The organism is Priestia sp. MDV22-iso46 (assembly GCF_058629175.1).
In genome coordinates, this window is record NZ_JBZVWT010000002.1 from 576714 (window position 1) to 692056 (window position 115343).

General features: G+C 38.9%; 107 protein-coding genes, 2 pseudogenes and 1 riboswitch (1 of these 110 only partly in view). Of the genes and pseudogenes, 98 read left to right on the forward strand and 11 right to left on the reverse strand.

Annotated elements, in window-relative coordinates:
- The 49 genes and pseudogenes from infB to spoVK form a co-directional block, all read left to right on the forward strand.
- Positions 1-1248, forward strand: a pseudogene (infB, locus tag AC4NPH_RS14895) (translation initiation factor IF-2) (its annotated part extends 621 nt beyond the left edge of the window); the annotation flags it as partial.
- Positions 1245-1523: a DUF503 domain-containing protein gene (locus AC4NPH_RS14900; protein WP_013058835.1), complete on the forward strand. Its 279-nt coding sequence runs from the start codon at positions 1245-1247 to the stop codon at positions 1521-1523. The pseudogene infB and the gene AC4NPH_RS14900, both read left to right, overlap by 4 nt.
- Positions 1524-1537: 14 nt before the next feature.
- Positions 1538-1903, forward strand: a complete 366-nt coding sequence (gene rbfA, locus AC4NPH_RS14905; RefSeq protein WP_013058834.1) for a 30S ribosome-binding factor RbfA — start codon at positions 1538-1540, stop codon at positions 1901-1903.
- A 92-nt stretch (positions 1904-1995) separates the two neighbouring features.
- On the forward strand, positions 1996-2913 hold the full coding sequence (truB, locus tag AC4NPH_RS14910; RefSeq protein WP_013058833.1) for a tRNA pseudouridine(55) synthase TruB: 918 nt from the start codon (positions 1996-1998) through the stop codon (positions 2911-2913).
- A 28-nt stretch (positions 2914-2941) separates the two neighbouring features.
- On the forward strand, positions 2942-3898 hold the full coding sequence (gene ribF / locus AC4NPH_RS14915) for a bifunctional riboflavin kinase/FAD synthetase (RefSeq protein WP_013058832.1): 957 nt from the start codon (positions 2942-2944) through the stop codon (positions 3896-3898).
- A 149-nt stretch (positions 3899-4047) separates the two neighbouring features.
- Positions 4048-4317, forward strand: a complete 270-nt coding sequence (rpsO, locus tag AC4NPH_RS14920) for a 30S ribosomal protein S15 (protein ID WP_013058831.1) — start codon at positions 4048-4050, stop codon at positions 4315-4317.
- Between the two features lie 168 nt (positions 4318-4485).
- Positions 4486-6612 (forward strand): polyribonucleotide nucleotidyltransferase, encoded by a 2127-nt coding sequence (gene pnp / locus AC4NPH_RS14925; RefSeq protein ID WP_013058830.1) that lies wholly within the window; start codon positions 4486-4488, stop codon positions 6610-6612.
- 142 nt (positions 6613-6754) lie between these two features.
- Entirely contained in the window at positions 6755-7735 is a 981-nt protein-coding gene (locus AC4NPH_RS14930) for a polysaccharide deacetylase family protein (protein ID WP_098197210.1), read from the forward strand.
- 28 nt (positions 7736-7763) lie between these two features.
- Complete coding sequence (locus tag AC4NPH_RS14935; protein ID WP_013058828.1) at positions 7764-9008, forward strand: M16 family metallopeptidase; 1245 nt, start codon at positions 7764-7766, stop codon at positions 9006-9008.
- 98 nt (positions 9009-9106) lie between these two features.
- Positions 9107-9373: a YlmC/YmxH family sporulation protein gene (locus AC4NPH_RS14940; RefSeq protein WP_013058827.1), complete on the forward strand. Its 267-nt coding sequence runs from the start codon at positions 9107-9109 to the stop codon at positions 9371-9373.
- 188 nt (positions 9374-9561) lie between these two features.
- A complete protein-coding gene (gene dpaA / locus AC4NPH_RS14945) occupies positions 9562-10461 on the forward strand; it encodes a dipicolinic acid synthetase subunit A (protein WP_013058826.1) in 900 nt (299 codons plus the stop codon).
- A complete protein-coding gene (locus AC4NPH_RS14950) occupies positions 10461-11066 on the forward strand; it encodes a dipicolinate synthase subunit B (RefSeq protein ID WP_013058825.1) in 606 nt (201 codons plus the stop codon). The genes dpaA and AC4NPH_RS14950 overlap by 1 nt, the downstream gene beginning before the upstream one ends.
- A gap of 191 nt (positions 11067-11257) precedes the next feature.
- Positions 11258-12301 (forward strand): aspartate-semialdehyde dehydrogenase, encoded by a 1044-nt coding sequence (gene asd / locus AC4NPH_RS14955; protein ID WP_013058824.1) that lies wholly within the window; start codon positions 11258-11260, stop codon positions 12299-12301.
- 39 nt (positions 12302-12340) lie between these two features.
- Positions 12341-13573 (forward strand): aspartate kinase, encoded by a 1233-nt coding sequence (gene dapG, locus AC4NPH_RS14960; protein ID WP_013058823.1) that lies wholly within the window; start codon positions 12341-12343, stop codon positions 13571-13573.
- Between the two features lie 75 nt (positions 13574-13648).
- Positions 13649-14521 carry a 4-hydroxy-tetrahydrodipicolinate synthase gene (gene dapA, locus AC4NPH_RS14965; protein ID WP_013058822.1) on the forward strand — a complete coding sequence of 291 codons (873 nt, stop codon included), beginning with the start codon at positions 13649-13651 and terminating at the stop codon, positions 14519-14521.
- Between the two features lie 194 nt (positions 14522-14715).
- A complete protein-coding gene (locus AC4NPH_RS14970; RefSeq protein WP_335481609.1) occupies positions 14716-16383 on the forward strand; it encodes a ribonuclease J in 1668 nt (555 codons plus the stop codon).
- 105 nt (positions 16384-16488) lie between these two features.
- Positions 16489-17241: a ClpP family protease gene (locus tag AC4NPH_RS14975; RefSeq protein WP_013058820.1), complete on the forward strand. Its 753-nt coding sequence runs from the start codon at positions 16489-16491 to the stop codon at positions 17239-17241.
- The gene (locus AC4NPH_RS14980; RefSeq protein ID WP_013058819.1) at positions 17238-17447 is read left to right on the forward strand and encodes a YlzJ-like family protein; all 210 of its coding nucleotides are present in this window, start codon (positions 17238-17240) and stop codon (positions 17445-17447) included. The genes AC4NPH_RS14975 and AC4NPH_RS14980 overlap by 4 nt, the downstream gene beginning before the upstream one ends.
- Positions 17448-17585: 138 nt before the next feature.
- Entirely contained in the window at positions 17586-19943 is a 2358-nt protein-coding gene (locus AC4NPH_RS14985) for an FtsK/SpoIIIE family DNA translocase (RefSeq protein WP_013058818.1), read from the forward strand.
- Between the two features lie 638 nt (positions 19944-20581).
- Positions 20582-21307, forward strand: a complete 726-nt coding sequence (locus AC4NPH_RS14990; protein ID WP_013058817.1) for a GntR family transcriptional regulator — start codon at positions 20582-20584, stop codon at positions 21305-21307.
- 133 nt (positions 21308-21440) lie between these two features.
- On the forward strand, positions 21441-22529 hold the full coding sequence (locus AC4NPH_RS14995; protein ID WP_098197209.1) for a BMP family lipoprotein: 1089 nt from the start codon (positions 21441-21443) through the stop codon (positions 22527-22529).
- 119 nt (positions 22530-22648) lie between these two features.
- Positions 22649-24178, forward strand: a complete 1530-nt coding sequence (locus tag AC4NPH_RS15000; protein WP_013058815.1) for an ABC transporter ATP-binding protein — start codon at positions 22649-22651, stop codon at positions 24176-24178.
- Complete coding sequence (locus tag AC4NPH_RS15005; RefSeq protein ID WP_013058814.1) at positions 24175-25236, forward strand: ABC transporter permease; 1062 nt, start codon at positions 24175-24177, stop codon at positions 25234-25236. Before AC4NPH_RS15000 ends, AC4NPH_RS15005 begins: the two co-directional genes overlap by 4 nt.
- Positions 25233-26192: an ABC transporter permease gene (locus AC4NPH_RS15010; RefSeq protein WP_013058813.1), complete on the forward strand. Its 960-nt coding sequence runs from the start codon at positions 25233-25235 to the stop codon at positions 26190-26192. Before AC4NPH_RS15005 ends, AC4NPH_RS15010 begins: the two co-directional genes overlap by 4 nt.
- A 258-nt stretch (positions 26193-26450) precedes the next feature.
- Entirely contained in the window at positions 26451-27746 is a 1296-nt protein-coding gene (gene yfmF / locus AC4NPH_RS15015) for an EF-P 5-aminopentanol modification-associated protein YfmF (protein WP_013058812.1), read from the forward strand.
- Positions 27733-29016: an EF-P 5-aminopentanol modification-associated protein YfmH gene (gene yfmH / locus AC4NPH_RS15020; protein WP_041816619.1), complete on the forward strand. Its 1284-nt coding sequence runs from the start codon at positions 27733-27735 to the stop codon at positions 29014-29016. The genes yfmF and yfmH overlap by 14 nt, the downstream gene beginning before the upstream one ends.
- A gap of 63 nt (positions 29017-29079) precedes the next feature.
- Positions 29080-29805 carry an elongation factor P 5-aminopentanone reductase gene (gene ymfI / locus AC4NPH_RS15025; RefSeq protein WP_491938799.1) on the forward strand — a complete coding sequence of 242 codons (726 nt, stop codon included), beginning with the start codon at positions 29080-29082 and terminating at the stop codon, positions 29803-29805.
- A gap of 65 nt (positions 29806-29870) precedes the next feature.
- Positions 29871-30131: a DUF3243 domain-containing protein gene (locus AC4NPH_RS15030; protein WP_013058809.1), complete on the forward strand. Its 261-nt coding sequence runs from the start codon at positions 29871-29873 to the stop codon at positions 30129-30131.
- A 213-nt stretch (positions 30132-30344) separates the two neighbouring features.
- The gene (locus tag AC4NPH_RS15035; RefSeq protein ID WP_013058808.1) at positions 30345-31136 is read left to right on the forward strand and encodes a DUF3388 domain-containing protein; all 792 of its coding nucleotides are present in this window, start codon (positions 30345-30347) and stop codon (positions 31134-31136) included.
- 12 nt (positions 31137-31148) lie between these two features.
- Complete coding sequence (locus AC4NPH_RS15040; RefSeq protein ID WP_223546233.1) at positions 31149-32132, forward strand: helix-turn-helix domain-containing protein; 984 nt, start codon at positions 31149-31151, stop codon at positions 32130-32132.
- 144 nt (positions 32133-32276) lie between these two features.
- Entirely contained in the window at positions 32277-32861 is a 585-nt protein-coding gene (gene pgsA, locus AC4NPH_RS15045) for a CDP-diacylglycerol--glycerol-3-phosphate 3-phosphatidyltransferase (protein ID WP_013058806.1), read from the forward strand.
- 16 nt (positions 32862-32877) lie between these two features.
- A complete protein-coding gene (locus tag AC4NPH_RS15050) occupies positions 32878-34119 on the forward strand; it encodes a competence/damage-inducible protein A (RefSeq protein WP_491938800.1) in 1242 nt (413 codons plus the stop codon).
- Between the two features lie 199 nt (positions 34120-34318).
- Complete coding sequence (recA, locus tag AC4NPH_RS15055) at positions 34319-35356, forward strand: recombinase RecA (protein ID WP_013058804.1); 1038 nt, start codon at positions 34319-34321, stop codon at positions 35354-35356.
- Positions 35357-35636: 280 nt separating this feature from the next.
- Positions 35637-37196, forward strand: a complete 1560-nt coding sequence (gene rny, locus AC4NPH_RS15060) for a ribonuclease Y (RefSeq protein ID WP_013058803.1) — start codon at positions 35637-35639, stop codon at positions 37194-37196.
- 81 nt (positions 37197-37277) lie between these two features.
- A complete protein-coding gene (locus AC4NPH_RS15065) occupies positions 37278-38075 on the forward strand; it encodes a TIGR00282 family metallophosphoesterase (protein ID WP_029320635.1) in 798 nt (265 codons plus the stop codon).
- A gap of 223 nt (positions 38076-38298) precedes the next feature.
- Positions 38299-38559, forward strand: coding sequence for a stage V sporulation protein SpoVS (gene spoVS / locus AC4NPH_RS15070; protein WP_003181955.1), 261 nt, complete (start codon positions 38299-38301; stop codon positions 38557-38559).
- Positions 38560-38634: 75 nt separating this feature from the next.
- Positions 38635-39552, forward strand: coding sequence for a dipeptidase (locus AC4NPH_RS15075; RefSeq protein ID WP_013058801.1), 918 nt, complete (start codon positions 38635-38637; stop codon positions 39550-39552).
- A gap of 184 nt (positions 39553-39736) precedes the next feature.
- On the forward strand, positions 39737-39913 hold the full coding sequence (locus AC4NPH_RS15080; protein WP_180232352.1) for a hypothetical protein: 177 nt from the start codon (positions 39737-39739) through the stop codon (positions 39911-39913).
- 17 nt (positions 39914-39930) lie between these two features.
- On the forward strand, positions 39931-41688 hold the full coding sequence (locus AC4NPH_RS15085) for a 2-oxoacid:acceptor oxidoreductase subunit alpha (protein WP_013058800.1): 1758 nt from the start codon (positions 39931-39933) through the stop codon (positions 41686-41688).
- On the forward strand, positions 41675-42541 hold the full coding sequence (locus AC4NPH_RS15090; RefSeq protein WP_013058799.1) for a 2-oxoacid:ferredoxin oxidoreductase subunit beta: 867 nt from the start codon (positions 41675-41677) through the stop codon (positions 42539-42541). Before AC4NPH_RS15085 ends, AC4NPH_RS15090 begins: the two co-directional genes overlap by 14 nt.
- A 554-nt stretch (positions 42542-43095) precedes the next feature.
- A complete protein-coding gene (miaB, locus tag AC4NPH_RS15095; protein ID WP_025601388.1) occupies positions 43096-44625 on the forward strand; it encodes a tRNA (N6-isopentenyl adenosine(37)-C2)-methylthiotransferase MiaB in 1530 nt (509 codons plus the stop codon).
- Between the two features lies 1 nt (position 44626).
- Positions 44627-45058 (forward strand): YlbF/YmcA family competence regulator, encoded by a 432-nt coding sequence (locus tag AC4NPH_RS15100; protein ID WP_013058797.1) that lies wholly within the window; start codon positions 44627-44629, stop codon positions 45056-45058.
- A gap of 224 nt (positions 45059-45282) precedes the next feature.
- Positions 45283-45828 (forward strand): outer spore coat protein CotE, encoded by a 546-nt coding sequence (locus tag AC4NPH_RS15105; RefSeq protein ID WP_013058796.1) that lies wholly within the window; start codon positions 45283-45285, stop codon positions 45826-45828.
- Between the two features lie 177 nt (positions 45829-46005).
- Positions 46006-47403 carry a branched-chain amino acid transporter BcaP gene (gene bcaP, locus AC4NPH_RS15110; protein ID WP_013084740.1) on the forward strand — a complete coding sequence of 466 codons (1398 nt, stop codon included), beginning with the start codon at positions 46006-46008 and terminating at the stop codon, positions 47401-47403.
- A 163-nt stretch (positions 47404-47566) separates the two neighbouring features.
- Positions 47567-50224, forward strand: a complete 2658-nt coding sequence (gene mutS / locus AC4NPH_RS15115; RefSeq protein ID WP_025601389.1) for a DNA mismatch repair protein MutS — start codon at positions 47567-47569, stop codon at positions 50222-50224.
- A gap of 18 nt (positions 50225-50242) precedes the next feature.
- Positions 50243-52120, forward strand: a complete 1878-nt coding sequence (gene mutL / locus AC4NPH_RS15120; RefSeq protein ID WP_013058793.1) for a DNA mismatch repair endonuclease MutL — start codon at positions 50243-50245, stop codon at positions 52118-52120.
- Between the two features lie 101 nt (positions 52121-52221).
- Positions 52222-53172: a tRNA (adenosine(37)-N6)-dimethylallyltransferase MiaA gene (gene miaA, locus AC4NPH_RS15125; RefSeq protein ID WP_053488000.1), complete on the forward strand. Its 951-nt coding sequence runs from the start codon at positions 52222-52224 to the stop codon at positions 53170-53172.
- Positions 53173-53204: 32 nt separating this feature from the next.
- Complete coding sequence (gene hfq / locus AC4NPH_RS15130) at positions 53205-53429, forward strand: RNA chaperone Hfq (RefSeq protein ID WP_013058791.1); 225 nt, start codon at positions 53205-53207, stop codon at positions 53427-53429.
- A 187-nt stretch (positions 53430-53616) separates the two neighbouring features.
- A complete protein-coding gene (spoVK, locus tag AC4NPH_RS15135) occupies positions 53617-54573 on the forward strand; it encodes a stage V sporulation protein K (protein WP_098314799.1) in 957 nt (318 codons plus the stop codon).
- Between the two features lie 31 nt (positions 54574-54604).
- Here spoVK and AC4NPH_RS15140 read toward each other — a convergent pair whose 3' ends face one another.
- Positions 54605-55216 (reverse strand): trimeric intracellular cation channel family protein, encoded by a 612-nt coding sequence (locus AC4NPH_RS15140; protein WP_013058789.1) that lies wholly within the window; start codon positions 55214-55216, stop codon positions 54605-54607.
- A 277-nt stretch (positions 55217-55493) separates the two neighbouring features.
- Between AC4NPH_RS15140 and hflX the strand changes: the two genes are divergently transcribed.
- The 7 genes from hflX to AC4NPH_RS15175 all read left to right on the forward strand — a co-directional run bounded on the left by hflX (position 55494) and on the right by AC4NPH_RS15175 (position 65231).
- Complete coding sequence (gene hflX, locus AC4NPH_RS15145) at positions 55494-56756, forward strand: GTPase HflX (RefSeq protein ID WP_078082127.1); 1263 nt, start codon at positions 55494-55496, stop codon at positions 56754-56756.
- Positions 56757-56770: 14 nt separating this feature from the next.
- The gene (locus tag AC4NPH_RS15150) at positions 56771-58033 is read left to right on the forward strand and encodes a methionine gamma-lyase family protein (RefSeq protein ID WP_013058787.1); all 1263 of its coding nucleotides are present in this window, start codon (positions 56771-56773) and stop codon (positions 58031-58033) included.
- A 191-nt stretch (positions 58034-58224) separates the two neighbouring features.
- Positions 58225-58632, forward strand: a complete 408-nt coding sequence (locus AC4NPH_RS15155; RefSeq protein WP_013058786.1) for a MerR family transcriptional regulator — start codon at positions 58225-58227, stop codon at positions 58630-58632.
- An 83-nt stretch (positions 58633-58715) separates the two neighbouring features.
- Positions 58716-60050 (forward strand): type I glutamate--ammonia ligase, encoded by a 1335-nt coding sequence (gene glnA, locus AC4NPH_RS15160; RefSeq protein WP_013058785.1) that lies wholly within the window; start codon positions 58716-58718, stop codon positions 60048-60050.
- A 738-nt stretch (positions 60051-60788) separates the two neighbouring features.
- Entirely contained in the window at positions 60789-61823 is a 1035-nt protein-coding gene (locus AC4NPH_RS15165; protein ID WP_029320646.1) for an N-acetylmuramoyl-L-alanine amidase, read from the forward strand.
- A gap of 191 nt (positions 61824-62014) precedes the next feature.
- Positions 62015-62156, forward strand: a riboswitch (cyclic di-AMP (ydaO/yuaA leader).
- Positions 62157-62318: 162 nt separating this feature from the next.
- Complete coding sequence (locus tag AC4NPH_RS15170) at positions 62319-64145, forward strand: APC family permease (RefSeq protein WP_013058782.1); 1827 nt, start codon at positions 62319-62321, stop codon at positions 64143-64145.
- Positions 64146-64253: 108 nt separating this feature from the next.
- Positions 64254-65231, forward strand: a complete 978-nt coding sequence (locus AC4NPH_RS15175; RefSeq protein WP_013058781.1) for a cation diffusion facilitator family transporter — start codon at positions 64254-64256, stop codon at positions 65229-65231.
- Positions 65232-65269: 38 nt separating this feature from the next.
- Here the strand turns inward: AC4NPH_RS15175 and AC4NPH_RS15180 are convergent.
- From AC4NPH_RS15180 to lexA, 3 genes and pseudogenes are all read right to left on the reverse strand, one after another.
- A pseudogene (locus AC4NPH_RS15180) lies at positions 65270-65824 on the reverse strand (glycosyltransferase); the annotation flags it as partial.
- 32 nt (positions 65825-65856) lie between these two features.
- Positions 65857-67302 carry a magnesium transporter CorA family protein gene (locus tag AC4NPH_RS15185; protein WP_053487688.1) on the reverse strand — a complete coding sequence of 482 codons (1446 nt, stop codon included), beginning with the start codon at positions 67300-67302 and terminating at the stop codon, positions 65857-65859.
- A gap of 212 nt (positions 67303-67514) precedes the next feature.
- Complete coding sequence (gene lexA, locus AC4NPH_RS15190; protein WP_013058778.1) at positions 67515-68132, reverse strand: transcriptional repressor LexA; 618 nt, start codon at positions 68130-68132, stop codon at positions 67515-67517.
- Positions 68133-68278: 146 nt separating this feature from the next.
- Between lexA and yneA the strand changes: the two genes are divergently transcribed.
- From yneA to AC4NPH_RS15230, 8 genes are all read left to right on the forward strand, one after another.
- On the forward strand, positions 68279-68608 hold the full coding sequence (gene yneA, locus AC4NPH_RS15195; protein WP_014458514.1) for a cell division suppressor protein YneA: 330 nt from the start codon (positions 68279-68281) through the stop codon (positions 68606-68608).
- Between the two features lie 53 nt (positions 68609-68661).
- Positions 68662-69330 (forward strand): YneB family resolvase-like protein, encoded by a 669-nt coding sequence (locus AC4NPH_RS15200; RefSeq protein ID WP_013058776.1) that lies wholly within the window; start codon positions 68662-68664, stop codon positions 69328-69330.
- 69 nt (positions 69331-69399) lie between these two features.
- On the forward strand, positions 69400-69630 hold the full coding sequence (locus tag AC4NPH_RS15205) for a DUF896 domain-containing protein (RefSeq protein WP_013058775.1): 231 nt from the start codon (positions 69400-69402) through the stop codon (positions 69628-69630).
- A gap of 167 nt (positions 69631-69797) precedes the next feature.
- Complete coding sequence (tkt, locus tag AC4NPH_RS15210) at positions 69798-71804, forward strand: transketolase (RefSeq protein WP_013058774.1); 2007 nt, start codon at positions 69798-69800, stop codon at positions 71802-71804.
- 148 nt (positions 71805-71952) lie between these two features.
- On the forward strand, positions 71953-72393 hold the full coding sequence (gene sirA, locus AC4NPH_RS15215) for a sporulation inhibitor of replication protein SirA (RefSeq protein WP_013058773.1): 441 nt from the start codon (positions 71953-71955) through the stop codon (positions 72391-72393).
- 90 nt (positions 72394-72483) lie between these two features.
- Entirely contained in the window at positions 72484-72696 is a 213-nt protein-coding gene (locus tag AC4NPH_RS15220; protein WP_013058772.1) for a YneF family protein, read from the forward strand.
- Positions 72697-72786: 90 nt separating this feature from the next.
- A complete protein-coding gene (locus AC4NPH_RS15225) occupies positions 72787-74550 on the forward strand; it encodes an ABC transporter transmembrane domain-containing protein (protein ID WP_013058771.1) in 1764 nt (587 codons plus the stop codon).
- A complete protein-coding gene (locus tag AC4NPH_RS15230) occupies positions 74540-76345 on the forward strand; it encodes an ABC transporter ATP-binding protein (RefSeq protein WP_013058770.1) in 1806 nt (601 codons plus the stop codon). The genes AC4NPH_RS15225 and AC4NPH_RS15230 overlap by 11 nt, the downstream gene beginning before the upstream one ends.
- A gap of 22 nt (positions 76346-76367) precedes the next feature.
- On the opposite strand, the gene AC4NPH_RS15235 is transcribed toward AC4NPH_RS15230, so the two are convergent.
- Positions 76368-76544 carry an aspartyl-phosphate phosphatase Spo0E family protein gene (locus AC4NPH_RS15235; protein WP_013058769.1) on the reverse strand — a complete coding sequence of 59 codons (177 nt, stop codon included), beginning with the start codon at positions 76542-76544 and terminating at the stop codon, positions 76368-76370.
- A gap of 140 nt (positions 76545-76684) precedes the next feature.
- On the opposite strand from AC4NPH_RS15235, the gene AC4NPH_RS15240 reads away from it, so the two are divergent.
- The 3 genes from AC4NPH_RS15240 to AC4NPH_RS15250 all read left to right on the forward strand — a co-directional run bounded on the left by AC4NPH_RS15240 (position 76685) and on the right by AC4NPH_RS15250 (position 78756).
- Positions 76685-77392, forward strand: coding sequence for a cytochrome c biogenesis CcdA family protein (locus tag AC4NPH_RS15240; protein WP_013058768.1), 708 nt, complete (start codon positions 76685-76687; stop codon positions 77390-77392).
- A gap of 210 nt (positions 77393-77602) precedes the next feature.
- The gene (locus tag AC4NPH_RS15245) at positions 77603-78160 is read left to right on the forward strand and encodes a DUF2179 domain-containing protein (protein WP_013058767.1); all 558 of its coding nucleotides are present in this window, start codon (positions 77603-77605) and stop codon (positions 78158-78160) included.
- 104 nt (positions 78161-78264) lie between these two features.
- A complete protein-coding gene (locus tag AC4NPH_RS15250; RefSeq protein ID WP_013058766.1) occupies positions 78265-78756 on the forward strand; it encodes a CcdC family protein in 492 nt (163 codons plus the stop codon).
- Between the two features lie 31 nt (positions 78757-78787).
- Here the strand turns inward: AC4NPH_RS15250 and AC4NPH_RS15255 are convergent, their stop codons facing one another.
- The gene (locus AC4NPH_RS15255; RefSeq protein ID WP_053487687.1) at positions 78788-79213 is read right to left on the reverse strand and encodes a DUF2621 domain-containing protein; all 426 of its coding nucleotides are present in this window, start codon (positions 79211-79213) and stop codon (positions 78788-78790) included.
- Between the two features lie 276 nt (positions 79214-79489).
- Here AC4NPH_RS15255 and gabT point away from each other — a divergent pair, with 276 nt between their 5' ends.
- The 3 genes from gabT to AC4NPH_RS15270 all read left to right on the forward strand — a co-directional run bounded on the left by gabT (position 79490) and on the right by AC4NPH_RS15270 (position 83820).
- Positions 79490-80845, forward strand: a complete 1356-nt coding sequence (gene gabT, locus AC4NPH_RS15260; protein WP_013058764.1) for a 4-aminobutyrate--2-oxoglutarate transaminase — start codon at positions 79490-79492, stop codon at positions 80843-80845.
- Between the two features lie 148 nt (positions 80846-80993).
- On the forward strand, positions 80994-82364 hold the full coding sequence (locus AC4NPH_RS15265; protein WP_098314797.1) for a sigma-54 interaction domain-containing protein: 1371 nt from the start codon (positions 80994-80996) through the stop codon (positions 82362-82364).
- A 31-nt stretch (positions 82365-82395) separates the two neighbouring features.
- A complete protein-coding gene (locus AC4NPH_RS15270) occupies positions 82396-83820 on the forward strand; it encodes an NAD-dependent succinate-semialdehyde dehydrogenase (protein ID WP_013058762.1) in 1425 nt (474 codons plus the stop codon).
- Between the two features lie 36 nt (positions 83821-83856).
- Here AC4NPH_RS15270 and AC4NPH_RS15275 read toward each other — a convergent pair whose 3' ends face one another.
- Positions 83857-84099 carry a hypothetical protein gene (locus AC4NPH_RS15275; protein ID WP_029320678.1) on the reverse strand — a complete coding sequence of 81 codons (243 nt, stop codon included), beginning with the start codon at positions 84097-84099 and terminating at the stop codon, positions 83857-83859.
- Between the two features lie 123 nt (positions 84100-84222).
- Here AC4NPH_RS15275 and AC4NPH_RS15280 point away from each other — a divergent pair, with 123 nt between their 5' ends.
- Positions 84223-84390 carry a hypothetical protein gene (locus AC4NPH_RS15280; protein WP_013058761.1) on the forward strand — a complete coding sequence of 56 codons (168 nt, stop codon included), beginning with the start codon at positions 84223-84225 and terminating at the stop codon, positions 84388-84390.
- Positions 84391-84497: 107 nt separating this feature from the next.
- Entirely contained in the window at positions 84498-84992 is a 495-nt protein-coding gene (locus AC4NPH_RS15285) for a metal-dependent hydrolase (protein ID WP_257154588.1), read from the forward strand.
- A 346-nt stretch (positions 84993-85338) separates the two neighbouring features.
- Here the strand turns inward: AC4NPH_RS15285 and AC4NPH_RS15290 are convergent, their stop codons facing one another.
- Together AC4NPH_RS15290 and AC4NPH_RS15295 are read right to left on the reverse strand one after the other, a co-directional pair.
- Complete coding sequence (locus AC4NPH_RS15290) at positions 85339-86571, reverse strand: ATP-binding protein (protein ID WP_257154589.1); 1233 nt, start codon at positions 86569-86571, stop codon at positions 85339-85341.
- Between the two features lie 213 nt (positions 86572-86784).
- Positions 86785-88212: a cryptochrome/photolyase family protein gene (locus AC4NPH_RS15295; RefSeq protein ID WP_098793025.1), complete on the reverse strand. Its 1428-nt coding sequence runs from the start codon at positions 88210-88212 to the stop codon at positions 86785-86787.
- 165 nt (positions 88213-88377) lie between these two features.
- Here AC4NPH_RS15295 and AC4NPH_RS15300 point away from each other — a divergent pair, with 165 nt between their 5' ends.
- From AC4NPH_RS15300 to AC4NPH_RS15365, 14 genes are all read left to right on the forward strand, one after another.
- Positions 88378-89178, forward strand: a complete 801-nt coding sequence (locus AC4NPH_RS15300) for a hypothetical protein (protein ID WP_491938801.1) — start codon at positions 88378-88380, stop codon at positions 89176-89178.
- 251 nt (positions 89179-89429) lie between these two features.
- Positions 89430-90122 carry a copper homeostasis protein CutC gene (locus tag AC4NPH_RS15305; protein ID WP_013058756.1) on the forward strand — a complete coding sequence of 231 codons (693 nt, stop codon included), beginning with the start codon at positions 89430-89432 and terminating at the stop codon, positions 90120-90122.
- Between the two features lie 262 nt (positions 90123-90384).
- Positions 90385-91749 (forward strand): aspartate aminotransferase family protein, encoded by a 1365-nt coding sequence (locus tag AC4NPH_RS15310; RefSeq protein WP_013058755.1) that lies wholly within the window; start codon positions 90385-90387, stop codon positions 91747-91749.
- Between the two features lies 1 nt (position 91750).
- The gene (locus tag AC4NPH_RS15315) at positions 91751-93271 is read left to right on the forward strand and encodes a pyridoxal phosphate-dependent decarboxylase family protein (RefSeq protein ID WP_098314794.1); all 1521 of its coding nucleotides are present in this window, start codon (positions 91751-91753) and stop codon (positions 93269-93271) included.
- The gene (locus AC4NPH_RS15320; protein ID WP_013058753.1) at positions 93249-95003 is read left to right on the forward strand and encodes an IucA/IucC family protein; all 1755 of its coding nucleotides are present in this window, start codon (positions 93249-93251) and stop codon (positions 95001-95003) included. Before AC4NPH_RS15315 ends, AC4NPH_RS15320 begins: the two co-directional genes overlap by 23 nt.
- Positions 95000-95593 carry a GNAT family N-acetyltransferase gene (locus AC4NPH_RS15325; RefSeq protein WP_013058752.1) on the forward strand — a complete coding sequence of 198 codons (594 nt, stop codon included), beginning with the start codon at positions 95000-95002 and terminating at the stop codon, positions 95591-95593. Before AC4NPH_RS15320 ends, AC4NPH_RS15325 begins: the two co-directional genes overlap by 4 nt.
- A complete protein-coding gene (locus AC4NPH_RS15330) occupies positions 95572-96861 on the forward strand; it encodes a lysine N(6)-hydroxylase/L-ornithine N(5)-oxygenase family protein (protein ID WP_013058751.1) in 1290 nt (429 codons plus the stop codon). The genes AC4NPH_RS15325 and AC4NPH_RS15330 overlap by 22 nt, the downstream gene beginning before the upstream one ends.
- Before the next feature lie 3 nt (positions 96862-96864).
- A complete protein-coding gene (locus tag AC4NPH_RS15335; RefSeq protein ID WP_098196906.1) occupies positions 96865-98022 on the forward strand; it encodes an MFS transporter in 1158 nt (385 codons plus the stop codon).
- Complete coding sequence (locus AC4NPH_RS15340) at positions 98019-99824, forward strand: IucA/IucC family protein (RefSeq protein ID WP_098196905.1); 1806 nt, start codon at positions 98019-98021, stop codon at positions 99822-99824. The genes AC4NPH_RS15335 and AC4NPH_RS15340 overlap by 4 nt, the downstream gene beginning before the upstream one ends.
- 131 nt (positions 99825-99955) lie before the next feature.
- Positions 99956-100114 carry a hypothetical protein gene (locus AC4NPH_RS15345; protein ID WP_013058748.1) on the forward strand — a complete coding sequence of 53 codons (159 nt, stop codon included), beginning with the start codon at positions 99956-99958 and terminating at the stop codon, positions 100112-100114.
- Positions 100111-101013 carry a formyltetrahydrofolate deformylase gene (purU, locus tag AC4NPH_RS15350; protein WP_025750221.1) on the forward strand — a complete coding sequence of 301 codons (903 nt, stop codon included), beginning with the start codon at positions 100111-100113 and terminating at the stop codon, positions 101011-101013. Before AC4NPH_RS15345 ends, purU begins: the two co-directional genes overlap by 4 nt.
- Before the next feature lie 144 nt (positions 101014-101157).
- Positions 101158-101283, forward strand: a complete 126-nt coding sequence (locus tag AC4NPH_RS15355) for a hypothetical protein (RefSeq protein WP_255255982.1) — start codon at positions 101158-101160, stop codon at positions 101281-101283.
- A gap of 177 nt (positions 101284-101460) precedes the next feature.
- Positions 101461-102255 carry a thymidylate synthase gene (locus AC4NPH_RS15360; protein ID WP_013058746.1) on the forward strand — a complete coding sequence of 265 codons (795 nt, stop codon included), beginning with the start codon at positions 101461-101463 and terminating at the stop codon, positions 102253-102255.
- Complete coding sequence (locus AC4NPH_RS15365; protein WP_029323958.1) at positions 102252-102737, forward strand: dihydrofolate reductase; 486 nt, start codon at positions 102252-102254, stop codon at positions 102735-102737. Before AC4NPH_RS15360 ends, AC4NPH_RS15365 begins: the two co-directional genes overlap by 4 nt.
- A 277-nt stretch (positions 102738-103014) precedes the next feature.
- Here the strand turns inward: AC4NPH_RS15365 and AC4NPH_RS15370 are convergent, their stop codons facing one another.
- Positions 103015-103233 carry a hypothetical protein gene (locus tag AC4NPH_RS15370; RefSeq protein ID WP_029323955.1) on the reverse strand — a complete coding sequence of 73 codons (219 nt, stop codon included), beginning with the start codon at positions 103231-103233 and terminating at the stop codon, positions 103015-103017.
- 231 nt (positions 103234-103464) lie between these two features.
- Here AC4NPH_RS15370 and ilvA point away from each other — a divergent pair, with 231 nt between their 5' ends.
- The 7 genes from ilvA (at position 103465) to AC4NPH_RS15405 (ending at position 110238) form a co-directional block, all read left to right on the forward strand.
- A complete protein-coding gene (gene ilvA, locus AC4NPH_RS15375) occupies positions 103465-104736 on the forward strand; it encodes a threonine ammonia-lyase IlvA (RefSeq protein WP_013084697.1) in 1272 nt (423 codons plus the stop codon).
- Positions 104737-104897: 161 nt separating this feature from the next.
- Positions 104898-105149 carry a YpmP family protein gene (locus AC4NPH_RS15380; protein ID WP_013058743.1) on the forward strand — a complete coding sequence of 84 codons (252 nt, stop codon included), beginning with the start codon at positions 104898-104900 and terminating at the stop codon, positions 105147-105149.
- Between the two features lie 170 nt (positions 105150-105319).
- Entirely contained in the window at positions 105320-106162 is an 843-nt protein-coding gene (locus tag AC4NPH_RS15385; protein WP_013058742.1) for a DegV family protein, read from the forward strand.
- 150 nt (positions 106163-106312) lie between these two features.
- Positions 106313-107929 (forward strand): ATP-binding protein, encoded by a 1617-nt coding sequence (locus AC4NPH_RS15390; protein WP_013058741.1) that lies wholly within the window; start codon positions 106313-106315, stop codon positions 107927-107929.
- Between the two features lie 24 nt (positions 107930-107953).
- Entirely contained in the window at positions 107954-108532 is a 579-nt protein-coding gene (locus tag AC4NPH_RS15395; RefSeq protein WP_029323951.1) for an SCO family protein, read from the forward strand.
- 233 nt (positions 108533-108765) lie between these two features.
- Positions 108766-109653, forward strand: coding sequence for an SGNH/GDSL hydrolase family protein (locus AC4NPH_RS15400; RefSeq protein ID WP_230933461.1), 888 nt, complete (start codon positions 108766-108768; stop codon positions 109651-109653).
- A 12-nt stretch (positions 109654-109665) separates the two neighbouring features.
- Positions 109666-110238 (forward strand): YpmS family protein, encoded by a 573-nt coding sequence (locus AC4NPH_RS15405; RefSeq protein ID WP_013058738.1) that lies wholly within the window; start codon positions 109666-109668, stop codon positions 110236-110238.
- 31 nt (positions 110239-110269) lie between these two features.
- Here AC4NPH_RS15405 and AC4NPH_RS15410 read toward each other — a convergent pair whose 3' ends face one another.
- Positions 110270-111025: a DUF4397 domain-containing protein gene (locus tag AC4NPH_RS15410; protein ID WP_014458542.1), complete on the reverse strand. Its 756-nt coding sequence runs from the start codon at positions 111023-111025 to the stop codon at positions 110270-110272.
- A gap of 214 nt (positions 111026-111239) precedes the next feature.
- Here AC4NPH_RS15410 and AC4NPH_RS15415 point away from each other — a divergent pair, with 214 nt between their 5' ends.
- The 5 genes from AC4NPH_RS15415 (at position 111240) to AC4NPH_RS15435 (ending at position 115322) form a co-directional block, all read left to right on the forward strand.
- Positions 111240-111401 carry a hypothetical protein gene (locus AC4NPH_RS15415; RefSeq protein WP_013058736.1) on the forward strand — a complete coding sequence of 54 codons (162 nt, stop codon included), beginning with the start codon at positions 111240-111242 and terminating at the stop codon, positions 111399-111401.
- Positions 111391-111816: a hypothetical protein gene (locus tag AC4NPH_RS15420; protein ID WP_013058735.1), complete on the forward strand. Its 426-nt coding sequence runs from the start codon at positions 111391-111393 to the stop codon at positions 111814-111816. Before AC4NPH_RS15415 ends, AC4NPH_RS15420 begins: the two co-directional genes overlap by 11 nt.
- A 91-nt stretch (positions 111817-111907) precedes the next feature.
- Positions 111908-112081: a YjcZ family sporulation protein gene (locus AC4NPH_RS15425; protein ID WP_080518349.1), complete on the forward strand. Its 174-nt coding sequence runs from the start codon at positions 111908-111910 to the stop codon at positions 112079-112081.
- A gap of 153 nt (positions 112082-112234) precedes the next feature.
- Positions 112235-113635 carry an ATP-binding protein gene (locus AC4NPH_RS15430; RefSeq protein WP_013058734.1) on the forward strand — a complete coding sequence of 467 codons (1401 nt, stop codon included), beginning with the start codon at positions 112235-112237 and terminating at the stop codon, positions 113633-113635.
- 217 nt (positions 113636-113852) lie between these two features.
- Positions 113853-115322 (forward strand): NAD(P)/FAD-dependent oxidoreductase, encoded by a 1470-nt coding sequence (locus AC4NPH_RS15435; protein ID WP_029323946.1) that lies wholly within the window; start codon positions 113853-113855, stop codon positions 115320-115322.
- Positions 115323-115343: the final 21 nt, after the last annotated feature.

Here is a 115343-nt window from a genome sequence, read left to right on the forward strand (position 1 = left end):
GGTGTAATGCCTCAAACAATTGAAGCGATTAACCATGCAAAAGCGGCAGAAGTGCCAATTATTGTTGCGGTTAACAAAATGGATAAAGAAGCAGCAAATCCAGATCGCGTTATGCAAGAACTAATGGAGCACGGCCTTGTAGCTGAAGAGTGGGGCGGAGAAACAATCTTCTGTAAGCTTTCAGCCATTTCAGGTGAAGGGATCGATCAATTGCTTGAAATGATTTTACTTGTAAGTGAAGTAGAAGAGTTAAAAGCAAATCCTAACCGTCGTGCAGCAGGTACAGTTGTAGAAGCACAGCTAGATAAAGGCCGTGGGTCTGTAGCAACGCTTCTTGTTCAAACTGGTACACTACGCGTAGGTGATCCAATCGTAGTCGGAAATACGTTTGGCCGCGTTCGCGCAATGGTAAATGATATCGGCCGCCGAGTGAAGGAAGTAGGACCATCTACTCCGGTTGAGATTACTGGCTTAAACGAAGTTCCGTTAGCTGGAGATCGTTTCTTAGTGTTTGAAGATGAGAAAACAGCTCGTCAAATCGGAGAAGCTCGTGCTCAAAAGCAGCTTGAACAACAGCGTGGTGAAAAATCTCGCGTAAGCTTAGATGATTTATTTGAAAAAATTAAACAAGGTGAAATGAAAGACTTAAATCTTATCGTAAAAGCAGACGTACAAGGTTCTGTAGAAGCATTGGCTGCTGCTCTTCAAAAGATTGATGTAGAGGGTGTAAATGTTCGTATTATCCATACGGGTGTAGGTGCGATTACAGAATCTGATATCATTCTTGCAACTGCTTCTAACGCAATCGTTATCGGCTTTAACGTGCGTCCGGATGCTGGAGCAAAACGTACAGCTGACGTAGAAAACGTAGATATTCGTCTTCACCGCATTATTTATAAAGTAATTGAAGAAATTGAATCTGCGATGAAAGGAATGCTTGATCCTGAGTTTGCTGAAAAAATCATCGGTCAAGTGGAAGTACGTCAAACATTCAAAGTATCAAAAGTTGGTACAATCGCAGGAAGTTACGTAACAGACGGTAAAATTACACGTAACAGTGGAATTCGTTTAATCCGTGACGGAATTGTTATCTTTGAAGGTGAAGTAGATGTGCTAAAACGCTTTAAAGACGATGCAAAAGAAGTCGCTCAAGGATATGAGTGTGGTATTACAATTAAAAACTTCAATGATATTAAAGAAGGAGATATTATTGAAGCATATGTAATGGAGCAAATTGATCCTAAATGATTGGACTAGTGGAGTGTGAATGCTTAATTTACGATGCTGCTTCTCTTAAAGAAAAACGTGCCGTGCTTCAGCGCATCTTGATGCGCTTGAAGCAGCGGTTTAACGTATCAGTTTCAGAAACTGATTTTCAAGATGTGTGGCAACGAACAAAAATTAGCATTGTCGCAGTCTCATCTAGCCGTGTCACAACGGAACAAGAACTGCAAAAAGCGCTAAGCTTGATTGATTCTTTTCCAGAGATTGAACGTACCATTACAACTTTTGATTGGTTATAAAAGGGGTGACACAGATGAACATAAGAGCAACTAGAGTCGGAGAACAAATGAAAAAAGAGATGGGCGAGATTTTAAATCGTAAAATCAAGGATCCGCGCATCGGTTTTGTGACTGTAACAGATGTTCAAGTATCAGGCGATTTACAGCAAGCGAAAGTGTATATCTCTGTTTTAGGAGATGCTGAACAGCGTGAGAATACGTTAAAAGGCCTTGCGAAAGCAAAAGGATTTATCCGCTCAGAAATCGGTCAGCGCATTCGCTTACGTAAAACACCTGAAATTACGTTTGAGTTTGATGAATCAATTGATTATGGTAATCGAATTGAATCATTGCTTCATGAAATTAAAAAAGAAAGCGATGACCATCAAGAGAACGAATAAGATCAGTGAATGTAGAAACAAAAAAGGGTGTCTCAAAAGTGGTTTTTGCTTCTGAGACACCCTTTTTTAAATGAAAAGGAGATGAAGAATGAGTGGACGGTGTTTTAGTTTTACATAAACCAGCTGGCCTGACTTCGCACGACTGTGTGTTTAAAGTCCGAAAGCTGCTTCGCACTAAAAAAGTAGGGCATACAGGCACATTAGACCCAGACGTTACAGGGGTATTGCCTATTTGTATCGGTAGAGCTACCAAGATTGTAGAATATCTAACAGGAGCTACTAAAACCTATGAAGGAGAAGTTACACTCGGATTTTCTACAACAACAGAAGATTCTTCCGGAGAGGTTGTAGAAGAAAAGAAAGTAGAGGATTCTTTTTCACGTGCTCAAATCGAAGAAGTGCTGTCTTCGATGACAGGAGAACTTCAGCAAGTCCCTCCAATGTATTCAGCGGTAAAGGTCAAAGGTAAAAAACTATATGAATATGCAAGGCAAGGAATCGAGGTAGAGCGCCCTGTTAGAACTATTCATATCTATAGCTTTGAACTGCTGGATGATCGCTCTACATTTGAGGGAGAACAGATTTCCTTCAAATTCCGCGTAACGTGCAGCAAAGGTACATATGTGCGAACGCTTGCTGTGATGATTGGAGAAGCTCTTGGCTATCCATCTCATATGTCTTATTTGCAGCGAACAGGTTCCGGGCAGTTTTCACTGGAAGATTGTGTGACATTCGAAGATATTGAACGGGCGGTAGAAGAAGAAACGATCACTGAGAAACTGCATTCGATCGAAGAAGCTCTTAATCATTTGCCGAAACTTCAAATTAGTGATACATTAGCAGAGAAAGTGAAAAATGGCGCGGTATTGCCGTGCACGGAAGATGAAGAGTTAAAAAAAGAACCATTCTTTTTAATGATAAATTCTGCAGGCAAGTGCTTAGCAATTTATGCTCAGCACCCAACAAAAAAACATTTAATGAAGCCGGTTAAAGTGTTGGCAATCGACTAGACCGGTTAGAGAAAAGGTGAACTGTGTTTTGGAAACGATTGAAATTCGACATCCACACCACTTTCAACGAGAAGCTGTTCAACAATCAGTGTTAGCGCTTGGTTATTTTGATGGTGTGCATTTAGGGCATCAGCAAGTGATAAATTCAGCAAAACAGTTAGCGGATGAAAAAGGCATAGCTAGTGCTGTTATGACGTTTACTCCTCACCCTTCTGTGGTGCTTGGGCGCAATGTGCAGCACATTGATATGATCACACCACTTCAAGAAAAAAAGAAACTCATTGAGGAAATGGGAATTGACTTTTTATATATCGTTCATTTTGATAAACAGTTTGCAGCACTATTGCCTCAAGAGTTTGTTGATCAGTATATTATTGGCCTGAATGTGCAGCATGTGGTAGCTGGATTTGACTATACGTATGGAAAGTTAGGTAAAGGAACAATGGAAATACTACCATTTCATTCTCGATCAAAATTCACTCAAACAACAATTGATAAGTTAACAAATGGCGAAGAAAAAATTAGTTCAACGCTTATTCGCGAAAATTTAGCAAATGGAGACATGCATCGAGTAAAAGAGCTGCTTGGGCGCTATTATGAAGTGTCAGGTACAGTAACTCATGGAGAAAAGCGAGGCAGGCAAATAGGTTTTCCGACTGCTAACATCGCTTTAGACGATGAGTATTTACTTCCGCGCATCGGCGTGTATGCTGTTGAGCTTCAGCTCCACGGCAAGTGGTATGCAGGAGTATGCAACGTGGGCTACAAGCCGACTTTTCACGATAATTTAGAAAAGCCAACAATCGAAGTCCACTTATTATCATTTGACGAGCAAATCTACGATCAGCACGTAACGGTGAAATGGCACCGAATGATTCGTTCAGAAAAAAAGTTTAGCGGCATCGAAGAGCTTGTCGGTCAGATCTCAAAGGACAAGGAAGAAGCCCTTGCTTATTTTGAAGGAATTCAAAAGCATAAGAAATAAAAAAATATATATAAATAGTTGCTACGACTTGCTTTTTGTTCTAATAAGTAGTAACATAACACTTGTATGTAAAACAACCATTGCTTGGCATTACGATTCACCAACGTTTTGCTCGGTAACTGGGGTTTAATAATAAGGAGGTGAATAGGATGGCTATCACACAAGAGCGTAAAAATGAAATCATTAGTGAGTACAAAACTCATGCGAACGACACTGGTTCTCCAGAAGTTCAAATCGCTGTCCTAACAGAGCAAATTAACAATCTAAACGGTCACTTACGTACTCATAAAAAGGATCACCATTCACGTCGTGGTCTTTTAAAAATGGTAGGTCGACGTCGTAACTTACTTAACTACCTACGTAACAAAGACGTTACTCGTTATCGTGAGTTAATCAACAAACTTGGTTTACGTCGATAATAAGAAGAAAGCGGGAGCATTCCCGCTTTTTTAGTATGTACATTTAAGAAACATTAAAGATGCTACATAATGTGAAAAAAGCTATTGTTTTTGGATATTTCGTTTATAATAAAACTATCACATTTGATTACATACATATTTTATATGTAGAGAGGGGTACTCGTCGATATGGAACAAGAAAAACGAGTGTTCTCCGTAGATCTAGCTGGACGAAAGCTAGAAGTTGAAGTTGGCCAGTTGGCAAAACAAGCAAATGGCGCAGCATTAATCCGCTATGGAGACACAGTTGTATTAAGTACAGCAACGGCTTCAAAAGAGCCTAAAAATGTAGATTTCTTCCCGTTAACAGTAAACTATGAAGAGCGTTTATATGCAGTCGGTAAAATCCCAGGTGGATTCATTAAGCGTGAAGGCAGACCAAGTGAAAAAGCAATCTTGGCTAGCCGTTTAATCGACCGTCCGATTCGTCCTTTATTCGCAGATGGTTTCCGAAATGAAGTTCAAGTTGTCAGCGTTGTAATGAGCGTAGATCAAAACTGTTCTTCAGAAATCGCGGCAATGTTCGGTTCTTCATTAGCATTATCAGTATCTGATATTCCATTTGAAGGTCCTATTGCAGGCGTAATCGTAGGCCGTGTAGACAATGAATTTGTTGTAAACCCAACGGTAGATGAGCTTGAAAAAAGCGATATTCATCTGACGGTTGCTGGTACAAAAGACGCGATCAACATGGTTGAAGCAGGCGCTGATGAAGTACCGGAAGAAGTAATGTTAGAAGCAATTATGTTTGGACATGAGCAAATTAAAAAATTAATTGCGTTCCAAGAAGAAATTGTAGCAGCAGTAGGCAAAGAAAAAGTAGAAGTTGAGCTTTATACTGTTGATGCTGACCTTGAGCGTCAAGTTCGTGAAATTGCAGAAGGTGACATGAACCGTGCCGTTCAAGTTCAAGAAAAGCACGCGCGCGAAAATGCGATTAAAGAAGTGAAAAGCGCAGTAGCTGCAAAATTTGAAGAGCAAGATGTAGAAGAAGAAGTACTAAATCAAGTGAATGAAATTTTATCGAAGCTTGTTAAAAGTGAAGTGCGTCGCTTGATCACAGAAGAAAAAGTGCGTCCTGATGGCCGTAGTATTGATGAAATTCGTCCACTTTCTTCTGAAACAAACTTGCTTCCTCGTACACACGGATCTGGATTATTTACGCGTGGACAAACTCAAGCGCTTAGCATCTGTACATTAGGTGCACTTGGCGATGTGCAAATTTTAGATGGTTTAAGTGTAGAAGAATCTAAACGCTTCATGCATCACTATAACTTCCCTTCATTTAGTGTTGGTGAAACTAGACCGATGCGCGGACCGGGTCGTCGTGAAATTGGACATGGTGCGCTAGGTGAACGTGCACTTGAGCCGGTTATTCCAAATGAAAAAGATTTCCCTTATACAATTCGTCTTGTATCTGAAGTATTAGAGTCAAACGGTTCTACTTCACAAGCAAGTATTTGTGCAAGTACGCTTGCAATGATGGATGCTGGGGTTCCAATTAAAGCACCTGTAGCAGGGATTGCCATGGGTCTGATCAAATCAGGTGAACACTACTCGATTCTAACGGACATTCAAGGAATGGAAGATCACCTAGGAGATATGGACTTTAAAGTAGCAGGTACGGAAAATGGCGTAACTGCGCTTCAAATGGATATTAAAATTGACGGGTTATCTCGTGAAATTTTGGATGAAGCCCTTCAACAAGCAAAAAAAGGCCGTATGCAGATCTTAAATCATATGATGTCAACGATTGCTACGCCTCGTCAAGAGCTTTCTCAATATGCGCCTAAGATCCTTACAATGGCTATTAACCCTGATAAAATTCGTGATGTTATTGGACCAAGCGGCAAGCAAATCAATAAAATCATCGAAGAAACAGGCGTTAAAATTGATATCGAACAAGATGGTACAATCTTCATTTCTTCTATTGATCAGCCGATGAATGAAAAAGCGAAGAAAATTATTGAAGATCTTGTACGCGAAGTTGAAGTCGGCCAAATGTACTTAGGAAAAGTAAAACGAATTGAAAAATTCGGTGCATTTGTAGAAATCTTCAGCGGAAAAGATGGGCTTGTTCACATTTCAGAGCTTGCAGAAGAGCGTATTGGAAAAGTGGAAGACGTTGTATCGATTGGCGACGAGATTTTAGTTAAGGTTATGGAAATTGATAAACAAGGCCGCGTTAACTTATCTCGTAAAGCAATTTTAAAAGAACAAAAAGAAAAAGAAGAAAAAGCAAAAGAAACAAAATAATCTTCTTTTACTACTATATAGATATTGTGAAATCGTCCATACATGAAGAAAATCCATGTTTAGGGCGATTTTATCGTTTGTAGATGTTTGTTCTACCTTGTCCTCTTTATACATATTTTAAATGGTAAAGGGGGAAGGATAAGTGAAGAGAACCATTGTGCAATTTACAGCATTTCTATTTTTACTGGCAATTACATATAAATCTATTTATAATCCTTTTGCTGAAGCATATATAGAAGCACTTAAATCCGATGTACAACTTGTATCAGCTCAGCATGATGCGTTATATCAAAAGATTGAAGAAAAAGCAAAAGATTATGAAAAGCCAGCAGCGAATGCACGAATCGATCCCGTTTGGAAACGGGTTCCTGGCTATAACGGCATAAAAGTTGATCTTGCTGCTTCTTATAAAAATATGAAACCTGCGGGTAAATTTGATGAAAAAAAACTAGTGTACAAACAGGTTAGACCAAAGGTTCACTTGAGTGATTTACCGCAGGAACCTATCTACCGTGGACACGATGAAAAGCCTATGGTATCGTTTACAGTGAACGTAGCATGGGGGAACGAGTATTTGCCTAAAATGTTAGAAGTGCTAAAAAAGCACCATGCTAAAGCAACTTTCTTTTTAGAAGGAAAATGGGTTAAAAATAATCCAGATATGGCAAAAATGATTGTAGACGCAGGTCATGAAGTAGGAAACCACTCTTATTCTCATCCTGATATGGCCACTTTATCGGCTAGTCAAATCAATCAGCAGCTTAAAAAAACGAATGATATTATTACATCTACTACGGGACAAAAAGTAAAATGGTTTGCTCCGCCGAGCGGCAGTTTTCGCCCCGAAGTAGTAACGCTTGCTTCTCAGTTAAAAATGAGTACCATCATGTGGACGGTTGATACAATCGATTGGCAAAAGCCAAGTTCAGAAGTGTTAATTAATCGAGTAATGAAAAAGATTCACCCAGGGGCTATTGTACTGATGCACCCGACTGAATCAACGGCCGAATCGCTTGAACAATTGTTAACCGATATTGAACGCAAAGGCCTGAAAGTTAGCGATGTGTCAACAATGCTAGATGAAGAACGAATGATGAAAATACCTTCTTCTACTAAGAAGTAAGTGAGATAAGCAAAAGGGAGGCACTAGCTTGATAAAACGATATACGTGCAAAAATGGTGTAAGAATTGTATTGGAAAATATCCCAACTGTTCGATCTGTGGCCATTGGGGTGTGGATCGGAACGGGTTCTCGAAGTGAACACCCTGAAATTAATGGTGTATCACATTTTCTTGAACATATGTTTTTTAAAGGAACAAAAACAAGATCTGCTCGTGAAATTGCAGAAAGCTTCGATCGCATTGGGGGACAAGTAAATGCATTCACTTCTAAAGAATACACGTGCTACTATGCAAAAGTATTAGACGAACACGCAGATCAAGCGCTAGATGTGCTGGCGGATATGTTCTTTAATTCTTCATTTGATGAAGAGGAATTAGCTCGTGAAAAAAATGTTGTATATGAAGAAATTAAAATGTATGAAGATACACCTGATGATATTGTACATGATTTATTAGGAAAAGCCGTATATGGCAATCATCCATTAGGCTATCCAATTTTAGGAACGGAAGATACGTTAAAAACATTTAACGGTGATTCGCTTCGTCAGTATATGGAGCAAATGTATATTCCCGAAAACATTGTTATTTCAGTAGCTGGAAACATTGATGAAAGTTTTATTCAACAGGTGGAAAACTATTTTGGTACATATACGTCAAGTCATTCCGCTCATCAATATGTTCAGCCAGAGTTCCATACAAATCATATTGCGCGCAAAAAGGAAACAGAACAAGCTCATCTTTGCCTTGGCTTTAAAGGTTTGCCAATCGGCGGAGAAGATGTATATAGCTTAATTGTATTAAATAACGTGCTTGGCGGAAGTATGAGCAGTCGTTTGTTCCAAGAAGTCCGTGAACAGCGCGGCTTGGCTTATTCTGTTTTCTCTTATCATTCTTCTTATCGAGACAGCGGTCTTGTCACGATTTATGGGGGGACGGGAAGCCATCAGCTCGACGTATTATATGATACGGTTCAAGAAACGCTTTATGATCTGAAAGACAAAGGGATTACGGATAAAGAACTTTCTAACAGCAAAGAGCAGCTGAAAGGAAACTTAATGCTGAGTCTTGAAAGTACAAATAGCCGTATGAGCAGAAACGGAAAAAATGAGTTAATGCTAGGCTATCACCGCTCATTAGATGAGATTTTAGACCTTGTTAATGCCGTGACTAAAGATAGTGTAAATGGTCTTGCGCGAGATATTTTCAAAGATGAATTTGCTCTTTCATTAATAAGCCCGAGTGGAGATTTACCTAAAGGTTTTAAAGGAAATTAAACAGTAACAGTAAGGTTGGCTAAAATAATTGAGCCAGCCTTATTTTTTTGTCATTTTTTGTATGGTTGTTCAATAAATTAGATGAAAGGAGGGATTTTATGAGATTAAGCGAACTGAGTGGAAAAGAAATTGTAGATGTTAAGCGAGCAGAGCGTTTGGGTATTTTAGGGCAAACAGATCTTGAAATTAATGAACATACGGGACAAATTAATGCGCTTATTATTCCATCTGTGAAGTGGTTTGGGTTTCGAAAGCAAGGAGATGAAGTGCGAGTGCCGTGGGGGAATATCGAGAAAATTGGTACAGATATGGTGATTGTAAATGTCCATCAGCTAGAAGACATAAACAATGAGTCAACAAAATAAGAAACGAGATGCTTACTGCATCTCGTTTCTTTTATTTTCAGGGATAAAGATTCACCGATTCCTGTGTGTTTACATAGTATGTTGGAGAAAAGCAATAGGCATTCTAGGGCGTAATGATAGCACTTTACATCTCGATGGTTTAAGCGAAAGATACATCTATTTAATGTTAAAGAAGGTGAAAATGAAACATGTTAACGGATTTGCACATAGCTGTAATTGGCGGTGATGCTAGGCAGCTTGAAGTCATTCGAAAATTAATTCAATTAGATGCAAAAACCTCTCTTATTGGTTTTGATCAGCTAGATCATGGTTTTACAGGTGCGACGAAATATCAGATAGAGGAGCTGGATTTTTCAGATGTTGACGCCATCATCCTTCCAGTGCCTGGAACAAATCACGAAGGGCAAGTAGATACTATTTTTTCAAATGAAAAAGTAGTGCTGACTGAAGAAATACTTAAAAAAACGCCTGAGCACTGCATTATTTATTCTGGTATTAGCAATGGGTATTTAAACGAATTAGTCAAAACGACAAACCGTAAACTCGTTCAGCTATTTGAGCGTGATGATGTAGCAATTTATAACTCTATTCCTACTGTTGAAGGTACCATCATGCTTGTTATTCAACATACAGATTTTACTATTCACGGTTCAAATATTTCTGTCCTAGGTTTAGGAAGAGTAGGAATGAGCGTGGCGAGGTCCTTTGCTGCACTGGGTGCCAATGTAAAAGTAGGAGCCAGAAAATCTGAACATTTAGCACGTATTGCTGAAATGGGTTTGCAACCTTTCTATCTTTCGGAACTCGATAAAGAAATTGCTGATAGTGATATATGTATTAACACCATTCCATACCCCATCTTAACGGCTAAGACATTATCTAATGTCCCGACCCATGCGCTCATTATTGATTTAGCTTCAAAGCCTGGAGGAACCGATTTCCGCTATGCAGAAAAACGGGGAATTAAAGCTATTTTAGCACCTGGTCTTCCAGGAATTGTGGCTCCAAAAACAGCAGGTCAGATTGTCGCTAATGTATTAGTGAATTTATTAAAAGACGCTGCGGATGCGAGAGAGGAGAAAAAATAATGTCATTAAAAGGTAAAAGAATAGGGTTTGGCTTAACCGGATCTCACTGTACGTATGATGCGGTTATGCCGGAAATTGAAAAGCTTGTTAATTTGGGAGCAGAAGTGTTACCGGTTGTTTCTTACACTGTACAATCCACAAATACTCGTTTTGGAGATGGAGAAGACTGGGTGAAGAAAATTGAGGAATTAACAGGTCACGCCGTCATCAATACAATTGTAAAAGCAGAGCCTTTAGGACCAAAAATTCCGCTTGATTGTATGGTGGTTGCCCCGATCACTGGGAATACGATGAGTAAGTTTGCAAATGCAATGACTGAATCTCCGGTACTCATGGCAGCTAAAGCAACGCTTCGTAATAATAAGCCGGTGGTACTGGGAATTTCGACTAATGACGCACTAGGGCTAAATGGTGTAAACTTAATGAGGCTAATGGCGACTAAAAATATTTATTTTATTCCATTTGGTCAAGATGACCCGGTGCTTAAGCCAAATTCAATGGTAGCGCGTATGACGATGTTATCAGACACGGTGTACGCAGCGCTTGAAGATAAACAGATTCAGCCTGTTATTGTCGAAAGGTTCCGCGACGGTCAAGAGTCATAGGACATATATGCCTCTTGCTGTTGCATGAATCTATTCAATACTGCGGCTGTAAGAGAACTCTCAATCTCAAAGAAGAGAAGATTTTAAAAATCTTCTCTTCTTTGACGCAATGAAGCATAATAATATGTTAAAATAGTCAGTATATGCAGATAAATGTTGAGTAGTTGAAAATTGTTGGAGGCGGTATTAAAATGACAAGAGAATTACATGTAGCAGTAGTAGGAGCAACAGGTGCAGTAGGACAACAAATGATTAAAACCCTACAGGAGCGTAATTTTCCAGTTGGTAAATTAACGTTATTATCTTCAGCTCGTTCAGCTGGTAAAAAAGTGTTGTTTAACGGAGAAGAAGTTGTTGTGCAAGAAGCAACTCCGGATAGCTTTGAAGGCGTAGACATTGCTTTATTCAGTGCAGGCGGGAGCATTTCAAAAGCACTTGCACCAGAGGCAGTAAAACGCGGAGCAATCGTTGTAGACAACACAAGCGCTTATCGAATGGATGAAAATGTCCCGTTAGTTGTGCCGGAAGTGAATGAAGACGCATTACACGCACATAACGGAATTATTGCTAATCCAAACTGCTCTACAATTCAAATGGTTGCAGCATTACAGCCATTGCGCGAAACATACGGCTTATCTAAAGTGCTAGTATCAACGTATCAAGCCGTTTCTGGAGCAGGAGCTGCTGCAATTAATGAATTAAAAGAACAAGCTAAAGCTATTTTAGAAGAAAAAGAGTTTACACCGGAAATTTTACCGGTTGGTGGAGATAAAAAACATTATCAAATTGCTTTTAATGCCATTCCGCAAATTGATAAATTTCAAGATAACGGTTTTACATTTGAAGAAATGAAAATGATTAATGAAACGAAGAAAATTATGAGCATGCCTGAATTGCCAGTAGCTGCTACTTGTGTTCGTCTACCGGTTGTAACAGGTCATTCAGAGTCAGTGTACATTGAAATTGAAAAAGACGGTGTAACGGTAGCTGATGTGAAAAATTTATTGGCTGATGCACCTGGTATCGTATTGCAAGATGATCCAGAAAATCAAGTATATCCAATGCCAGCAGATTGTGTAGGTAAACGAGATGTGTTTGTCGGCCGTATTCGTAAAGATTTAGATCGCGATAACGGTTTCCATATGTGGATCGTTTCTGATAACTTGTTAAAAGGTGCAGCTTGGAATTCTGTACAAATTGCAGAATCACTTATTAAGCTTAGCTTAGTAAAATAAGCGCAACCAGAGTGTCTCGGAACATGATGAGGTGTAAGTATGAAAATAATCGTCCAAAAATTTGGAGGAACTTCCGTTCGTAACGAAGAAGGAAGAGCGAGAGCAATCTATCATTTAAATAATGCATTAAGTGAGGGTTACAAAGTAGTCGTTGTCGTATCGGCAATGGGACGAAAAGGTGAGCCGTATGCAACAGATACATTGCTTTCACTTGTTGATGGAAATAAAGCGTCACTTAACAAACGTGAGCTTGATATGCTTATGGCATGCGGAGAGTTAATTTCATCGGTTGTATTTACGAATTTATTAAACGAAAATGGTATTAAAGCTACAGCATTAAACGGTGCACAGGCCGGGTTTGTGACGAATGATGATTTTACCAATGCCAAGATACTGGAAATGAAATGCGACCGTTTGTTAAAAGAATTAGAAGAATATGATGTCGTTGTTGTAACAGGCTTTCAAGGGGCAACTACTGAAGGTGATACAACAACGCTTGGACGCGGAGGCAGCGATACATCTGCTTCAGCTTTAGGTGCAGCCCTTATGGCTGATTACATTGACATTTTCACAGATGTAGAAGGTGTGATGACAGCGGACCCGCGTATTGTAGAAGATGCAAGGCCGCTATCCGTTGTCACATATAACGAAATATGCAACATGGCTTATCAAGGTGCAAAAGTAGTTCACCCACGTGCCGTAGAGATTGCCATGCAGGCAAAAGTACCGATGCGCGTCCGTTCCACGTATGCTGATTCAGCAGGTACGCTCGTTACATCTCAAGGTGAAGCACAGCAGCGTGGAAGCGATGTGCAAGAACGCCTTGTAACAGGCATCGCGCACGTATCCAACGTCACTCAAATTAAAGTTTTTAGTAAAGAAGGCCATTATGATACGCAAGCAGAAGTATTCAAAGCAATGGCACAAGAAAAAATCAGCGTAGATTTTATCAATATTTCACCGAAGGGTGTTGTATATACGGTAACAGATGAAGCAACTGACAAAGCGATTGATGTGCTTCATGCGCTGGGGTATGAGCCGGCTGTTATTCGCAACTGTGCCAAAGTGTCAACGGTTGGAGCAGGAATTGCAGGGGTGCCTGGTGTTACATCTAAAATTGTTACAGCCCTTTCTAGCGAAGGTATTCAGATTTTACAATCTGCTGACAGCCATACGACGATTTGGGTGCTTGTAAAAGAAGAGGATTTAAAGAAAGCCGTTAATGCTCTTCATGGTGCCTTTGACTTGTCAAAAGCACCGCAAAAGAGATAAACTACATGTTCCGTTAGCTATAAGCTAACGGTTCATTACATGAATAGGGATAATGCAATTTCAAGGAGTGAAAACATGATTGATTTTGGGAAAGTCGCAACAGCGATGGTAACGCCTTTTGATCATAAAGGAAATATTGATTTTGAAAAAACAACGCAGCTTATTAACTATTTAATCAGCAACGGTTCGGATGCGTTGGTTATTGCAGGAACAACGGGTGAATCTCCTACGCTTTCAACAGAAGAAAAGCTGGCGCTGTTCCGCCACTCAGTAAAGGTAGTAGATGGCCGTGTACCTGTTGTGGCTGGTACAGGAAGCAACAATACGTATGCATCAATTGAATTAACGAAAAAGGCAGAAGAAATCGGCGTAGATGCGATTATGATTGTAGCACCTTATTACAACAAGCCGAATCAGGAAGGCTTATATCAGCACTTTAAAACAATTGCTGAAAGTACAGAGCTGCCTGTCATGTTATACAATATTCCAGGGCGATCCGTGATCAATATGTCTGTTGATACAATTGTACGCCTAGCCGAATTGCCAAATGTTGTAGCGTTAAAAGATGCAAGCGGAGACCTTGACGCAATGACAGCTATTATCGCACAAACAAGCGATGATTTTGCTTTATACAGCGGTGATGATGGCTTAACACTACCGGTATTAGCAATTGGAGGAACTGGCATTATTTCTGTTGCTTCTCACGTTATTGGAAATGAAATGCAAGAGATGGTTAAGCTGTATGAGTCAGGAAATCCGAAGGAAGCAGCAAAAATTCATCAGCGTATTGTACCTGTTATGAAATCTCTTTTTGCAGCTCCAAGTCCAACGCCTGTTAAAACGGCTTTACAGCTAAAAGGATTAGACGTAGGATCGGTACGATTACCTTTAGTTCCGTTAACAGAAGAAGAACGCCAAACGTTAGTCAGCACATTAAATACGCTATAAGCTATAAGTATGTTTTTTAAACGTCTCTTCATTGACCGTATATACGAGTCGATGAAGGGACGTTTTTTTCTTATAAGATAATAGAAGAGCAGATGACGGAAATAGACGAATGAAATTTCTTGTATTCCAATTCTTACTTCAGTTATAATGTAAGCAAATGAAATTGTACGGGTGAAAGTAAGTAGGAGGAGCTTATGGTACTAGAAAAGACAGAAAATATTAAAATTTCAGCCTTGGGTGGAGTCGGAGAACTTGGAAAAAACATGTATGTGGTGGAAATCAATGAAAACATATATGTGTTAGATGCAGGATCAAAGTTTCCGGGAGGGGAAATGTTAGGAATTGATATTGTCATTCCGGACATTACATATTTAGTAGAAAATCAGCAGAACGTAAAAGGCATATTTGTTACTCATGGACACGAAGAACAAATTGGCGCTATTCCCTTTATACTTCAAAAATTGGATGTGCCTGTATATGGTACAGAATTAACGCTAGCACTTATCAAAGAAAAGTTAAAAGAATATGGAATTAAAAAATATGAAGCTTTACATCCTATCACTTCGTCAACGGTTTTATCGTTTGAAGGAGTGGATATTTCATTTTTTAGAACGCAGCACAGCATCCAAGATTCAGTCGGTATTTGTTTACAAACAAATCAAGGGGCGATTGTATATACAGGTGATTTTAAATTTGATCAAAATTCAGTCAGCATTCAAAGCGCTGATATTGGAAAAATGGCTGCCATTGGGGAACAAGGCGTCCTGTGTTTGCTTTCAGACAGTACAAATGCGGATAAGCCAGGCTATACAGTTTCTGAAGCCGTCATTGGACAAAATATTACCGACGCTTTTTATAAAAGCAAAGGTCGAATCATTGTTGCTGCATACAGTTCCAATCTGCACCGTATTCAGCAAATCATTCATGCCGCATATCAGCACGGCCGTAACCTGATCGTTATGGAAAAAAGTATGCTGAAAATCATTGATATTGCAGCAAAACTTGGACATTTGCAGCTGCCTGAGGATTTAATTGTTCCTGTACAAAAGCTAAAAGATCTTCCAGAACATGAAACGGTTATTTTAACAACAGGTCATCACGGAGAGCCGATTTTAGGTCTTACTCGAATGGCTAAACAGTCCCATAAATTTATTCAAATCAAACAAGATGATACGGTCCTGCTGGCTGCTACACCTGTGGCGGGGCACGAAACGACCTTTTCAAAAACAATTGACGCCATCTTTCGTTTAGGAGCAAGCGTAGTGTTTGCTCAGAGGAAAGTGCAGGCTTCCGGACACGGCAGTCAAGAAGAATTAAAATTTATGATTAACTTAACAAAGCCGAAATATGTCATGCCTGTGAATGGAGAGTATCGAAAACAAAAAGCTTATGCAAAGCTGGCCGGTCAATTAGGAATATCAGAAGATCATATTTGTTTGCTTGAAAAAGGTGAGCGAGTTGAATTTAAAGATGCTCGCATGTACCCTAGCGGTTCTATTCAAGCGGGAAATACGCTCATTGATGGACTAGGCGTCGGTGATATTGGAAATATCGTTCTGAGAGATCGCAGGCTGCTGTCACAGGACGGAATCTTAACGGTGGTAGTTACGATTAATAAACGCCAAAAAACGGTAGTAGCGGGGCCAGAAATCATCTCCCGCGGATTCGTCTATGTAAGAGAATCAGAAAAGCTTTTAGAAGAAGCAACGAAGATTGTTCAGCAAATTTTAGAAAAGTGTATGGAAGACAAAGTGATCGAGTGGTCTTCATTAAAATTAAAAATGAGAGAAAGTTTAAATCAATTTTTATATGAAAAAACCCGTCGTAAACCGATGATTTTACCGATTATCATGGAAATCTAATGTGAAGCCTTCCCGCTGGGAAGGCTTTTTATTTGCAGCTGATGCGGATGTAATAACTATGAGAAGTTCATACTACTACTATCAATAATTGAAAGGAGCTAGAATATGTTTGAAAATAACGAAAGATTACATTCTGATGAAGCGCCTCAGCAGCCTAATAAAAATGAAGAAAGCAAGGGCGGAATATTAGATAAAATTCAACAACTAGGACAGACCAACGTGGCTCAGCTTCCTCAGGATTCTAATATTCACTGTTTAACGATTGTAGGACAAATCGAAGGGCACATGCAGCTGCCTCCTCAAAACAAAACGACAAAATATGAGCATGTCATCCCGCAAATTGTGGCGATCGAACAAAATCCAAAAATTGAAGGATTGCTTATTATCTTGAATACAGTAGGTGGAGATGTAGAAGCGGGTCTTGCAATTGCTGAAATGATCGCTTCGTTATCCAAGCCTTCTGTGTCTATTGTGTTAGGAGGCGGACATTCAATCGGTGTTCCAATTGCGGTTTCAACTGATTATTCGTATATTGCCGGTACAGCGACCATGACCATTCATCCTATTCGCTTAACGGGTCTTGTTATTGGTGTACCGCAAACATTTGAATACTTAGATAAAATGCAAGAGCGCGTGATTAACTTTGTGAGAGAACACTCTCATATTTCAGAAGAAAAGTTTAAAGAACTTATGTTTTCAAAAGGGAACTTAACGCGTGATATCGGGACAAATGTAGTTGGCGGAGATGCTGTTTCATACGGGTTAATTAATGAAGTAGGCGGAGTTGCTCAAGCGATCAAAAAATTGAATGAACTGATTGAGCAAGGACGTCAGAATGAGGAGCAGCTGCTGCAATGATTTTGTATACAATGATGCCGCAAGAACTGATCTTTCAGCAGTCTTATCATCAAGAACAATCTCAGCCAAAGCTTATTAACCATAATGGAATCCCGGTTATTGTTGAAGAAAATGAACAAAAGCAACAGCAAATTGTGAGGATTTTAAGCACGAATCCTCAAGATTATTTGAATGAAAATTATTATCCTGGTCAAATTTTGTCGTAAGGATTTCAGTATAATTATGGTGAATATGGTATAATGAATATGACGAAGAAGGCAGCCGCTGTATTGGCTGCTTTTTTATTCAACTGATAAAAGAAACAAAATCAACATAGAGTGTTGGACGTTGATTGGAGTGGAAAAATGGCAAAGAAAAAACGAAGAGGTCAAATAAAAAAGGATGAATGGAAACGCATATTGCGCTTTGAGCTTATTGGCTTATTTTTATTAGCATTAACGTTAATTGCCATGGCAGGACTTGGTGCTGTAGGACAGGCCCTTGTACTAGTGGTCCGCTTATTTATTGGCGAATGGTATATGCTGTGTTTAATCGGAATGGCTATTCTATCTGTTTATATTATTTGGAAAAGAGAAATGCCTCCTTTAGTGACGCGGCAGCTTATCGGTACATATCTCATTATTTTATCTATTTTACTGTTTAGTCATGTTACGTTATTTGAAAATTTATCAAAAAACGGAACGTTTACAGATCCATCTGTCATTATGAACACGTGGGATTTGTATATGCTCGAAGCAACGGGCCAATCGAATCACAGTGATTTAGGCGGAGGGATGATAGGAGCTATTATGTTTGCCATGTTCTACTATCTATTTGATAGCTTAGGAACAGAACTTATCGCTGCCTTGCTTATTGTGATTGGGGTACTGCTTATTACCGGACGTTCGCTTCACGAAACGGTATTAAAACTTTTGTCACCTCTAGTGAATTTTTTAACAACGGAGTTAAAAGAAGGCTGGCAAGATATTCAGACGTGGAAACATAAGAAGAAAAAAGCTCCTAAAACAACAAAAAAGAGACGACAAGAAAAAGCTGTGCAAGAACCTGAAGAAAGCATGGACATAGAAGTAGAAGCACCTTCGCCTCCAATTATTGAACACTTTGACTACGGAGAGGAAGAGTCTAGTCAATCTCCTGCTGCTCCTATAGCTCCAGCGCCGCCGGTTATGGAATCGAAGCCTGTAGCTGCTGCACCGCAACAGCCAAAGCCGCAAAAGGAACAGGAAGAAGAAAAAGCTCCTATGATTACATTTACTGAAACGGAAAATAAAGAGTATGAGCTTCCTCCTATCAAGCTATTAACGATGCCAAAGAAAAGCAACCAGGCAAAAGAGCATAAAAACATTTATAAAAATGCCGAAAAACTTGAAAAAACGTTTCAAAGTTTCGGCGTAAAAGCAAAAGTGGCAAAAGTTCACCTTGGACCAGCTGTTACAAAATATGAAGTATATCCTGATGTAGGAGTAAAAGTAAGTAAGATTGTCAATTTAAGTGATGATCTAGCACTTGCATTAGCTGCCAAAGATATTCGGATTGAAGCTCCAATTCCCGGGAAATCAGCGGTAGGAATTGAAGTGCCGAACGAAGAAGTAGCGATGGTTTCACTTAGAGAAGTACTTGAAGCAACTGAAAATAACCGACCGGATAAAAAGCTATTAGTTGGTTTAGGAAGAGATATTTCAGGCGAAGCTGTGCTAGCAGAGCTTAATAAAATGCCTCATATGCTTGTAGCAGGCGCAACAGGAAGCGGAAAAAGTGTGTGTATCAACGGTATTATTATTAGTATTTTAATGAGGACAAAGCCTCATGAAGTAAAATTAATGATGATTGACCCTAAAATGGTTGAGCTCAATATGTACAATGGTATTCCGCATTTATTGGCTCCTGTTGTAACGGATCCGAAAAAAGCTTCTCAAGCCTTAAAGAAAGTTGTAAGTGAGATGGAGCGACGTTATGAGTTGTTTTCACACAGCGGAACGAGAAACATTGAAGGATATAACGATTTAGTAAAACGTATGAATGATGATGGAGACGCCGATGCAAAACAGCCGACTCTTCCTTATATTGTGGTGATTGTCGATGAGTTGGCTGACTTGATGATGGTTGCTTCATCTGACGTCGAAGATTCGATCACACGTCTTGCTCAAATGGCTCGTGCTGCCGGCATTCATTTGATTATTGCTACACAGCGACCATCAGTAGATGTTATTACTGGGGTTATTAAAGCAAACATTCCTTCCCGAATCGCTTTTAGTGTATCTTCACAAACTGACTCTCGTACGATCTTAGATATGGGAGGAGCTGAGAAGCTTCTAGGAAGAGGAGATATGCTGTTCATGCCTGTTGGAGCTTCAAAACCTGTGCGTGTGCAAGGTGCCTTTTTATCAGATGAAGAAGTAGAAGAAATTGTTGATTTTGTAATTGCACAGCAAAAAGCGCAGTATCAAGAAGAAATGATTCCAACCGATGCTCCTGAACAAGTTGATGATTTTGCAGATGAGCTATATGACGAAGCGGTACAGCTTGTAGCAGAAATGCAAACAGCTTCTGTTTCTATGCTGCAGCGACGCTTTCGAATTGGCTATAACCGGGCTGCACGCTTGATCGATGCAATGGAAGAGCGTGGAGTGGTGGGGCCTTATGAAGGAAGTAAGCCGCGTTCCGTGCTGATTTCTCAGCAAAATGAGGATGTTGGATCTTAATAATGTTACTAGAAAAGATGAGGCTGGGACAAAAGTATTTTAGCTGAAGTGAAAAACGAACCATTAATCAACATGTTTGATTAGTGGTTCGTTTTTTTTGTTATGATAAACGTAGGTTTCATCTGTTTCGTTCCTTCTAGCAGTTGATTGAAGGGCAGGGCGAAGACTCCTGCGGGAAAAGCGCAAGCGACGAGGAGGCTCATCACCCGCCGGCGGAAACCGGAGTTTTACACGGAAATCAACTGCAGTGTCAAAAGCTGTTCAGCTCATTATCCCATTTGTTCGTCTTTAGTTTGAATTCATTTCGTTATGTCTCAACCTCATTTTTTATGGAATAAGAGACGGTAAGAATAGTATCATACAAAAATATGTCATGCTAAATAAATGAAATAAAAACGAATATTAAAAAATTTAATGACTAAAATGTTTGGTTTTTATCTAATATTAGAAGAAAAGCAGGTTGTTAGGTATGCTGACATTAAAAAATAACAAAAATTCATTTTTTTTAAAAAATAATAATAATTTTAATAAAAAATTAATATAACCTATTTATTTATCTGTCGAAAAATGATATATTATTTTCGATTAAGTAGTCGAACATCAGAGGTCTGATGACTTTTTAATATGGAGGAAGAATGATGTCTATACGTGCGGATAATCGGCACTTGTATTTACAAGTGATTGATAAAATTAAACAAAATATAGAAAAAGGAATTTTTAAAGAAAAGGAAAGACTCCCTTCAGAGTTTGATTTATCAAAGCAGCTAGGGGTTAGCCGCGCAACGCTACGTGAGGCACTTCGCATATTAGAAGAAGAGAATATTATTGTTCGCAGACACGGCGTGGGAACATTTGTCAACACGAAGCCTACTTTTTTGTCAGGGATTGAGCAATTAAATAGTATAACACATATGATTGAACAAGCCGGTATGAAGGCTGGAACAATCTTCTTATCTTCTCAAATACAAGAGTTGTCTGAAAATGATTTAACACGTTTTGCTTGCGGGGAAGACGAACAGATTTTATTTGTTGAACGGGTGAGAACAGCAAACGGAGAGCCGGTTGTATATTGCATGGACAAGGTTCCTCAAAAAATATTGCCTGAAAATTTCGAATATAAACAAGAGTCTTTGCTAGAAATTCTTGAAAAACAAGCAGGAAAACATATTTCATACGCAGTGGCAAACATTGAGCCTCTAGGCTATCATGAAAAAGTTTCTCCTATTTTACAATGCGAACCAGAAACCGCTTTGCTTGTGCTGAAACAAATGCATTATGACCAGCATGATGAACCCATTTTATATTCCATCAATTATTTTAAAGCAGATCAATTTAGTTTCCAAGTATTGCGTAAACGCGTCTAGTTTTTTTGTGGTTAAATGTCAGAAAATTTATAACTGTTTAACATTGTCCTTTTAAGGAGGTGTCAAATGTAGGTCACAAGGACGAAATAGAAAATTGGCTTTATACTTTTAAAACTATTCAGGGGGTTAAAACATGTTAAAACGTAAAACGGGACTTGCATTATCACTAGTATTAGCGGCAGGAACACTTTTAAGCGCGTGTGGCTCAGACGACGCAGGTAAGAGCGGCGGAGATAAAAAAGCGGCGGATTTTAAAGTGGGAATGGTAACAGATACGGGCGGGGTAGATGATAAATCGTTTAACCAATCTGCTTGGGAAGGTCTGACAAAGTTTGGGAAAGATAACGGACTTGATGAAGGGACTGGATATAAGTATTTGCAGTCTACAAAAGCATCTGAATACGAGAGCAATCTTTCTAAATTTGCTGAGAGTGGCTACAACTTGACGTATGGAATTGGCTTTTTATTAAAAGAAGATATTAAAAAAGCAGCAAAGCAGTATCCAGATGCTAACTTTGCATTAGTAGACGATACGCTAAAGTCAGAGAACATAGATAACGTGGCAAGCATTCTATTTAAAGAAGAGCAAGGCTCTTTCTTAGTAGGTGTAGTGGCAGCTAAACAAACGAAAACGAACAAAATCGGCTTTATCGGAGGCGTTGAATCTCCATTAATCAAGAAGTTTGAAAACGGATTTAAAGCAGGTGTTAAATCTGTAAACCCAGATGCTGAAGTTATCTCTCAATACGCAGAAAGTTTTAACTCTCCAGAAAAAGGTTCAGCTATTGCTTCTACCATTTACAGCAAAGGCGCTGATATTATTTATCAAGCGGCTGGCGGTACTGGAAACGGCGTATTTACAGAAGCTAAAAACCGTTCAAAAGGCGGGAAAGACAAAAAGGTTTGGGTAATTGGAGTTGACCGCGATCAGCATGAAGAAGGTATGCCTGAAAACGTAACGTTAACTTCGATGGTTAAACGCGTTGACTTGGCTGTAGAAGATGTTGCCAAAAAAGCAATGGACGACAAATTCCCAGGTGGTAAAGAAGTTGTGTTTGGCTTAAAAGAAGACGGAGTAGGAATTGCTCCATCACAAGATAATGTAAGCAAAGATGCGTTAAAAGCAGTTGATGAGTATAAGCAAAAAATTCTAGACGGTGACATTACAGTGCCTCAAACGGATAAAGAATTTAAAGAGTTTGAAAAAACGCTTAAAAAATAAGTTGACGTCTGTTAAGCAATGATTATATGAGTATAAAAGGCTAGTGAAAACTAGCCTTTTTCATAGCCAAAAAACGGAAGACAGAATCCTGTAGCAGGCAGGAATAGGGAGTGAAAGCAGTGGAATATGTTATTGAAATGCTAGATATTCGCAAAGAGTTTCCCGGTATTGTCGCTAATGACAATATTACACTCCAAGTGAAAAAGGGAGAAATTCATGCTTTGTTAGGAGAAAATGGTGCAGGTAAGTCAACGCTGATGAACGTTTTATTTGGACTTTATCAGCCTGAAAAAGGGCAGATTCGTGTAAACGGCCAAGAAGTCAAAATCACGGACCCTAACGTAGCGAATGACTTAGGGATTGGGATGGTTCATCAGCATTTTATGCTCGTTCAAAACTTTACAGTAACAGAAAATATTATTCTTGGAAACGAACCGACGCGCACGGGGAAAATCAATATTAAAAAAGCAGCTCAAGATATTCAAGAGCTTTCAAATCAATATGGATTATCGGTAGATCCATATGCGAAGATTCAAGATATCTCAGTTGGCATGCAGCAGCGAGTGGAAATTTTAAAGACGCTTTACAGAGGAGCCGACATTCTTATTTTTGATGAACCTACTGCCGCCTTAACACCTCAGGAAATTACGGAATTAATTCAAATTATGAAAAAATTAATTCAAGAAGGAAAGTCGATTATTTTAATTACGCATAAATTAAAAGAAATTATGTCAGTATGTGACCGCTGTACAATTATTCGAAAAGGTGTCGGGGTTGGCACGGTAAATGTGCAAGAGACCAACCCTGATGAACTTGCTGCTTTAATGGTAGGAAGAGAAGTGCATTTTAAAACTGAAAAGAAAACAGCGACTCCAAAAGAAGCTGTGTTAACAATAAAAGAATTAGTAGTAGAAGACAGCCGAGGAGTAGAGGCTGTAAGTTCGCTTGATCTAAGCGTTCGGGCAGGCGAAATTGTAGGCATCGCAGGTGTAGATGGGAATGGTCAAACAGAGCTGATTGAAGCAATTACGGGTCTGAGAAAAATAAAGTCGGGCTCGATCACATTAAAAAATCAAGAATTGTCTACGTTATCCACTCGTAAAATTACGGAGTCAGGAATAGGACATATTCCGCAGGATCGTCATAAGCACGGACTGGTATTAGATTATACAATAGGTGAAAATATTGGCCTTCAAACGTATTATCAAAAGCCGATGTCTAAATCAGGTATTTTAAATTATAAAGAGATGTATAAAAAGGCAAAAGAACTAATTGCAGAATATGATGTGCGAACGCCTAGTGAATATACACAAGCGCGATCGCTATCGGGGGGGAATCAGCAAAAAGCCATTATTGCCCGTGAAGTAGACCGCAGTCCGGAGCTATTAATTGCAGCTCAGCCAACGAGGGGGCTGGACGTAGGGGCCATTGAATTTATTCATAAGAAACTGATCGAAGAACGAGATAAAGGACGAGCAGTGCTGCTTGTTTCGCTAGAACTGGATGAAGTAATAAATTTAAGCGATCGCATTGCGGTTATTTATGAAGGGAAAATAGTCGACATTGTAGATCCAAAAGAAACGAATGAACAAGAGTTAGGCTTATTAATGGCAGGCGGTACGCGTGAGAAAGCGGGTGGAACAGCATGAATAAACTTGTGAAAAATGAACGTGTAATGATGATTTTGATCCCTGTTGTATCGGCCATATTAGGACTCATTGCCGGAGCGGTTATTATGTTACTAGGCGGCTATGATCCAATGCTTGGCTATCAATCTCTTTTTGACGGGATGTTTGGAACGCCAAAAGCCATTGGAGAAACGATTCGTGCCATGACTCCTCTTGCTCTGGCTGGTATCGCGGTTGCGTTTGCTTATAAAACCGGTCTCTTTAACATTGGAGTAGAAGGACAGCTTTTAGTTGGCTGGTTGGCTTCAGTATGGGTTGGGTATGCGTTTGATTTACCAGCAGTCATTCATATTCCTTTAGCTGTATTAGCAGCAGCTGCAGCTGGAGCAGTTTGGGCGTTTATTCCAGGATTTTTAAAAGCAAAATTTCATGTTCATGAAGTAATTGTTTCCATTATGATGAACTATATTGCCCTTTATACAACGAGCAGCTTAATCCGTACGTATTTATATGCGGGTAATGAAAAATCGTATGATATTAAGGAATCGGCATCTTTAGCATCAAGCTTTTTAGCACAGTTAACCGATAACTCCCGCCTTCATTACGGCATTCTTATTACCATCGCTGCAGCCATCGTAATGTGGTTTATTTTGAATAAAACAGCTAAGGGCTTCGAGCTAAGAGCTGTTGGTTTTAATCAACATGCTTCACAGTATGCAGGAATGAATGTAGGCCGAAACATTGTGTTATCCATGGCGATTTCAGGCGCTTTTGCCGGGCTTGCCGGGGCAATGGAAGGGCTTGGAACATTTCAGTATATGGGCACATTCACTGCGTTTACGGGTACGGGATTTGACGGTATCGCCGTAGCTCTTTTAGGAGCTAACAGCGCAATTGGAATTTTATTAGCTTCATTCTTTTTCGGAGGATTGCAAACTGCGGCTCCTCAAATGAACTTTATGACAGGCGTACCGTCTGAATTAATTCAAATTGTCATTGCGCTTATTATCTTTTTTGTTGCATCTAGTTATTTAATTCGCTGGGTGCTTGGCCGTGCAGGCAAGGGGGGAGCAAAATGAACTTCTTAGAGGTGTTAGCCATTATTATTCCAGCGGCGCTTTATTCAGCTGCACCGCTTATCTTTACCGCGCTCGGAGGGATATTTAGTGAACGTTCCGGGGTCGTGAACATCGGATTAGAAGGGCTGATGATGTTTGGCGCGTTTACAGGTATTGTTTCAACCCTTTTACTTCAGGATTCATTAGGTGCTTGGGCCCCGTGGGTAGCGATAGTAATTGCGGCTGTTGTTTGCGCTGTGTTTTCGCTGATTCATGCTGTTGCAAGTATTACATTAAAAGCAGATCAAACTGTAAGTGGTGTAGCGCTGAATTTTCTAGCTGCGGGTCTTTCAATCTTTTTAATCAAAAAGATTTTTGGGAAAGGACAAACAGATTTTATCCAATTCCGTATCGATAAAGTAAGTATTCCAGGTCTATCAGACATTCCAGTAATCGGTAAAATTCTGTTTTCGAATGTTCCTATTACGTCCTATATTGCAATTGCGCTAGCTTTTGCTGTATGGTACATCATTTATAAAACGCCGTTTGGTCTTCGTCTTCGTTCAGTTGGTGAACACCCAATGGCAGCAGACACGATGGGGATCAAAGTTGTGAGAATGCGTTACGTTGGAGTTATGATTTCCGGAATGTTAGCTGGAATCGGCGGCGCGGTGTATGCTACATCTATCGCTACAAACTTTGCAGCGGGAACGATTGCTGGACAAGGGTTCCTTGCTATTGCAGCTATGATTTTTGGAAAATGGCATCCTATTGGTGCTTTAGGCGCAGCCATGTTTTTCGGGTTAGCACAGTCTTTGAGTATCACGGGAGCTCAGATTCCGGTTATTCAAGATATCCCATCCGTCCTTTTAACCATTGCACCGTACGTATTAACAATCTTAGCACTTACTGGTTTTGTAGGACGTGCTGAGGCTCCTAAAGCGCTAGGCGTTCCTTATGAAAAAGGCCGCCGCTAATAAATCCTCTATACGAGGTCTAACAATGACTAAAGTTGGATAAATATAGAAGGTGGAGACAAAGGAATCATATTCTTTTCTCCGCCTTTTTTTCATTGAGAGAAAGAATATGAAAAGAAATGAGGAAGCGCGCGGCAAGTTACTTGAAAATGTTTCCTTGAATTCGATATAGTGGTTATAAGACTAAAATTAGCGTTAAAGATTCAAAATAGAAGTATTGTCTAGTTAATACATCAAAATTTAAAAGGAGGTTTATATATGAAATTATTGACTGAACAAAAACATGAACTAGAAGGATTGACTGTTCACACCATTCAAACAGCTAAGTACAAAACAAACACGTTCATTTTAAAACTAAATGCCCCTTTAGATAAGAAAACGGTGACAATGCGTGCCCTTTTACCTTATGTGCTTCAAAGCGCTACCGAGTCGCTGCCGTCTACGACAAAGCTTCGTACATATTTAGATGAGCTTTATGGTGCTACTTTACAAGTAGACTTAACAAAAAAAGGTGATAACCACGATATTACGATTCGCATTGATATAGCGAATGAAAAATATTTGAAAGATTCAACTCCGCTTTTGCAAAAAGCGTTAGCGCTTCTTGGCGATATTTTATTAAAGCCAGCAGTTGAAGGGGACTCTTTTTTAAAGGATATTATGACAAAAGAAAAGCGTTCGCTTCGTCAGAGAATTCAAGCCGTATTTGATGATAAAATGCGCTATGCTAATTTAAGATTAGTCGAAGAAATGTGTAAGGAAGAACCTTACTCTTTACATGTAAATGGTCAAATTGACGACGTGGAAGAAATTACAGGTGAAAGTTTGTACGCCTATTATCAGCAGGTGTTAAAAGAAGATGCCATTCACCTTTATGCTATTGGAGATTTGCAAGTCGAAGAGGTTTTACAAACAGTAAAAGAAACATTTACGTTACCAAAGCGCGAGCAAAAAGACATTGAAGATTCTATTACGTCTAAAGATATCTCAAAAGTAAATGAAGTAGTGGAAAAACAAGAAGTAAAACAAGGGAAATTAAATATTGGCTACCGCACAAATGTTGTGTATGGAGATAGACAGTATTTTGCTCTGCAAGTATTTAACGGTATATTCGGAGGTTTCTCACATTCTAAGCTATTTATCAATGTGCGTGAAAAAGCAAGCTTAGCCTATTATGCCGCTTCAAGGGTAGAAAGTCATAAGGGATTACTGATGGTCATGTCGGGTATTGATGCTAAAAATTACGACCAAGCCGTGACCATTATTAAAGAACAAATGCAGGAGATGAAGCAAGGGTCGTTCACAGACGGCGAAATCGCTCAAACAAAAGCCGTCATTCACAATCAGCTGCTTGAAACGGTGGATACTCCACGAGGACTAGTAGAGGTTATGTATCATAATGAATTAACAGGCAAAGACATTTCAATTGACGAATACTTAAAGCATATTGATGCGGTATCTAAGCAGGAAATTATTAAAGTGGCTGAGAAAATTGAAATGGATACAATTTATTTCTTAACAGGAACGGGCGGTGAAGAAAATGGAGAAAATTGAATTTTCGCAGCTTCAGGAACAGCTGTATCATGAAAAAATGGATAACGGGCTGCAGGTATATATTTTGCCAAAGCCGGAGTTTAACAAAACGTTTGCTACCTTTACAACGAACTACGGATCGATTGACAATCAATTCGTACCACTAAATGAAAATGAAATGACAAAAGTTCCGGACGGAATTGCACACTTTTTAGAGCATAAATTATTTGAAAAAGAAGACGGGGATGTCTTTCAGCAGTTTAGTAAACAAGGTGCTTCGGCCAATGCATTTACTTCTTTTACCCGCACAGCTTACTTATTCAGCTGTACGTCAAATTTTGAGGAAAACCTTGAAACATTAGTGGACTTTGTACAAGAGCCGTACTTCTCAGAAAAAACGGTCGAAAAAGAAAAAGGCATTATCGGTCAAGAAATTACAATGTATGACGACAATCCGGACTGGCGCTTGTATTTTGGTACCATTCAAAATATGTACAAAAACCACCCTGTTAAAATTGATATTGCCGGCACGATCGAATCGATTTCACATATTAATAAAGATTTGCTGTATACATGCTATGAAACGTTCTACCATCCAAGCAACATGCTGTTGTTCATTGTAGGCCCTGTTGATGCGGAAAAGGTAATGAGGCAAGTTCGAGACAATCAGCAGAAAAAAGATTATAAAGAAATATCTGACATACAGCGTCACTTTGACGAAGAGCCTGAAACGGTGGATCAAGAAAAACAAGTACTAAAAATGCCGGTGCAGTCTTCTAAATGTATGGTGGGTCTAAAAGCGAAAAATCCGCAGCGTTCAGGTGGAGAAATGCTTAAATATGAGTTAGCAATGAATATTATCTTAGATTACGCATTTGGCAAAAGTTCTTCGTACTATGAGGAGTTATATGCAGACGGGCTCATTGATGAAACATTTGCTTATGATTATACGGAGGAAAGAGGATTTGGTTTTGCTCTTATTGGGGGAGATACGGACCAACCCGAGCAGCTGTATGATCGAGTTAAACAAATTTTACTTGAAATGAAAACAAAATCACTAACAGAAGAAGAACTTGAACGTATCCGTAAAAAGAAAATCGGCGGATTTTTACGTTCATTAAACTCACCTGAGTTTATCGCTAATCAGTTTACACGCTATGCATTTAATGATATGAATTTATTTGATATTGTTGAAACGCTGGAAAAACTGAAGGTGAACGAAATAAAAGATGTGCTAAACGAGATTATTGATGAAAAGAACTTTACGGTTTGTGAAGTAGTACCTAAATAAAGATGATTGTTGCCAAAAAAGCTGATGTTCATCAGCTTTTTTGCATGTAAAGGAGAGAAGGTTATGGAGAAATTTGCCCTTGTGACAGGTGCAAGCGGAGGAATTGGCACAGCGATTGCTAAGCAATTGGCTGAGGATGGATATTCGCTTATTTTGCATTACCATCAACGAAGAGACAGAATAGAGGCGCTTGCACATGAGCTTGCTGAAAAGGTAAAAACCGTGTTTACGGTACAAGCGGATTTATCATGTAAAGAGGGAGTGGAGAAGTTTTTAGAGGAAATTATTGTTCCGGTAGAAGTTATTATTCATAACAGCGGACGAAGCGTTAGCGGGTTAATGACAGATACTCCGGCAAAAGAAACCGAAGAAATGATCTATCTTCACATCACGGCTCCCTTTGTTATTACCAAAGCTTTATTACCTAAAATGATTAGTGCTAAAAGCGGACAAATCATCATGATTTCTTCCATTTGGGGACTTACAGGAGCTTCATTTGAAGTCCTTTATTCAATGGTAAAAGGTGCACAAAATACGTTTGTAAAAGCTTTGGCAAAAGAGGTTGCACTAAGTGGGATTCGAGTAAATGGAGTTGCGCCCGGAGCGATTGAAACGGATATGATGGCCGGCTATTCAAAAGAAGAGGTCAAAGAGCTGGCTGAAGAGATCCCTTTAGGAAGAATAGGATATCCAAAAGAAGTGGCAGATGCGGTTTCATACTTAATATCTTCACGAGCTTCCTACATAACGGGACAAATATTATCGGTTAATGGCGGTTGGTACATATAAAGTGTGCATAAAATCAAAAACACGGTACAAACTATGATATGAATAAACCTTAAGGAGGGCTACTCATGTCAGTATTAGAAAACTGGGATAGCTGGAAAGATTTTTTAGGCGACCGTTTACATCATGCGCAAAACGAAGGAATGCAAGAAGAAGTTATTCATGATCTTGCTTATCAAATTGGTGGATATTTAGCAAACCAAGTTGATGCAAAAAATGATCAAGAGCGAATTTTAGCAGACCTTTGGAGCGTTGCTTCTAAAGAAGAGCAGCATGCGATTGCGAGCAGCATGGTGAAATTAGTTCAAAATAACGGATCAGTAAAATAAGTTATCGTTTTTAAAAAGGAGCTAATTCACCGCATGTGAAAGCTCCTTTTTTCTTAGAAATAAATAGTACAAATAAATAAGCGCTTACATACATAACAAATGTAGAACTACTTGTCTTTAGGGTTTATAATATAATGGAAATCATTTATAGTTAAACTAGGTGAAAAAAAGGGGGCACCTCTCGAAGGCCAGCCAAGAAATGGGAGGGGTTTGATGGAGAAAATTGAGTGGTATTTAGAATATCAAATACAAAAAAATCGTCCGGGTCTTTTAGGTGATATTTCATCGCTTCTTGGAATGTTGTCAATTAATATTGTCACAATTAACGGAGTGGATGATATTCGCCGTGGATTATTGCTGCGCTGTGATTCACATGAGCAAATAGACAGGCTTGAATCTATTTTGAAAACAATGGATAATATCATTGTGACAAAAATGAGACCGCCTAAATTGCGTGATAAGTTAGCAGTGCGTCACGGTCGCTATATTCAGCGGGACGCAGATGATAAAAAGACGTTCCGTTTCGTAAGAGATGAATTAGGTTTGCTCGTAGATTTTATGGCGGAACTGTTTAAACAAGACGGTCATAAGCTTATCGGTATTCGAGGTATGCCGCGAGTAGGCAAAACCGAATCCATTGTAGCAGCTAGCGTATGTGCGAACAAAAGGTGGCTTTTTGTGTCTTCTACACTCTTAAAACAAACGATTCGCAGTCAGCTTATTGCTGACGAATACAACGCTGATAATATTTTTATTATTGACGGGATTGTATCGACAAAACGAGCGAATGAAAAGCACTGGCAGCTTGTTCGAGAAGTAATGAATGTACCCGCGACAAAAATTGTGGAGCATCCGGATGTATTTGTACAAAATACCGAGTATTCGTTAGATGATTTTGCCTACATTATTGAAATAAGAAACGACCCCAATGAGAAAATTACATATGAAATAATGGAAGGTCCTCAAATGTTTCAAGACGGTGGATTATCGATGTTTGATTTTTAGCATAATTGGTAGGTGTTAGCATTGACAGAGTTAGGACAAAGGTTAAGACAAGAACGAGAAAGCAAAGGATTGTCGTTAGAGGATTTACAAAAACTAACGAAAATTCAAAAACGCTATTTACTTGGCATTGAAGAAGGCAATTATGAGGTTATGCCGGGGAAATTTTACGTACGAGCGTTTATTAAGCAATACTGCGAAGCAATTGGGTTGGACACAGATGCTATTTTTGAAGAATACAAATCAGACATTCCTTCAACTCAAACAGAAGACATGCCGCAGCAGCTTTCGCGCGTTCGCAGCCGCAAAGAAATTCCTCAGCATACAAAAGGAGTTTCAAAAGCATATGACTACCTTCCAACTGTTCTAGTGGTGGCGGGAGTTGTAGTTGTTGGGATTATTATTTGGGTAATCGCTCAAAATATCGTCTCGGATAAAAACAAGGAGCAGGCTAACCAAGAAGCTCCAAACAGCGAAGTTCAGCAGTCTAACACGCAGGAAGAAACGAATGAAACTACTGCAAAAAATGACAATAGCAAGTCAGAAGATGAACAAAGTGCTGCTGATAAGAAAGAACAAGAAAAAGAAAAAGCTGAAAAAGAAAAAGCCGCAAAAGAAAAAGCTGAGAAAGAAAAAGCTGAAAAAGAAAAGAAAGACAGCGGTAAACAAGAATACAAGGAAGTTCAAAAAACAGGCAGAAGTGCTACGTATGCTCTTTCCGGTACAGATGCATTTAATCTAGAAGTAACATCCACTCAAGCAGATACTTGGTTAGATGTGAAAAATGGAAAAGGAAATGCTTTCTTTAGCTCCATTCTAAAAAAAGGTGAAACAAAAGAATTTGATTTGACGAAAGAAACTGAAGCTCGTGTCAACATCGGTTATTCACCTGGAGTAGAGTTAAAAGTAAATGGAAAAGCGGTTGACTTGCCGTTTGATTCATCCAAGCAAGTTCGACAAGTTGTAACGATTCAATATCAGCCGGCAGAAGCACAGTAAACACCCTGTTTTAAAAAGTGATCAGGGTGTAAATAAAGATAATATGTGAATTAATCACTCATTCACGCTATAATAAAACTAAAGCCGTGCAAACAATTTCGTTTGCACGCTTTCAGTTTGTAACAGTAATTGGAGGCAGAAGAAGTGAATTTACCAAACAAGATTACCATTTCGCGGATTTTCCTAATTCCCGTATTCCTCATTTTTATGATGGTGCCGCTACCATTTGGCACAGTGGAGGCAGCAGGAAAAGAGATTCCGATCGCTCACCTATTAGGGGCAGCATTATTTATTATTGCATCTACAACAGACTGGATTGACGGATACTATGCCCGAAAGTACGACTTAGTCACGAACTTGGGCAAATTTTTAGATCCACTAGCAGACAAGCTATTGGTTTCAGCTGCGCTTGTAGCTATTGTTGACTTAGATTTAATTGCAGGTGCAGGATGGGCTGCTATCATCATTATTAGCCGTGAATTTGCTATCACTGGTTTAAGACTTGTACTAGCAGGGGAAGGAGAAGTTGTAGCAGCAAATATGTTAGGTAAAATTAAAACATGGACTCAAATTTTAGCTATTTCAGCTATTCTGTTGTATAACTTGCCTTTTGAATGGGTTTCCATTCCATTTGCTAGCGTAATGCTTTGGATCTCAGTGATTTTTACGGTTATTTCAGGCTGGGACTACTTTGCTAAAAACAAACAGGCTTTTGTTAACTCAAAATAAGTAAGATGGAGATGATATGATGAACGCTGAAATTATTGGAGTCGGCTCTGAGCTGCTGCTTGGACAAATTGCCAATACAAACGCTCAGTATTTATCGAAAAAATTAGCCGAACTTGGAATTAATGTTTACTATCATACGGTAGTAGGAGATAATGCACAGCGCTTAAAAGAAGTGATTGCTACAGCTCAAACGCGTGCAGAGTTAATTATTTTCACAGGCGGGCTTGGTCCTACAAAAGATGATTTAACAAAAGAAACAATTGCGAGTGTGCTAGGAGTAGAACTGACAACAAATGCAGAAGCACTTGAAAGCATTGAAGCCTATTTCAAACAGTCAAATCGTGTCATGACACCTAACAACAAAAAACAGGCAATTGTGCTAGAAGGTTCGGCAGTGCTCCCTAACGATTACGGAATGGCTCCAGGTATGGGGCTTACGGTAGAGGGAAAACACTATATGCTATTTCCCGGGCCACCAAAAGAGCTTTATCCAATGTATGAATCGTATGGTCAAGAATTTTTAGCTCAAAAGCTTGAATTAAAAGAAAGTATTGAATCACGCGTTCTTCGCTTTTTCGGAATAGGAGAATCACAGCTTGAGACGGAAATTGAAGATTTGCTTGATGCGCAAACCAACCCGACGATTGCGCCGCTAGCAGGAGATGGAGAAGTGACGCTTCGCTTAACTGCTAAGCACGCTAATGCTGCTGAAGCACAGCGCATGTTAGACGAAGTGGAAAAAACCATTTCAGAGCGCGTAGGCGAGTATTTATATGGATACGAAGCAACTTCTTTACATAATGAATTGGTAAAAGAATTAACGGCACAAGGATTAACGATTGCTTCAGCCGAAAGTTTAACCGGCGGTTTATTCAGCGAACGTTTAACAACTGTTTCAGGTGCTGGAGAAGCTGTAAAAGGCAGCCTGGTCGCCTATCATTATGAAATCAAGCAAAATATTCTCGGAGTGAGCGAACACACGCTGAATCAGTACGGAGCCGTTAGCGAGCAGTGCGTGGCTGAAATGGCTCAGCGTATTCAACAGTTATACAAAACGGATATTGGCATCGGGTTTACAGGTGTAGCTGGGCCCTCCAAACAAGAAGGACATCCTGTAGGAACAGTATATATAGGGGTAGCCTATAAAGATCAAGCTCCTCAAGTTTACAGCCTGCAGCTATCTGGAAGCCGCCAGGGGATTCGTTCACGAACGGTTAATTATGGCTGTCATTACGTATTAAAGATGATAAAGAAATAAAGAAAAAAGGCTGTTTGGTTTTTCCAAAACAGCCTTTTTTTTATAAAATAATAAACGAACATTTATTCGCTTTTTGCTTGTCAAACGACTCGAAAACTAGTATAGTAAGTTATAGAAAGTTGTTAATTCGACATTGCTACTACATCGTAGTAAGTTTGCAGTTTATAGATGATTTCAAAGAGATAGAGGAGGAAATTGAGTGAACGATCGTCAAGCAGCCCTTGATATGGCTTTAAAACAAATTGAAAAGCAATTTGGTAAAGGTTCAATTATGAAATTAGGTGAACAAACGGAAAAAAGAATTTCTACAATTCCAAGTGGTTCATTAGCGTTAGATATAGCTTTAGGTGTAGGTGGATATCCACGTGGACGTGTAGTTGAAGTATACGGTCCAGAAAGCTCAGGTAAAACAACAGTTGCTCTTCATGCGATTGCAGAAGTTCAACAGCAGGGCGGACAGGCTGCATTTATCGATGCGGAGCACGCGTTAGATCCTGTATATGCTCAAAAATTAGGTGTGAATATTGATGAGCTATTATTATCTCAGCCTGATACGGGAGAACAAGCGTTAGAAATCGCTGAAGCTTTAGTTCGAAGCGGTGCCGTAGATATTATCGTTGTTGACTCAGTAGCAGCATTAGTGCCAAAAGCGGAAATTGAAGGAGAAATGGGAGACTCTCACGTGGGTCTACAAGCTCGTTTAATGTCTCAAGCATTGCGTAAACTATCTGGAGCTATCAACAAGTCTAAAACAATCGCTATCTTTATTAACCAAATTCGTGAAAAAGTCGGCGTTATGTTTGGTAACCCTGAAACAACTCCTGGTGGACGTGCGCTTAAATTCTATTCTTCAGTGCGTCTAGAAGTACGTCGTGCAGAGCAGTTAAAGCAAGGAAACGATATTGTAGGTAACAAAACAAGAATTAAAGTTGTGAAAAACAAAGTAGCTCCGCCTTTCCGTGCTGCTGAAGTAGATATTATGTACGGAGAAGGTATTTCAAAAGAGGGTGAAATTTTGGATATCGCTTCTGAACTAGATATTGTTCAAAAAAGTGGATCTTGGTATTCATATAATGACGAGCGTCTAGGTCAAGGTCGTGAAAATGCAAAACAATTCTTAAAAGAAAATACTGATATTCGTCAGGAAATTGCGGGACAAGTGCGTGAACATCATGGTTTAGACCAAGATGGAGAGCCAGCTCCTGAGGATGACGATCAAGGCGATTTAAATATTTAATTTGCTGCGAGATAAAAAAAGACTCCTCTATTTCAAAGAAGGGGTCTTTTTTTTGTAAAAATTGTTAATGCTAGAAAAGTAACATACGAAATTTCAATATATACTGTAGAGGCAGGCTTGACAATAAAAATGCACAGATTTACAATTAAGATGTATATTTTCCCTTTTTAAAACATTTTAGCGTTTAAAAGCCTTTGTGTGTATATTGAAAGGTGAATACGATGTACATGCCGACATGAAATTTAAAACTTACAAGTTTATAGCAAGGGGAGGTGAAATGATGGATACTAATACAATCATCTTCGCTTTGCTTGGCCTAATCGTCGGTGCAGTTGTTGGCTTTTTTGTTTGTAAATCGATTGCTGAAGCTAAAATTGCGGGAGCAAAGTCTAGTGCAGAACAAATTATCGATGAAGGAACCCGCGAGGCGGAAGCTTTGAAAAAAGAAGCTTTACTAGAAGCGAAGGATGAAATCCATCAGCTTCGTACAGAGGCAGAACAAGATATTCGTGATCGTCGAGCAGAACTTCAAAAACAAGAAAATCGATTAATGCAAAAAGAGGAAAATCTTGATCGTAAAGACGAATCACTTGATAAACGTGAAGCGTTACTTGAAAAGAAAGATGATTCTCTTACTGTTAAACAACAGCATATTGAAGAGATGGAAAGCAAAGTTGAAGAAGTAGTACGTGCACAGCAAACAGAGCTAGAGCGCATTTCAAGCTTAACAAGAGAAGATGCAAGAGCGATTATTTTAGATCGTGTTGAGAATGAACTTTCCCACGACATTGCAATAATGGTAAAAGAAACAGAAAACCGTGCAAAAGAAGACGCCGATAAAAAGGCGAAAGAAATTCTTTCACTTGCTATTCAACGTTGCGCAGCAGATCATGTTGCTGAAACGACTGTCTCAGTTGTTAACTTGCCAAATGACGAAATGAAAGGCCGAATTATTGGTCGAGAAGGTCGAAACATCCGTACGCTTGAAACTTTGACAGGAATTGATCTTATTATTGATGATACGCCAGAAGCAGTTATTTTATCAGGATTTGACCCAATTCGTCGTGAGACAGCAAGAATTGCACTTGATAAACTCGTTCAAGATGGTCGTATCCATCCCGCGCGTATTGAAGAAATGGTTGAAAAATCTCGCCGTGAAGTGGACGAATATATTCGTGAAGTTGGTGAACAAACGACGTTTGAAGTCGGTGTTCACGGGTTGCACCCAGACTTGATGAAAATTCTTGGTCGCTTAAAATTCAGAACAAGCTATGGTCAAAATGTGCTGAAACATTCAATGGAAGTAGCGCATTTATCAGGACTTATGGCTGCTGAATTAGGTGAAGATGAAACGTTAGCCAAACGAGCAGGATTGTTACATGATATTGGTAAAGCAATTGATCATGAGGTAGAAGGAAGTCACGTAGAAATCGGTGTTGAATTAGCTACAAAGTATAAAGAACATCCGGTTGTTATTAACGCGATTGCTTCTCACCATGGAGATACAGAACCAACATCAATCATTGCTGTACTAGTTGCAGCAGCGGATGCATTATCTGCTGCAAGACCAGGTGCTCGTAGTGAGACGTTAGAAAACTACATTCGTCGTCTTGAAAAGTTAGAAGAAATTTCAGAGTCTTATGAAGGCGTTGAAAAATCATTTGCGATTCAAGCAGGGCGTGAAGTTCGTATTATGGTGAAACCAGATACGATTGGTGATTTAGAAGCGCATCGACTTGCTCGAGATATCCGAAAACGAATTGAAGATGAGCTGGATTATCCTGGCCACATCAAAGTAACCGTTATTCGTGAAACAAGAGCAGTAGAGTATGCAAAATAAAAATGAAGTGGCGTTTCGCCACTTTATTTTTTTTCGTAGAGATGAAGATGCAGATTAAGAATGAAGTATAGGAGCTTTTACATGAGAATTTTATTTATTGGAGACGTAGTTGGTTCTCCAGGCCGTGAAATGGTTGAAGAATATTTACCAAGATTAAAAAGAAAATACTCTCCGGGACTTACAATTGTGAATGGAGAAAATGCAGCTTCGGGCAAAGGCATTACTGAAAAGATTTATCGTCAGTTCTTACAAGCAGGGGCTAACATTATTACCCTTGGTAACCACGCGTGGGACAAACGCGAAATTTTTGATTTTATTGACGATGCAAAAAATCTTGTTCGTCCAGCTAATTTTCCTGAAGGTACACCGGGCAAGGGAATTACGTATTTTACGTACAATCAGCTTGAGGTAGCCGTGATTAATTTACAAGGGCGCACGTTTATGGCTCCGCTTGATTGTCCATTTCATAAAGCAGATGAACTGATTGAAGAAGCACGTCAGCGCACTCCGCTTATTTTTATTGATTTTCATGCTGAAACAACAAGTGAAAAGCAAGCGATTAGCTGGTATGTGGACGGTCGTGTCAGCGCTGTTGTCGGCACTCATACGCATGTTCAAACAGCTGACAATCGTATATTGCCAAAAGGAACAGCCTACATCTCTGACGTAGGAATGACGGGACCTTATGACGGCATTTTAGGGATGGAGCGCGAAGCTGTTATTAAGCGTTTTTTAACGTCTCTTCCTGTTCGATTTGAAGTGCCAAAAGAAGGAAGAACGCAGCTTAGTGGAATCGTTATTGATATTGATCAAAAGACGGGGAAAGCAACAAAAACAGAGCGAATTTTAATTAACGAAGACCATCCATTTTTTGAATAAAGGGAAAAAGTCAATGTGTCGAAAGACGATACGTTGGCTTTTTTATTTTGTCAAAAACGTAAAAAGAAAAAAGAAAGGTGTAGAAATATAAGTTTTTGAATATTTAGGAAAAACAAGCAGGAATACGTTTGACATATCGTGAATATAGTAACATTGAAATCAATTAAGTCATTGGTCTAATGATCTCTCATCATACATTGTAAAGAATAAGGAGGAGCTAGATATGGAAATATTAAAAGTTTCAGCAAAGTCTAATCCAAATTCAGTTGCTGGTGCCTTAGCAGGCGTACTGCGCGAACGCGGCGCAGCAGAAATTCAAGCCATTGGGGCCGGGGCGCTTAATCAAGCAGTAAAAGCTGTAGCAATCGCAAGAGGGTTCGTTGCACCAAGTGGGGTTGATTTAATCTGCATCCCAGCTTTTACAGATATTCAAATTGATGGAGAAGAGCGAACAGCCATTAAATTAATTGTAGAGCCGCGATAATTATAAAAACCACGGACCTGTAAAGCATAGAAGCCAAACAGGTCCTTTTTGTATAGAGTTAAAGGGGTGTGGGTTGTGATATTTGATGCTCATTGTGATGTATTGATGAAACTCTGGCTAAATAAACGTTTATCTTTTACATATGATTCAGCGCTGCATGTGACGTTAGAAGGAATAAAAAAAGCAAAAGGGAAAGTTCAGCTATTCGCTATTTATATTCCAGAAGCGGTTCCGGCAGCTCAGCGCTTTGATGTTGCGTTAGAAATGATCCAGCTGTTTCAGAGTCATATTTTATCGCTTCCCGGTGTGAAATGGGTTCGTTCAAAACGCGATATAGATAGCTTGAAAAAAGGTGAAATAGGAGCAATGCTGACGCTTGAAGGCTGCGATGCCATTGATACAAGTTTAGTTCGCTTAAAGACACTTTTTTCACTGGGTGTACGTTCAGTAGGTTTGACATGGAATTACAGCAATGCTGTGTGTGACGGTATTTTAGAACCTCGCGGCGCGGGATTATCTTCTTTTGGAAGAGAAGTTGTTGAATTGAACAATGAATATAAAGTGTGGACGGATGTCTCTCATTTATCGGTAAGAGGTTTTTGGGATGTGATTGAGCTAGCGCAATATGTAGTGGCTACTCATTCCAATTCACACGTATTGTGTTCTCATCCCCGGAATTTAAGAGACGATCAAATTCATGCTTTAATAAAGCGAAACGGCGTGATTGGCATTACGTTTGTGCCTGAATTTTTAACGAGTTCTGCCAAAGCGCAAATAGCGGATGTGATCCGCCATCTTGATTACATGTGTGAAAGAGGAGGCGAATACTCCGTTGGTTTTGGCTCTGACTTTGACGGCATTGACAAAACGGTTCATCGTCTCGGAAGATATGAACAGTATACAAATTTAATCGAAGAACTCCTTAAGCATTACACTGAGGATCAGGTAAAACGTTTTCTGTTTCAAAACTTTGCTGATCGTGTATGCAGCTAATAAAAAAAGAGCTTTTTCTTCTTGGAAAAGCTCTTTTTTATACAAGTTATTTATATACTAATGCCTCATGTGAAGGCAGAAAAGATCATTAAAAAACTTCATCTTATTCATTAAATATAAATATAATTAAAACGATTGAGAATTCAATGGAAAGGGTTGCATTTTTCTGGCAATCGGAATAAAATTGAAAACGGATTACGGAGCTGCTCAAGCAGAAACGTATCCTGCACAGCGGCAAGGTGCTGTGGGAGTTTTGCAGATGATTTTGGTTGGTGAAATGCAGAAGCAAATGAAATCGTTTGCTAATTTAATTTTTTCAGTTTTTATTAATAAAATAGATTTCTATATTATGAGCAATTAAAGGAGTGGCGTTGATTTATGGTACAGCAACTTTCATGGAAAGTTGGCGGACAGCAGGGTGAGGGAATCGAAAGTACGGGAGAAATCTTTTCAACCGCTTTAAATCGATTAGGTTATTACTTATACGGCTATCGTCATTTTTCTTCTCGTATCAAAGGTGGACATACAAATAATAAGATTCGAGTGAGTACAACTCAGGTTCGATCTGTGTCAGATGATTTGGATATTTTAGTTGCGTTCGATCAGGAAACAATCGATGTAAACGTCCATGAGCTGCGCGTAGGTGGCGTTGTAATTGCAGATGCGAAATTCAACCCAAGTCTGCCCGAAACATGTACAACTGCTACGCTATATGCTGTTCCGTTTACGGAAATTGCAACGGAATTAGGAACGTCGCTAATGAAGAACATGGTTGCTGTTGGCGCTTCAAGTGCTGTGCTTCATATTGACACAGAAGTATTTGAAGAAGTAGTGCTTGAAATCTTCGGTAAAAAGGGCCAGAAAGTTGTACAAAAAAACATGGAAGCTATTAAAAAAGGTGCAGATTACATTCGTGAACAGCTAGGCGAACAATTAGAAACAATGAAACTAGATCCAGCGGATGGTAAAAAACGTATGTTTATGATTGGAAACGATGCGATTGCGCTAGGTGCTTTAGCCGGTGGGGCTCGTTTTATGCCAGCATATCCAATTACCCCTGCTTCAGAAATCATGGAATACTTAATTAAAAAGCTTCCTCAATTTGGTGGAACCGTTATTCAAACAGAAGATGAAATCGCAGCATGTACGATGGCTATCGGAGCTAACTATGCAGGCGTACGTGCGCTGACAGCATCAGCTGGACCTGGTCTATCATTAATGATGGAGTCGATTGGATTAGCGGGAATCACTGAGCAGCCTGTTGTTATTATAGATACGCAGCGCGGCGGTCCAAGTACAGGGCTTCCAACTAAGCAAGAACAGTCGGATTTAATGGCCATGATTTACGGTACGCACGGTGAAATTCCGAAGATCGTCATGGCGCCAAGTACGGTTGAAGAAGCATTCTACGATACGATTGAAGCGTTTAACTTAGCAGAAGAATATCAGTGTCCAGTTATTATGCTAACGGATTTACAGCTTTCACTTGGGAAGCAATCAGTAGAACCGCTTGACTATAACCGCGTTGAAATCCGCCGCGGTAAGCTTCAGCAAGGAGAGCTAGAAGAGCTAGAAGAAAAACAATACTACAAGCGCTACCGCGTAACAGAAGACGGCGTATCACCACGCGTCATTCCTGGAATGAAGCATGGCATTCATCACGTGACGGGAGTAGAACATGATGAGACAGGAAAGCCATCTGAATCTCCGGTGAACCGCGATGATCAAATGAATAAGCGTCTTCGTAAAACAAAAGGAATTCGTTTTAATACGCCAATTCATGTTCACTCTCATGAAAAAGAGTCTGATATTTTATTTGTTGGATTTAATTCGACGCGTGGAGTCATTGAAGAGGCAATGGAACGTTTGGAACAGGACGGTATAAAAGTAAATCACGCTCACATTCGTTTGATTCATCCTTTCCCAGCTGACGAACTGCTTCCTTACGTGCAAGGAGCTAAAAAAGTAGTCGTCGTTGAAAACAATGCTACTGGACAGCTTGCTAATATTTTAAAAATGAATATTGCAAGTCATGATAAAATTCAAAGCGTATTGAAGTATGATGGAAATCCATTTCTTCCGCAAGAAGTATACGCAAAAAGTAAGGAGATGTTTGTGTTAAATGGCAACGTTTAAAGATTTTCGTAACAGTGTAAAACCTAACTGGTGTCCGGGGTGTGGAGATTTCTCCGTACAAGCAGCCATTCAACGCGCATCTGCTAACGTAGGTTTAGAACCTCATGAGCTTGCTGTTATTTCAGGTATTGGATGTTCTGGACGTATCTCTGGTTATATTAATTCATATGGTTTTCACGGTATTCACGGACGTGCGCTTCCAATCGCTCAAGGTGTGAAAATGGCTAATCGTGACTTAACCGTTATCGCATCTGGCGGCGATGGAGATGGGTTTGCTATCGGTATGGGACACACGGTACATGCGATTCGCAGAAACATCGATGTGACGTATATCGTAATGGATAACCAAATCTATGGTTTAACAAAAGGACAAACATCTCCTCGTAGTGAAGTAGGATTCAAGACAAAAAGTACGCCTGAAGGATCAATCGAGTCGTCTTTATCTGTTATGGAGCTTGCGTTAACTTCTGGAGCAACGTTTGTGGCTCAAAGCTTTTCAACGAATTTAAAAGAGTTAACAAGCTTAATTGAACAAGGCATCCAGCATAAAGGTTTTTCTTTAATTAACGTATTTAGCCCGTGCGTAACGTATAACAAAGTGAACACGTATGATTGGTTTAAAGAAAACCTAACTAGTCTTAGCACAATTGAAGGTTATGATGCAAACAATCGTATGCAAGCTATGCAGACGTTAATGGAGCATAACGGCTTAGTAACAGGGCTTATTTATCAAAATGCGCATCAGCCGTCGTATCAGCAGCTTGTTCACGGTTATAGTGAAGAGCCGCTGTCAAAAGCAGACTTAGGCATGACTGAGGAAAAATTTGATGAGCTAGTAGCTGAATTTATGTAAAAGAGGCTGCAATAAAAGCAGTTTAGTAGAGGGAAAATCCGAACGTTGAACTGAGATTCTTGATGGAGAATCCAACTCGTTCGGATTTTTTCATAGTGATAGCGAACGTAGGTTTCATGTAGGGAGTGGCTTCTAGCTGTTAATTGGAGAGCTAGGAGAAGGCTCCTACGGGAAAAGCGAAATAGGTGAGAACCCGCGGGAGCGGAAGCGACGAGGAGGCTCATCGGCCGCTCGCCGAAAGCGAAGTTTTGCACAGAAATCAACAGCGGTGTAATAAGCGAATTTCTATGAGCTCTTTTATCCCATTTGTTCGTCTCTAAAATAGGTTAATTTAGTTATGTATCAATCTCTTTTTGTGATTTAATAAATATTTCGAAAGTCGAACGAAATTTTAACGAAACAGATATAGAAAATAGGTATATGATTGTGTTCGCTACTTGAAAGTTATATACTATGTTAATGTGATGAGTTTTATGCATAAGCATAAGGCTCTCACATTTTTTTGCGATTTACAGGTGCAACGTGACAATTGTCATGGCGAAAGGAGATTTTTTATGAATGAAAAACAACGTTTAGAAAGCAACCAAGTTAATCCAGCGGACAAAAAATCCGAAAAGGATTACAGTAAATATTTTCAAACAGTATACATGCCACCTTCTTTAAAAGATGCGAAAAAACGAGGAAAAGAAGAAGTTTCCTATCACAATGATTTTGCAATCGATGAACAGTTTCATGGAATGGGACAGGGACGCAAGTTTTATATCCGTACGTACGGCTGTCAAATGAATGAGCACGATACAGAAGTAATGGCGGGTATTTTTCTAGGCCTTGGTTACGAGCCAACTGACTCTGTTGAAGATGCTCATGTTATTTTATTGAATACGTGTGCAATCCGTGAAAATGCGGAAAATAAAGTGTTTGGTGAATTAGGACACTTGAAGGCCTTGAAGCGCGAGCGCCCTGAGCTATTAATCGGCGTCTGCGGATGTATGTCTCAAGAAGAGTCAGTTGTAAATAAAATTTTACAAAAACATCAGCACGTGGATATGATTTTTGGTACACACAACATTCACCGTTTGCCTCACATTCTAAATGAAGCATACTTAGCAAAAGAAATGGTAATTGAAGTATGGTCTAAAGAAGGGGATGTTATTGAAAACCTTCCAAGAGCACGTAAAGGCAGCGTTAAAGCATGGGTTAACATCATGTACGGCTGTGACAAGTTCTGTACGTACTGTATCGTTCCGTATACGCGAGGAAAAGAACGAAGCCGCCGTCCAGAAGACATTATCCAAGAAGTACGTCATTTAGCTGCTCAAGGCTATAAAGAAATTACGCTTTTAGGCCAAAACGTTAATGCATACGGAAAAGATTTTGAAGACATGACGTACGGCTTAGGGGATTTAATGGATGAAATCCGTAAAATTGATGTTGCCCGTATTCGTTTTACAACAAGTCACCCTCGCGACTTTGATGACCGTTTAATTGAAGTTCTAGCTAAAGGCGGAAATCTTGTCGACCACATTCACTTACCTGTGCAATCAGGAAGCAGCGACATCTTAAAAATTATGGCACGAAAATATTCTCGTGAACATTATTTAGAGCTTGTTCGTAAAATTAAAGAAGCCATTCCAACGGCATCATTAACAACTGATATTATTGTTGGTTTCCCAAATGAAACGGATGAGCAGTTTGAAGAAACAATGTCACTATATCGTGAGGTTGAATTTGATAGTGCGTACACGTTTATTTACTCACCTCGTGAAGGTACTCCGGCTGCTAAGATGCAAGACAATGTACCAATGGAAGTGAAAAAAGAGCGTCTTCAGCGCTTAAATGCTCTTGTAAATGAAATTTCTGCAAAGAAATTGAAGGAATATGAAGGTAAAGTTGTCGAAGTATTAGTAGAAGGTGAAAGTAAAAATAACCCTGAAGTACTGGCAGGCTACACTGAAAAAAGTAAGCTTGTAAACTTCAAAGCACCTAAGTCAGTGATTGGTCAACTTGTAAAAGTAAAAGTTACAAAAGCCAAAACATGGACATTAAACGGGGAAATGGTAGAAGAAACAGCAGAGGTGAAGTAATATGGCGCAGTATAACAAGAGTGACGTAATTAAACGTGCTCAAGAGCTGGCAAAAATGATTGCTGAAACGGAAGAAGTAGATTTCTTCAAGCGTGCCGAAGCTCAGCTTAACGAAAATCAAAAAGTGCGTGAAACCATTGCAAGCATTAAAAGCTTGCAAAAACAAGCTGTTAATTTCCAACATTATGGTAAAACAGAAGCGTTAAAACAAGTGGAGGCAAAAATCGATCGCTTACAGGAAGAGCTCGATGAACTGCCGATTATTCAGCAGTTTCAAGAGTCTCAAATAAACGTGAATGATTTGCTTCAACTTGTTGCTAACACTATTTCAAACACAGTAACGGATGAAATTATTGTGTCAACAGATGGTGATTTACTGCGCGGTGAAACAGGTTCACAGGTGCGAAACAGCCCTGGATCTAGCTGCTCATAAAGAAAAAATGCCTCAGCAATTTGCTGAGGCATTTTTTTGTGCATCCCGTGGCATAAAATTGGGCAGATTTTCTCTCTAATAATTGTCACGTTTTTCTATATCCTTGCATACAATGGAACATAGGTTTTTTATGCCTTAAACCTAGTTTCTTGAAAATAATGTGCAAACAAGTGAATGAGCCTGCATAGGATGAAATGAAGATAGTTTGAGGAGGGTATGCTCACATGTCACAACACTATAGAGAAATTATTACAAAAGCAGTCGTAGGTAAAGGTCGCAAGTTTACACAATCGTCTCATACGCTTGCACCGAAAAATCGACCAACAAGCATCTTGGGGTGCTGGGTGATTAACCATGAGTACAAAGCAAAAAAAAGCGGCAGCAATGTAGAAGTTGACGGCAGATATGATATTAACATCTGGTATTCGTACAATAATAATACAAAAACCGAAGTTTGGACGGAAACCGTATCATACAAAGATAATATTAAGCTGCGCTATAAAGATGAAGATTCGATTGGAGACGATTATGAAGTAATTGTTCGCGTGCTGCAGCAGCCAAATTGCCTAGAGTGCACAATTTCACCAAATGGCAATAAAACGATTGTTCAAGTAGAGAGAGAATTATTGGCAGAAGTGATTGGCGAAACCAAGGTTTGTGTTGCAGTAAATCCGAAAGGCTGCGATGATGAAGATGAGTTTGATTTAGACGTAGATGATGATGAATTTGAAGATTTGGATCCTGATTTTATATTAGGGGACGATGAGTAACTAGGAAGAAGTTCTTCCTAGTTTTTTTATTTTTACTATTTTAAGAAAATTCTTATAAAAACAAAAAAATATATTGCTTTTTGTCGAATGCGCAGTGTATAGTAAATCTAAAGAAAATAATGCATTAATTTTCAGAAAATTTAGTTATATCAGATAAGTATTTTTTGGGGGGTTACTATGAGCTTATTTCGAAAAAAATCAATTCAAACGTTAATTAGTGAAACCAATTCTAAAGGTGTTAAATTAAAAAAGGATTTAGGCGCTTTCGATTTAACAATGTTAGGAATTGGGGCCATTATCGGAACCGGAATTTTTGTATTAACGGGTGTAGCCGCCGCTGAACATGCCGGTCCAGCTTTAGTTATATCTTTCATTATGTCCGGACTTGCGTGTGTGTTTGCAGCTCTTTGTTATGCAGAGTTTGCCTCAACAGTTCCAGTTTCAGGAAGTGCATACACTTACAGTTATGCAACATTTGGTGAATTAATCGCTTGGATTTTAGGGTGGGATCTTATCTTGGAATACGGTCTTGCTTCTTCTGCTGTAGCCAGCGGATGGTCCGGGTATTTCCAAGGATTATTAGCAGGGTTTGGCATACATTTTCCCAAAGCTTTAACAAGTGCATACAATCCTGCAAACGGCACGTATATTGATATTCCAGCAATTATGATCGTGTTTTTAATCACATTACTTTTAACGCAAGGAGTAAAAAAATCTTCACGTTTTAATGCTATCATGGTTATTATTAAACTTGCTGTTGTACTTCTGTTTATCGGGGTAGGAGTTAGCTATGTTAAACCAGAAAACTGGACGCCGTTTATGCCGTTTGGTTTCTCGGGAGTAGCGACAGGAGCAGCAACTGTATTCTTCGCCTACATTGGGTTTGATGCTGTAGCAACAGCGGCCGAGGAAGTACGCAAGCCTCAGCGGGATATGCCAATCGGAATTATCGCATCTCTCGCGATTTGTACAGTCCTTTATATCGTCGTATCGCTTATCTTAACAGGAATCGTACCTTATACAGAATTAAATGTTAAAAACCCTGTAGCATTTGCTTTAAGCTACATTAACCAAGACTGGGTAGCAGGATTTATTTCATTAGGCGCAATTGTTGGTATTACAACGGTATTACTCGTTATGATGTATGGACAAACTCGTTTATTTTATGCGATCAGTCGAGATGGTCTATTGCCAAAGCCTTTTTCAAAAATTAGTGAGAAAAAACAAACGCCAGTAGTAAATACGTGGATTACATGTTTACTAGTATCCATCTTCTCTGGTTTAGTACCATTAGGAAGATTAGCAGAGTTAACAAACATCGGTACTCTTTTTGCTTTCATGACCGTATCAATTGGAATTTTATATTTACGTAAATCAAAACAAACTTCAGAATCGACTGGTTTCCGCGTACCGTTCGTGCCGGTGATTCCAATTTTAGCTTTTGTGTTCTGTTTATACTTAGCACTTCAGCTTCCAAAGTTAACATGGATTAGTTTCGTAATTTGGCTTGTACTAGGGCTAGTGGTTTACTTCTTATACGGACGTAAGCATAGTCATTTGAACAGCAGTAAATAATGAAAAGCTTCGGACAAGCTTCTTCCTTCGTCCGAAGCTTTTTTATTTGTTTTATGAAAAGAAATTGAAGATTGTTCTATTTGAATAAATTAAGTTTAAGAAAGACTTATGTTATAATACGTGTAGCAAAAACGCACAACTAGATGTGGTATGGAGGAATAGTATGGCAGCGTATACGCCAATGATACAGCAATATTTGAGAATTAAGGCAGAGTATCAAGATGCCTTTTTATTTTTTAGATTAGGTGATTTTTATGAAATGTTCTTTGAAGATGCTACGACAGCTTCTCAAGAACTTGAAATAACATTAACAAGTCGAGACGGAGGAGGACAAGAGAGAATTCCGATGTGCGGGGTTCCGTATCACTCTGCTCCTACGTATATCGAGCGTTTAATTGAAAAGGGATTTAAAGTAGCTATTTGTGAGCAAGTAGAAGACCCTAAGCATGCAAAAGGTGTTGTAAAGCGAGAAGTGGTACAGGTGATTTCACCCGGAACACTGATGAACGAACGCGGACTGCATGAAAAGGAAAATAACTATATTTGTTCTGTTACTGGGTTCGAGGATCAAACGTTTGGTCTTGCTCTTTCTGATTTGTCTACAGGAGAAAACAGCGTAACGCTTGTTAGTTCGTTTCACGATATAGTCTCAGAGATTTATGCAAAAGAAGCAAAAGAAGTCGTTGTAAGCTCTGAGTTTCCTGCTGACTTATTACAAACACTAAAAGAGCGCATGACGATTACCATTTCTTATGAGAATAGTACAGAGCAAGTAGAAGGACTAGATTATTTAGTAGAGTCGCTTCAGCAGCAAAAGCTTATTACAACGTTTGCGCGTATTCTTCAGTATTTAACTCGCACGCAGAAGCGTTCGCTTGAACACTTACAGCCCGTGCAGTTTTATCAAATCAATGAATATATGAAAATTGATTTGTTCTCTAAGCGAAACTTAGAGTTAACCGAAACGATTCGTTCAAAAGGAAAGAAAGGCTCGCTTCTATGGTTATTAGACCAGACTGTTACGGCAATGGGCGGCCGTTTATTAAAAAATTGGATTGACCGTCCGCTTTTAAAACAAGCGGATATTGATAATCGTTTGAATATGGTAGATGTCTTAATGAAACAGTTTTTTGAACGAGAAGAACTGCGGGAGTTGCTAAAAGACGTATATGATTTAGAACGCTTAGCTGGTCGAGTAGCTTTTGGTAATGTAAATGCTCGTGATTTAATTCAATTAAAAAAATCATTGCAAAATGTGCCTCATATCCAAGAGGTTGTGAATCGTTTGAATCACCCTTATGCCACCAAGCTTGTTGAAGACATTGATCCTTGTGAGCGATTAGCTAATCTTCTTGAAAGAGGATTAAAAGAGCACCCTCCTTTGTCAATTAAAGAAGGAGACATTATTAATGACGGCTATCATGAACAGCTTGATCAATACCGAGATGCAAGCCGAAACGGAAAAACGTGGATTGCGTCACTTGAACAGCAAGAGCGTGAGAAAACAGGGATTCGCTCACTGAAAATTGGTTATAATCGCGTGTTCGGCTATTATATAGAAGTAACGCGGGCAAATCTCCATCTTTTGCCTGAAGGAATGTATGAACGAAAACAGACGTTAACCAATGCAGAACGTTTTATTACGCCTGAGCTGAAAGAAAAAGAAGCGCTGATTTTAGAAGCGGAAGAGAAAATTGTAGAGCTGGAATATGAATTGTTTTTACAAATTCGTGAAGAAGTAAAAGCATATATTCCAAGGCTGCAAGAACTCGCTAAAAAAGTAAGTGAGCTTGACGTACTGCAGTGCTTTGCAAAAATCAGTGAAGAACGTCATTACACGAAGCCTATTTTTTCAAGTGAAGATATTTCGATTCAAAATGGACGCCATCCAGTGGTAGAAAAAGTAATGAATTCGCAGGAATATGTGCCAAACGACTGTCAAATGACGGATGATAGTTCAATTTTACTGATTACAGGACCCAATATGTCTGGTAAAAGTACGTACATGCGTCAGGTCGCTTTAACGGCGATATTAGCTCAAATTGGCTGTTTTGTGCCAGCAGACGAAGCGGTTCTGCCGATTTTTGATCAAGTGTTTACACGTATCGGAGCAGCCGATGACTTAATTTCAGGTCAAAGTACGTTTATGGTCGAGATGCTAGAAACGAAAAATGCAGTGACAAATGCCACTCAGTCGAGTCTAATTCTGTTAGATGAAATTGGACGCGGCACGTCTACGTATGACGGAATGGCTCTTGCTCAAGCAATTATTGAATACGTTCATGAACATATTGGCTGTAAGACACTATTTTCTACTCATTATCATGAATTAACCGTACTCGATGAGTCGCTTCCTGCGCTTAAAAATGTTCATGTAAGCGCGGTTGAAAAAAATGGGAAAGTCGTCTTTTTACACAAAATCAAAGATGGTGCCGCAGATAAAAGTTATGGTATTCACGTAGCGGAACTAGCGGAACTTCCAGATCCGCTTCTAGAGCGAGCTCGCGTCATCTTACACGATTTAGAACAATCTTCTGAGCGTGAACCTGTACATCAGGCTCCAAAAAGAGAAGAGATGACACAACAAGTTCCACAAGAAGGTGCTTCTTTGGTTCAAGAAGAACGTGCAGATAATAAAAAAGCAGATGAAGCCAATCAGCTTTCGTTCTTTGAAATAGAAGAGAAAAAAGAAAAGCCTGCGCTTTCGAAACGGGAAAAAGCAATTATAGATCGTTTAAAAGAGCTGGATATTTTAGAAATGACGCCTTTAGACGCAATGAATGCGATGTATGAACTGCAAAAATCATTAAAGAAGAAATAGATTGAGAGGAGTGAGTCTGTGGGTAAAATTGTGCAGCTTTCAGACGAACTTTCAAATAAAATTGCTGCCGGAGAGGTTGTTGAACGACCTGCTTCGGTGGTGAAAGAACTAGTCGAAAATGCTATTGATGCAAACAGTACAGTTATTGAAATTGAGCTAGAAGAAGCTGGGCTTTCAAAAATTCGTATATTGGATAATGGAGACGGCATTGCTTCTGAAGACTGCTTGACCGCTTTTAAAAGACATGCGACAAGTAAAATCAAAACAGAGCAAGATTTATTTCGAATTCGAACGTTAGGATTTCGCGGTGAAGCTTTGCCAAGTATTGCTTCGGTTTCAATGCTTGAACTCAAAACGAGTACGGGAGAAGAAGCCGGCACTCATCTTAAACTTAGAGGCGGAGAAATCGTTCATCACGAATTAACGTCAAGTCGAAAAGGTACCGAACTTGTTATTGAAAACTTATTTTTCAACACACCTGCACGTTTAAAATATATGAAGACGGTAAACACGGAGCTTGGTAACGTAACGGACGTAGTCAATCGCCTTGCGATGTCTCATCCTGAAGTTTCAATTCGGCTGATGCATCAAGGAAGACAGCTTCTGTATACGAACGGAAGCGGAGATGTGCGTCAAGTGCTTGCAGCTATTTATGGAATGGCAGTGGCCAGAAAAATGATTCCGATTAACGTTCAGTCTCTTGATTATGAAGTGAGTGGTTACGTCGCTCTTCCTGAAATTACAAGAGCTTCTCGTAACTACATGTCGACCATTATTAACGGTCGGTTTGTTAAAAACTACGGGCTGTTAAAAGCGGTACAGCAGGGCTATCATACCCTTTTACCTATCGGCCGTTTTCCAATCGTGTTTTTAACCATTACAATGGACCCTTTGTTAGTGGACGTGAATGTTCATCCAGCGAAACTAGAAGTGCGCTTAAGTAAGGAAGCGGAGCTGTTTGAACTTATTGAACAAGGAGTGAAAGCTGCTTTTAAAAAGCAGCAGTTAATTCCGGATGCTGTAGTACCAACTAAGTCAAAATCAGCTGTTCAGCCAACTGAGCAGCAGACCTTTACATTTGATCATCGGTCTAAACCGTCTGGCTATCAGCCGTCTGACATGGTTCGCGAGCCTAGCCTTAAGGAGGCTCCCGCTCGTGTAGACGAGATCATGCCGCCTGTTAAAAAAGAGGTCATACGTCAAGATGAAGAACTCGAACCAACGTTTCGAGAAATAGAACACTATGAAGAATCGGTGGAAGAAAACGCTCCTATTCCAGAACCGAGCCATTCAGCCAAAGAGCGGCCAGAACCGCGTGTTCCTGCGATGTACCCAATTGGCCAAATGCACGGAACGTATATTTTGGCACAAAATGAAAAAGGATTATTTATTATTGATCAGCACGCGGCGCAGGAGAGAATTAAGTACGAATATTTTAAGCGAAAGCTTGGAGAAGTAGATTCAGAAGTTCAAGAACTGCTTATGCCGCTTACGCTAGAGTTCTCGGGAAATGAAGCCTTGATTTTAGAAGAATACAAAGACATGCTTGCTGAAGTAGGAGTCTTTTTAGAACCGTTTGGACAAAACTCCTATATAGTTCGTTCGCATCCGCAGTGGTTTCCAAAAGGAGAGGAACAGGAAACCATTGAAGAAATGATTCAGCAAATCTTTACGATGAAACGAGTCAATATCGAAAAGTTACGAGAAGAAGCGGCTATTATGATGAGCTGTAAAGGATCGATTAAAGCGAATCATCATTTGCGAAACGATGAGATTTTTGCTTTACTTGAAACGTTGAGAAAAACAACAGATCCATTTACGTGTCCGCACGGACGACCAATTATTATTCATCATTCGACGTATGAAATGGAAAAAATGTTTAAGCGAGTGATGTAGGCAAATGCGGCTAGCTGCAGCTAGCCGTTTTGTTGAATAAATCATGGCCATTTGGATAAAATGGAATGATGTGAATGCCTATAGATGAAAGTAGTGTTGTTATGACGGGAGAGAAACCCAAACTTATTGTCATTATTGGACCAACTGCGGTTGGTAAAACAAAATTGAGCATTGAACTTGCCAAACAGTTAGACGGAGAAATTATTTCAGGTGATTCCATGCAAATTTATAAAGGGATGGATATCGGAACAGCAAAGGTGTCAGAAGAAGAGATGCAGGGTATTCCCCATTACCTGATCGATATTAAGGAGCCAGATGAATCGTTTTCTGTGGCAGAATTTCAAGAGATTGTAAGAAAACAAATCGATGATATTCATGCTAGAGGAAAAATGCCGATGATTGTTGGAGGGACGGGTCTTTATATTCAATCCGTTATTTATGATTATCAGTTCACAGAAACTCCTAGTGATGAAAAAGTTCGTGAACGAATGGAAGTATTTATTAAAGCTCATGGCATTGATCCCCTGTATGAAAAGCTAAAAGAAATTGACCCAGACAGTGCAGCTGCTATCCATAAAAATAACCATCGCCGTGTAATCAGAGCGCTTGAAGTTTATGAAGTAACCGGCAAAAAATTCAGTGACTATACAAAAGAACAGTCGCAAGAGTTATTATATGACGTAAGCATTATTGGACTTACAATGGATAGAGACGTATTATATGAGAGAATTAATCACCGAGTCGATATGATGATGCAGGCTGGACTGCTTGATGAAGTCAAATCATTGTACGAAAGTGGTCTGCATGATGTACAATCAATTCAAGCTATCGGCTATAAAGAGCTGTATGCTTATTTTGAAGGACGCTGTACGCTCGAAGAAGCCGTTGAACAGTTGAAACAAAATTCACGCAGATATGCAAAGCGTCAGTTAACGTGGTTTCGAAATAAAATGCCTGTAAAATGGATAGAGATGGAAGTTGACAATTTTCCCGAAAAGTTTGCTGAAATTTTTACATATATTGCAGGAAAGCTGAAGAAAGAAGCGAATTAAGTAAACAGATAGAGAAACGAGGAGGCCGAATAATGAAACAATCAGTTAATATTCAAGACCAATTTTTAAATCAATTACGTAAAGAAAATATTTATGTGACGGTATTTCTTTTAAATGGTTTTCAATTAAGAGGACTAATTAAAGGATTTGATAACTTTACTGTGTTAATTGAATCTGAAGGAAAACAGCAGCTGATTTATAAACATGCTATTTCGACATTTGTACCAAATAAAAATATTACAGTAGAACTTGAATAGAGATTAATGAGAAGCATCCGCATATTCGGATGCTTTTTTTATGCAAATAAAGGCTTAAAAAAGTTTCTTAACATTGTTTTTACTCATCGAACATAAACCTTATAATAGACGATTATTTCTTCGGTAATAAGAGATCATTGTCTTCGTATCGTTCATCGCATGCAGCTATGCGATACAGAGAAGTGGGATGAAACGAGAGGTGAACATGGTGGAGCAGCCGATAACTCTTAAAAATAATGGGCAAATTAATATCATTTTAAATAATGAAACAAAAAAGGAAAAATCGTATACGACATCAATTCCGCGTCCTGCCAAAAAAGCTGTGCTAAATCATGAGCCGCTTCGGGAAATTGAACGAGAAATGAGCGGACTGGTTGGAATGGAAGAATTGAAAAAAATGATAAAAGAAATATATGCGTGGTTATATATTAACAAAAAAAGAGAGGAACAGGGCTTAAAAGCGGGAAAGCAGGCGCTGCATATGATGTTTAAAGGAAATCCAGGAACAGGGAAAACGACGGTAGCCCGCCTGCTAGGTAAATTATTTTTGAATATGAACATCTTGTCCAAAGGACATTTAATTGAAGCAGAGCGGGCAGATTTAGTTGGAGAATACATTGGTCATACGGCTCAGAAAACGAGAGATCTTGTAAAAAAAGCGCTTGGAGGTATTTTATTTATTGATGAGGCTTATTCTCTTGCAAGAGGGGGAGAAAAAGATTTTGGAAAAGAAGCGATTGATACATTGGTCAAACATATGGAAGATTCAAATGATAAGTTTGTATTGATTTTAGCTGGTTATCCAAGAGAAATGGAAAATTTCTTAAGTCTTAATCCAGGACTGCGCTCTAGGTTTCCGTTTATTTTTGATTTTCCGGATTATGATGTCAATGAACTGATGGACATTGCCGGTCACATGATGAATGACAGACAGTATCAGTTTAGTACAGAGGCCTATAAAAAGCTAAAAGATCATTTCATGGACGTGAAGTACAATCAGACGCCTAGGGATTTTAGTAACGGTAGATATGTGCGAAACATTATCGAACGTTCCATACGCACTCAATCCATGCGGCTTTTAGAAGAAGAAAGCTATGAGCGCAACGAGCTTCTAACTTTAACGTCAAGCGATATTCAGCTGTAAAAAAAAGCCTTTCGTCATGAAAGGCTTTTTTCTACATATTTGGCTGTCGAATCGTTTTGATCGGCAGGCGCCATTTGTAAATATATGAACACATCCGAAGACCTACAAGTAAGATAAATAACGTATAAAGTTCTACAGGCGTATTTGTAATATGCAGCCCCACGCTAAATCCTGCGATAATCGCCCATACCGCATAAATTTCATCTTTAAGAACAGTAGGCTTTCGGCGTGCTAATAAATCTCGGATAATCCCCCCACCGCTTCCTGTTAAGACCGCAGCTACAATAACCGCGCTAAGCGGATGGTTCATATGAGTGGCATAAAGTGCTCCTTGAATCGCGAATGCTGCAAGGCCAATGGCATCCGAAAAGTTTCCCCATCGCTTCCAATGTTTTAAGATATTGTTTGGAAATAAAAAAGTGGCAGTGATAGATAATAAAGCAATCTGAAAAAAGAGTCCTTGTTCCCAAAGGGCAGACACCGGTACACCGATAAGCAGGTTTCGAATGGCTCCTCCGCCAAAAGCCGTTACGATTCCGAGTATGTAAACGCCTAAAATATCATATTCCTCTTCCATGGCAATGAAAGCTCCGCTGATTGCAAAAGCAATCGTTCCAATAATGCTAAGTACGTCCCAAGTCATGATGCTATCCCCTTTATTCTGTTTTCACCAAGTAGCGACTATTATTTTAAAATCAGGCAGCCTGATTCAAATTTCGATAAGTAAACCAATTCAAATTGTATACAGAATTTCGTGATATTTCAATGTTTTTTTAATCATCGTTTTATAGATTTTAAAAAGGGTGTTAAACTAGTAAAAGACAATGTATTCTGTCTCTTTTGCAAAGATGGAGAAATGGACATTTTTTTGATATGATATGAATGATTTGTCAATTTAATAGTAAGGGAAGGAAAAATCTTTGACAGCAGAAATGAATACTGAACTTGAACGCGTAATTTTAGTCGGATGTCAGCTTCATGACGATGACGAACGTTTTGAATATTCAATGGATGAGCTAGCATCTTTAACTGAGACTGCAAAAGGCGAAGTGCTGGTAAGGTTAACGCAAAAGCGCGATCGCATTCATCCAGCTACTTATATTGGAAAAGGGAAAGTAGAAGAACTTGTAGCTCTTGAAGAAGAGTTAGAGCCTGATTTAATTGTATTTAATGATGAATTGTCACCGAGTCAAATCCGCAATTTGTCAGCAGGGTTATCTGCGCGTATTATTGACCGCACGCAGCTGATTTTGGATATCTTCGCACAGCGTGCTCAAACGCGAGAAGGAAAAATGCAGGTGGAACTTGCTCAATTAAATTATCTGCTACCTAGGTTAGTAGGACAAGGTACCGCTTTATCGCGTCTTGGAGGCGGAATTGGAACAAGAGGTCCTGGTGAAACGAAACTTGAAAGCGACCGTAGACATATTCGCCGTAAAATTGATGAAATTAAGCGTCAGTTAAAGACAGTGGTAAGTCACCGCGAACGTTATCGAGAAAGACGTAAGCGTAATCATGTCTATCAAATTGCAATTGTGGGCTATACGAACGCTGGTAAATCGACGATCTTTAACCGTTTAACAGAAGCTGGTATTTTTGAAGAAAATCAGCTGTTTGCAACTCTTGATCCAACGACAAGACAGTATACGCTTCCGTCAGGATTAACGGCTCTGTTAACGGATACGGTTGGATTTATTCAAGATCTTCCAACAACGTTAGTAGCCGCGTTCCGTTCAACACTTGAAGAAGTAACCGAAGCTGACCTTGTTCTGCACGTGGTAGATTCATCTAATCCAGATTACAACAACCACGAAAAAACAGTGCATCGCTTACTAGAAGAGCTGAACGTAACGGACATTCCGATGCTGACAGTTTACAATAAAGAAGATATGCAGCATGAACTATTTGTCCCATCCGCTTCGACATCGTTATCAATGAGCGCTTTTAAAGCCGCTGATTTAGTGAAGCTTGGGGAAAGAATTCAAGAAGAAATGAAAAAAGAAATGGCGTTTTTTCATGTGCTGCTGCCGGCTTATGAAGGGAAAATGCTCGCTGAACTCAAAACGGTCTCTATTGTTGAGTCGTTAAAATTCAATGAAGAAACTGAGAAGTATCAGTGCAAAGGGTATATTGCAAAAGAGCATCCCCTTTACAAAAAGCTACAAACGCTTGAAGAAAGTTGAGGAACAAAGAAATGATGTTTGATCAGTTAAAAAACGGGGCACGCATTCGAGAACTTGCTGCAAAAGTAGAAAAACAAATTAAGCCCGTGCATGAGAAAATTGACGAGCGCATTGAAGCAAATCAATTTCGGGTGCTGCAAAGCTTTCAGCAAAATCGAGTGAGTGATTCACATTTTAATCCGACAACGGGGTATGGATATGACGATCTAGGCCGCGATACGTTGGAGAAAGTATACGCGGACGTTTTTGGAACAGAAGCTTGCCTGGTGCGTCCGCAAATTATTTCAGGTACGCACGCAATCGGCATATCGCTGTTTGGTGTACTGCGTCCTGGAGATGAACTATTATATATAACCGGAAAGCCTTATGACACCCTTGAAGAAATTGTTGGTATACGAGGAAGCGGCGTAGGCTCTTTAAAAGAATATAATATTAGCTATAAATCAGTAGATTTAACAGCGCAAGGTCAAGTGGATTTTGAGGAAGTGAAAGCGTCTATTCATGAGCACACAAAGATGATAGGCATTCAGCGCTCAAAAGGTTACGGCATTCGTCCTTCTTTTACAGTCGCGCAAATAAAAGAAATGATTTCTTTTGTAAAGAGTATTAAGCCTGACGTTACAGTATTTGTTGATAACTGCTACGGTGAATTTGTAGAAACAATCGAGCCAACGCATGTAGGAGCAGATTTGATGGCAGGGTCGCTTATTAAGAACCCCGGTGGAGGCCTTGCTAAAATCGGCGGTTATATTGCAGGACGCAAAGATTTAGTGGAGGCTTGTTCATACCGAATGACAACTCCTGGAATCGGTGCAGAAGCTGGAGCGACGCTTTATAGCTTACAAGAAATGTATCAAGGATTCTTCTTGGCGCCGCACGTAGTCGGTCAAGCATTAAAAGGAGCGGTTTTTTCATCCGCTATGTTTGAAGAACTAGGGATGCAAAGTGAACCGAAGTGGAACAGTGAACGAACGGATTTAATTCAATCCGTGCAGTTCGATGACCGCGATAAAATGGTTTCTTTTTGTCAGGCTATTCAATTCGCTTCGCCAATTAATTCACACGTAACAGCCTATCCTGCTTATATGCCAGGGTACGAAGATGATGTGATTATGGCAGCAGGAACGTTTATACAAGGAGCAAGCCTCGAGCTGACGGCAGATGGGCCTATCAGGCCTCCATATGTCGCTTACGTGCAGGGTGGGTTAACGTATGCTCACGTAAAAGTAGCAATATGTATGGCAGTAGATCAAATGCTGACGAAAGAACTTTTATAAAATATAAGATAGAAAGACTATTTTTCTCCCCGCTAAGAAAGAAAAGATAGGCTTATAAAAATAAACGAAGTGCTATTTATTTGTATAGAAGAAATGTTCAGAAAAATTTATGTTAGAATTACTAACATTCGGTTGACAGGTGAACTAACATAGCATACAATGTAAATAGTTAATCCAAAGGAGGAACTGAAATGAGTGACAACATTCGAAGAAATACGCCACTTTTCCCAATTGGAATTGTGATGCAGTTAACTGAGTTGTCGGCTCGCCAAATTCGCTACTATGAAGAACATGAATTAGTTGCACCAGTAAGAACAGAGGGAAATCGACGATTATTCTCATTTAACGATGTTGATAAGCTGCTTGAAATCCGTGATCTTATTGAACAAGGTGTAAACTTAGCAGGTGTAAAACAGCTGTTTCATCTTCAAAAGGAGCAAAAAGGGCATAAGCAAGAAGAAAAAGTTGTGGCAGCAACAGCAAAGCCAGAATTAACGGACGATGAATTGCGAAAAATGCTTCGTGCAGAACTTATGCAAGCAGGCCGTTTTAATCGAGCAACTTTAAATCAAGGAGATATGTCCAGGTTCTTTCATTAATAAAGTTATCAATATTTATGCCGTTCGTATATGAGGGGTATAGATTATAAATATTATATAGAGATTTAGGGGAGGATCACACGATGGCAAAGTACACAAAAGAAGATATTTTCCGCAAAGTTCAAGAAGAGAATGTAAAGTATATTCGTCTTCAGTTCACTGACATTTTAGGAACAATTAAAAACGTTGAAATTCCAGTAAGTCAATTAGAAAAAGCGTTAGACAACAAAATGATGTTTGACGGTTCTTCTATTGAAGGGTTTGTGCGTATTGAAGAATCAGATATGTACCTATTCCCGGATATTGATACATTTGTTATTTTCCCTTGGACATCTGAAAAAGGTAAAGTAGCACGTTTTATTTGTGACATCTACAATGCAGATAGAACTCCGTTTGATGGCGATCCACGTAATAACTTAAAACGTGTGTTAAAAGAGATGGAAGAGTTAGGATTTACTGATTTTAACCTTGGACCTGAGCCAGAGTTCTTCTTATTCAAATTAGACGAAAAAGGCGAACCTACATTAGAATTAAATGATAAAGGTGGCTACTTCGACTTAGCGCCAACTGACCTTGGTGAAAACTGCCGTCGTGACATCGTATTAGAGCTTGAAGAAATGGGCTTTGAAATTGAAGCATCTCACCATGAGGTAGCTCCTGGACAACACGAGATTGACTTCAAATATGCTGCTGCATTAAAAGCTTGTGATGATATCCAAACGTTCAAACTTGTTGTAAAAACAATTGCACGTAAACATGGCTTACATGCTACATTTATGCCAAAACCATTATTTGGTGTGAATGGTTCAGGTATGCACTGTAACGTTTCATTATTTAAAGATGGTCAAAACGCATTTTATGATGAAAACGGTAATCTAGAGCTAAGTGATACTGCTCGTCAATTTATCGCAGGTATCATCAAGCACGCACATAGCTTTACAGCAGTAACAAATCCTACTGTAAACTCTTATAAGCGTCTAGTGCCTGGATATGAGGCTCCTTGTTATGTTGCATGGTCTGCTCGCAACCGTAGCCCATTAATCCGTATTCCAGCTTCTCGCGGCGTAGGAACTCGTGTTGAGGTACGTAGCGTAGACCCAGCTGCTAACCCATATTTAGCAATGGCTGTTCTATTAAAAGCTGGTTTAGATGGAATCAAGAACAACCTTGAAGCTCCAAAACCTATCGATCGTAATATCTATGTAATGACAAAAGAAGAGCGTATTGAAGAAGGTATCGTAGATTTACCTGCAACATTAGCTCAAGCTTTAGATAGCTTCCAATCAAACGAAGTTATGGTTTCTGCATTAGGTGAACACTTAGCAGAGCACTTCGTTGAAGCGAAAGAAATCGAATGGGATATGTTCCGTACACAAGTTCATCCTTGGGAACGTGACCAATACATGAGCCAATATTAATTCCTAAAAGTCCGAGAGATCGTTTATACGTTCTCTCGGACTTTTTTGTTTTTCAAAATGAATAATATTCTGCATGCGTATATTAAATATCGAACTAAGCTGTTCATAAAACAAGTATAGCTGCCTGTCGTATAATTTACGGGAGGCTTTTTATTGTTTTGTTATATACAGGAAAGAATTTGGTTATATGAATTAAAAAGGATAATCTTTTTGTCTCATTGAATCTATATGTAAAAGTAGTGTATAACAGATAGAGAGATTGTTTATGTGTTCACTCTGCACTGTATTTCAGTATAACTTCAGAGAATTTTCAGCCAGGCACAGTATCGATAGAAAATACTGTTGGAGAGGAATGTAAGGAAAATGAAAGAAGGAAATTTCTTTAAAGGTTTGGTCATAGGAATTTTAATAAGCATTCCAATTTGGATTATTCTCATTGTTGTAGGTGTTCTTCTTTTTAAATAGGCTTATGACGATAATAGAATAGACAAAACTTTCCTTGTAGTGTATACTTTAAATGAAAATGATAATTATTATCATTTAATCAACGAATCAACACTCTGCATATAGCTGTCACTCCTTGAGAGCTATCCTTATTCAGTATTCTGTCTATAAAGCAGAATAACCCGTTGCCATTAGGCAGCGGGTCTTTTTTTAGTGATTTTTCACCTGCTAGGCTAGTATACGTAGCACTTTTTGCCCCCGTGCATATGTTAACAATAAGGAGGGACAAGTAATATGAAAAAAATCTATCTTGATGCAGGACATGGTGGGGCAGATGCAGGAGCAGTTGGAGCGAATGGACTGTATGAAAAAAACTTAGTTTTAAAAATTCAACAATATTTAATAAGCTATTTAAATAGCACCTACAGTGACTTTACGATTAAAACCACTCGTACCACAGATACTTTTTTATCGTTATCTCAGCGCGCTTCTCAAGCTAATTCGTGGGGAGCAGATGCATTTATGTCTATTCACGTAAATGCCGGTGGAGGAACAGGGTACGAAGATTATGTTTACAGAAGCGCTAGCAATGCCAGTAAAACGTTTCAATCAATTGTCCACGGCCAAGTACAGCCAACGCTGCTATCGTATAATCATCCGAATCGCGGTCGAAAGTCAGCCAATTATGCGGTGCTTCGCTTAACAAATATGCCCGCAGTACTAACTGAAATAGCTTTTATTGATAACCGCACCGATGCAGCACTTCTCCAAAACGAAGCTTTTTTAAAAAGCATGGGTGAATCGTATGCAAAAGGAATTGCCGTCTATTTGAATTTACCCCGTCGTGCAGTTCCAAACCCAAATCCAACACCAACACCAAATCCATCACCTTCTGAACCAGGTACAAAAACGTATACGATCAAGCAAGGAGATACGCTGTACAGTATTGCACAGAAGTACAATATAACAGTACAAGCGCTTCAAGAAGCGAATACAGGGCTTTCTGATCCTTTAACACTACAGGTTGGAAAAACAATTGTTATTCCTTCAGGGACTTCACCAAACCCATCTCCAACACCACCTGCTGAACAATATCCACTTCCCAATGGAATTTTAAAGCAAGGTGATTCTGGAGAAGCCGTGAAACAGCTTCAAAGAGCATTAAACGCAGTTAATTTTAAAGTAGGGTCAGTAGACGGAATATATGGAGTTCAAACGAAAGATGCAGTAAGACGTTTTCAGCTTGTGTATCTTCCTTATGATGTAGATGGCATTTATGGTCCTCAAACGAAAAACAAGCTAGCAGCCGTTTTAAAAGCAAAAAGTTAAAGCAAAAAGGTCTTCTGTAAGCGAGCAGAAGGCCTTTTGTTTTTCTGTTAAAAGCGCCTTAAGTACTATTTTATGGTTTACGTAAAATAATGCTTTACAAACCATTTGTACGGGAGTATATTATCTAAGAACAAAGGATAGTTATGAAAGAAACATGTTATCGATCATACCCTTTAACCGAAAATTATATTGACCTGTTATCGCTTAATTCGTCAGAAGTGGGGGACCCAAATTTGTGCATTGTCACTTGGGGTGAATCCTTTTTTTAAAGGTAGGGCTACTCTCATAGCCCGAATCCGACAGCTAACCCCATAAGCGTTTTGGAGAGGAGGTTTAAGCTGTGTAAAAACGCTGAGAACCCTTAGTGTTTTTTTTGTGCGCTTTTTTAACATAAAAAGGTATTTTTTAGGAATGATATCACTTGTTCGTGAACTTGTAACGGAGCTTAGCAATGAATAGTAAATAGTAGCTAGGCAATCATCGGAGGGAAATTGCGTGAACTATTCAGTTCTCAAAAGATTATTGATTGGAAAGCCGCTTAAAACAAAAGAGTTAGGCGATCAAAAGCTTAGTAAGCTTAAAGCACTGGCTATTTTATCTTCAGATGCCTTATCTTCAGTGGCTTATGGAACAGAACAAATTTTGATTGTACTTGCAACAGTCGGCGTCCTTGCCTATTGGTATTCGATTCCAATTGCGATTGGGGTATTGGTACTCCTGACGGCTTTAATTCTTTCATATCGTCAAATTATTTATGCGTATCCGCAAGGCGGAGGAGCTTATATTGTTTCGAAAACCAATTTAGGAGAAAATCCTGGGCTTATCGCTGGGGGGTCACTGTTAGTAGATTATATTTTAACAGTTGCCGTGAGTGTTTCAGCAGGAACCGATGCTTTAACTTCGGCTTTTCCAACGCTGCATCATTACAATGTAGTAATTGCGTGTTTGCTGGTGATTTTTATTACCGTTTTAAATTTACGTGGTGTAACAGAATCCGCTTCTGTATTAGCTTATCCGGTTTATTTATTTGTTATTGCTCTTATTTTGTTAATAGCGGTAGGCTTGTTTAAAATAGCGACAGGTCAAGTTTCACCTGAGCTTCATCCATCTCTCGGTACAGTAGTGCCAGGTATTAGTTTGTTTTTATTATTAAAAGCTTTTTCGTCAGGCTGTTCGGCATTGACAGGTGTAGAAGCTATTTCAAATGCAGTGCCTAACTTTAAAGAGCCAGGTGCAAAAAATGCTGTTCATACATTAATGCTGATGGGCGGTATTTTAGCCGTTTTATTTTCGGGCATCACGTTTTTAGCTTATTGGCTTGGCATTTCTCCAAAAGCAGATGAAACGGTTGTATCACAAATTGCATCGAGTGTGTTTGGACGAAATGGATTTTATTATTTTATTCAAGGCACAACAGCTCTAATTCTAGTGCTAGCAGCGAATACGGGCTTTTCAGCTTTCCCTTTGCTGGCTGTCAACTTATCGTCTGATAAATACATGCCAAGAATGTTTCAAATTCGTGGCGATCGACTAGGCTATTCAAATGGAATTGTGACCCTTGGAATTGCTTCTATTGTCTTAATTGTAGCTTTTAAAGGAGCGACTGAACAATTAATCCCTCTTTATGCAGTTGGAGTGTTCATTCCATTCACGCTTTCTCAAACAGGCATGATTGTCAAATGGCTTAGAGAAAAGCCGGCCGGCTGGCAAGGAAAGCTAACCATTAACTTAATTGGTGCGCTTATTACCTTAACTGTGCTAATCATTTTGTTTACAACGAAGTTTTCACAAGTATGGTCCGTGCTCATTTTCTTACCGGTTATTGTCTATATTTTTCATCGCATTCATACGCATTATGAAGCGGTAGGAGAGCAGCTTCGCATTAAGCAAGGAGAAAAGATTGGAAAGCTTGAAGGAAGTGTGGTCATTGTTCCTGTAGCAGGAATGACAAAGGTAGTAGAAAATTCATTAAATTATGCAAGAACGATTGGCGATACCGTTATTGCAGTGCATGTGGCCTTTGATCGAGAAAGCGAAAAGAGAATGGAAGAGAAGTGGGAGAAGTGGCAGCCTGATATTCGTATTGTTACGTTTCATTCTCAATACCGCAGCTTAGTGCGGCCGCTGTTTCGATTCATTGATATGGCCGAGGAAAAAGCGCGGGAAAACAATATGGCTATTACGGTCGTTATTCCACAATTCATTACGAAAAAAAGCTGGCAAAATATCCTTCACAATCAGTCCAGTCTGCTGTTAAAAGCACATTTGCTTTACCGTAAAAACGTAATCGTTACAACTGTACCATACCGTTTTAAAAAATAATGAAACATGACTAAAAACCTCCAACTTGTATGTTGGAGGTTTTTAATTTTTAAATTCACATACACTAACCGTAATCGAATCTCATAAAGGCGCAAACGGAGGGATTGTATGAGTGAATTAATTAAGTTATTGCGAAAAGGAAATAAATCGGCCATGATGGCCGCTATAGTGAATACTATTATTTCCATTATTAAAGGGATTGCTTTCGCTTTAACAGGGAATGTAGCGATGTTTGCTGAAACGATGCACAGCTTAGGGGATGCAGCAAATCAGTTTTTTGTTTTTATAGGTTCGGCATTAAGTAAAAAAGCCCCGACCAAACGATTTCCAAACGGATTTGGCCGATTGGTTAATCTTGTTCTATTAGGAGCGGTTCTTGTAGTAGGAATTATGGCGTTTGAAACGATTAAAGAAGGATATCACCACATTCTTCATCCGACGAAGTCTTCAGGCTTTATTTTAAATATTGCAGTACTTGGCATCTCGGTGTTACTTGAAATGTTTGTTCTATTTAAGGCAATGAAAGAAATTTTGCACGATGTGGGGATAAACCCTGCAGAAACAAATGTTTTTGCGCAAAGCTTTGTTCATTTAAAGAAAGCCAAGCCAGCAACTAAACTTGTTTTTATGGAAGATCTGGTAGCTACTGGAGGAGGCGTATTGGCTTTAATCGCCGTTTTTATTTCGCGATTTACGCCTTTTCATCAAGCTGAAGGAATTGCTTCTATTTTAATTGGTCTTATGATGTTTTTTGTAGTAGGACGAGTCTTTTTAGATAATGCTGCTGGAGCGCTTGGCGAAGCGGATAAAGAAATGGAAATGAAAATTGGCGCGATTGTCATGCAAGATGTACAAGTGCGTGATATTCAAACGTTAATGGTGATGAAAGAAGGAGAAGAGCTTCACGTTGAATTAAAAGTAGAAATTGATCCTGTTTTAACAGTGGCAGAAGCTGATGATATTAAAGATCGTCTGGAAAATCGTATTTTACAGGAAAAAGGAGTAACGGATGTCATTATTGAATTTGATGAAGATGATGGAATTCCGGACTGGGTGCCAAGTGATTTACAGCTTCAAAAAGAATAAAAACAAGGAAGAAAACAGCTGTTTTCTTCCTTGTTTTTTTAGCTATATACTTTTTCACGTACGTTTGGAGAATCTGTTGAAGCTTTCGAGAAGTTAATGGTTTCACGTACAACGTAAATAGGTCTATTTTTACTTTCATCGTAAATTCTTGCGATGTATTGTCCGACTAGTCCTAAGCCAAGTAGCTGAATACCGCTAAAGAAGGTGATAGCTACCATAATAGAAGTCCAGCCAGGCTGAATGTTTTTACCTATCAGCCAAACAACAATCGAATAACTTAAAACTAAAAGTGATACAAAAACCGATAACCAGCCAATAATCATTACTAAACGCAAAAACTTCGTTGAAAACCCAATAATTCCATCTGAAGCAAACTTGATCATCTTTTTTAAAGGATATTTTGTTTCACCAGCAAAGCGTTCATCGCGCTCATATTCTACATATGTTTGCCTGAAGCCAATCCAAGACATCATTCCTCGTACAAAACGATTGCGTTCAGTCATTTTTTTGAATACATCCGCTACTTTTCGGTCGATAATACGAAAATCTCCCGTGTCTTTAGGGATTTCGATATCGGACATATAATTTAAAAAGCTGTTTGCATCCATACGTATGCGAACAGCTTTTATGTTTTAAACCGATCTTTTAATAAATTCCATAGGGAACTCACTCCGAGACTAATGCTGATCAGAATTCCTGATAGAGCTACTATTAAAGCGATATATTCAAAGATAGAAAACTGCTTCATACTATCCCAATGGATGTTTCCCTTTAGTTTGCTAATAACTAAATTCATTCCGTAAATACCGGAAAGAACCGTGTAAATCGTTAAAATTAATAATAAGTAATTGTGACGCTTGGCTGCGATTTTCTCTTGATTTTGGTACAAAGTACCAAGGGTTTCTTTGACTTCTTGATAAAGAGAATTGATATGAAAGATTTTTTTAAAGAGCTCAGAAAACTCTTGACCTTCTGTGCGAGAGCTAATTTCTAAAAACAAATATTTACCTGAAAACACGGTAATAGAGCGGATTAGTCGTTCAATGCCCTCTGAATTTTTATGAAACGTGAGCTGAGAATATTCATAAGATAGTTTTAGCAACACGATTTTATAGAAAAAATGTAAAAATAAATTATAGTAATGCTGGCCAAATAGATGATTCATCAAAAGCTGATCCGTTTTAGAGTCTGTCGATTTAGAAATACACGAAAACACATGGTCTGTTATGACGTAATAGGTTTCAGGAGCCCATCTGGAATACACATGTTTAGTATTATACGTTTTAATATACTCATGATTGTGTGCAGAAATAAACGCTTTCCCGCCAGGCGTATAGCTATTTAGCTGTCCAGTACGAAATAAAGTTGTGGAATTAATCTCTTGCTCTTGATTTACCGTTACATAACTTAACACAAACATCCGTTCATCGATAAAATAAGGAAGGCTCCCAACGTGCTGTTCACGTGTGGCTTCTTTCTTGATGTGTTCGTTCAAAAATGGCGCGAGCTGTGAAAAAATATAATCTTGCACTTTGCTATAGCGATGATGTTCATAGGTAATGGTGGATCCATGCTCTTCAGCAAGCTTCGGTTCTAATACACGAAAATGATTCATGAACTCTAAAATATCATCATAGGTGTAATGATTATGGCTCATCTCAGTGCGAATGGTCATGACGCCAATTTCAAAAGGACATAAAAAAACATCCACAGACAGCACGTTGCTAGACACGGTGGTGGAGGAAGTGTGTAAAGTAATGGTATGGTCTATTTTTTTTGAAAATCTAAGCAACCCTTCTTTTTCGCACGAGTCAGGGAATAGAATGCATTCAATGTAAGGAAGAAAATATTGATCCAGGCTATCATGAGATACGTAATATTGTTCTCCGTAGTATTCTTTTTCTAAATGTTTGTTTTGAATGGAAAAAAACTCGAACAAATTTGCTTCCAGTGCATGAACAAGCTGCTCTTTATTTTTTCGGTCAAAGGAAAAAGGAAAAAGAAACATGTTCATTGCTTTGGTAGGTACAATGGTTTGAAATGGTTCTGTTTTCCTTGGTGTATTGGTCATAAACTACATCCTTTTTATAGTCGGTTGTATTTCCTTGTAAGAGTCGAGGAAATGCAGATAGAAAGTAAAGGATAAAACAAGCTTTATAAAAACCGTTCTACCTGCCTGCGATGATTCAACGTATCATTTATAATATGCCAATTTTTTTTAGAAAACAAACGTAAAAAAACCAACTAACATCATGATTAGTTGGTTTTACATACAGTGTCTGATTAGTGAATCGTGCGATATACACCAGTTACTTTTCCTAAAATCGTTACGTGGCGAAGAATAATAGGCGCCATCGTTGAATTTTCAGGCTGTAAACGAACGAAATTTTCTTCTTTAAAGAAGCGTTTTACCGTTGCTTCGTTGTCTTCGGTCATAGCGACCACAATATCTCCATTATTAGCTGTTTGCTGCTGACGTACGATTACCATATCGCCATCTAGAATACCTGCTTCAATCATACTTTCTCCCATAATTTCAAGCATAAATACATGATCATCTGGAGAAACGAATTTATCTGGAAGAGGGAAATATTCTTCCACATTTTCAACGGCTGTTATAGGAAGACCCGCTGTTACTTTACCAATAACAGGAACATTAATGACATTGCTTTTAGGGATGTTTACTTCGTCTAGTTGAAGAACTTCGATTGCTCTCGGTTTTGTTGGATCTCTGCGAATTAACCCTTTGCTTTCTAAACGAGCTAAATGCCCGTGTACAGTGGAGCTAGAGGCTAATCCTACCGCTTCCCCAATCTCGCGAACAGAAGGCGGATAACCTTTTAATTTTACTTCGTGCTTAATAAAATCTAGTATGTCTTGTTGACGTTTTGATAGCTTCATATTTTTCACCTCGATTTTAGCTATTCTTTAGGTGAATTATACCACGTGATGTGTCAATATACAAACATAAGTTCGAAGAATTCCATTGACAGAAACAAATGTTCTCACTAAAATAAGAACATATATTCTGATAGGGGGATCATAATATGCAACAATTCTTACATTCTATGAAACATTACGCTATTTTTTTTGCAGTTATCGCTGCACTTACATATGTATTGACGCTGGTTTTAGGAGCGGATAAAGTAGATTTAGACAAATATTCAACGGTTACTATTACAAAAGGAGATACGCTTTGGGACTTGTCCAACAAGTATCATAATCACCATCATTTGACCACCAATGAATTTGTCAAATGGGTTGAAGACGTCAATGATTTAAACTCAGACACTGCCCAGTCTTTATCTCCTGGAGATAAATTATATATTCCTGTTTTAAAAAAAGAGTTACATAATCAAGTGGCAATTGAACAGTAGTGTGTAACGGCCGTTCCTGAATATTGTTAGAAGCCGAAAAGGTCGTGATAAAAGTGGATGCCATTATTTATTGCCGTGTCAGTACGGATAAAAAAACCCAAGAAACATCTTTACAGCGCCAGCAAGAAGAATTAAAAAAGCTTGCTGATCTTCACCATCTAAAGGTGAAAAAAGTCGTGATGGAAAAAGCAAGCGGATATGATGTAGACAGAGAGGGTATTTTGGATGTTCTTCATACAATGAAAGAAGAGAAAATATCTGTGCTGCTCATTCAAGACGAAACACGATTAGGCAGAGGAAACGCCCGAATTGCGCTGCTTCATGCTTTTCATAAAGAAAATGCTACAATCTATACGATTAGTCATCAAGGCCAGCTTCAGCTTTCAGAATCTGACTCAATGGTGTTAGATATTATTAGCTTAGTGGAAGAGCATCAGCGGAAATTACATAATGCTAAAATTAAAAGAGGAATGAAAAGAGCCGTAGAAAACGGTTATCGTCCGCAGCAAAATTTAAAAAATCAAGGAGTTAACTCGGGAAGAGAAAAAAAAGAAGCGCCGATTGAAGAAATTGTCCGCCTTCGTCATAACGGCTTAACCTTTGCTGAAATTTCAGTTACGCTAAAAGGTTTTGGTTATAATATTTCAAAAGCGACGGTACATCGTCGCTATCAAGAGTACCAAGACAGTGCTCAATCTCTTGATAAAACGAAAGAGATTTAGTAAGATGACTACATGTTGCCGGAACGGTTCGGTAATTTTAATTATTGATTATAAGGAGATAGGTTTTATATGCTATCAAAAGATAAACTTGCTCGTATTAATGCTCTTTCAAAAAAGGCAAAGGCTGAAGGGCTGACAGAATCTGAAGCGAAAGAACAGCAAGAGCTACGTCAGGAATATTTAAAAGTTTTCCGACAATCTATGACAAATCACCTTCATACGATTAAAGTTGTGGACGAAGAAGGTAAAGATGTTACGCCTAAGAAGTTAAAAGAGAGTAAAAAGAAGCGTCTTCACTGAGACGTTCTAGTAAAACTAGAGGGAGAGTTCCCTCTAGTTTTTTGTATATTTTTAATAAGGCACACAAAAACTGTAAAAGTGGAAATTTTTTTGGTTCAAGTATTGTACAAATAAGCAAATCATTAGTATGATAACATATGTACATAGTTTTGAAAGGAATGAAGAGTATGACACAACGTATTGAAGATCTTTCGATTGCAACAATTCGTACTTTATCAATCGATGCGATTGAAAAAGCAAATTCAGGTCACCCAGGTATGCCAATGGGAGCTGCTCCAATGGCATATACATTGTGGACAAAATTTATGAACATCAATCCAAAGAATCCAAACTGGTTCAACCGTGACCGCTTTGTATTATCAGCAGGACACGGATCGGCACTATTATACAGCTTGCTTCATTTAGCTGGATATGACTTATCAATTGAAGACCTTAAAAACTTCCGTCAATGGGGAAGTAAAACACCAGGTCATCCAGAGTTCGGTCATACAGCAGGTGTTGATGCAACAACTGGCCCACTAGGACAAGGTATTGCAATGGCTGTTGGTAAAGCAATGGCAGAACGTCATTTAGCTGAAACATACAACAAAGAAGGTTTAGAAATTGTAGACCACTTTACGTATGGTATTTGTGGTGACGGAGACTTAATGGAAGGTGTATCTGCTGAAGCAGCTTCATTAGCGGCACACTTAAAATTAGGACGTTTAGTTGTTTTATACGATTCAAATGATATTTCTTTAGACGGAGATTTAGATCGCTCGTTCTCTGAGAACGTAGAAGATCGTTTCAAAGCTTACGGATGGCAAGTAATCCGCGTTGAAGACGGCAATGACTTGACAGCGATTGCAAACGCAATTGAAGAAGCAAAAGGCGATTTAACACGCCCAACGCTAATTGAAGTAAAAACAACAATCGGATTTGGTTCTCCAAACCACGCGGGTACTTCTGGCGTGCACGGTTCTCCATTAGGTTCCGATGAAACAAAATTAACAAAAGAAGCTTATGCATGGACATTTGAAGAAGATTTCTATGTGCCAGAAGAAGTGTATGCTCACTTCAAAGCTACAATTGCTGAAGATGGCCAAAAGAAAGAAAACGAATGGAACGATGTATTTGCACAGTATAAAGAAAAATATCCTGAACTAGGTCGTCAATTTGAACTAGCAGTAGAAGGAAAGTTACCGGAAGGCTGGGAAGAAACGCTTCCAGCATACGAAACAGGTTCAAGCCTAGCTAGCCGTGCTTCTTCGGGAGAAGTATTAAACGCAGTAGCACAAGCTGTACCTCAATTCTTCGGCGGTTCAGCTGACTTAGCTGGCTCAAATAAAACAATGATTAAAGGTTCAGAAGACTTCACTGCAGCTGATTACAGCGGACGTAATATCTGGTTCGGTGTACGTGAATTTGCAATGGGAGCTGCATTAAACGGTATGGCTCTACACGGCGGTGTAAAAGTATTCGGAGGAACATTCTTTGTATTCTCTGATTATCTTCGCCCAGCAATTCGCTTAGCAGCTTTAATGAAGCTTCCTGTAACATATGTATTCACACATGACAGTATCGCAGTTGGAGAAGACGGCCCAACACATGAGCCAATTGAACAATTGCCATCACTTCGTGCAATGCCAGGTCTTTCAGTGGTTCGTCCTGCAGATGCAAATGAAACAGCTGCTGCATGGCGCCTAGCATTAGAGTCAACTGACCGCCCAACGGCGCTTGTATTGACTCGTCAAAACTTGCCTACGCTTGAAGGTACAAAAGAAAATGCATACGAAGGCGTGTCTAAAGGTGCGTACGTTGTATCTAAAGCTGGTAAAGACCAAGCTGATGCATTAATACTTGCAACAGGCTCTGAAGTAAGCCTAGCAGTAGAAGCACAAAAAGCATTAGCTGCAGAAGGCATTGACGTATCTGTAGTAAGTATGCCTGCATGGGATCGTTTCGAAGAGCAATCTGCTGAGTACAAAGAAAGTGTTATCCCTAAATCAGTGAAAAAACGTTTAGGTATTGAAATGGCTTCTACACTTGGCTGGGAACGCTATGTTGGAGACGAAGGACAAGTTCTTGGTATTAATCACTTCGGTGCATCTGCTCCTGGTGAAACAATCATGAAAGAATTTGGTTTTACAGTTGAAAATGTAGTAGCAAAAGTGAAAAGCTTGCTTAATGCATAATTCTTTTTCATAAGAAAGAGCAGACTCCTGTGGTCTGCTCTTTTTTTCGACAAAAAAACAAAGGAATTTTTTCATCGATAGACAAGCATTGCGTACACCATTCGGTATAATGGTACAAAAAAGAACGAGCCGAAAGGGAGGATGAATCGTGAGAACGTATGAAGTATATTTAATGGAGGAAGAAGTTGCATCATCCTATTTTCGAAGAGAAAAGCTCATTTATCAGCTGCTGATTGAATATAGAATGAAACGTCACTTGAAGGAAACGCACTTACAAAAACAAGTTCATTACATTACTCGGCAACTGCCCATTTCATTTATTCAACGAGAATTACTTCAGGCGTTTTCTCATTATCCTCATTTTTTTACTCATCAAGAGACGTTTGTGCTGGAATATCCTCATAAAAAAAGTCGAGCATCTATAAAATTAACGAATAGCTGTATAACAATTGAAGGAGATGGCAATGTTGATGCTGAGACAGCTTTTTTTGAAGTATTACGCAAGCTAGATCCTTGTTTTTTAGCAGTGAATTATGGAACGGATGAATACGGCTGGCTGAGGCCTGTGAAAACAAGAAAATTTGTGTAATTATTTAAGGAAATTGGAACGGAAATATTGTATAATAGCGTATGGTCTAGTACACTGTAAGTTAGACAACACGAAGGAGGAAGTAATACCATGGGAATGTATATTCTAGTTGGTGTTCTAGCATTAATTGTTGGGATAGCGCTAGGATTTTTCATTGCTCGTAAATATATGATGAGCTATCTGAAGAAAAATCCACCAATTAATGAACAAATGTTAAAAATGATGATGATGCAAATGGGCATGAAACCATCGCAGAAAAAAATTAACCAAATGATGAAAGCAATGAACGGCCAAATTAAATAATGGTTAATTGGACAGACACTCTCTATTCAGAAGGGTGTCTTTTGTTTTATGATAGATATAAGAAAATGGTTGTGGGGCTAGGGGGATACGATGAAAATTTTTCGAGAGCTATGGTGGTTTTTCAAACAGGAAAAAAAGTCTTACATATCGGGGATAGCGCTGCTCATTATTGTGGCAGCATTAGAACTTCTCCCGCCTAAAATTATTGGTTTAACGGTAGATGGCATTAAAGAAGGGACGCTGAATGGAAAGCGCTTAATGCAGATGGTTGGCATTTTGCTAGGAGCTGCTGTTGTGGCCTATTTCACAAGGTACATATGGCGTATTATGATATTTGGTTCATCTGTTAAACTAGCCAAGCAGCTGAGAAATACCCTCTACACTCATTTTACCAAGATGAATCAGGCCTTTTATCAGCGGCGGCGAATTGGGGATTTGATGGCGCATGCAACGAACGATATTCAAGCTATTCAACAAACTGCGGGTTCGGGCGTTCTGACGCTTGTAGATTCGATTGTCACAGGAGGGCTTGTTCTATGCACAATGGCCCTTACAATCAGCTGGAAATTAACGCTTATTTGCCTTATTCCTATGCCGCTTATGGCCGTTTTAACAAGTTACTATGGTACATTGCTTCATGCGCGGTTTCATCACGCACAAGCAGCATTTTCTACTTTAAATGATAAGGTTCAAGAAAGCATTAGCGGAATTAAAGTCATTAAGACGTTTGGGGAAGAAGCAGCTGATGTCGAAGAATTTCGCATTAAGTCTGCAGATGTTGTCCAAAAGAACATGAAAGTAGCCCGAGTAGATGCATTGTTTGATCCGACCATTTCGATTATTGTAGCACTTTCTTTTTTACTTGCTCTTATTTTTGGTAGCAAGATGGTTATTAATGAAGAGTTAACACTGGGGCAGCTTGTTACCTTTACAACTTATTTGGGCCTTCTTATTTGGCCGATGCTCGCGTTTGGCTGGCTATTTAACATTGTGGAACGAGGAAGAGCATCATATGACAGGGTATTTTCTTTATTAAAAGAAGAAAATTCGATTGAAGAAGCAGCGCATCCTAGTGTTGAAATGCCAACAGGAAATATTGAAGCTGTTATTCATAGGTTTTCGTATGTTAAAGAAGACGAATATACGTTAAACGAAATTTATTTTACACTTTCTCGCGGTCAAACGTTAGGTATTGTCGGAAAGACGGGTGCTGGGAAAACCACGCTTTTAAAGCTGCTGCTTCGTGAATTTGATGTAAGCGACGGAGCTGTTTTATGGGGAGGAAAAGACATTAAAGACTATGCTTTTGATTCATTGTACAAAAGCATTGGATATGTTCCTCAAGATCACTTTTTGTTTTCAACAACAGTTGCTGATAATATCGCGTTTGGAAAAAGAGAAGCAAGCAATCAAGAAATTAAAGAATCGGCTAAAGTTGCCAATGTACATAGAGACATCCTCGATTTTACAGATGGCTATCAAACAATAGTAGGTGAAAAAGGCGTTTCGTTATCGGGTGGACAAAAACAGCGTATCTCGATTGCAAGAGCTCTTCTATTAGATCCTGAGCTTTTAATTTTAGACGACTCGCTATCAGCAGTAGATGGAAAAACGGAAGCGGGTATTTTACAAGCGCTGAAGCATAAACGTCAAAATCGAACAACGATTATTACAGCGCATCGACTGAGCTCGGTTACTCATGCAGACCTGATTCTTGTACTTGATAAAGGGAAAATTATTCAGCGAGGAACTCATGAGGAACTGCTTAGCGTGAGCGGCTGGTACCAGGATATGTACGATAGACAGCAGCTTGAACGTGCGGTAGAAGAAGGAGAGACGAAAAATGAAAATTGAGCATTCTTCGGTACATAAACGTCTGTTTCGCTATACAATTCCGCATAAAAAATCATTTTTTTTAGCGTTCACACTATTATTAATTGCTACGGCTGCGGATTTATTAGGGCCCATTTTGATTAAAATTTTTATTGACGATTATTTAACTCCTAAGTACTTGCCTCTTCAGCCTCTTGTGTGGCTTGCGAGCAGTTATTTGCTTTTACAGCTTTTAAAAATTGTCGTTCAATACTTTCAGCTTCTGCAGTTTCAAAAAATTGCGCTTCAAATTATTCAGCAGATTCGAATTGACGTTTTTTCTCATGTTCATCGCCTGGCTCTTCGCTTTTTTGACAACACGCCAACGGGAAGCCTGGTATCTCGAATTACAAATGACACGGAAGCCATGAAAGAAATGTTTGTGGAAGTCATCGCGGTTTTTATTCAAAATGGGGTATTTTTGATCGGTATTTTTATAGCCATGTTTATGCTAGATGTGAAGCTGGCTTTTTATTGTTTAGTTCTTCTCCCGTTCATTTGGGGACTTATGAAGCTTTATCAGCATTACAGCGCTATTTACTACGGACAGCTCCGAGAAAAGCTAAGTCAATTAAATGCCAAGCTTCATGAGTCTTTGCAAGGCATGTCTATTATTCAGTTATTTCGTCAAGAAAAGCGGCTGCGCTCGGAATTTGAAGAAATTAATGATGAGCATTATAAAGCGGGTATGCGCAATATTAAGTTAGATGGTTTGCTGCTGAGGCCGGCAGTCGAAATACTTTACATTTTAGCCGTTATTCTTGTACTCAGTTATTTTGGTATTTCCGTAGCTGACAGCCCTGTTAAAATTGGTGTTCTTTACGCGTTTATCAACTACTTGGATCGTTTTTTTGAACCTGTTAATGAAATGATGCAGCGTCTTTCTATGTATCAGCAAGCGATGGTATCAGCCTCTCGGGTATTTGACTTGATGGATGAAAAAGAAAAAAATCCAGTCATGACAGGAGAACAAAAGCAGGGGGTACAAAAAGGAACGGTAGAATTCAGAAACGTAACGTTTTCCTATGATGGTGTTCGAGATGTGCTTTCTGATATATCATTTACGGTAAACGAAGGAGAAACAGTGGCTTTAGTAGGCCATACTGGAAGCGGGAAAAGCTCCATCATTAATTTATTAATGCGCTTTTATGAGCAGCAAAAAGGAGACATTTTGATCGATAATAAACCGCTATCGTCTTTTTCAAATAAACAGCTTCGAGATGAGGTAGGGCTGGTGCTGCAAGATGCCTTTTTATTTGCCGATACCGTAAAGCGAAATATTACGCTGCATGAAGACCATTTTTCTGATGAGCAAGTAAAAGCAGCGGCGAAATTTGTGCAAGCTCACGCATTTATCGAAGCACTTCCTAATAAGTATAATGAAGTGCTAGTGGAAAGAGGTTCGACTTTATCAAGCGGTCAGCGCCAGCTCTTAGCATTTGCAAGAACGGTGATTCGAAACCCTAAAATCCTTATTCTTGATGAAGCAACAGCGCACATTGATACAGAAACGGAAGAAGCGATTCAAGAGGTGTTAAGAGATATGGGAAAAGGCCGCACAACGATTGCGATTGCTCATCGCTTATCGACCATTCAACACGCGGACTGTATTTTAGTATTGCATAAAGGAAAAATCGTCGAAAAAGGAACGCACGCTGAACTGCTAAACAAATGCGGTTTGTACTATAATATGTATCAGCTTCAGCACAGTGAAAAAGAAGAGAATTTCAGCAAAGAAACAGGAGTAAAAGAGATTTATACAGAATTGATAGAGTGAAGGTGAAAAAAAGAAACAACCTTCATGAAGAGGTTGTTTCTGTTGTTTGAGTAGGGAATTCATTGTAAACGTTTAATAAATGATCTAATTCTTGACTATGTTTAATAGCAGGTGGAGAGTTTAATCCACTTACTCGGACTATGCGGATGAGTTCTTCTCGTTTCTTTTCAATCGCTAATAGAATATCTTTTTTGGCCAATGCTATGTATCCCTTCTAACAAGTCGTTTACCTAATTATACAAGATAATGGTACTATTTGAAAGAAGTGAGATAAGACAATTTGGTTACAAAATGGTAACGAAAAAGAACAAAAAGAACAAAAAAAGGGAAGTGGGAAATGTGGGAGATTTAAATTTGTTTTTGGCATTTGGCGCGGGGTTTTTATCGTTTATTTCACCCTGCTGTTTGCCTTTGTACCCAGCTTTTTTATCGTACATAACAGGAGTGTCAGTTAGCGAGCTAAAGGAAGGCGCTAAGTCACATCAGCGCAAAGCTTTTATTCACACAGCTTTTTTTCTATTGGGGTTTTCTGTTATTTTCATTATGATTGGCTTTGCCACTTCTTTTATTGGTCAGTGGTTTTTTAACTATAAGGATTTAATTCGGCAGATTGGCGCTATTCTTATTATTTTCTTTGGTCTAGTTGTACTAGGGATTTTTAAGCCTCGAATTCTTATGCAGGAACACAAGCTTAAATTCGCAAATAAGCCGGCTGGACTCTTAGGTTCTTCTTTTATTGGTATGGCTTTTGCTGCCGGCTGGACTCCGTGTACGGGCCCTATTTTAGTATCGGTTATGGCGCTTGCAGCGACAAACCCAGGCTCCGGTCTTTTGTACATGATAACTTATTCACTTGGATTTTCTATTCCATTTTTTATTATGACGTTTTTTATTGGGAAAATGAACTGGTTAAAAAAACATATGAATTCCATGATGAAAGTTGGCGGATACGCAATGATTGGAATGGGATTTATTTTGTATTTTGACTGGATGACAAAAATTATTATTTATACAACGAGCGTATTCGGAGGGTTTACGGGCTTCTGAAAAGGGAAAGTGATACAAAAAGAATCTGGGAATTGGCAGATTCTTTTTATTTTTAAAAAGACAAAATAGTTACTTTCGCTCTTAGGAAATAAGCACAAATATGATGTGAAAAAATATATAGAAAAAATTTATTTTTACTATATCTTCTATAAATACGGAGTGATACAATAAAATCGTCATATTTTTAATTGTTAAAAAGAGGTGTATAAATTGAAAGATATTTTGTTAATCTTGCTTTTGCAACTGATCTATGTACCGATCTTGACGCTGCGCACAATTTTTTTAGTCAAAGGTATGAGTATGTATGCCTCGGTTTTTGGATTTGTTGAAGCGTTAATTTATGTATTCGGCTTATCCTTGGTATTTTCAGGAGATCAAAGCACGCTTGCTATGGTTGTATATGCAGTTGGGTTTGGAGTGGGAATTATCCTTGGAAGTTATATCGAATCTAGACTTGCTATCGGATATACAACATTCTTAGTTAACCTTATGACCAAAAATGAAGAGTTGATTAACCGCCTTCGACAGGAAGGTTTTGGTGTTACTGTTTACCAAGGAGAAGGAAGAGACAGTGCACGCTATAGATTAGACATTTTAACAAAAAGAAGTAGAGAAGAAGAGCTATTAGCATTCATTGAAGAATATGAGCCTCGTGCTTTCATTATTTCATACGAGCCGCGTAAATTTAAAGGCGGGTTCTTACTAAAAGCAATGAAAAAGCAAAAACAAAAGCAAAAAGCAAAAGCAGATATCACCTCTACTAAATAAAAACAGAAGAGATCCTCTTCTGTTTTTTTGTTGCACTTTTACTTCTGATGTTTTTTGGATTATAATATAAGTAAACACTAAACTATAGTAAAGGAAGGATTTCATTGGTTATTGCTTCAACACTTGTCGCAATTTTTATGGCTTCTTTCATATTAGTTGTTCGAATGAAAGCTGCTGATAAACCAACGAATGCAAAAAAAATTATACTTCCGCCTTTTTTTATGAGTACGGGAGCGTTAATGTTTATCTTTCCAATGTTTCGAGTAACGGGTGCAGAACTGCTTGAGGCGTTAATAGCAGGCATGATTTTCTCAATCCTGTTAATTAAAACGTCTAAATTTGAAATTCGTGACGATCATATTTACTTGAAGCGTTCAAAAGCTTTTGCATTCATTATTATTGGTTTGCTTATTATTCGAATTGCAATGAAAATATATTTAAGTTCTTCAATTGATGTTGGCCAGCTTGGCGGTATGTTCTGGATCTTAGCATTTGGTATGATTGTACCTTGGCGCATTGCTATGTACACATCGTACAAAAAGCTCGAACGAAAGCTGCATAATGATCGTCTTGCTAATACAACGATATTAAACTAAAAAAGGTGGCTACGCAGCCACCTTTTTTGATTTAAAATAAATGCTGATAGGGGACGGCATCTATTTTTTGCTTTTTTAATGTTTTTAATAAAAATTTATGATCACGTTTAGGCGTAGCTAAAATGTATCCACGTACGATTAAGTCTTCCGTTATAGAGGCTGCTTGTTCCTCAATTGCGAGTTCCCCAATTTTTCCCGCGATTTTTTGTTTGGCTACATCGCGAAATAGTTCAGGTACTGGTTCAACAAGAACGTTTAATAGCTGCTTTTGATCCGCTGACCAAAGGTGGACGGTTTTGGAAAGATAGTGATCTTGCCAATCAAGCTCAGACATGCCGCCTTCTTTTGGTAAGCGCTTTAAAAATTTCCTGAACATAAAAAATCCGCCGATAGCAAACATGCTCATTAAAAAGACAACCCAAAATAAAATAACCCATAAAAACCAGCCCTCTAGCATATTTTTCACTCCCTTATAAAGAGGTTAAACAAAACATTACTATATTTATACATTTATTATAAAAGCCTTGTTCCTTTTATGGCAATATAAAATTCCTGTACTTTGTAGGAGAAGAAAGTCTTTTTTGACTCATCGATAAGTTTATATAGACTCACTGACGAGTAAATTATCGTTAGAATTATCTAAAAATCCTTATTTTTCAGCTTTTTAAAAGTTGGCACGTTTTTTGCATATAAACTAATTGAAGAATTATTTAATATGAGAGGAAGATAAAAAATGAGTCAAACTTTTAGCAAAGTAGCAACAAATTTACCGGGAGAAAATGCAAAGCAATTATTAGATAGAAGACACCGTGCCATTCCGAAAGGTGTAAGTTATGGCATTCCGACATTTGCTGATACGGCTGAAGGGGCGATCGTTAAAGATGTCGATGGCAATACGTTTATTGATTTCGTAGGCGCAATTGGCACAATCAATGTAGGACACAGTCATCCAAAAGTAAAAGAAGCACTTCACAAACAAGTAGACCGTTTTATTCACACAGGATTTAATGTAATGATGTATGAGTCATATGTAGAGCTTGCAGAAAGATTGGCAGCAATTGCACCTGGTGAATTTGACAAGAAAGTATTACTTTTAAATAGCGGAGCAGAAGCTGTAGAAAACGCAGTGAAAATTGCTCGTAAATATACAAAGCGTCAAGGAATTATTTCCTTTAACCGCGGTTTCCATGGTCGTACATTAATGACAATGACAATGACAAGTAAAGTAAAACCATATAAATATGAATTTGGACCGTTTGCTCCTGAAGTTTACAAAGCTCCATATCCTTATGAGTATCGCCGTCCACAAGGGTTATCAGTTGAAGCATACGAAGATTTCATGATTACAGAATTCAAAAACTTCTTAAATACAGAAGTAGCACCGGAAACGATTGCAGCTGTTGTAATGGAGCCGATTCAAGGTGAAGGTGGTTTCATTGTTCCAGGTAAACGTTTTGTGCAAGAAGTGTATCAATTATGTAAAGAGCACGGAATTTTATTTGTATCAGATGAAATTCAAGCAGGATTTGCACGTACAGGCCGCTACTTCGGTATTGAACATTTTGACGTTGAGCCTGATTTAATTACGGTATCAAAATCACTAGGAGCTGGCGTACCAATCAGCGGTGTCATTGGCCGTGCTGAAATCATGGATGAATCTAATCCTGGTGAGCTTGGCGGAACGTATTGTGGAAGTCCTCTTGGATGTGAAGCAGCCTTAGCTGTACTTGATATCATTGAAGAAGAAAAGCTAAACGAACGCGGTGAGTACCTTGGAAAAGTGGTAACATCACGATTTGAAAAACTAGCAGAAAAATATGACTGTATCGGTGATATTCGCGGATTAGGAGCGATGTCTGCGATTGAGCTTGTGAAAGACCGTGAAACAAAAGAAGCGGACAAAGAGCTTACACAGCGTATCGTAAAAGAAGCAAACAAACGTGGATTATTACTGCTTAGCGCAGGAGTATTTGGAAACGTTCTTCGTATCTTAATGCCGATTGTTATTACGGATGAGCAGCTAGAAGAAGGCTTAGCTATTTTTGAAGAAGCACTAGAAGCAAGCGTACAGCAAACGGTTGAAGTGTAAGAGAAATTGAGATGTGAGTGAAGAGAGAACTCTTCACTCATTCTTCATGAATTACAAAGAATGGGTATGTTTGGACACTCTATTTATAGATGTTTCATTTTCTGATAAAATAAAATAATAATTATTTTTTGACGAAAAGGTGATTCAAATGACCATTCATAAAAAGCATATTCAGCAAATTAACGACGAACTTTACGATATATTTGAGTCATCATTTGATGAAATCTTTGTAACTGATGCAAATGGATATGTGTTAGTTGTAAATTCAGAGTGTGAAAAAAACTATGCTTTGAAAGTGGAAGATTTTATTGGAAAGCACGTAAAAGAACTGCAGGAAATGGGTATTTTTTATCCTTCGGCCACGCTAAAAGTGATTGAATCTAATCAAGCAATTGAATTGGTTCAAAAAACAAACTCCGGCCGGTATCTTCATGTGCGGACAAGGCCGGTATTTACCAATGAGGGGCAATTGAAAAGCGTTATTAGCTATTCTCGAGATCTCACAGACTTAATGGAATTAAAACGAAAAGTAGAAGAGATGGAAGAACAGCTTGAAAACTATAAAAAAGAGTTAAACGAAGCCGTGGATTTAGAAGGCATCGTGACAAAAAGTGAAGCGATGAAAAAAGTTTTTTCAACCATTCAACGAGTTGCTTCTGTAAATACAACCGTTCTTTTACTTGGAGAAACAGGGGTAGGAAAAAGCAGAGTAGCAAAACTGCTTCACCAGCTTAGTACAAGAAAACAGCAGCCGTATCATGAGCTTAATTGTGCAGCGCTTCCTGAACAGCTTATTGAATCAGAGCTATTTGGCTATGAAGGCGGTACGTTCACTGGAGCATTTCGAGAAGGGAAAAAAGGTATCATTGAGCTTTCGAACGAAGGCACGCTTTTTCTAGATGAGATTGGTGAACTTTCTCTTTCAGCACAAAGTAAGTTGCTCCATGTACTGCAAGACCGTACAATTCGTCCCGTGGGTTCAACAAAAGCAGTATCAATAGATGTACGAATTATTGCTGCTACGAATCAAAATCTGGAGCAAATGGTGGAAGAAGGAAAGTTTAGACGTGATTTGTACTATCGACTGAACGTAGTGCCAATTACGATTCCACCTTTACGAGAGCGAAAAGAAGATATTCTGCCTCTTGTCTATCAATTTCTTCATCATTTTAATACGGTATACGAACGTAATGTACGCTTATCACCAAAGGCGTTAGATGCATTTTTAGGTCAGGAATGGAAAGGAAACGTTCGCGAAGTGGAAAATATCATTGAGCGCCTGGTTGTTACAGGAGAAGAAATGATTACGCTTAAAGACTTGCCGTTTGCAAAAGAGTTTGCTATCGATCCACCTGTTCATACGCTTCCTGAAATGATTGAACATGTGGAAAAAGAAATGGTCATCAAGGCGTTTGAACAGCATAGGTCATCTTACAAAGTAGCCGAACAGCTTGGTATTAGCCAATCACAAGCGAGTCGTAAAATCCGAAAATACGTGTCGGACAGCACCGAACAGTGAGTAGATAAATTTAAGCAGGGAGTGAAGAAATATGAAGCAAGCAAACTTATATATTAACGGAGAATTTGTTTCAGCAAATGATACATACGAAGTGGTAAATCCAGCGACAAATGAAGTAGTAGCTGCTGTTGCAAAAGGCGGAGAAAAAGAAGCGAAGCTAGCAGCAGATGCTGCCTATGAAGCGTTTCAAACATGGTCTAAAAAAACAGCAGAAGAGCGCGGCAAACTATTATTTAAATGGCATCAGCTGATTGAAGAACACACGGATGAACTGGCTGAAATAATGACAGTCGAGCAAGGTAAGCCTCTTAAAGAAGCAAAAGGTGAAATTGGCTACGCCAACGGATTCGTGTCATGGTACGCAGAAGAAGGAAAACGAATTTACGGAGAAACAATTCCAGCTTCTTCTCCTAATAAACGTCTATTTGCTCACAAGCAGCCAGTGGGAGTTATGGCAGCTATTACGCCGTGGAACTTCCCGGCAGCAATGATTACACGTAAAGTAGCGCCAGCTTTAGCAGCTGGATGTACAGCGGTTATTAAGCCGGCAGAACAGACGCCATTGACGGCTCTTCGTCTAGCAGAACTGGCAGAAGAAGCAGGTATTCCAAAAGGCGTAATTAATGTAGTTACGGGAGATGCAAAAGCGATTGGAGAAGCGTGGCTTCAAGATGGACGTGTACGTAAACTATCGTTTACGGGTTCTACAGAAGTAGGTAAACTGTTAATGCGCGGAGCAGCTGATACGGTTAAAAAAGTGTCTTTAGAATTAGGCGGACACGCTCCGTTTATCGTAACAGCAAATGCTGATTTAGATAAAGCAGTAACAAATGCAATTGCTTCTAAATTCCGCAACGCTGGTCAAACATGCGTATGTACAAACCGCATCTACGTGCACGAGTCTATTGCTAAACCGTTCGCAGAGCAGTTTGCAGCGGCTGTTAGTCAGCTGAAAGTCGGAAACGGCTTAGAAGAAGGTACGGATATCGGACCTCTAATCGATGAAAAAGCGTTAGAAAAAGTAAAGCGCCACTTAGATGATGTTGTAGCAAAAGGTGGAAACGTCTTAACTGGAGGGGCTGTACGCGAAGAGGGAAGCGGACTGTTTGTTGAACCTACGGTTGTAGATGGTGCAACGGATGATATGCTTTGTATGTACGAGGAAACATTCGGGCCAATTGCTCCAATTGCGACGTATCAAACAGAAGAAGAAGTTATTCGCCGTGCAAATAACTCGCCTTACGGATTAGCAGCCTATGTGTTCACTGAAAATATTTCAGAAGCTATTCGTATTGCTGAAGCTTTAGAATATGGTATTGTAGGGCTAAATGATGGACTACCTTCTACACCACAAGCGCCGTTTGGCGGCTTTAAAGAAAGTGGACTTGGACGTGAAGGCGGACATTACGGAATTGAAGAATATTTAGAAGTGAAATATATTTCTTTAGGCTTTTAACAAAAAGTGATTTCGCTTTCCTGCGAAATCACTTTTTTAGTAATAGTACACGTGGGGAATTTGTGCATGTACGGATTGGAAATTCATGAATAAAAAACAAAATTCTTCTAGAGTACAGCATTCGAGATCTTCGCAATCGTGAGAGTTAAAAAAATCTTCAAGTATAGTTGCCTCCACGTCTTTAAATAACCAGTGGTGTTCAACATCCTCAAAATTGCCGCGATAAACCTCACTTAACCCATAAAAGTCGAATATATCTTCCAGCTGCTTCTGTTGCATAGCCATCCCTCCTCTTCCTAGTATAAGAAAAAGAAAGAGATATTAAACAAGCTGTCATACTACTTTGTTTTTTTTATAAAATCTCGTATAGTTAATAGTAATGACAAGCAAAGGAGTTTCGGCATGTTTACATATATCACGTTATTTGGTTTTCTTGGATTCGCTGTGTATTCGAGTACGTGGATTTATTCAATTGTCAAAAAAGATGGAAGAGCAAAGAAAAATGGAAAGGGTACTCTTATTAGTTTTCTTGTGATGCTTATCGGGTTAGTCGGTCTGCAGTTTACGTAACCATAGATTATTTTGACATTTTTACCACCTTCACTTATAGTTAACTTTGGGCGAACATATGTATGATTTTGGTCACGGTGCTTGCCTTAAGTTGAAAAAGAAAGAAGGTGGCATATTTGAGATATCACACACATATTGCAACATCGATTGCTGCCGGTGCCGGTGTGGCTATAACAGGAGACGCTTCGTTTACATTTCCTTATGTTGTAGGCATTGCGATTGGAGCGCTGCTTCCTGATATTGATGAACCAAATTCATATATTGGTAGAAGATCTCTTGGTCTCGCAAAAGTCATTAAATCTATTTTTGGTCACCGAGGTATTACGCATTCTATTCTTGCAAGCGGACTTATTTTTTATTTACATACGATGTATAACAACGATTTTACATTAGGAATAGCCTATGGATACGCTTTTCATATTCTTGGAGATTTCTTTTCTAAACGAGGGGTACCTTTTTTCTCTCCTCTTAGCAAGAAGAAGTTTAAGCCTCCTTTAACATATGAAACAGGTAGCGGAGCAGAGACTCTCATCTTTTACCTGGCAGTGATAGGAAGTCTTTATATGCTTTATAAGTATCAGCTGTACACCCAGCTGTTTTAAAGGAAGAAGAGGCTGGGACAAAAGTATGTTAGCCAAGGTGAATGACGAACTATTGATCAAAATGTTTGATTGGTGGTTCGTTTTTTATTGGAATGGTGAACGTAGGTCTCATCTGTTTAGTTGCTTCTAGCGGTTGATTGGAGGGCAAGGCGAAGACTCCTGCGGAAAAAGCGGCCTAGAAGAGACCCGGCAGGAGCCTAGCGACGAGGAGGCTTATCGGCCGCCCGGGGAAAGCGAAGCCTTGTAAGGATATCAACAGCGGTGTAAAAGGCCATTTATACTAGAGCATTTATCTAATTTGCTCGTCTTTAAATGGAAGTGATTTAGTTATGTCTCAACCTCTCTTTTAGGCTTCCACTACGTAAAGTTCAGTCGTTTTCATAGGAAGGGTAATGGTAATACTTGTGCCGTCATTTTTTTCACTGGATACATGAAAAAAACCATTATGTTCATTAATAATTTTGTTGCAAATTGTTAGTCCCAGGCCTATTCCTCGTTCTTTTGTTGTATAAAAAGGCTCTCCTATATGAGGGATACGCTTTGAATCAATTCCACATCCATTGTCTTTTATCACAATGCACAGCGTTTCTCTAGCTGATTTTTCAATCGATACCGCCAGCTTGCCGCCGCTTTCCATCGAATCAATAGCGTTTTGTATAATATGAATAAATACTTGGGTTAGCTGTGTTTTTTGCCCACTAACGAGCAGAGGATGTTCTTTTGGATAGTGACGAAAGATGCGGATGTTTTTGACTCCAGTAACCGGTTCAAATTGCTTTAATACCTCATCTAACAAGTCGGTAATAACAAGGTTGTCTGTATATACGTACTCTTGTTTAGCTAAACTCATAAACTCTGTGATGATATGTTCAATTTGTGAAAGTTCATGCTGAATGAGATCTCGATAAATCATTGTTTTTTTCGGCTGCTGTGTCTCACTGAACAGTTGTACAAACCCTTTAATGGTTGTCAAAGGATTTCTAACCTCGTGTGCGATACTTGCAGCAAGGTGACCAATGACAGAAAGTTTTTCTGAATTTCGGATCTTTTTCTCTGCTTGTCTTTTTTCTGTTACGTCTCGTGAGACAAATACAAACCCTTCGATTTCTCCAGTGGATGTAATAATTGGAGCGCCTTTACATTCTAATAAAACGATGGTGCCGTTCACGTGAAACTTTCGGTATTCAAATGTGGAGGCATCTTTTGTTTTGCTCATGTTAGCTAAAGTAGTCGAGATTATGTGTTTGTCTTCGGGATACGCATTGATAAGCACATGTTGTCCAATAAGCTCATCAGGATAAATGCCTAACGTTTTAGCGTAAGAAGGAGAAGCGTATTCATAAATGCCATCTTCAGTAATAGCACATACTAAATCATGGGTATGAGATAAAATAGCTTGATGCTTTGGTTCATTGTCATCCGTAATGATTCGATCTTTTAATGGATAAAAAGGCTGATCTTCTTGGCTGGCGAAGGTGTGCCGAACTTGAGTGCCGCACATTCTGCAAAAATTATAATCTTCCTTATAGTTACAAGAAGGACAAACGGGCATCGAATCACTCCAATCAGATCTATGCAATGAGAGAGTTCCCAAGCATATATAATCATTATTATATATTCAAATTATAGGAAAAAATATGAAAAATCAAATGTGCTATAGAGAGGGGAATTGGGCTTGAAAACCCTATAAAGAGATTTCAAATACATGTTTTTAGTTGTAAATAGATGAGGAATGGAATTTTTTACACATTTAAAAAATTCAGCACATCAAATAAGAGGCTTGATTTACCTCTTATTTGATGTGCTGATAATGCTCCAGCGCTCGCTCTCTAGCTGCTTTATGATCGACAATTGGAGCCGGATATGTTTTATTAAGTGTAACGTTTGCTTTTTCTAATACGTCTGCTGGGGCCTCCCAAGGTTTATGAATATAAGAAGAAGGAATATCTTTAAGCTCTGGAAGCCACTTTTTAATATATTCTCCTTCTTTATCAAATTTTTCTGATTGAGTAATTGGATTAAAAATACGAAAATATGGCGCGGCGTCTGCTCCCGAGCCTGCAACCCACTGCCACCCCATTGTATTATTAGCTAAATCTGCGTCTACTAAGGTATCAAAAAACCAATTTGCTCCGTGTTTCCAATGAATTAAAAGGTGCTTTACTAAAAAGGAAGCAGCTACCATTCGAACTCGATTGTGCATAAAACCTGTTTCCCACAGCTCCCGCATTCCGGCATCGACAAGGGGATAGCCGGTTTTTCCATTTTTCCAAGCTTGAAGCTCTTCATTGCCGTCAGCCCACTGAAATTGCTTGAATTTTTCATTAAGCGGTTCAGTTGTAGTGTGCGGGAAATGATAAAGCAGCTGATAAGCAAAATCTCTCCATATAAGTTGACGAATAAATATTTCAGCTTGCTGTTCAAAAGCATCAGAACCTACTTTTTCAGCTTTAGTTCTCAAATAATGATAAAGGACTCGAGCTGAAAGCTGTCCTGTAGCCAAATAAGGAGATAGAAATGAATTTAATGCTTCAGCAGGAAAATCTCGTCCTTTTTCATAATGAAGCAGCTTATTCTTTAAAAACGTTTTGAAGACATCAATAGCGCCTTTTTCCGTAGCTTCCCACGTCGACTTAATCGTTTCATCCCACGGTATGCTTGGAAGCAAATCGAGATCTGAGACTGAAAGAGATTCAACCGGTTTAGAGGAGGCCTGTATGGAAGTAACTTTTTTTACAGCAGAAGATACTGAATGTTTTTGAGAAGCTTTATAGTAAGCTGTAAACACTTTATAAGGATCCCCATTTTCTTTTGTGATTTTCCAAGGTTCATGAAGGAGAAACCCCTCAAATGTGCGAATATTTATTTGTTGCTCTGAAAAAAAAGCTTGAAGCTCTTTATCTCTTTTTAGCGCATGTGGTTCATAGCGGCTATTCCAATAAATATCTTGTGCATTCGTTTCATGGAGTAATTTTTGTAACACATCTTTAGGGTTTCCTTTTTGTACAATCAGCGTTCCTTCTATTTTTTTGATCGAGGTTTTAAAGTCATTCAGCGCATGGTGAAGCCACCATTTACTTGCACTTCCCATTGAGCTTTCTTCATAGTCGTCATGGATATAAACAGGTACAACCATTCCTTCTTTAGCTGCGTGAAATAGAGCTGGGTTATCAACTAGCCGGAAATCTTTTCGAATCCATACGATAATCGTTTTATTCATCATGTGCCACCTTTCTATCTGCAATTTGCCTCGATTATAGCTTTTTTCTTATACGTTCTACAATTTTGAATGTGTAGAAGGCCTATTTTCTTATGGACGAATTTCAGATTGATGGTAAAAAGAATAACGTAAACAGAGTAAGAGAATGGGAAGGAGCCCTTAAAAATGAGAAATTCGTATGGAATGAAACAAACCGGACAACCGATATCCAATCCATATATGCAAGCAGCACCTAAACCTGCTAAAATGCCGCCTATGCCTTCTGCAAAAGAAATGCAGGCAATGCCGATGCAAGAAGGCGCAAATCAAATGCCAATACACGGAGAAATGCCGCCGATGAAAGATGCAATGCCGTCGATGCATGGAGGAATGAATCAAATGCCAATGTACGGAGAGCTACCGCCAATGCATGAAGAAATGGGTCAAATGCCGATGCACGGAGGAATGCCGCCAATGCATGGAGGAATGGGTCAAATGCCGATGAAAGATGGAATGCCGATGCATGGAGGAATGGGTCAAATGCCGATGCAAGACGGAATGCCGATGCATGGAGGAATGGGTCAAATGCCGATGCAAGGAGGAATGCCGCCAATGCACGGAGGAATGGGCCAAATGCCGATGCAAGGAGGAATGCCGTCAATGCACGGAGGAATGGGCCAAATGCCGATGCAAGGAGGAATGCCGCCAATGCATGGAGGAATGGGCCAAATGCCGATGCAAGGAGGAATGCCGCCAATGCATGGAGGAATGGGCCAAATGCCGATGCAAGGAGGAATGCCGCCAATGCACGGAGGAATGGGCCAAATGCCGATGCAAGGAGGAATGCCGCCAATGCACGGAGGAATGGGTCAAATGCCGATGCATGATTGCGGATGCCGCGATTTCTCAGCACCCGTTGGTCATCAGCAGCCTCATTCTTTAAATGATTGGATGTTCATGCAACAAACAAATCCACGCTCTTTTTAATAAACCCTTTACCCTAGATAAAAGGGATGTATTTTTGAATCTTTAGTATAAATATAGAATTTTATTAATTGAAACGTCATGAGAAAAAGAATAGTTCTTACTCTTTTTCCATGACATTCAATTTTTTGAAAATATTAATCACATCTTTTGGGTGTTTTCTTACATAAGAGAGTTTGGTAGAGTTTTTTAAGTATAAATACAGGGAAAAGAAGGCAAAAGCTCTATATTAAAGGGGAAAGGGTGTTTTTAGAATGATATTAGAAGTCACAGCTGCAACCTTACATGATGCTAAAGTTGCCCAGGAACATGGTGCCGATCGTATAAGCCTTGTAACTGGAATCGGTGAAGGCGGCTTAACCCCAAGCTACGGTTTGATGAAAAAAGTGAAAGAAACGATACATATCCCAATATTTGTGATGATTCGTCCACATAATCAATCTTTTCAGTATGATGAAGATGATTTGCAAACAATGATTGAAGATATTCACTATGCAAGAGAAATTGGCATTGATGGAATTGAAATAGGCTGTTTAACAGAAGACAAAATTATTGATGAGCAAGCTTTAAAGCGACTGCTGGATGCGGCAGGAGAAATGAATGTAACGTTCCACTTAGCATTTGATGAAATCAGTGATCAAGAAAAGGCGCTTGAAACGCTTGTAAGCTATAAGCAAATTCAGCGTGTCATGACTTCAGGAGCGGATAAAAGTGCGCTAAACGGTATTCCTCATATTAAAAAACTGTTAAGAAGAATGAAAGATAAAGATATTATTTTAATCGGGACAAAAGGGCTAAAACCTGAAAATCTTCAAGCGTTCTTATCCGTTACTCCCGTGAAAGAAATTCGTATTGGTTCAGGGGTTCGAGTGAATTGTCAATATACGAAACCGCTTGACCCAAGGAGTGTAAAAGCTGCAAAAGAAACGATGAATAAGCAAAAGTAACAGAAGTGCTACAAGGAATTGTAGCACTTTTTTATTTGGAAATAGAAAGGGACTTATTACATAGTTTTCCCTAAATGGAAAACATCATAAAACCCTTTGAATCCTTGATACATAAGAGAAATGCTGCGTTTTCCCGACTTTAGAGTGAAATAGGAATAATTTCATATTTTCAGAATAATCATTGACAGTGATAATCATTATCATTTATTGTTGTAATTGTTAATGAAAATCATTATCAATTGAACAAACAGGAGGATATGATATGTCAACGTCAACGAAACAACTTACATCAAACGAAATGCTGCTTGCTATGCAAAATGAACGTGAATCCAATGCAAGGTCTTATCCTAGACGCCTTCCTATTGCAATTAAACAAGCAAAAGGCGCCGTGATCACGGATATGGATGGAAAAGAGTATATTGATTGTTTAGCAGGAGCCGGCACACTTGCTCTTGGTCATAACCATTACGTAGTCCATGAAGCAATACAAGACGTTTTAGCAAAATCTATTCCTTTACATACATTAGATTTAACAACGCCTGTGAAAGAAGCTTTTATCGATGAAGTATTTGCTAGTTTACCAGAAGGATTTGCAAACAAAGCGAAAATACAGTTTTGCGGTCCAACTGGAGGAGACGCAATTGAAGCGGCTTTGAAGCTTGTAAAAACAGCAACAGGCAACCGCACGATTTTATCTTTTCAAGGGGGATATCACGGCTCCACGCACGGAACGTTAAGCATTAGCGGTACAACGAGTCCCAAAAAGCACATTCATGCGCTAGTGCCCGATACACATTTTCTACCTTATCCATATGAATACCGCTGCCCGTTTGGCGTAGGTGCTGAAGGTCACACTTACATTAGTACATACATTGAAAATATGCTGGATGATCCTGAAAGCGGAATTGTTACTCCGGCGGGTGTTGTAGTAGAAATTGTACAAGGAGAAGGAGGCTCTGTTCCGGCGCCGATTCCATGGTTAAAAGAGCTTCGCAGAATCACAAAAGAACGAAACATTCCGCTTATTGTAGATGAAGTTCAAACTGGAATTGGACGAACAGGAAAGCTGTATGCATTCGAACACGCTGATATCGAACCGGATGTATTAGTACTATCTAAAGCAATTGGAGGAAGCCTTCCTTTATCCGTTGTTCTATATGATAAAAAGCTTGATCAATGGGAAGCAGGTGCACACATCGGTACATTTAGAGGAAATCAGCTTGCGATGGCTACAGGACGAGCTACTTTGCAATTTATAAAACAAGAAAACTTACCTGCACATGCTCATGAATTAGGAGCTTATATTCAGAGTCAGCTAAAACATATTCAAAAGCAAGTATTCTCAATTGGTGATGTACGCGGAAGAGGTTTGATGCTAGGCGTTGAAATCATAGACGCAACAAAGCCGGCTAATAAAATCGGCAGTCATCCTGCAAACGGTGAGTTAGCTAAGCTGATTCAAAAAGAATGTTTCGACAGAGGCGTCATTTTAGAAGTGGGTGGAAGACATGGTGCTGTTATTCGTCTGCTTCCTCCATTAATTTTAACGAAACAACAAACCGATGAAGTGTTAACAAGATTTGAAGAAGCGATAAAAGCAGCAGAAGAGAAGTGGGTGAATAAATAAAATGGCGCCGTTTGAAAAGTGGTTTTTATCATCATCCAAAGAAAGCCTCGAGAATTATGAAGCTATGATAGGCGGAATGACAGAGATGATTAAACGTTACTACCATGAACTAAAATCCCCTTATACTCATATAGACGTTGACGAACTATCGAACTTAGTCAATCGTTCGGTCTATTTTAGCGAACACGAACAGCCGCTAGAAGATTTGTTTGCTGACGTACAAGCCGTAGTGCTGGATCATTCGCTTCATATTTCGCATCCCGGGGCAATGGCACACTTGCATTGTCCTCCGATTATACCGGCCCTTGCTGCGGAAGTGATGATTTCTGCTTTGAATCAATCTATGGACTCGTGGGATCAAAGTCCGGCAGCTACGTATATAGAAGATCAAGTGATTGATGAGTTAACAAAACAAATTGGTTATCGAAGCTCTTCTTCGGGCGTTTTTACAAGCGGAGGGACTCAGTCGAATTATATGGGACTTCTGCTTGCTCGTAATGAATATTGTCATGCTGCATTTTCAATTGATGTTAGTGAAGAAGGTTTACCGCTCCAAGCTAAAAAACTGCGGATTTTCTGCTCCGAAAAAGCCCACTTTACGGTGCGGCAATCTGCAGCTCAGCTTGGATTGGGCATGAATGCAGTGGTGAGTGTAAAGTGCAATGAAAGGCACGAGATGGATATAGAAAATTTAGAAGAAGCGATACGGGAAGTCAAAGCCCAGGGAAACCTTCCTTTTGCTGTTGTAGCAACGGCAGGCACGACGGATTTTGGAAGCGTAGACCCTCTTTTTGAAATAAGTGAGCTAGCTAAAAAAGAAGGGCTTTGGCTTCATGCCGACGCTGCTTATGGAGGAGCGCTGCTATTTTCACATAAATATCGTGAACGCTTAAAAGCTCTTGAACGAGCAGATTCTATTACGATGGATTTTCATAAGTGGTTTTACCAGCCGGTGAGCTGCGGGGCATTTTTACTGAAGAATTCAGCTATGTTTAAACACATTCAGCTTCATGCAGATTATTTAAATCCTGAAGAAGATGAGCACGTACATTTGGTAGATCGCAGCATTCAAACGACCAAACGATTTGACGCCTTGAAGCTATGGCTGACTTTCCGTGCAGTAGGTACAAATGAGTATGGAAAAATGGTTGACCATACGATTGAAACGGCTAAGCAGACAGCTGAACATTTACGAAAGCAAAGGAATATTACGGTGTTAAATGATCCTTATATGAACGCGGTTGTATTTCGCTATGTGCCAGATACTTTATATGTTGATTGTCAAAAACAGCAGCATTATGAAAATAAATTGAATCAGCTTATTCAGCAGCACTTATATGAAAAAGGCACGTTTATCATGGCAAAAACAAAGCATAAAGAGCAAGCTTATTTAAAGCTAACGATGTTAAATCCCATGATTACAGTTGATACTGTTGCCACTCAGTTGGAGGAAGTCGTGGCTTTAGGAAAAGAGTTGGAGAAAAAGGAGGAGCGATTACGTGAACGCTCAGTTATCGGCTAATTTTATTACGATGCAAAATATTATTAATTGCTATATTCGAGAAACAGGTAAGGGAGTATGGCAGTCCATTACAGAAATAAAAAGCGAAGAAACGCTCGTTCTTAGGCTAGAAAAACAGCCGGTAACTCTTTACTTTCCAGTAAAGTACCGTTCAGCTACCGGACGTCACTTGTTCTTTCCGGTCTTTTATTATCGCATTCAGAAAGAGGAGCTCAAGGAGTTAGATGTCGTCACTCTTTTGGCCTTTCTTTTAAAAGAAGTAACAGATCATTTACTACAGGTAAATGAGCTAATTGTACGTGTGCTATTAAGCTATGAAAATATGAAATTGTTCATTGAAAAAAGACAGAAAGAGTTAGAAACGTGCTATAAATGGGACAAAACGTTCTTAGAATCTGAGCAGTCATTGCTTATTGGCCACCAGCTGCATCCTACACCTAAAAGCCGTCAAGGGATATTACCTGAAGAAGAAGAGGTGTTTGGGCCTGAAGTTAACGGCAAATTTCAGCTTCATTATTTTAAAGCACATAAATCTCTTGTTGCAGAACAGTCTGCCGGGAGTCAAACCGCTTCACAGCTTATTAAAGAGCAGCTGAAAAAAGATAACAAGGTTTCTGAAGAATTCATACAGTCGCATTGCCAAGCGGACGATTATTCACTTATACCTATGCATCCGCTGCAAGCTCGTTATCTTTTAGGAAAAGAAGAAGTGTGTGAATGGATTCAAAAAGGCAGGCTTGCTTATCTAGGGCCACACGGTCAGCCGTTTTATCCGACTTCGTCTGTTAGAACCGTATACAGTGAAGATGCAGATGTGATGTACAAATTTTCTATTCCGGTGAAGATTACGAATTCACTGAGAGTGAATAAACGCAAAGAATTAAGCAGAGGGGTAGAAGTTAGCCGTTTATTGCAAGAAGGATTGCAGGCGGAGCTTCAAGAAAACTATCCGGCTTTTCAAGTGATTGAAGACCCTGCTTATATCACGCTTGGAAAAAAAGAGCTTGGGTTTGAAGTCATGATTCGAAGCAATCCTTTTCAAGGTGAGCATGGGGACCGTACAACACTCTTAGCAAGTTTGTGTCAAGATCATGTGTTTGGGAAAGCTTCTCAAATTGAAAATATTATTAATTACATTGCTGCAAGTGAAAATAGCACAAATGAAGACATAAGCAAGCACTGGTTTAAACGCTATTTAGATGTCTCATTTCATCCTATGATGTGGCTTTACACTCAAAAAGGAATTGCGCTGGAAGCTCATCAGCAAAATTCCGTTATTAAACTTGATGAAAACGGATATCCATCGGTGTTTTACTACCGTGACAACCAAGGCTATTACTTTATGAAATCAAAGGAACAAGAGCTTCGCAAGCTGCTTCCTTCCTTAAACGGAGAAAGCGATACGGTATGTGATGACGCTGTAGCAGAAGAAAGATTTCGTTATTACGTATTTTTTAATCATATTTTAGGGTTAGTTAACGCATTTGGTGCTGCTGGCCTCGTTCAAGAGTCAGATCTGCTATTGATCCTGCGACAAGAGGTAGAGATGTACAAAGAAAAAGATCATACAGGGCTTGTTTCATCAATGTTAGAAGAGAAAGTGCTGCCTTGCAAAGCTAATTTCTTAACGCGCGTTCACGATATGGATGAGCTGGTAGGCTCTCTTGAAACGCAGTCTGTTTATGTAAATGTTGAAAATCCTCTGTACGAATCTTCAGGTGTACGGTTATGAAATCGGCATTACAAAAGCAGTATCCATTTATGATTCAGCAAAAGGAGCAGAGCATCACCTTTCGCTCTGTTTCTTTTGCAAAAGATTTCGAACGGCTGTACAAGTGGATGCATGAACCGCATGTTATTCCGTATTGGAATTTAAATATTTCAAAACAGGCGTATGAACAGCATTTAAAAACATTTCTAGCTGATTCCCATCAAAAACTGCTAATTGGAGAAATTGACGGTGTACCTATGAGCTATTGGGAATCTTATACGGTTGACGGCGATATTATCAGTAACTATTACCCTTATGAAAAAGGAGATCAAGGGATTCATTTATTAATTGGAGAACCTGCTTTTTTAGGAAAAGGCCATATTTATCCGCTCCTTCTTAGTTTACTAAAGCACAAGTTCCAGGTAGCAGATACTGCTAAAGTAATAGCGGAACCAGATATACGAAATGAAAAGATGATTGCAGTATTTAAAAAATGCGGGTTTCAATTTATGAAAGAAGTGTCGCTGCCTGATAAAACAGGCGTACTGCTGAAATGTGAAAGAACAGTATTTGAAAGAAGGTGGAGTGAATGGAACAACGGGACATTTTAGACGTAATTGGAGTAGGAGTTGGTCCATTTAATTTAGGATTAGCAGCTTTAATTGATAAAACAGATTGTACATATAAATGTTTTGAACAAAAAAAGGAGTTTAATTGGCATCCAGGAATGCTTTTAGAAGGGACAACTCTTCAAGTTCCGTTTATGGCAGACGTGGTCACGATGGTGGATCCGAAGAGTCCGTACACGTTCTTAAATTATCTGCATGAGCATGAGCGCTTGTATCAGTTTTATTTCTTTGAGAAGTTTCACATTCCGAGAAATGAATACAATCATTATTGCCGCTGGGTAGCGAGCCAGCTGAGTGGGCTTGAATTTAACAGCACAGTAAAAGAAGTAAAAATGCATGAAGACGCTAAACCTTTTTATGAAGTAACGATTGAAAAAGAAGGAAAGCTTCATACCTATTACAGCTATCATCTTGTAACCGGAGTAGGTACACAGCCCGTAGTGCCAAGAGACTTTCAATCAGTAGCCAGCGATACGTTCTATCACTCCGCTCAGTACAAAATGAATCGTGAACAAACGCTGAAGGCTAAAAGTATTACCGTAATTGGCTCTGGTCAAAGCGCAGCTGAAATTGTCTATGATTTACTTCAACAGCAGCCTCAGTTTGACTATAAGCTGAATTGGTATACGCGCTCAAAAGGGTTTTATCCGATGGAATATTCAAAGCTTGGCCTTGAACATTTTTCGCCGGATTATACCCACTATTTTTACAGATTGCCCCAAGAGAAAAAAGAGAGCGTTTTACGAAATCAAGCTCTTTTATACAAAGGAATAAGCTTTGAAACGATCGGTGATATTTATGATTTGATTTACGAACGAACAATTGGAGGAAAAGAAGTGCCGCTAACGATGCGAGCGCTTACGGAACTTGCAGGCGTTGAAAAGACAAACGATACACATCTTCTTACTCTTCACCAATACGAGCAGGACTCGTTTGAAAAAGAAGAAAGTGAAATTGTCATTATGGCCACGGGCTATCATGCAAAAGAGCCTGCTTTTATGGAAGGTTTAAAAGAACATTTGCTGTTTGATGAAAAAGGACAGCTGAAAATCAACGAACTCTATCAAGTTGAGATGAAGAAAAAAGGCGCCCCGCTATTTGTTCAAAACGGAGAGCTTCATACACACGGGGTTGGAGCACCAGACTTAGGTTTAGGCGCTTATCGCAATGCTGTTTTGATTAATCAAATTGCAGGTGAAAACGTGTACAAAATATATAAAAATACTGTTTTCCAAAAGTTTGGATTTTAAGAAATGATTTCTCCGCGCTTTGTTTTTATCTGTTTGTTTATGACCATGACGTCGGAAGTGTTATTATCACCATTTTATCCGCAGTATTTTACAAATGCTTTCCATGTAGATGGAGTCGCAATGACGTCTTTTTTTATTATTTGCTGCCGAATTGTGGTCATTGTTATGACTCCTTTATGGGGAATGCTGCTTAAGAAGTGGAAAGTACAACATATAATCGTAGCGTCACTTCTAATGACAGCCTTAATTAAAGTCATTCTGAGCGAAGTTTCTACTTTTTATGGATTTTTAGCCATTTCGTTAGTATTACTTGTGTTTCAAAGCAGTTTATATCTTTTGTACCCATATTTAGTAGGCGGCATGAAAAATGGACAGAAAAAGGCAAGTGCCGCAACAACCTATGTATTTATTGTTCATACGGCTATTATTGTCGCTAGCTTGTTTGGAAGTACGATTATTGCATGGGAAATGCCGCTTAAAGTATATCAGTACTTTGCTTTAGCTGATATGGTACTGGCCGTATGGCTCATAACAAGAAAAGCTTCATCTTTAAAAAAAGAAAAAACACCAACATACATTCAAAGTATAAACGAGCCTATTTTTTTCTATTTGCTGGCTATTTTCTTTTTTCACCTTGGACACAATGTCATTCGCCCTTATTTTACATTGTTTACAAGTGACACATATAGCATGAACAGTCGAGGCAGCGCTTTGTTATATGTGATGCCGAGCATTATGGCGATCGTCTTAAAGCTTACGGTACCTACAAAGCTATTTAATGGAAAAGTTATACCGCTTTTTTATAGCGTAACGGGTGCTAGTGCTTTACTGCTATTTTTGCAAGCATATGCCGATCATCTCAGCATATTTATTATAAGTCGAATTTTATATGGAGCCGGGTTTTATCTCAGCATGGTTATACTTGATATCTATTTATTTCAAAAAAGCAAAGAAGGAGCTGCTTACTATTACAGCTGGCTTATTGCTGTTCAAAATATTGCCCTGCTGATTGCACCGCTTTTAGCACTAGAAATCAGCAAAGTAAATTTAGCGCTTCCGTTAGCAGCTGGTGCTGCTGCTTTGCTAGCTGCTAGCGCTGTAATGCCGCTGCGTAATAAAACAATCCCTATTCTAAGACAAGTAAAGGAGAATGAAGGATGAAAATCAAAGAAACGAATCTTTCCGTATTTAATAAGCAATCATGGGAAAAAGCAAATCGCCAGCTTTTAGCTAAAATGCTGCAGGAATTCATGTATGAAAATATTATTGAGCCAAAACAGCTGCAAAAGCAGGGTGCGCTTGCCACGTATCGATGGGAAGACCACCGGGGCGTTACGTATACATATCAAGCGAAACAGCGATTGTTTGACAGTTTTTCTGTACTGCCAGAAAGTATTAAGCTGACATCTAAAGCGTCAACCCCTACACTTTCGGAGGCCTTGCAGCTGTTAATTAGCTTATCTGAAGACAAAGGAATGTCTAGCTCAACCGCAGGTCACTTAGCAAAAGAATATTTTCATACATTAATAGCAGACGTGCATTTGCAAAATCGAAAATCAGCTGATGAATTAGCAGGTATGGATTATGCGGAGCTAGAAGGTGAAATGACGGGACATCCTTGGATTACATACAACAAAGGGCGCATCGGATTTGGCTATGATGATTATCTGCGGTTTGCACCTGAGCAAAAACAAAAAATTAAGCTTTCATGGATTGCTGTTGCGAAGCAAATTGCTTCGTTTCATTCATTAGATACCCTCGGCTTCGATGATGTCATGGAGCAGGAGTTAAGCGGTAAGACGCTAGCTGAATTTGAAAAAGAATTAACAAGCCAAGACCTTTTAGCAGCGGACTATTACTATATTCCCGTCCATGAATGGCAGTGGATGAACGTGATTGTTCCTTTATTCGCTGAATACATTGCAAATGATTTAATTGTTCCGTTAGGAGAAGGTGAAGATCAATATTTTCCTCAGCAGTCGATTCGTACATTTGTGAATACAACAAATCGAGATAAATATCATGTGAAGCTTCCCATGAGTATATTAAATACGCTTGTGTACAGAGGCCTTCCAAGTGAGCGGACGGTAATTGCTCCTCAAGTAACTCAGCACATTAAAGGCATACGAGATCGCGATGCGTTTTTAAAAGATACGTGCAGAGTAGGACTTTTAGGTGAAGTGGCTACGTTAAACGTAACTCAGCCCACGTTTGCTTCTATTAAAAACGCGCCTTATCAGTATTTAGAAATGCTGGGAGTGGTTTGGCGTGAAAGCATCTATCGAGAGTTAGAAGAAGGAGAGCATGCGATTACGCTAGCTGCGCTTTTACATGTTGACAGTAAAGGGAAAGCTTTAGTTTCATCTTATATAGAAAAGTCGGGTTTAACTCCTGTCGAGTGGATTGATGCGTTAACCAGCGCTGTATTGCCGCCGCTTCTTCATTACTTATATCAATACGGTACTGTATTTTCCCCGCACGGTCAAAATACGGTACTGGTGCTTAAAAACAACAAGCCCGTTCGAATTATTATGAAAGATTTTGTAGACGACGTGAATATTAGCGATCAGCCGTTTGAAGAACTGCAGCAGCTATCTTTTGAACTGAAAGAAGTGTTGCGCAGCGAAGAGCCGGAAGGACTGACGCAGTTTATTTTAACAGGGTTATTTGTTTGTCACTTCCGCTATTTAGCGACTATTTTAGAAGAGCATGAAGGCGTAGAAGAAGCGGAATTTTGGAAAAGTGTACGAGCAGAAATTTTACATTATCAAGCATCATTTCCACATTTGAAAAAACGATTTGAATTGTTTGATTTATTACGTCCAACCATTACGAAATTAACGTTAAATCGAAATCGAATGTTTGATTACGGATACGAAGATGACGGAGATCGTCCTCACGCAAGCGAATATGGAAAGGTACGAAATGCCTTGCATGAAGTTAGTGAAAAAGCTGTGCAATAATAAGGAAAAGCCGCTGGTGTTGTGCTAGCGGCTTTTTTATGTTTAATTCAAAAGCAGCAAGAGAATTGGATGAGCTACAGCACTTTAGGAAACACTCATTTTAGGTATGTGTAGAACGTAAAGGTGAGTGAATGAACGATTTGATGGGAGTAGATGTTAGAACAACAAGTACACAAGCTGAAGCAAACGTTTCGGCTTTCTTTTGTCAAAGCCTTATTTCAATGTCGCATCGCTGCAAGGATAATGGTACAATTGTCTGTATATTTAAAAAAAGAGAGGGAATTACATGAAATCGCATATTCAAAAACATTTAACTTCATATAAAGAGAAATATAAAAATCGCGGTCGGCTGCTAATTAGCTGTCCGGACAAACCGGGTATTGTAGCCGCTGTGTCTACGTTTTTACATGAGCACGGTGCAAATATTGTAGAATCAAGTCAACATTCAACGAACCATGAAGGGGGTATGTTTTTTATCCGTTTCGAATTTGAATGTGAGGATTTATTAGCTAAAGAAGTAAAGCTAGAAGAAAGCTTCAAAAAAATTGCCGATACGTTTTCAATGAACTGGCAGTTTACATATGCTCATAATTTGAAAAAAACAGCTATTTTTGTGTCAAAGGAGCCTCATTGTCTACTAGAGCTGCTGTGGGCATGGGAAAGCGGAGATTTGATGACAGACATCGCTGTCGTTGTGAGCAATCACGAAGATGCGCGCGAAGTGGTTGAATCATTCGGTATACCGTTTAAGCATATACCGGCGACAAAAGACATTCGCCAAGAAGCAGAAGCCAAACAGCTGCAGGTATTAAAAGATTATAATATTGACGTAATTATCTTGGCGCGTTATATGCAAATTTTAACGCCGACTTTTGTGGCTGAAAATCCATATCGTATCATTAATATTCACCATTCATTCTTACCGGCATTCATCGGAGCACGCCCCTATGAACGCGCATATCAACGAGGTGTAAAATTAATTGGTGCTACGTCTCACTATGTAACGGACGACTTGGATGAAGGACCAATTATTGAACAAGATATTGAACGCGTGAACCACCGTGATGATGCGGATGACTTAAAGAAAAAAGGCCGCTTAATTGAACGTACGGTGCTCGCACGTGCTGTAAAATGGCATTTAGAAGACCGCATTTTAGTGCATGAAAACCGCACAATTGTATTTAATTAACAAAGACTAAGCTATTAAAAAAGTAGTTTAGCCGAAGGAAGATCCGAACGATGAATCGAAATTCTTGAGAGAGAATGAAATTCGTTCGGATTTTTTTATGGTGATAGTAAACGTAGATTTCATCTATTTAGTTGCTTCTAGCGGTTGATTGGAGGGCAAGGCGAAGACTCCTGCGGGAAAAGCGGAATCGGTGAGACTCCGCAGGAGCGCAAGCGACGAGGAGGCTCATCGGCCGCCAGCCTTGCACGGAGATCAACCGCGGTGTCATAAGCGATTCATAAGCGATCATTTAATTGATTTTGTTAGGTCTCATCCTCGTTTTTTTCGGGGAAATCGTGTATCTAAATGATAAAAAACTTTTCTACATGAGCTGAGATTTAGTTGTTTACTTAGCTCGTGAACACTTATACAATAGAAAAGGACTTTTTAATAAAGGAAGTGTCGGAAGTGAAACAATATCTTGAACTTTGCGAGCATGTGTTAGCAAATGGAACAAAAAAAGAAGATCGGACAGGAACAGGTACAATTAGCACATTTGGCTATCAAATGCGTTTTAATTTACAAGAAGGTTTCCCGGTATTAACGACAAAAAAACTTCATTTGAAATCAATTATTCATGAACTGCTTTGGTTTTTACAAGGAGATACAAACGTTAAGTATTTACAAGATAACGGCGTGCGCATTTGGAATGAATGGGCGGATGAAAACGGGGAGCTTGGTCCTGTGTATGGCCATCAGTGGCGTTCATGGCCAACGCCGGACGGAGAAAAAATTGATCAAATTACAAATGTTATCAATCAAATTAAAAACAACCCTGATTCTCGCCGCTTAATGGTAAGCGCCTGGAATGTGTCTGATGTAGACAATATGGCTTTACCGCCGTGTCACTGCTTATTTCAGTTTTATGTAGCGGACGGCAAATTGTCTTGTCAATTGTATCAGCGCTCAGCTGATATTTTCCTAGGCGTACCGTTTAATATTGCTTCATATGCGCTGCTTACAATGATGGTGGCACAAGTGTGTGATTTAGAGCCAGGTGATTTTGTTCATACGTTTGGCGATGCGCATATTTACAGCAATCACATTGAACAAGTAAACCTGCAGTTAACGCGTGAGCCTCATGCTTTGCCAAAAATGAAAATCAATCCAGACGTAAAATCAATTTTTGACTTTAAATTTGAAGACTTTGAGCTAGTAGACTATAATGCGCATCCTCACATCAAAGGAGCTGTGAGCGTATGATTTCCCTCATTGTCGCAATGGATCAAAACAGGCTGATCGGTAAAGAAAATGATTTGCCATGGCGTCTTCCGGAAGATTTAAAGTATTTCAAACGCATCACAACGAGTCATACCATTATAATGGGAAGAAAAACATTTGAATCAATTGGACGACCGCTCCCTAATCGCGAGAATGTGGTTCTTACGCGTCAAAAAGATTATCAACAAGAAGGAGCAACCGTTATTCATTCAGTTGAGGAATTAGAAGCATTAGATGCTGAAAAAAAAGACGAGCTGTTCGTGATTGGCGGAGCTACTCTGTATGAGCAAACATTAGACGTTGCAAACCGACTTTATATTACGCATATTGAAGAATCCTTTGAAGGAGATACACATTTTCCTGCGATTGATTTGAGCGAATGGAAAGTTATTTCGAAGCAGCAAGGAATTAAAGATGAAAAAAATCCCTACACGTATTATTTTACCGTATACGAGCGAAGCTGATCTCTTTTGTTTATAAAAAACGCGAGTCTGGTACAAAAGTATGTTAGTCGAAGAAAGATCCGAACGTTGAATCGTTCGGATCTTTTCATTATGAGGGTGAAGGTAGATTTCATGTATGTAGGTGCTTTTAGCAGTTGATTGGAGGCTCACCAGCCGCCCGCGAAAAGCGAAGTCTCGCATGGAAATCAAATGCGGTGTAACAAGCACCCCCTACTAGCTAGCTCCTATACTCCATTTATTCGTCTTTAGATTGATTTCGTTATGTTTCAATCTCTTTTTATATTGATTTTAATTGCTTCATCATTTCGTGAAAAGCCGCTGGGCTCACAAACTGTTCAGTGCTCCAGTTAGCTTCAATCCATTGAATCAGCTCGCTTGGTGTATTAAAAACTTCTCCGCTCGTATCTGCTTTGCGAAGCATGTATCTACCGTTTTCTTCATCTGCAACTATTTCGCACGGAACGGCACTTTCATGACTTTGAAGCGAAAACTCCATTTATTCCACAACCTTTCTTAATTTATACCTGTTATCGCATCAGCTGCATGTAGAAAGTATGGGCAATTTTGTAAGTCTATTTAGCGTTTGCTAAACATATGTAAAGTATGTGGACAGTAAAATAGTTGGAAAAGTTTTTTTAGTTATTATTAATGAAAAATAATGATTTTTCTAAATTTTTTGTGATATAATGTACAAATTAATAATGGTAGAAGAGGAAGGAAGTTGGTTATGAAACAACAAGTAGATAATCGAACAAAACACGTACATTTAGAGGACATCATGATTGCAAATCAATTGATTAAAGATGTTGTTGTGCATACACCACTACAGCGTAATGACGTTTTGTCTGAACGATATGAATGTAATATCTATTTAAAACGTGAGGATTTACAGGTGGTGCGCTCATTTAAAATTCGCGGTGCGTACAATCGAATCAAAAAGTTATCCCCAGAAGAATTAGAAAATGGAATTGCCTGTGCAAGTGCAGGAAACCACGCACAAGGTGTAGCATATGCGTGCCGTCATTTAAATATCGATGGTAAAATCTTTATGCCGAGCACAACGCCGCGCCAAAAAATTAATCAAGTGAAATTTTTAGGCAAAGATAACGTAAAGGTCGTACTAATCGGAGATACGTTTGATGATTCTTATGAACAAGCTATTGCATGCAGTGAAGAGGAACATCGTACATTTATTCACCCATTTAATGATGTAGACGTTATTGCAGGGCAGGGTACAGTAGCCGTTGAAATGTTCAATGACTGTGAAGATGAAATTGACTACGTATTTGCGGGTATCGGCGGGGGCGGATTAATTTCCGGTGTCGGCACATACGTAAAAAGCATCTCGCCTCAAACAGCTGTAATTGGGGTAGAACCAGCAGGCGCGCCTGGCATGCAGACATCTTTAGCAAATGGAAATGTAGTGACGCTACCGGCAATCGATCCATTTGTAGACGGAGCAGCTGTTAAAACAGTCGGAACGCTTCCGTATGACATCAGTAAAGAGCTTGTGGACGATATTGTAGTTGTTCCTGAAGGCAAGGTTTGCACAACCATTTTATCTCTATACAATGAAAATGCGATTGTAGCAGAACCAGCAGGAGCTCTTTCGATTGCTGCTCTTGACTCATACCGTGAGCAAATTAAAGGAAAAACGGTTGTTTGCGTCATCAGCGGAGGAAACAATGACATTGGACGTATGCAAGAAATCAAAGAACGTTCGATGATTTATGAAGGATTACAGCATTATTTTATCGTTAATTTCCCTCAGCGCGCAGGAGCTCTTCGTGAATTTCTAGACGAAGTGCTTGGACCGACAGACGATATTTCGCGCTTTGAGTATACGAAAAAGAATAACAAAGACAGCGGACCAGCACTTGTTGGAATCGAGCTCAAGCATAAAGAAGATTATTATCCACTGATTAATCGTATGGATAAAAAAGGATTCCCTTACACAGAAATTAATAAAGAAAGCAACTTGTTTCACTTATTTATTTAAATAGAAGGTCATTTTAAAAAGGAATGCTTCATCAACTGTCGAATAAGTTGATGAAGCATTTTTATTTTAAAGAATATTTGTGTTTTCTTTTTATTTTATCAAGACAGAAAGTGCCTTAAGCATTATAATAAAATAAACGGGTAAAAAGAGGGTTGATCGCCTTGCTATTAAAAAGCCTTGAATTTAAACATGTCAGTGGTCAAAAAGTAAAAATTACTGAAATTCCAGTTTTAGAGGAAAATAGCACGTTTCGGTTCATGTTATCTGCAAAACTTGATTTATTTATTAGACAAATCACGAACGAATCAGTTCCGAAGCAAACCTACTCGTTTCAAGAATATTTAAAACGCGTGTTGAAATGGAAAGATTACGAACAGCTCTTTAAGTCTCATGTATTAAAACATAATGCATAAACGTAAAAGTTGACTTTTCTGAATATTTCAGCAGAGTCAACTTTTTTTTGTTGATATAAAAGGTTGAACATGCGTTTTACGAATTAGCAAAACTTGCATTCTATTATAACTATATTGTTGTAAGTGTTCATGTTATACTAGTCTGCAATGCATCTTATAGGGGTGAACACATGGCGAAAATTAAAGTGGTAACGGATTCAACAATTGATTTAACGTTGGAAGAAGCTGAAAAGTACGGTATTGAGATGATACCTTTATGTATTAACATTGATAATGAAACGTATTTAGATCGCGTGGAATTAACGCCGACAGATTTTATTGAAAAAATGAAAAATTCAAAAGAATTACCAAAAAGCTCTCAGCCAGCTATTGGTTCTTTTGTTGAAGTATATGAACGATTGGTTAGTGAAGGGTATGACGTCATTTCGATTCATATGACTGGGGGAATGAGCGGAACTGTTCGAGCAGCTGAAAGCGCGGCTCAAATGGTAGAAGGAAACATCACCGTTGTTGATTCTATGTACATTACAAAAGCTCTTTCGTTTCAAGTCTTTGAAGCGGTGAAAATGATTGAAGATGGGCATACAGTAGAAGAAATTATCACACGCTTGGAAGAGGTGCGTCAAAATACGAATCTTTTTGTCGTAGTTGATACGCTTGAAAATTTGGTTAAAGGTGGACGTATTGGACGAGGAAAAGGATTGATCGGTTCTCTTTTAAATATTAAGCCGATTGCTTCTCTAGCTGACGGAGTATATACTCCTGTTGCTAAAGTGCGCAGCCATTCTCAAATTGTTAAGTTTTTAACGAAACAGTTCGAAGAGCATACAGAAGGAAAAAGTATTAAAGGAGTAGGGCTTGTACATGCAGATGGATTTGGACTCGCCTCTAAGTTAAAAGAATCAATTGTGAAGGCAAGGGGCTATACGCAATTTTCGATTGAAGATACGACGCCTATTATCTCGACGCATACAGGTATTGGTGCAATTGGTTTTATGTATTTTGCTGAATAAAGTGGGTTGCTTTTTGCAAGTCACTTTTTTGGCTTTCTCTTTTTTGGAAAAAGGGGAAAGAGAAGTGGACGAACGTGTGATATAATAGAATCAACTTTCTACCAGCGAATGCTGTGCTGGTTACTATTCTTTTGAATCCGGAGTATACCGATGAAAAAATATATTCGAAATTTGAGTGTGTTTAACAAAACGGTTTTATTTTCTACTTTAATTGTAGTTGCCCTTGGAGTCATTTCTTTAGCCATTAGCTATCAAGTTCAAAAAAAGATGGCAAAAGAGACACTAACGCAGCACGCGTTAATTATGGCTGATTTATGGAGGGAGTCTTTATCTAAACAAGACGTAATAGCAGCAGTGGATTCAAGGAACGGGACGATTCCTGAAAAAGACGAGCTAGAAAAGCAGTTTAGAAAGATTTATGAATTGCATCCGTCGTACTTGCAGGGATATATTATGACGACCGAAAAATTCAAGTCGCATGGAAATAAGATTATCGTAACAGCGAATAAGAAAATTAAGCAATCACTAGAGCCGTCCATGATTTATTATGGAGGAGAAGAATTTTACAAATCATTTAAGCAAGCAGAACAAGAAAAGAAGAATATCGTAACATCTACATACAAAGACGAATTCGGGACGTGGATCACCGTTTTATCGCCTATTACAAACAGCTCCGGAAAAGTCGTGGCTATGCTTGGTGTAGATATAGATGCGAGCGCTATCTATATCTACCAAAAACGTTTAATTGTGGCTTTGATCGTTGCATTTACGATTTTGTTTACCTTCATTATTGTTATTCAAGACTGGGGACTAAGGCGATTAATGTCGCCCCTAGGGGAATTAATAGAAGGAATTCAAGCAGTAAGTCAAGGTAAGTTTGATGTGAAGCTGACACATGAAAATGATTCTGAGTTAGGGAATGTACACACAAGATTTAATGAAATGACCGAGCGGCTTCAGCAGCTTTTTCAACAAGTGTCAGCAACAAAAGAACAGCTGAACGTAGAAACGAATTTCAGTCATTCAAAAGATGGAATTGCTAAAGCGATTGATGAATTAGAAGTTATTATGGAAAAAACGAGGATGCAAAAGGAATTGCAGCGAGCAGAGAAAATGAATGCAATTGGTCAATTAGCTGCTTCTGTAGCCCATGAAATTCGAAATCCTATGACGGTGGTAAAAGGGTTTTTACAGCTGTTTCAAGATAACACAAAGCTTTCAAACACTGAATTAAGTTACATTCATCTTATGATTAACGAAATGGACCGAGCGGAAGCGATTATTCATGACTATTTATCTTTAGCCAAGCCGGATGTTCATCAGCATCGTTTTATTAACTGCTTAGAGTGTGTTACAAGCTTAGTAGACTTATTATCTTCTTATGCTTTGTTAACAAACAATATACTCATAGAATTAGACGCAAAAGAAGAGATGTATGTTCGCGGCAGCCGAAACGAATTGAATCAAGTTCTGCTTAATATTATGAAAAATGGAATTGAAGCCATGAGAAATGGAGGAACGCTTCGAGTAGGGCTTTACAAGCGAGAAGGGCATGTACATATTCAAATTGAAGATACTGGTATAGGCATGACCAGTGAACAAGTGAACCGGCTGGGAACAGCGTTTTATTCTTTAAAAGAAAAAGGAACAGGGATTGGTCTGATGGTGTCTTATCAACTGGTCGAACAAATGAATGGAAGAATTGAAGTGGAAAGCATACCAGGAAAAGGTTCAACGTTTACCTTGATTTTCCCTAGCTATGACTAAACTTTAACCGTGCAGGAGGAACATATGAAAAGCTGGTCTTATAAATTGTTTTTTTTACTGCTCATTAGTTGTATGATGTTAACAGCCTGTGGTTCCAAAATAGAAAATCCGCTTAATTGGAAGATGGACTCTTTTTCTTATGTTAACCAAGATCAAAAGAAAGTAGGGCTAAGTCAGCTGAAAGGGAACGTTTGGGTAGCTAACTTTATCTTCACAAGCTGCGAAACCGTATGTCCCCCAATGACGGCTCATATGGCTAAATTACAAAAAATGGCCAAGGATGAAGGGCTGGACGTTCGCTTTGTTTCATTTAGCGTAGACCCTGAAGTGGATACTCCACTGAAAATGAAGGACTATGCGACTAAATTTGGCGCTGATTTTTCGAATTGGGATTTCTTAACGGGTTATAAACAAGCGGAAATTGAAAAGTTTGCGCTGGACCAATTTAAAACGATTGTGAAAAAGCCGCAAGAAAATCCGCAGGTTATTCACGGCACGGATTTTTTTCTAATTGACAAAGATGGAGTCGTTCAAAAATCTTATCAAGGAGTGACTGATCCTCCTTATGAAGATATGTTAAAAGATATCAAAACCCTTCAGTAAGAGCTATAAATCCGTCAAATCTATCCGCCAAACACAGCTATCTTTATAGTGATGTGTTAGCGGATATTTTTATGAAAGAAACATGCTTATCCTTTTTTTTACATATACTATATATAAGAAACGTAGTAAAATATCAACTTGACATAGTATGATAAGATATAAAGATATAGTTATTCAGAGCGGTAAGCAGTATTGCTTGTGACAGCGAGAATACAGCATAGTTAGTAGGTGTTATGATGAGAAAATGGAAAAGTATAGTGATAAGCAGTATGAGTGCGGTGGTGTTAGCGAGCTGTTCGACGACGACTTTTTTGCCAACGGACAATAAAGAAGAAGCCGTTCAGAAAGAAGTGGATTTAACACCTAAAAAGCATATTCCGAAAGGCTTTTTTCCTGTAGATTTAGATATTGTAGCCATTGGTGACTCATTAACAGAAGGAGTAGGAGATGAGTCTAAAAAAGGCGGTTATGTACCATACTTAACTAAATACCTTTCTAAACAAAATGAAGTGCAAAATGTACGAACAGAGAATTTAGGTAAAAGAGGAAACCGGACGGATCAGCTATTAGCGAGGTTAAATCAGCCGGGAGTAGCAGCTGAAGTATCAAGAGCAGACATCGTTTTCTTGACGATTGGCGGCAATGACGTGATGAAAGTGGTAAGAGATTACTTTTACAATATCTCAATTAAGACGTTTGAATCACAGCAGTCAAAATATGAAAAACGTCTAAATGACGTGTTTTCACGTATACGTAAGCTTAATCCTAATGCTCATATTTATTTAATTGGTTTTTATAATCCATTCTTTAAATCGTTAAGTGATGTGAAAGAAATTAATGTTGTTATTAATGAATGGAATGCGGCAAGCGAGAAAATTGCTTCTCAATATGATAATGTAAGTTATGTAAAAATTGATGATATTTTTTATGATTCTGACGTAAATTTATTAGGGAAAGACGAGTTTCACCCTAATAAAAAAGGGTACAAACTAATGGCTGAGCGCATTAGTAAATCAATGGAGGAAGAAGATCCTCTCGTTGGAGACCAGAAAAAGGAAACAGCAGAAGAAGTTACATCTGATGAAAAAGAGAAAAACACGAAAGAGAGTGGGAACGAGTAAGGAGATTGTTATATGAAGAAGTGGAAAACCCTATTTATCGCGTTATTAGGGATTAATGTTCTAGGGGCTATCCTTATTATTGCGTTTATTTTTCAACCGGTTGACAAGGCCAATCCAACTCCCTCTGAAAAAGTAGAAGGAGACGCAGAACTAACTATTTTGGCTAAAAAAGCGGACTTAAATGTACTGATTGATAAATATTTAAAAAAAGAGTTTAAGAATCAGCCGCTTAACTACAAAATTACTCTTACCGATGTAGTAAGAGTAGATGGTACGATTCAAGTATTCGGCGATGATATTAATATTCGAATGACATTTGATCCAATCGTACAAAAAAATGGAGATATTGTGCTTGAACAGCAGTCACTTTCTGTTGGAAAGCTGCAGCTTCCTGTCCGCACAGTGCTTCGATACGTGAATAATAACTTTGCGCTACCAGAATGGGTAACGATTGATCCAAAGAATGAATCAGTATACGTAGCGTTACAGCAGATGAAGTTAGAGAGTGATTTTGCTGTAAAAGTACAAAAGTTTGATTTAAAAAATGATGATATTCGCGTACGTTTAATTTCGCGCAGTGAATAAAAAAACCTTCCTATTTGGAAGGTTTTTTTTGTTAACGATCTTGGGAAATCAGCGCTTCTAACGCAGGACGGTTCTTAGCAAATCCGACGGCATATACCGTATATGTTCGATTCGGACGAAGGTTCAGTGCCGGGATTTCGAGTACTACATTTTTGGTTCCCGCTATGCGCACACTAAGTTGAACATGCATGGGGGATAAAGGCAAATATTTTGTGACTTCTTTAAACTGCACTCCAGAAAAAATGACGTCTCCGCCTCTAGCTGCAATATCCACAGCAGGAGCATCAGGAGAAAGATGCACAAACCGAAGCTTTGTTTCTCCACTTGGTACATCCGTATTGTCATAGATAAATAATAAATCAAGCTTATTTAGCTCATCTACCGCCGCTACCGTGTAATTTTGGTTTCCTTCAAATGTAAATGATTCCGTTAAAACAGGTCTTCCCGTTTCTCCAGCGGGATAAATAGAAATTGTATATCTTCCAGGTTCTTGTAATTCAATATAATCTGTTTCTTGTTTATAAGTTAAATTGCGAATCACTCGTTTGTTGTTAATATAAATATCTACAGATGGAGAATCTGGAGAAGCGTGAAGTATACGAATTTGCGGTGGATTTACGCGTAAATTCGTATTTTCAGAAGAAGTTAAGATGGCCTGCTGGATATAGTACAAATGCTTTTGATAATAATGAATATGCTTAGATGGATCACTATACTTATAGTAGTTAGCTAGAAAATCGTATTTCATTGCTTTTTTGATATATTGATCAAAGGAATAATTAGCCATATGTTCAGCTCCCTTATTGTCGGAGTATAAAAACATTTCCATACGTAACCAAACATATGCTAAAACTCATAATTTATGCCGATCACTGATCACTCCCGAGACCTCCAAGAAGAAACAATGAGCCAAATGCCCTCTATGTGCATATACTGAATCAAATTATTGACTGAAGGCTTATTGTACGACCGAATTTAGTATAGAAAAAAGGAGTGAGAGCATGCGCGATTTTTATGCTCGGATGCTACGGTTAATTATGTTAAGTTTTTTACTGCTGCTACTTTTGATTCAATTTACAGGGCGCTCTACTTCATTTAATCACATTACCCCCGCGCTAAATAAAGTAACCGAGCGAATTGAGCTGATTACCTATGATCAATAAATGTATGTTTTCTGCGTTTCGATATGTACTTGTTCTTTATGCTATCTGCTTTACATTTTTATTTGTTAGTACAGTTCCAAGCCTATTTGGTTTCACTGTGACCGTTCAAGAAACGGATTATCACCACCTGCATCGCGGAGATATAGTTGTCTTTAGAGACGAATCATCTTCTTCAAAGAATGAACTTGTACTGGCCCATAATCAAGAGCTAGATGTACTGGTTACAGCTCAAAGAGATTCTTTGTCTGCCTCTTTTAAAGTGATTGGAAGCTACGCATACCATCTCCCGTATATAGGGGTCATTATTGAGTTTATGAAAGATTTTACTACGTTACTGGTGATGGGAAGTATTTTACTTTTGTTGTTTTCGTATACGCTGCAGCCCAAAAGGCGAATATGGCGTAAGAGAAAGTAAAAAATGGGCGAATGCACATACAGGACAATCAACTAACGCATATAAAGTACAGTGTACGAAATGAATAAAAAAAACAAGAGGAGAGATTGCTATGTATAACTACGATTGTTACGATCCATGCCATCACGGAGGCTATCACCACCTATATGATACTTGCCACTATCCAATTGGCGGTTATCATCATTGCGGAACGGGCCAGTCATTTGCATTGATTGTTGTGCTATTTATTTTATTAATCATCATTGGCTGCACCTGTTTTTGCTGATTAGATCTCATTTGCTCGCATGTGCGAGCTTTTTATAACAGATGGAAAAGGACAAACTTACATATAAATTGTTTAAATAATAAAAAAATTTTGCCAAATCAACATTTACCATATTATACTATAGCTAGTAACTCAATAAGCGAAGGTGAATATATGGAAAAGGAAAAAGTATTTCAACAGCTATTTTCAATGTCATTTACACCAATGCTCGTAATGAATATGGATGGAGATATTCAAATTTTAAATGAAGCGTGCTGCCACCTTTTTAAAACAACGGAGGAACGACTTCTTTCCTGTAATGTATTTGAAGAGCCAAATCGCTTTTTTATTGAAAAGCATGAAGTGGAACCGTTAAGAAAGCAAGAGGAAGAAGTTGTTTTACTTAAGAAAAAAGTAGATCAGCAGTTTCCGATGCACATCCATATTCAGCGCACGGAAGGGGATATTCCGCTCTTAGTTGTTCAGTGGAAAGAGTTTTCCTCAAGTATTGAAAAGCAAGAGGAAGTCATTCGAAAAATGAAGCAATATAAGCAGTTTGTCCAGCAAAGCCAAGATGCATTTATTGTAACAAGAGAAGGCAGAATTCAATATTTGAATCCCGCTGGTGTTAAACTTCTTGGCGGCGAGAAAAAAGAAGAGTATATCGGGCGTCCTTGGCTTCATTTTATTCACCCCGAACATTTAGAAATCGTAAAAGAACGAATGGTTCAGCTGATGAATGGAATGTCCGTGAGGCCGCGTGTTGATGTGAAACTATTGACTAAAAAAGGAGTCGTCATTATTGAATCTTCGGCAACCAAAATTAAGTTTGAAGGACAGGATGCCATTCAGTATATTATTCGCGACGTAACGGATCGAAAAAAATATGATGAAATGGCAAGCAAATCTGAAAAGCTTACAATGGTGAGCAAGTTAGCGGCAGGAGTAGCACATGAAATTCGTAATCCAATGACGGCGATTAAAGGGTTTATTCAGCTGTTAAAAGCATCGAAACAGTACAACGAAGAATACAATGATATTATGCTTGAAGAATTGAATCGCGTCGAATCCATTATTCAAGAATTTTTAACGCTGGCCAAGCCTAAAATTGAAAATTCATACCACCCCAAAAGTCTCAATCAAATCATACGTCATGTGACATTACTATTAGATACACACGCCAATTATAAAAATTGTCGTATTATTAATGAGATTAGTGATGAGATTACAATCTTTTGTGAAGAAAATGCGCTTAAACAAGTTTTTATTAATTTAATTCAAAATGCGCTTGAGTCAATGAGCAAAGGGACAGTTAAAGTCACCGTTGAGAAAAGAAATGAATACGGCATGGTCATTATCGAGGATGAAGGCTGTGGAATTGATGAGCAATCTTTAGCTCGGCTAGGTGAACCGTTTTATTCCACTAAACAAACAGGAACGGGGCTAGGGTTAATGATTAGCTACCGAATAATCGAACAGCATCAAGGGCATATTTCATTTGCGAGTAAAGTAGGAGTAGGAACAAAAGTAGAAATTGCTCTTCCGTACATTAAAGAACCAGTGAACATTTCATAGCGCTTGCTATTCGTTCACTGGTTTTTATTTGTTTGGAATAAAAACGAATGTTTTTTTAATATTTTATTTTAATGTTCGTGTATATTGTTGACTAAAGGGTTTGTTTTTGATATATTATCAAATGGCTAGAAAATAACCGAATTATAATAAAAAAAGAAAATTCGGTCAATAACTTTTATCTTTTACCCAAAGAAAAAAGATGATGGGAGAATGTACAATGAACTCAAATTATGATGTTATTGTGGTAGGGGCAGGACCCGCTGGGATTTTTACTTGCTATGAGTTAACGTTAAAATTACCGGAAGCAACTATTTTATTAATCGATAAAGGACACGATATCTATCGACGTAATTGTCCGATTCTTCAGAAAAAAATTGAAAAATGTCCGCCTGCGGTTGGCAAAAAAGAGTTTGCTGGCTGTTTGCCTGCTTGTTCTATCACAAATGGTTTCGGTGGAGCCGGCGCATATTCAGACGGGAAGTTTAATATCACCAGTGAATTTGGAGGCTGGATGACGGATTATCTGTCTGAATCACAGGTGGTAGATTTAATTAAATATGTGGATGAAATTAATTTAAAACACGGAGCAACCGATACGATTACGGATCCGTTAACTGATAAAGTTCGTGAAATTGAAAAACGCGGATACGCAGCAGGATTAAAGCTATTACGTGCCCAGGTGCGTCATTTAGGAACAGAGCAAAATTTAGAAATTTTAAAAAGCATTTATGAATACTTAAAAGAAAAAATTGATATGCAGTATAAAACGGAAGTAGACGATTTAATAACAGAAAAAGAAGATGGTCAGCATATCGTGCGCGGTATCGAATTGAAGAATGGTGAAAGAATTACGGCTGATAAAGTGGTTGTTTCACCAGGTCGAGACGGCTCGAAGTGGATGAGTGACTTACTAAAAAAACGTCGTTTAAAAATGATTAACAATCAAGTGGACATCGGCGTTCGAGTCGAAACATCCAACGTTGTTATGGAAGAAATCAACAAGCACTTGTACGAAGGGAAATTCATTTACAATACGTCTGTAGGTACAAGAGTCAGAACGTTCTGCAGCAATCCTTCAGGACATGTGGTAGTAGAGAATCATTCAGGTATTATGTTAGCAAATGGACACGCATACAAAGATCCGAAGCTTGGAAGTCAAAATACGAACTTTGCGCTGCTTGTTTCCCATAAATTTTCGGATCCATTTGATCAGCCGAATGAATATGCGCACGAAGTATCAAGGTTAGCTAATATGCTGTCAAACGGGGGTTTAGTTGTTCAAAAGTATGGAGATATTTTAAAGGGCCGTCGTTCAACAGCGACTCGAATTAAAGAAGGCTTTTTAGAACCAACGTTAAAAGAAGCTGTACCTGGTGACTTGGGCTTAGTGCTTCCTTACAATACGATGAAAAGCTTAATTGAAATGACAGAAGCACTGGATCACGTAACGCCTGGATTAGCATCTGAACATACGCTATTTTACGGTGTGGAAGCGAAATTTTACTCCGCCCGTCCGAAGTTAAACGATAAGTTTGAAACTGAAATTTCTGGTTTATACGTGGGAGGAGACGGAGCTGGTATTACGCGAGGGCTCGCGCAGGCAAGTGCGTGCGGTGTGTGGGTAGCGCGTGACATTGTTGAAAAATTAAAGAATCGCAAAGCAAGTTCTGAACCTGTTACTGTATAAAAAAAAGAGGCCGTCACGGCC

Coding starts and splice junctions, on each gene's coding strand:
- AC4NPH_RS14900 (WP_013058835.1), top strand. CDS start 1,245: ATGATTGGACTAGTGGAGTGTGAATGCTTAATTTACGATGCTGCTTCT.
- rbfA (WP_013058834.1), top strand. CDS start 1,538: ATGAACATAAGAGCAACTAGAGTCGGAGAACAAATGAAAAAAGAGATG.
- rpsO (WP_013058831.1), top strand. CDS start 4,048: ATGGCTATCACACAAGAGCGTAAAAATGAAATCATTAGTGAGTACAAA.
- pnp (WP_013058830.1), top strand. CDS start 4,486: ATGGAACAAGAAAAACGAGTGTTCTCCGTAGATCTAGCTGGACGAAAG.
- AC4NPH_RS14940 (WP_013058827.1), top strand. CDS start 9,107: ATGAGATTAAGCGAACTGAGTGGAAAAGAAATTGTAGATGTTAAGCGA.
- dpaA (WP_013058826.1), top strand. CDS start 9,562: ATGTTAACGGATTTGCACATAGCTGTAATTGGCGGTGATGCTAGGCAG.
- AC4NPH_RS14950 (WP_013058825.1), top strand. CDS start 10,461: ATGTCATTAAAAGGTAAAAGAATAGGGTTTGGCTTAACCGGATCTCAC.
- asd (WP_013058824.1), top strand. CDS start 11,258: ATGACAAGAGAATTACATGTAGCAGTAGTAGGAGCAACAGGTGCAGTA.
- dapG (WP_013058823.1), top strand. CDS start 12,341: ATGAAAATAATCGTCCAAAAATTTGGAGGAACTTCCGTTCGTAACGAA.
- dapA (WP_013058822.1), top strand. CDS start 13,649: ATGATTGATTTTGGGAAAGTCGCAACAGCGATGGTAACGCCTTTTGAT.
- AC4NPH_RS14970 (WP_335481609.1), top strand. CDS start 14,716: ATGGTACTAGAAAAGACAGAAAATATTAAAATTTCAGCCTTGGGTGGA.
- AC4NPH_RS14975 (WP_013058820.1), top strand. CDS start 16,489: ATGTTTGAAAATAACGAAAGATTACATTCTGATGAAGCGCCTCAGCAG.
- AC4NPH_RS14980 (WP_013058819.1), top strand. CDS start 17,238: ATGATTTTGTATACAATGATGCCGCAAGAACTGATCTTTCAGCAGTCT.
- AC4NPH_RS14985 (WP_013058818.1), top strand. CDS start 17,586: ATGGCAAAGAAAAAACGAAGAGGTCAAATAAAAAAGGATGAATGGAAA.
- AC4NPH_RS14990 (WP_013058817.1), top strand. CDS start 20,582: ATGTCTATACGTGCGGATAATCGGCACTTGTATTTACAAGTGATTGAT.
- AC4NPH_RS14995 (WP_098197209.1), top strand. CDS start 21,441: ATGTTAAAACGTAAAACGGGACTTGCATTATCACTAGTATTAGCGGCA.
- AC4NPH_RS15005 (WP_013058814.1), top strand. CDS start 24,175: ATGAATAAACTTGTGAAAAATGAACGTGTAATGATGATTTTGATCCCT.
- AC4NPH_RS15010 (WP_013058813.1), top strand. CDS start 25,233: ATGAACTTCTTAGAGGTGTTAGCCATTATTATTCCAGCGGCGCTTTAT.
- yfmF (WP_013058812.1), top strand. CDS start 26,451: ATGAAATTATTGACTGAACAAAAACATGAACTAGAAGGATTGACTGTT.
- yfmH (WP_041816619.1), top strand. CDS start 27,733: ATGGAGAAAATTGAATTTTCGCAGCTTCAGGAACAGCTGTATCATGAA.
- ymfI (WP_491938799.1), top strand. CDS start 29,080: ATGGAGAAATTTGCCCTTGTGACAGGTGCAAGCGGAGGAATTGGCACA.
- AC4NPH_RS15030 (WP_013058809.1), top strand. CDS start 29,871: ATGTCAGTATTAGAAAACTGGGATAGCTGGAAAGATTTTTTAGGCGAC.
- AC4NPH_RS15035 (WP_013058808.1), top strand. CDS start 30,345: ATGGAGAAAATTGAGTGGTATTTAGAATATCAAATACAAAAAAATCGT.
- AC4NPH_RS15050 (WP_491938800.1), top strand. CDS start 32,878: ATGATGAACGCTGAAATTATTGGAGTCGGCTCTGAGCTGCTGCTTGGA.
- rny (WP_013058803.1), top strand. CDS start 35,637: ATGGATACTAATACAATCATCTTCGCTTTGCTTGGCCTAATCGTCGGT.
- AC4NPH_RS15065 (WP_029320635.1), top strand. CDS start 37,278: ATGAGAATTTTATTTATTGGAGACGTAGTTGGTTCTCCAGGCCGTGAA.
- spoVS (WP_003181955.1), top strand. CDS start 38,299: ATGGAAATATTAAAAGTTTCAGCAAAGTCTAATCCAAATTCAGTTGCT.
- AC4NPH_RS15085 (WP_013058800.1), top strand. CDS start 39,931: ATGGTACAGCAACTTTCATGGAAAGTTGGCGGACAGCAGGGTGAGGGA.
- AC4NPH_RS15090 (WP_013058799.1), top strand. CDS start 41,675: ATGGCAACGTTTAAAGATTTTCGTAACAGTGTAAAACCTAACTGGTGT.
- miaB (WP_025601388.1), top strand. CDS start 43,096: ATGAATGAAAAACAACGTTTAGAAAGCAACCAAGTTAATCCAGCGGAC.
- AC4NPH_RS15100 (WP_013058797.1), top strand. CDS start 44,627: ATGGCGCAGTATAACAAGAGTGACGTAATTAAACGTGCTCAAGAGCTG.
- AC4NPH_RS15105 (WP_013058796.1), top strand. CDS start 45,283: ATGTCACAACACTATAGAGAAATTATTACAAAAGCAGTCGTAGGTAAA.
- bcaP (WP_013084740.1), top strand. CDS start 46,006: ATGAGCTTATTTCGAAAAAAATCAATTCAAACGTTAATTAGTGAAACC.
- mutS (WP_025601389.1), top strand. CDS start 47,567: ATGGCAGCGTATACGCCAATGATACAGCAATATTTGAGAATTAAGGCA.
- miaA (WP_053488000.1), top strand. CDS start 52,222: ATGACGGGAGAGAAACCCAAACTTATTGTCATTATTGGACCAACTGCG.
- hfq (WP_013058791.1), top strand. CDS start 53,205: ATGAAACAATCAGTTAATATTCAAGACCAATTTTTAAATCAATTACGT.
- spoVK (WP_098314799.1), top strand. CDS start 53,617: ATGAAACGAGAGGTGAACATGGTGGAGCAGCCGATAACTCTTAAAAAT.
- AC4NPH_RS15140 (WP_013058789.1), bottom strand. CDS start 55,216: ATGACTTGGGACGTACTTAGCATTATTGGAACGATTGCTTTTGCAATC.
- AC4NPH_RS15150 (WP_013058787.1), top strand. CDS start 56,771: ATGTTTGATCAGTTAAAAAACGGGGCACGCATTCGAGAACTTGCTGCA.
- AC4NPH_RS15155 (WP_013058786.1), top strand. CDS start 58,225: ATGAGTGACAACATTCGAAGAAATACGCCACTTTTCCCAATTGGAATT.
- glnA (WP_013058785.1), top strand. CDS start 58,716: ATGGCAAAGTACACAAAAGAAGATATTTTCCGCAAAGTTCAAGAAGAG.
- AC4NPH_RS15165 (WP_029320646.1), top strand. CDS start 60,789: ATGAAAAAAATCTATCTTGATGCAGGACATGGTGGGGCAGATGCAGGA.
- AC4NPH_RS15175 (WP_013058781.1), top strand. CDS start 64,254: ATGAGTGAATTAATTAAGTTATTGCGAAAAGGAAATAAATCGGCCATG.
- AC4NPH_RS15185 (WP_053487688.1), bottom strand. CDS start 67,302: ATGACCAATACACCAAGGAAAACAGAACCATTTCAAACCATTGTACCT.
- lexA (WP_013058778.1), bottom strand. CDS start 68,132: ATGAAGCTATCAAAACGTCAACAAGACATACTAGATTTTATTAAGCAC.
- yneA (WP_014458514.1), top strand. CDS start 68,279: ATGCAACAATTCTTACATTCTATGAAACATTACGCTATTTTTTTTGCA.
- AC4NPH_RS15205 (WP_013058775.1), top strand. CDS start 69,400: ATGCTATCAAAAGATAAACTTGCTCGTATTAATGCTCTTTCAAAAAAG.
- tkt (WP_013058774.1), top strand. CDS start 69,798: ATGACACAACGTATTGAAGATCTTTCGATTGCAACAATTCGTACTTTA.
- AC4NPH_RS15220 (WP_013058772.1), top strand. CDS start 72,484: ATGGGAATGTATATTCTAGTTGGTGTTCTAGCATTAATTGTTGGGATA.
- AC4NPH_RS15225 (WP_013058771.1), top strand. CDS start 72,787: ATGAAAATTTTTCGAGAGCTATGGTGGTTTTTCAAACAGGAAAAAAAG.
- AC4NPH_RS15230 (WP_013058770.1), top strand. CDS start 74,540: ATGAAAATTGAGCATTCTTCGGTACATAAACGTCTGTTTCGCTATACA.
- AC4NPH_RS15255 (WP_053487687.1), bottom strand. CDS start 79,213: ATGCTAGAGGGCTGGTTTTTATGGGTTATTTTATTTTGGGTTGTCTTT.
- gabT (WP_013058764.1), top strand. CDS start 79,490: ATGAGTCAAACTTTTAGCAAAGTAGCAACAAATTTACCGGGAGAAAAT.
- AC4NPH_RS15265 (WP_098314797.1), top strand. CDS start 80,994: ATGACCATTCATAAAAAGCATATTCAGCAAATTAACGACGAACTTTAC.
- AC4NPH_RS15270 (WP_013058762.1), top strand. CDS start 82,396: ATGAAGCAAGCAAACTTATATATTAACGGAGAATTTGTTTCAGCAAAT.
- AC4NPH_RS15275 (WP_029320678.1), bottom strand. CDS start 84,099: ATGCAACAGAAGCAGCTGGAAGATATATTCGACTTTTATGGGTTAAGT.
- AC4NPH_RS15280 (WP_013058761.1), top strand. CDS start 84,223: ATGTTTACATATATCACGTTATTTGGTTTTCTTGGATTCGCTGTGTAT.
- AC4NPH_RS15295 (WP_098793025.1), bottom strand. CDS start 88,212: ATGAATAAAACGATTATCGTATGGATTCGAAAAGATTTCCGGCTAGTT.
- AC4NPH_RS15300 (WP_491938801.1), top strand. CDS start 88,378: ATGAGAAATTCGTATGGAATGAAACAAACCGGACAACCGATATCCAAT.
- AC4NPH_RS15305 (WP_013058756.1), top strand. CDS start 89,430: ATGATATTAGAAGTCACAGCTGCAACCTTACATGATGCTAAAGTTGCC.
- AC4NPH_RS15310 (WP_013058755.1), top strand. CDS start 90,385: ATGTCAACGTCAACGAAACAACTTACATCAAACGAAATGCTGCTTGCT.
- AC4NPH_RS15315 (WP_098314794.1), top strand. CDS start 91,751: ATGGCGCCGTTTGAAAAGTGGTTTTTATCATCATCCAAAGAAAGCCTC.
- AC4NPH_RS15325 (WP_013058752.1), top strand. CDS start 95,000: ATGAAATCGGCATTACAAAAGCAGTATCCATTTATGATTCAGCAAAAG.
- AC4NPH_RS15330 (WP_013058751.1), top strand. CDS start 95,572: ATGGAACAACGGGACATTTTAGACGTAATTGGAGTAGGAGTTGGTCCA.
- AC4NPH_RS15335 (WP_098196906.1), top strand. CDS start 96,865: ATGATTTCTCCGCGCTTTGTTTTTATCTGTTTGTTTATGACCATGACG.
- AC4NPH_RS15340 (WP_098196905.1), top strand. CDS start 98,019: ATGAAAATCAAAGAAACGAATCTTTCCGTATTTAATAAGCAATCATGG.
- AC4NPH_RS15345 (WP_013058748.1), top strand. CDS start 99,956: ATGAACGATTTGATGGGAGTAGATGTTAGAACAACAAGTACACAAGCT.
- purU (WP_025750221.1), top strand. CDS start 100,111: ATGAAATCGCATATTCAAAAACATTTAACTTCATATAAAGAGAAATAT.
- AC4NPH_RS15365 (WP_029323958.1), top strand. CDS start 102,252: ATGATTTCCCTCATTGTCGCAATGGATCAAAACAGGCTGATCGGTAAA.
- AC4NPH_RS15370 (WP_029323955.1), bottom strand. CDS start 103,233: ATGGAGTTTTCGCTTCAAAGTCATGAAAGTGCCGTTCCGTGCGAAATA.
- ilvA (WP_013084697.1), top strand. CDS start 103,465: ATGAAACAACAAGTAGATAATCGAACAAAACACGTACATTTAGAGGAC.
- AC4NPH_RS15385 (WP_013058742.1), top strand. CDS start 105,320: ATGGCGAAAATTAAAGTGGTAACGGATTCAACAATTGATTTAACGTTG.
- AC4NPH_RS15390 (WP_013058741.1), top strand. CDS start 106,313: ATGAAAAAATATATTCGAAATTTGAGTGTGTTTAACAAAACGGTTTTA.
- AC4NPH_RS15395 (WP_029323951.1), top strand. CDS start 107,954: ATGAAAAGCTGGTCTTATAAATTGTTTTTTTTACTGCTCATTAGTTGT.
- AC4NPH_RS15400 (WP_230933461.1), top strand. CDS start 108,766: ATGATGAGAAAATGGAAAAGTATAGTGATAAGCAGTATGAGTGCGGTG.
- AC4NPH_RS15405 (WP_013058738.1), top strand. CDS start 109,666: ATGAAGAAGTGGAAAACCCTATTTATCGCGTTATTAGGGATTAATGTT.
- AC4NPH_RS15410 (WP_014458542.1), bottom strand. CDS start 111,025: ATGGCTAATTATTCCTTTGATCAATATATCAAAAAAGCAATGAAATAC.
- AC4NPH_RS15415 (WP_013058736.1), top strand. CDS start 111,240: ATGCGCGATTTTTATGCTCGGATGCTACGGTTAATTATGTTAAGTTTT.
- AC4NPH_RS15420 (WP_013058735.1), top strand. CDS start 111,391: ATGATCAATAAATGTATGTTTTCTGCGTTTCGATATGTACTTGTTCTT.
- AC4NPH_RS15425 (WP_080518349.1), top strand. CDS start 111,908: ATGTATAACTACGATTGTTACGATCCATGCCATCACGGAGGCTATCAC.
- AC4NPH_RS15430 (WP_013058734.1), top strand. CDS start 112,235: ATGGAAAAGGAAAAAGTATTTCAACAGCTATTTTCAATGTCATTTACA.
- AC4NPH_RS15435 (WP_029323946.1), top strand. CDS start 113,853: ATGAACTCAAATTATGATGTTATTGTGGTAGGGGCAGGACCCGCTGGG.